Origin of the sequence: Comamonas antarctica, from assembly GCF_013363755.1 — a bacterium.
Classification (GTDB): domain Bacteria; phylum Pseudomonadota; class Gammaproteobacteria; order Burkholderiales; family Burkholderiaceae_C; genus Comamonas; species Comamonas antarctica.
In genome coordinates this window covers 3,000,659-3,111,076 of sequence record NZ_CP054840.1, presented here as the reverse complement: position 1 = coordinate 3,111,076, position 110,418 = coordinate 3,000,659, and the positions used below count along the sequence as shown (strand labels likewise).

Below are 110,418 nucleotides of genomic sequence, written 5' to 3'. Positions count from 1 at the left end.
GCGCCACGGGCATTCCCGTGGCCAAGATGATGCAGGGCGAAAAGGACAAGCTGCTGCACATGGAAACCAAGCTGCACGAGCGCGTGGTGGGCCAGGACGAGGCGATTTCGGCGGTGGCCAATGCCATCCGGCGCTCGCGCTCGGGCCTGTCCGATCCAAACCGCCCGACCGGCTCCTTCCTGTTCCTCGGCCCCACGGGCGTGGGCAAGACCGAGCTGTGCAAGGCGCTGGCAGGCTTCCTGTTCGACAGCGAGGACCATCTGGTGCGTGTCGACATGAGCGAGTTCATGGAGAAGCACTCGGTGGCGCGGCTGATCGGCGCGCCGCCGGGCTATGTCGGCTACGAGGAAGGCGGCTACCTGACGGAGGCCGTGCGCCGCAAGCCCTACAGCGTGCTGCTGCTCGACGAGGTGGAAAAGGCCCACCCCGACGTGTTCAACGTCTTGCTCCAGGTGCTGGACGACGGCCGTCTCACGGACGGCCAGGGCCGCACCGTGGATTTCAAGAACACGGTGATCGTCATGACCAGCAATATCGGCTCGACGCTGATCCAGGCCATGGTCGGCGAAGACAGCAGCGACATCAAGGATGCGGTGTGGGGGGAACTTAAAAACCATTTCCGACCCGAATTCCTCAACCGCATCGATGAAACCGTGGTGTTCCATGCGCTTGATGCCGGCAATATCGCCTCGATCGCGCGCATCCAGCTGCGCCTGCTCGAGCAGCGGCTGGCGAAAATGGACCTCACGCTCGATGTGTCGGCCCAGGCCGTGGACGAACTGGCCAAGGTCGGCTTCGATCCGGTGTTTGGCGCGCGGCCGCTCAAGCGCGCGATCCAGCAGCGCATCGAGAACCCGCTGTCGCGCTTGCTGCTCGAAGGGCGCTTCCCGCCCAAGAGCGTGATTGCGGTCACGGTCGATCCGGTGCTGGAGCCGGGCGTGTTCCAATTCAAACTGGCTGGCCAGGAGTGAAAGCTCCGGGGCAGCAAGAAAGGACAGAACTTTGAATGATTTTGTGACTTTGCTGGTCCGCTGGACGGTGCGCATTTTCCTGCTTGCCGCCGCGACCGTGTTCTTCCTGAGCCTGCTTGCTGCCGCCAGCCTGCTGGCACTGGTCTGGGGTGCACGCGCGCTCTGGGCCAAGCTGACCGGCCGTCCGGTCACGCCCTGGGTCATGGGCGTGAACCCGGGCGCCGCCTGGAGTTCGGTCTACCGCGCACGCACCGCCTCCTGGCCCGGCCAGGGCGCGGCTGCCGAATCCAGCGAGGAGGCCCCGCGCCATCGCGGCGGAATCCTGCGCGGCAACCAGGAGATCGTGGACGTTCAGCCCAGGGAAATACGCGAACATTGATTTACCGCCGGTGCCGGGCTGCGGCGATGATGTCCTTGTTACCGTTTCAGTAAGCTTGAATGAATCCACCTGATCTGCATCGCCTGTTCGAGGCCCAGCACTACGCCAGCCGTTTCCAGGTCGAGGTGCCGCTGCTGGTGCGGCGCGAGCGCCTGCTGCGCATCCGCAAGATGCTCGATGAACATGGCGCCGTGCTGGCGGCCGCGGTGCAGGCCGATTTCGGCATGCGTTCGCCGCGGCTGACCGAAGTGGCCGATTTCCTCGTGCTGCGCAACCTGCTCAACCAATGCCTGCGCAAGCTGGCGCGCTGGATGCGGCCGCAGCGCGTGCGCACGCCGCTGTACCTGCTGCCGGCGCGCGCGCGCATCGAGCGCCAGCCGCTGGGTGTGGTGGGCGTGATCTCTCCCTGGAACTATCCGGTGCAGCTGGCGCTGGCGCCGGCCATCACGGCGCTGGCCGCGGGCAACCGCGTCATGCTCAAGCCCAGCGAGCTCACGCCGCACACCTCGGCGCAGCTCGCGGCCCTGGTCGAGCAGTTCTTCTCCCCTGACGAGTTCTGCGTGGTGCAGGGCGATGCCAGCGTGGCCACCCAGTTCTCGGGCCTGCCATTCGACCATCTGGTGTTCACCGGCTCGACGGCCGTGGGCCGGCGCGTGGCCCAGGCCGCGGCCGTGCATCTGACGCCCACCACGCTGGAGCTGGGCGGCAAGTCGCCCTGCCTCATCGACGAGAACTGCGACCTGGACGACGCGGCGCTGAAGATCGCGCATGGCAAGCTGCTCAACGCGGGCCAGACCTGCGTTGCGCCCGACTACCTGCTGCTGCCGCGCGGACGCGAACAGGCGTTTGCCCAGGCCTACCGCAATGCCGTGGCCCGGCTTTACCCGACGATCGTCGGCAACCCCGATTACGCCTCCATCCTGACCAAGCGCCATCTCGCGCGGCTGCGCCAGATGCTGCGCCAGGCACAGTCGCTGGGCGCGCGCATCGACGTCATGGGGCCGGCGCAGGCCCAGCCCGGCGAGGCCGCGGCCAGCTTCTGGAGCGATGCCGCCGAGCGCCAGATGCCCCCGGCGCTGGTGTTCGGCGCGACATCCGAGATGCAGCTGATGCAGGAGGAGATCTTCGGCCCCATCCTGCCGGTGATCACCTATGAGCGCCTGGACGACGTGGTTGCGGCGCTCAATGCCGGCCCGCGGCCCCTGGCCTTGTACTGGTTTGGCAGCGACGAAAATGTGCGCGACGGTATACTGCGGCGAACTGTCAGCGGCGGGGTGACGGTCAACGACACCCTGATGCATATAGCGCACGACAACCTGCCGTTTGGCGGGGTTGGCGACAGCGGCTGGGGGGCGTACCACGGAGAGCAGGGCTTTCTGCGGTTCAGCCACCAGAAGTCGGTGTTGCTGCAGTCGCGCTGGTCCCTGGGGGCGTTGTTCTATCCTCCCTACGGGCCTCGGCTTGACCGGTTGATGGGGCTGCTCCGGCGCTGGTCATAGCGCGGGTCCGGCCTGCATCGCCTGCAGCACAGGCCGCAAGCATTTTTTTGTCACCACCCATCCAACGTTGCATGGCTTGGCCCCGCCCACGCCGATGTCCGCCTTTTCCGGCGTTATCACATCGGCTTTGGCAGGGCAAGGCAAGCAGGACAGCCGTACTCGCGTGCATGGCTACACCTTCTTGCCCCTAGGCAAAAAAACGTTTGCGGTGACAATTGCCGCTTTTCCCATTTTCACCTGTTTTCGTTTCGGTATTTCCATGTCCAGTTTCCAGGTTCGTCCCGCCACCCTTCGCGATGCGAAGGCCATTGCACAGATCCATACCGCGTCCGCCACCGAGGCCTACCGAGGCTTGGTTCCCGACGATCAATTGAAATCCATGTCGTCGGTTGAAAAGCGCCAGGCGTACTGGCGCGAAGCCATTGAATACTGCGAACCGCAGGTCCAGGTGGCCATCGATGGCGACAAGATCGTGGGTTTCGTCGGCTTCGATCGCTCGCGCGATGAAAAGTCCCGTCCCACCACCGGTGAGATCTGGGCCATCTACGCCGCTCCCTCGCACTGGGGCCAGGGCGTGGGCGTGACCCTCTGGGACGCGGCCCGCGACGGCCTTGCCGAAGAAGGCTGCACCAATGTCACCGCCTGGGTGCCGCTGCGCAACGAACGTGCGCTGCGCTTCCATGAGATGGCCGGCTTCAAGCGCGAAATGTCGACCGCCAAGACCAACGTCATTGGCGGCATCAAGATCGAAGAAGTGCGCCTCAAGCGCCCTCTGAACTGAAAGCCCCGATGCTGCATTGGCAAGAAAAAAACAAAGAGCACAGCGCGGTCTGGCGCTCGGAAAGCGGTCTCGCGGCACCCCGCAAGGTGGTCATTGCCGACGACACCCTGTCTGCCGATGCAGCCCATCGTCTGGCCTGCGAGGGAACTTCGCTGCTGTGGCGCGGCGACTTCCAGAACGCGCGCCTGCTGCTGCAGGCGCTGATGCGCCGCCAGGAGCGCGATCCGCGCAAGTCCTCGGCCAAGGCCCGGCACCAGAAGCGCCAGGCGGCGCAAAAGCAGGAATTGCTGCCCGAGGAAAGCTTCCCGCACGCCTTCCACCTGCACCGCCAGGCACAGGCGCAGCGCGCACGCGTGCTGTCGAGCATCCTGATCGAGCTGCAGCCCGACTATGTGATCAGCCTGCGGCGCGCGCCTGACTTGCGTCTGCCGATCACCGAAGGCTGGGGCCGGCCCGAGAAGCTCGACCAGACCATCGTCACGCCGCTGCGTGAGTTGCTGGGGCTGGTGGGCGCGCACGAGTGGCGAAAGAAGGGTGTCGAGGTCGAGGCGCTGGGCATTGCGCCCAACAACCGCATCCATCCGCACTATGCGGTGTTCTCGCCGGTGCGCGCCGAGTATGTGGCGCTGGTGGCCGAGGCGCCGCTGCCGCCGGGCGCGCAGGCGCTGGCGTATGACATCGGTGTCGGCACGGGCGTGCTCACGGCGGTGCTGTCGCGCCGCGGTGTCAAGCGCATCGTGGCCACCGACATGTCGCCGCGCGCCATCGACTGCGCGCGCGACAACCTCGAGCGCCTGGGCTGCCTGAACAAGGTCGAATTGCTGCAGACCGATCTGTTTCCAGAGGGCCGCGCGCCGCTGGTGGTCTGCAATCCTCCCTGGGTGCCGGCCAAGCCCAGCTCGGCCCTCGAGCATGCGATCTACGACCAGGACAGCCGCATGCTGCGCGGGTTCCTCGGCGGTGTCGCCGAACACCTGACGCCCGATGGCGAAGCCTGGCTGATCCTGTCGGACCTGGCCGAGCATTTGAAGTTGCGCAGCCGCGAGGAGCTGCTCGGCTGGATCGATGCCGCCGGCCTCAAGGTCGTCGGCCGCCTCGATACCAAGGCCAGCCATGGCAAGGTGGCTGACGCCACCGACGCGCTGCATGCCGCGCGCGCCGCCGAGGTCACCTCGCTGTGGCGGCTGGCGCTGCGCTGAACTGCAGGCGTTCATTGATTGAACAAGCCGGCGCTCCGCATGGGGCGCCGGCTTTTTTCATGGGCAGGGGGTAGTTGTTTTGCCGCCGGGCCGCCCCAAGGCAAAACAGCCCCCATGGGGGGGCAGCGCAGCTACGCGCAGCGAGCCAGCGTGGGGGCAGCGTTTTGCCGCCGGGCCGCCCCAAGGCAAAACAGCCCCCATGGGGGGCAGCGCAGCTACGCGCAGCGAGCCAGCGTGGGGCAGCATTTCATTCATGGGGCTCGAGGCTCCAGTCGGGCACCAGGTGTATCAGTTGCTGGCTCAATTGCGTGGCGCGCTCGGCGCCCGCATGCTCGGCCACCGCCTGCAGCAGCGTGTCGCAGACGCTGCGCAGCGCCTGCACATCGCGTGCTTCGCGCAGCGCCTGGCGCAGCTGGCTGGCCATGGCCTGCTGGCGATTCGCAAACAGGCGCTCGACCATGTCGAACAGGTACATGCGCGTGCCCGCCAGCGTCATTGCCGGAGCGGGCGGTGCCGGGACGGGCGCGGGGGCGAGACTGGCGGGCGCCATCTCGGCGTGGCGTGCCGCGAGATAGCCGGCTTGAAGCAGCTGCGCGACCAGCGCTTCACCCTGGCCGTGGTACATCTGCGCGAGCTGCGCATAGGGCGTGCCTTCGGCCAGCAGCAGCAGCGAGCGTTCGCGCAGGTTCAGGCTGCGCGATCCGGGGGCCAGTTCCTGATGGGCTTTGGGCGTCTTGTACAGCAGCATGGGCAGACCATCGATGCAAGAAACGCCGATTGCACCCCATGCAAATGACGGGGTTGTGACGCGCCTGGCACCGGGACATGGTCGCTGGCCCGACAATGCGGGTCGAATCAATGGGAATGCAGGGAGTTCTATGAAAAATCGGGTGGGCAGGGTGGGCCAATGAAGCTGTTGCTTGCGCCCATGGAAGGGCTGCTGGATTTCGTGCTGCGCGATGTATTGACGCGCGTGGGCGGGGCCGACCGCTGCGTCAGCGAGTTCATTCGCATCACCGGCACGGTGTTGCCCGACAAGGTGTTCCTGCGCACCATGCCCGAGCTGCGCAATGGCAGCCGCACGCTGGCCGGGGTGCCGGTGCGTGCGCAGTTGCTCGGTTCGGACCCGGAAAGCCTGGCGGTGAATGCGGCCAACCTCGCGCGGCTCGGACCCGAAGGCATCGATCTCAATTTCGGTTGCCCGGCCAAGGTCGTCAACCGCCATGGCGGCGGCGCGGCGCTGCTGCAGGACCCGGAGCACATTGCCCGCGTGGTCGAGGCAGTGCGCCGCGCGGTGCCGGCGCATTTGCCGGTGTCGGCCAAGATGCGCCTGGGTTTCAACGACACCGGCCTGATGCGCGAATGCGCGCAGGCCATGGCGCAGGGCGGGGCCTGCGAGATCGTCGTGCATGCGCGCACCAAGCTCGATGGCTACCGGCCGCCGGCCTACTGGGAGCTGATCCCGGCGATCCGCGCGGCGGTCGCCGTGCCGGTCATTGCCAACGGCGAGATCTGGAGCGTGGACGATGCGCTGCGCTGCCGCGCGCAGTCGGGATGCGGCGACCTGATGCTGGGCCGCGGCATCGTCGCCGATCCGGGCCTGGCGCTGGCGATCCGGGCAGCCGTTGACGGCGGCGCGGCAACGCCGCTTGAAGTGCGCTGGCCGGACCTGCTGCCGCAGATCGCGCGGTTCTGGGAAATGGTCTGCGAAGACCTCGAACCGCGCCAGCGCGCGGGCCGCCTCAAGCAGTGGCTCAATCTGCTGCGCCGGCGCTATCCCGAGGCGGAGACCGCCTTCCAGGAAGTGCGCGTGCAGACCGACCAGCGCGAGATCACGCAATGGGTCGAGAATCTGCCCCATCGCTGGGGATAGGCCACCCGTCCGCCCGCGTCAGAGCAGATGGTCCGGAGCCAGGGGACCGAGCAGCTTGAGCAGGAGGCGCAGCGGCAGGCTGGCGTCGGGCTCGGTGTGCTGGTCCTGCAGGCCGCTGCCCTGCGGCGCGCGCCAGATCAGCTGCTTGTTGTCCTCCAGTTCCACCTTCCAGGCGCTCTCGGTCAGGCCGGCTTCGATGTTTTCCGTGGCGACGCGTCCCAGCGGCTGGCTGGCGATCAGCAGCGCGATCTCGGTGTTCTGCAGTTGCGAACGCATGTCGAGGTTCATCGAGCCGACCGCGACCAGGCTGCCGTCGATGACCACGACCTTGGAGTGCAGCATGGCGCGCGATGCGCCCGCTCCGCTGCCCGACGACAGGCTGTCGCGCAGCCCCGCGCCTTCGCTGCGCATTTCATAGAGCTGCACGCCCATGGCCAGCAGTTCCTTGCGGTGGCGCGCATAGCCGGCATGGGCCACGGGAGCGTCGTTCGAGGCCAGTGAATTGGTCAGCACGCGCACGCGCACGCCGCGCCGCGTGGCCTCGGCAAACGCCTGCTTCATGTCGTCGCCGGGCACGAAGTAGGGCGAGACCACCAGCAGGTCGCGCTGCGCGCGGCCCATCAGCGTCAGCAACCCATCGACCACGGTGTCGGCCTGGAGTTCGGCGGGCGCCAGGCCCGCGCCCTGGCGCACCGGCATGGTGGCCGTGCCCGGGCGCAGGCCGGGCGGCGTCGCCAGCGGGGCCGCGCGCGTGCCGTCCTCGGGCATCGCTGCCGCTGCCTCGCCCAGGGCGCTCCCACCCGAAGCCGGCGTCGGACCTTCTCCTTCCAGCGCGATCTTGGTCGGCTCATCGGCCAGCACGACGGCGCGCGCCCAGATCCAGGACGCCGCGTCGAGGTCCATGGCGGTCTGGTCCCAGATGGTATGGGACTTCTCGGCGGCCGCTTCGTCCGCCTTGGGCGCCGGCGTTTCCAGCGCCTGCGTGCCCTCCTTGCGCGCACGCGCCTGCTCGGCGCTTTCCATGCGCTCCAGGGCCTCGCGGCTGACCAGCGACTGCACGGGATAGGCGCGCTGGTTGTTCCAATAGCTGTCGAAGCTGCGCGACAGGTCCTTGACGATCGGGCCCGCGGCCATCACGTCGAGGTCGACGAAGTTGCCGCTTTCATCCTGGTCGAAATAGGCATCGCCCAGGTTGCGCCCGCCCGCGATGCCGATGGCGTTGTCGGCCAGGAACAGCTTGTTGTGCATGCGCTGCTGGGCGCGGTGGAAGTCGGTGAGGGTGCTGAATATCCGCCCTGCGGTGGAGTTGCGCGGCCCGACCAGCGGATTGAACAGCCGCATCTCGATGTTGGGAACATAGGCCAGGCGCAGCACCTGGGCATTGGTGCCGACGCTGTGGAAGTCGTCCAGCAGGATGCGCACGCGCACGCCGCGCTGCGCCGCTGCGACCAGTTCACGCAGCAGGCGCCCGGAGCTGACATCGGCATGGATGGCGTAGTACTGCAGGTCCAGCGTCTTTTGCGCGGCCTCGATCAGCGCGAGCCGCCCGCCATAGGCCGCGGGTGCTCCCGACAGCAGCAGGAAGGCCGACGCGGGCGATGCCTTGTCGGCCGCGCGCCGGTCGCTGACCCATTGGCCCAGCGCCGTCTGCGCGGGCTGCTCCAGGGCATGCGAGACGGGACGCACCACATCCTGGGGCAGGCTGCCGCAGGCGCTCAGGCCCACGGTCAGCAACACGGTGCAAAGGGCGCTGCGCCAGCCCAGCTTGCGGGCGCGAGAAAAGGAGGCCAACTGGTCTATGTGGGCAGCAGGCATATGTGTAAGGCCGCAGAGGTGGGACAGAGGGCGGATACCTTACCCGCCCTGATGACATAGGTATAGCTGGAGTCGCCATCCTCGCTTGTAAGACAACACTGGCTTGCCGAGGGCGCCGGCGTGCCGTCTGTGCCGTCTGGGCCTTATCAGGCAGCGGCCGCGGGCCGGTCCATCATGCGGCCGACATAGCGCGCGATCAGGTCGATCTCGAGGTTGACCTGCGAGCCCTCGGCCAGCACGCCCAGCGCAGTGTTCTCGACGGTATGCGGGATGAGGTTGATGCTCAGCTCGCAACCGTTGGCCTGGTCGCGCACCTGGTTGACGGTGAGGCTCACGCCATTGACGGTGATCGAGCCCTTGTAGGCGACGTAGCGCGCCAGGTCGGCGGGCGCAAGGATGCGCAGTTCCCAGCTTTCGCCCAGCGGCGCGAAGTGGGTCACGCGGCCCAGGCCGTCCACGTGGCCGCTGACCAGGTGTCCGCCCAGGCGGTCGTGGGCCTGCAGGGCTTTTTCGAGGTTGACCGGGCCGGTCTGCGCCAGGCCGGTGGTCTTGTCGAGCGACTCGGCCGAGATGTCGACGGTGAAGCGCTGCGCGGCCTTGTCGAACGTGGTGACGGTCATGCAGGCGCCATTGAGCGCGATGCTGTCGCCCAGGCCGACATCGTCGAGATAGCCGGCGGGGGTTTCAATGACCAGGCGCTTGCCGTGGGCCGGGGTGTCGCCAAGCGACTGCACGGCGGCAATGCGCCCCATGCCGGTGATGATTCCAGTAAACATGTGTTCGATTGTGGCAGGAGGAAAAAGACAGGGCTCAGAATGCGGGCCGCCGGGCGAGCCGCGCGCGCACGCGCAGGTCCGGGCCGACGCGCGCGACATCGTGGAATTCGAGTTCCGGCCCCTCGGCCAGCGCCGCGAGCGGGCCGATATGGCAGATGCCGCGGCCCGAGCCCAGCAGCTTGGGCGCGAGATACAGCAGCAGTTCGTCGACCAGCCGTTCGCGCATCAGCGAGCCGTTGAGCTGGTAGCCGGCCTCGACATGCAGCTCGTTGAGGCCGCGCCGGCCCAGGTCGCGCAGCATCGCGGCCAGATCGACCTTGCCATGCGCATTGGGCAGATGGATGACCGTCGCGCCCAGCGCCTGCAAGGCCTGGGTCTTGGCGGCGCTGTCGCTGGCAGTGTAGATGAAGCAGCTGCGGCCCGGCATCCACAGCCGCGCAGCGAGCGGCATCTGCAGCCGGCTGTCCACAACGACCACATGCGGCTGGCGCGGGGTTTCGATATCGCGCACGTCGAGGCGCGGATCGTCCTGCAGCACGGTGCCGATGCCGGTCAGCACCGCGCAGGCCTGGGCGCGCCAGGCATGTCCGTCGGCGCGCGCCTGCGGCGAGGTGATCCACTGGCTTTCGCCGTTGGCCAGCGCCGTGGTGCCGTCGAGCGACGCTGCGGCCTTCATGCGCACCCAGGGTGTGCCGCGCTGCATGCGGCTGAAAAAGCCGATGTTGAGTTCGCGCGCGGCCTCGGCACCCGGCCCGATCTCCACGGCCACGCCGGCGGCGCGCAGCCGCGCAAAGCCCTCGCCTGCGACCAGCGGATTGGGATCTTCCAGCGAGGCCACGACGCGGCCGATGCCGGCGGCCACCAGCGCATCGCAGCAGGGGCCGGTGCGGCCCTGGTGGGCGCAGGGCTCGAGCGTGACATAGGCGGTGGCGCCGCGCACATCGTTGCCGCGGGCCGCGGCATCGCGCAGCGCCATCACTTCGGCATGCGCGCCGCCGACCTGCTGGGTGTGGCCCTCGCCAAGCAGGGTGCGGCCGTCGGGCGCGACGATCACGCAGCCGACGCGTGGATTGGGGTTGCTCAGGAAAAGCGCCTGGGCGGCTTGCGCCAGCGCGCGTTGCATAAAGTCAGGTGTGGCCGTCATGTGGCCGCCATCCTAGCGCAGAAGATCGCCGCGTCAGCGGTTCCAGCAGTCGGCCGAGGTGGTGCCGCTGGCCAGGCTGGTGTTGCTGCGGATGCCGTTGTGGGTGAGCGTGAAGGCCCCGCATTTGTCGCCGAGCTGGGCGTTCTGCGGCGTGGCCGTCAGCGTGAACGTCGTGGCGGTGCTCGCCAGCGTGATGGCGTAGCGGTTGGATGGCACCGTGCCCAGTCCCGTGGGAAAGAAGTTGGCGCCATTGCTGGCGGCTGTGGGATAGACCCCGGTGACGGTGGCCGCGCGTTCCATCCACTGCGCCGCCTGCAGCAGCCCGGCGCGGGCTTCGGCGCGCGCGCCGCGGCGTATGTATTCCTGGTAGCTGGGAATAGCCACGGCCGACAGGATGCCGACGATCGCCACGGTGATCATGATCTCGATCAGGGTGAAGCCGCGTTGGGAGGATGGGGGCATGGTGCTTGGCCTTCAAAGGGGAGGGTGCGTTCAGCGCAACTGGCGCCAGCTGGGGCGCAGCGGCTGCTCGGGCATCTTGGCAAACCGGTCGACCACGCCGTCCGAGCCGGTGCGGATTTCCTGGCTGCGGTTGCTGACCTTGCTTTCCTTGATCGACGCGGTCATGCGCGAGGCACCGCTGTCGCCGGTGATGCTGTAGACACCGTCGCCATTGGTGTCGATGAGCTGCACCGTGGGCTTGCGGCCGTCCATGATGTTCAGGAAGGTGCGAAAGCGCCTGGGCAGCGTCGATGCCGGCGAGCAGCTCTCCTCGAGCACGCTGCTGCCCGAGCCCGGCACCTCGGTCAGCACCTCGAGGATGTTGCTGCCGTCGAAGAACGACATTTCGCCGAGCAGGCGTTCGCCCGCCTCGGGCAGGTTCAGGTACCAGCCCTTGCGCGCGCTGCTGCCGGTGAAGGCCACGGTGTTCTGGCTGACGGTGTAGAAGGTGCGGTCGGTGCCGGCGATGGCCGTGAGCGACACGGTCTGCTGCTGCAGGCTGCCCAGGCCCGTGCCGATGGGCTGGGGCTGGCCGTTGGTGGTGTCGACCGCGACCCGGCCGGAAACGATGCGGTAGACCGTGCTGTCGAGCAGCGAGTAGATGCTCTGCACCGACACGTCGGTGCGGTCGCCCTCGGTGATGTTGCGCCCCGTGCCGAAGGCCACCATCAAGCCCGTGGCGCCGCGGTCGTTGGCGCGCACGATGGGCGCGGCGGTGATCGGCTGCGCGCTGCTGGCGTTGCCCGAGGTGTACACGGCCGTGTAGAACGGGCGGCCGCTGAACGCCACGTTCCAGGCGGCGGCATCGGCCGCGCCGATATCGAACTTCCACAGGTTGCCGCGCAGGTCGCCCGCATAGACGACGTCGGGCGTGCCGTTGCCGTCGATGTCCACCAAACGCGGCGCCGACAGGCCGTTGCTGGTGGCATTGGTGCCGGAGTTTGCGGCCACCAGGGTCTTCAGTTCGCGCGCGCCGTCGAGGTACTGGAGCAGCAGCACCGGGCGTTCGTTGGCGCTGTTGTAGCCATTGCCCATGACCACCGCCCAGCGGTTGTTGTTCAGGCGCACGATCTGGCTGGATTTCTGCGGGTTGTTGTCGTCGACGATCGGCGCCGCGAAGACATGGCCGATATCGGCGGCATCGCCCACGGCGGTGTCGCCGGGGGCCGCGGTCTTGTCCATGAGCACCAGGCTGGCCGCATTGCTGGCGGCGAAATTGCTGGCGATGGCCGTGGAGCCGGTGGCGGTGCTGCCCGGGTTGGTGATGTCCAGCACGAAGTAGCCTCTGCCGCCCGCGCCCAGCGTGCCCACCAGCAGCGTGCGCCAGTTGGGCGTGCTGCTGTTGCCCAGGTTCACATCGCCGCTGAACGGCGAGCCGTCGACGTAGTAGCGGTGGGTATAGCTCGTGGATGCCAGGTCCTTGAGGTTGGCGATGACGCCCTTGGGGACATACGCGATGCGCTCGGCGCCATTGACGGCGGAAAACCCGTGCAGCATGCCGTCGTTGCCGCCCACATAGACCATGGGCAGCCGCGCGGCTTGCGCGGCTGCAAAGACGCGGTAGTTGTCGAAGGAATAATTGCTGACGGGCGCGCCCACATACCAGAGCGCCGAGTTGACGATATCGCCCTGGCGCGAGTTGCGCGTGCGCACGGTGCCGCCGCTCTCGAGGCTGCGGTCGCCGCGCAGGTAGTTCACGCGCGCGGCCGTGGTGGTGTCGCTTTCGAGGACGGTCTGCTTGAGCGCGGCTTTCTGCGTGGTGCCCAGGTTGGCAAAGCTGAATGCCACCGGGGCTTCCGCGGCGTTGGTGAGCGTGGCCGTCGCCGTGGTGAGGATCAGCCGGTTGGCGATGTCGCTGGCGCTCAGGGCGTCAAGCTTGTCGGCGGTGGTGAGGCCGGTGCCGGTGTTGGTTTTGAGGCCCCAGCCGGGGTTGGGGGTGGCGGCGGCCGAGTCCTGGGCCAGCGTGTCGGAACGCACATAGCCCGTCCAGCCGGCCGCGTTGTAGCCCGACGAATACTGCGAGGTGCCGGTGCGCGTGACCGAGGAGGAAGCGCTGGTGAAACTGGTGACGGGCGTGGAGGTGTCCTCGACGATGGTGCCGACGATTTCCTGGAAGGCCCGCGTCAGGTCGTCGGCGGTGGGCGCGGGCGTGAACTTGCCGCGGCCGTTGAGCGCCGCATGCCACAGCTCGATGCGCCGGTTGTTGTCCTTGGCGGTGGCGGAGTAGCCGGTGCTGCCGTCGCAGGCATTGTTGCCCAGCCCGGTGTTGCCGGTGCCGCACAGTGGCGTGGGCCAGGCGATGTCGCCGGTGATCAGCCGGTTGAGTTCGCCGGCATAGGTATCGCCATCGAAGGTCGGGCTGCCGGTCCAGGCCGAGGCACCCGAGCCGAAGCCGATGGTGTAGGTGGTCATGTGCTGCCAGGTGGCCGGGTTGTTCCTCGGATTCCAGAACTGCGGCAGCGTGGTGGTGCGCAGGCTGCTGCCCGAACCCGAGGTGAAGGTTTCGTCGCCGCTTTTCTTGATCAGCGGGCGGATCTCGTTGGCAATGCCCGGCTGCAGGTCGGTGGCCCAGTAATGGAAGGCCAGGTCCGACAGGGTATTGAGGCCGTAGGTGGTGCGCGCCACGTCCTGGCAGAAGATCAGCAGCTGACAGACGCGTTCGTAGGTGACGGTGGTGTTGAAACCCCAGTCATCCTTGTAGAGCCGCGAGGTCGCAGCCGTGGGGTCGTAGACCGTCACGCCGTCGCCCAGCGTGGTGCGCGTGTTGTCGAGATTGCCGATGTTGTTGATGGCCTGGTAGGCGGCCAGATCGCGGTCGGCATCGACGTGCTGCGAGGTGTTCGAGGTGCCGCTGTTCCAGGCGCCGTCGGTCATGAAGATGTGGTACGAGCGCCGGCAGCTGATCACCGGTGCCTCGCGCGTGCCGGGGTCGGCGGCCCAGGGGCTGTTGACGCCCAGGTCGGTGCGCTTGAGGTAGTCGCCGGCATTCCTGACCATGCGGTGCGAGGGCGTGCCGCCCGACGGCGTGAGCGTCTCGACCCAGCTCAGGAAGTTGCTGCGGTGCGTGCCCTGCAGGATCTTCAGGCTGTTCTTGCAGGCGGTGGTGTTGAGCGGGATGGTGTTGCAGCTGCTGTTCATCGACTGCCAGCTCAGGCGGATCAAGCCATCGGCCACGTTTTCCGACGAAAAGGTCTGGCGCAGCGCGGCCTTGAGCGTGTTGATGCCCGAGGTGCCCATGCTGCCCGAGTCATCGACCGACACGATGACGTTGGGCGCGGGCTCGCGGCTGGCGGTGCCGGCCGGATACTGCACCAGGCTGTACTGCGCGGCCTGCGCGGGCGTGGCTGGCAGCAAGCCGGCGGCAGCCACCAGCACGAGCGCGCCGAAAAAGGCGGAGATCCTGGACATATGCGCTCCGTCAGTCCTTGAGTTTCTGCCGTGCCAGCGTCGACTGCAGCACTACCTGGGTGCTGTCCTTGAGGCCCTGGGCCACGGCGGTGATGCGGTAGACGACGGCGGGATTGAGGTTGAGCTCGAGCTTGGCGGCGGCGCCCGAATTGGTGATCAGGCCGGTGCTGCTGGTGGCGTAGGGCATGACCTCGACCCAGTACCACGCGCCCTGGCCCGCGGCCGTGGCCTGCAGGATGGGATTGCTGCCGGCGGCCTTGCGCGCGCCGGTGAACTCGCCGTAGCGCGCGCCGACGTTGCGCATCTGCCCCAGCAGCGTCGCATCGTTCCAGAAATCCTGCTTGCCGGTGCGCTTGGCGCAGATGCCCTGCAGGCAGGGCACGGGGGACTGGGATTCGAGCGTCGACAGCAGGCTCACGACATCCTTTTCCTCGACGACGAACCACGCGCTGGCGGTGCGCCGGCAGATCTTGCCGTCGCTGCTGCTCGGCTGGCAGGCGCTGCCGTCGGCGGTCTGCCCCAGGATGTCGAGTTCGGCGTCCTGCAGCATGGCCTGCGCGGCCTCGAAGCTGCGCTGGTAGTCGGCATCGTTGCCGACGATCAGCTCGTTGAACAGCGCCGTGCGCGCGCCCCACACCGCCATCAGCATCGTCAGCATGACGATGACGATGACGATCAAGAGGGACAGGCCGCGCTGGCGCTGGCGTGAAGCGCTCATGGCGTGACCCCGGTGGGCCGGCCCTGGCTGCGGATCTGGTAGGTGTTGCGCAGCACCATGCGCAGCTTCTGGCCGCGCACCACGCTCTGGTTGGCGCAGTTCAGGTAGGGCACGGTGGTGGCCGGCAGGTTCTCGTTGCCTTCCATCTCGAGGCAGACCTCGATGGCCTGCACATGCGGCCAGTCCGCGGCCGCCAGCGTGCCGGCGGTGCGGTAGCGCATGGTCGGGTTGCCGAAGTCGCCGCCCTGCAGAAGGAAGCGCACGCGGAAGTCCGCGACGTTCTCGATGATCGGCTGGGCGCTGCCGGCGCTGCCGCGGCAGTCGAGTTCGCCGCGGGTGGCGCCGGACGGCTTGTCGAGCGAGTAGCCGCTGCGCACGACGCTGGGCGTGCCCGCGCCGGCCTGGCCCAGGCAATCACGGAACTGGGACTGCGCGGTACTGCTGCCGACCAGCTCTTCGGTGTAGTCCTGGTAGGCCAGCGTGAGCTGGTCCTGGCTGCCGGCGGCGGTATCCACGCCGCCCACGGTCGTCACGCCGGTCGGTACTTCGAACGCCACCGGGTCGGCCAGGTCCACGCTCTGGCTGCTGTCCTTGGCATAGGCGAGGTTCAGGCGCAGCGAGCCAGCCTGGCGCGCCTGCTGGCCGATGCTGCGGAACGCCTGCGCGGCCTGCTGCTGCAACTGGCTTGCCTCGCTGACCGAGCCCGAGACCTGGCGCGAGATGACCAGCGTGCCTATGGCCACGGCAATGGTCATCAGGCCGATGGCCAGTCCGACCAGCAGCTCGACCAGGGTCAGGCCGCGCTGGCCACGCATCGGGGAGGGCGAAGAAGGGCGGCGCATGGCGTCAATCCGGGCACATGACCTGGGCCGTGCCCGAGGCGCCATAGGGAATGCAGCGCGCGCCGGGCTGGATGTACTGCAGGTGGCAGCTGCGGCCCGTGGGGCAGCCCACGCCGCTGGCCGTGCTGTCGGGCGACTGGAGCGCGGCGGTGTAGCTGCTGTCGTCCATGGCGCGCTCGTTCTCGCGCCAGCTGATCATGACGCCCAGCTGGCGCCGGTCGACGGCGACGTTTTCACTGTCCACCACAAACACCCGTGCATTTCCCAGCGGCAGACTCTGCTGCACCGTGGCCAGCCACAGCGCGCGGTCGCGCGTGACCAGCTGGCCACTGGTGCAGGCATTCGTGCTGCAGGTGGTTTGCAAGGTCTGCAGTGCCGCCACGTCCTGGGCCGTGGGCGGCGCGGCGGGCGCCGGCTGGTCCATGACATAGCTGGCCAGCTGCGACAGGCCGCCGGGATTGGCGCGGATGCGTTCGCTCAGGTCCTCGATCAGCCGCACTGCCTGGGCGCGGCGCACGCTGGTCTGGGTGTCGGCCAGCGTGCGCATCTGCACGCCCAGTATGCCCAGCACGCCCAGCGCCATCACGACGATCGCCACCAGCGACTCGACCAGCGTGATGCCTTGCTGCTTCAGCCGGGGCATGTCGCACCCTCCTCGTCGTGGATGCGTCCACCGGCCGAGATGCACAGCGTGCGCGTGGCCGGGGAGGCGGTGCCGTCGGGCGCAGGGAAGATCGTGAAGCTCTTGGCGTTGAGTCCGTCCATCTTGCCCCAGCGGTCGACCCCGATGGCCGCCACGCTGACGACATGCCGGACCTGGATGCCGCCCGGTACCTGGGCCGTCTGCAGTATCACGTCGCCGGTGGTGTAGCTGCCGCTGCCGTCGCTGTCGACGAACACGCGCCAGCCGCAGCCCCACTCGCCGGCCGCGGCCGCGAGCGTGCAGCCATCGGTGTCGTTGGGCAGCTTCTGGATCACCACATTGCCGCCGCGCTTGATGGCCTCGGAGCGCGCCAGGCGGATGGTGTCGGTGAGCGCGCCCACGCTCTGCTTCACGCGCCAGCGGTCGAGCATGGGCTTGAAGGAGGGCACGGCCAGCGTCATCAGCAGCGCGACGATGGCCAGAGTCACAAGGACCTCGACCAGCGTCAGGCCGGATGCACGCTGTGTGCCCAGGTCTGCGAAGCGGGAGGATCGAAGCTTCATGCCTGGACTTGAGCACAGATCCCGGGTCGGAGCCAGAAAAGGCCGACAGGCGGCAGGATGCGCCCGACCAGCGGAACGCTGCCCGGTCGTCACTGGCGCCCGGCCGCGGAATGCGCCCCTGCACGCCCCAGGCATGCGCCGGCATTGGGCAGGCCGCGGCATTCGCGCGCCAGGCGCCGGTCGCGCTGCGCCGTGCTTTCTTCCGAAGGGCTGGGCAGATGGACGATGCGCGGCTTGCGCCGGCTGGTGCGTGCCGTGGGCGCGGCATGCGGCGCCGGGCCTGCGCCCGGTGCCCGGGTACCCGTGGCTTCGGCCGCAGCGGCCGCCAGCAGCAGGGCCAGCGCCGGGGCGCTCAAAAGAAACCAGGCGGGCATGGCAGGCCTCCTCGGGGGGCGCGGATGAACGCCGGAAATTCTGCGCCGCGGCGTCCGCGACGCGCGTTTCGTCCCTGGCGCCAGCACGGTAAAGCCGCAAGGCTGCGGGCGGCAAAAACGCGGCGCGCTATAATCGCGGGGTTTTGCATGGTGCAAGACGCACGCCGATGGCCGTTCCAGCCGCTGGCGCAAGTCAACAGGGGCGCGCCTGGCCGCTGCCCCGCATACAGGAAAAAACCAAATGATCGCATCCTCTATCAAGGCCGAAGTTGTCAAGGCCAATGCCCGTGCCGAAAACGACACTGGCAGCCCCGAAGTGCAAGTCGCCCTGCTGACCGCACGCATCAACGAACTGACCCCCCACTTCAAGCAGCACGCCAAGGACCACCACGGTCGCCGCGGCCTGCTGCGCATGGTGAGCCGCCGCCGCAAGCTGCTGGACTACCTGAAGTCCCGCGACGCCGACCGCTACACCGCGCTGATCGCCAAGCTGGGCCTGCGCAAGTAAGCCAGGTCAGATAGAAAAACGCCTGAGTTAGCCTGCTAGCTCAGGCGTTTTTTACTTCGGAGGATGGATAACAGAGCGAAGCTATGTCATTCCAACAGCCTTGTGGCTCGCGGCCAGCGCACAGGTCTGCTGGAATGGCATCGTGTTCTGATTTGTCCTCCAATCCATTGCCGGCTATGAATATATAGCTATCAATCAAGGAGCAAAAATGAGCATTTTCAACAAAGTCACGAAGACCTTCCAATGGGGCCAGCACACGGTCACCCTGGAAACCGGTGAAATCGCCCGCCAGGCGTCTGGCGCGGTGCTGGTGAACATCGACGACACCGTGGTGCTGGCCACCGTGGTGGCCTCGAAGAAGGCCAAGTCGGGCCAGGATTTCTTCCCCCTGACCGTGGACTACATCGAGAAGACCTACGCCGCCGGCAAGATCCCCGGCAGCTTCTTCAAGCGCGAAGCCAAGCCCAGCGAACATGAGACGCTGACCAGCCGCCTGATCGACCGTCCGATCCGCCCGCTGTTCCCCGAAGGCTTCTACAACGACGTGCACGTGGTGATCCACACCGTGTCGCTGAACCCCGAAGTCGATGCCGACATCGCCGCGCTGATCGCCTCGTCGGCCGCGCTGGCTGTCTCGGGCATCCCGTTTGCCGGTCCCATCGGTGCCGCCCGCGTGGGTTACATCAATGGCGAATACGTGCTCAACCCCGGCCAGACGCAGCGCAAGGACTCGCAGATGGACCTGGTCGTGGCCGGTACCGAAGCCGCGGTGCTGATGGTCGAGTCCGAAGCCCAGCAGCTGTCCGAGGAAATCATGCTCGGCGCCGTGGTGTTCGGCCACGAGCAAAGCCGCATTGCCATCGACGCCATCCATGAACTGGTGCGCGACGCCGGCAAGCCGGTCTGGGACTGGCAGGCTCCGGCCAAGGACGAGGCGCTGATTGCCCAGGTCAACGCCCTGGGTGAGCAGGCCCTGCGCGACGCCTACCAGATCCGCAACAAGCAAAGCCGCACGCACGCCTGCCGCGACGCGTACGCCGTCGTCAAGGCCGGCCTGACCGAGCAGGGCGTGGTGTTCGACGAAGTCAAGGTCGAAGGCATGCTGTTCGACATCGAAGCGCGCATCGTGCGCAGCCAGATCCTGGCCGGCGAGCCGCGCATCGATGGCCGCGATACGCGCACCGTGCGCCCGATCGAGATCCGCAACTCGGTGCTGCCCCGCACCCACGGCTCGGCGCTGTTCACGCGCGGCGAGACCCAGGCGCTGGTCGTGGCCACGCTGGGCACGGAACGCGATGCCCAGCGCATCGACGCGCTGGCCGGCGAGTACGAAGACCGCTTCATGATGCACTACAACATGCCTCCCTTCGCCACCGGCGAAGTCGGTCGCATGGGTTCGACCAAGCGCCGCGAAATCGGCCACGGCCGTCTGGCCAAGCGTGCCCTGGTGGCCGTGCTGCCGACCAAGGAAGAGTTCCCCTACACGATGCGCGTGGTCTCGGAAATCACCGAGTCCAACGGTTCGTCGTCGATGGCTTCGGTCTGCGGCGGCTGCCTGTCGCTGATGGACGCCGGCGTGCCGATGAAGGCCCATGTGGCCGGCATCGCCATGGGCCTGATCAAGGAAGAGAACCGTTTCGCCGTGCTGACCGACATCCTGGGCGATGAAGATCACCTGGGCGACATGGACTTCAAGGTGGCCGGCACGACCAACGGCATCACCGCGCTGCAGATGGACATCAAGATCCAGGGCATCACCAAGGAAATCATGCAGGTCGCCCTGGCCCAGGCCAAGGAAGCGCGCATGCACATCCTGGGCGCGATGCAAAGCGCCATGGGCGAAGCCAAGACCGAAGTCTCGAACTTCGCTCCCAAGCTCTACACCATGAAGATCAACCCCGAGAAGATCCGCGACGTCATCGGCAAGGGTGGCTCGGTGATCCGTGCGCTGACCGAAGAGACCGGCTGCCAGATCAACATCGACGAAGACGGCACGATCACCATTGCCGCGACCGAAGCCGCCAAGGCCGACGAAGCCAAGAAGCGCATCGAGCAGATCACCGCGGAAGTGGAAATCGGCAAGGTCTATGAAGGTCCCGTGACCAAGATCCTCGATTTCGGCGCGCTGATCAACCTGCTGCCCGGCAAGGACGGCCTGCTGCACATCAGCCAGATCGCCCACGAGCGCGTGGAAAACGTCAATGACTACCTGCGCGAAGGCCAGATCGTCAAGGTCAAGGTCATGGAAACCGATGAAAAGGGCCGCGTCAAGCTGTCCATGAAGGCCCTGGCCGAGCGCCCCGCAGGCGAGCCGCGTGGCGACCGTCCGGCTCCTGCCGAGCGCCGCGAGCCGCGTGAACCCCGCGAGCAACGCGAACCCCGCGAGCCGCGCGCGCCGCGTGCCAATGACCAGCAGCAATAAGCTGCTGCTGCGCTGAGGAATCGGCCTCCGTCATGGGAGGCCGATTTTTTGGTTTCTGCCGGTGCTCGCGCCGGACCGTTGTCTTTCTTTCGCGAGGTTGCCCATGCGCGCTGTTGAAATCACTTCCCCCGGAGGCCCCGAGGTCCTGCGGCTGGCCGAGCACCCGACCCCCGTGGCCGGTGCGGGCGAGCTGCTGATCCGCGTGGCGGCCAGCGGCATCAACCGCCCCGACGTGCTGCAGCGCAAGGGCCGCTATGCGCCGCCGCCCGGCACTTCGGAGCTTCCCGGCCTCGAAGTCGCGGGCGTGGTCGAAAGTGGCGACGCCGAGGCCATGGCCGCGGCTGGCATCCAGGTCGGCGACCGTGTCTGCGCGCTGCTGGCCGGCGGCGGCTATGCCGAGTATTGCGTGGCCCCGGTGGCGCAATGCCTGCCCGTGCCCCAGGGCCTGTCCGATGTCGAGGCGGCCTCGCTGCCCGAGACTTACTTCACGGTGTGGAGCAATGTGTTCCAGCGCGGCGCGCTGCAACCCGGCGAGACGCTGCTGGTGCAGGGCGGCAGCAGCGGCATCGGCGTGACCGCGATCCAGCTGGCCCGTGCCTGGGGCGCGAACGTCATCATCACCGCCGGCAGCGATGCCAAGTGCGACAACTGCCTGGCGCTGGGCGCGCAGCATGCGATCAACTACAAGACGCAGGACTTCGTCGCCGAAGTCATGCGCATCACCGAGGGCCGCGGCGTGGACGTGATTCTCGACATGGTGGCGGGCGACTATGTCGCGCGCGAAGTCGAGTGCTTGGCCGAAGACGGGCGGCTGGTGATCATCGCGGTGCAGGGCGGCGTGAAGTCGCAGTTCGACGCCAGCCTGGTGCTGCGCCGGCGCCTCACGGTCACCGGCTCGACGCTGCGTCCGCGTTCGGTGGCCTTCAAGGGCGCCATTGCCAGGGCGCTGCGCGAGAATGTCTGGCCCTGGCTCGAATCGGGCAAGGTCCGCCCCGTGATCTTTCGCCAATTCGCCGCCGAGCAAGCCGTGCAGTCGCATGCGCTGATGGAATCGAGCGAGCACACCGGAAAAATCGTTTTGACATGGCAAGCATGAAGAAAAAACTCATTGTCGGTAACTGGAAGATGAACGGCAGCCTGGCTGCCAATGCCGCATTGGTCGGCGCGCTCAAGGACGGCCTGGCGCAGGCCGCGGCCGAGGCCGGCTGCGGCGTGGCGGTGGCCGTGCCCGCGGCGTATCTGGCGCAGGTTCAGGCGCTGGCCGAAGGCAGCCGCATCGCGCTGGCCGCGCAGGATGTGTCCGAGCACGCGGTAGGCGCGTTCACCGGCGAGACCTCGGCCGAGATGCTGCGTGACTTCGGCGTGCGCTACGCGCTGGTGGGCCACTCCGAGCGCCGCCAGTACCATGGCGAGACCGATGCCGTCGTGGCCGCCAAGGCGCAGCGCGCGCTGGCCGTGGGCATCACGCCCATCGTCTGCGTGGGCGAGACGCTGCAGGAACGCGAAGCCGGCGAGACCCAGAACGTGGTCAAGCGCCAGCTGGCCGCGGTGGTGCAGGCCGTGGGCCACTGCGTGACCGAACTGGTGGTGGCCTACGAACCCGTCTGGGCGATCGGCACCGGCCGCACGGCTTCGCCCGAACAGGCGCAGGAAGTGCACGCCGTGCTGCGCGCACAACTGGCCGCGGCCACCACGCAAGCCGACGGCATTGCGCTGCTGTACGGCGGCAGCATGAACGCGGCCAACGCCGCGCAGCTGCTGGCCCAGCCCGACATCGATGGCGGCCTGGTGGGCGGCGCGTCGCTCAAGGCGGCCGACTTTTTGCAGATCATCGCGGCCGCCGACTGAGGCGCTGCGCTTTTATCGTTAGTTGAGGAGTTGAAGAAATGAATGCATTCGCAAGCGTGATCCTGGTCATCCAGATGTTGACCGCACTGGCCATGATCGGCCTGATCCTGATCCAGCATGGCAAGGGCGCCGACATGGGCGCGTCGTTTGGCGGCGGCAGCTCGGGCAGCCTGTTCGGCGCCTCGGGCAGCGCGAACTTCCTGTCGCGCACCACCGGCATCCTGGCCGCGGTGTTCTTCGTCGCCACGCTGGCCCTGGCGTATATCGGCAACAGCCGTGCTCCCACGACGGGCAGCGTGCTCGAAGGCGCGGCCGTGAGCGTGCCCGTGCCGGCTGCCGGCGATGCCCCTGCAGCCGTTCCGGCCGTGCCCGCTGCACCCGCCGAAGGCGCGGCGCAGATCCCGACCAAGTAATTTGAAAAATCTGAAAAATCTCTTTTCCTAGGGGTTTTTCAGAGTAGAATACTTAGATTGCTCGGGAGGTCAAAGTCTTATAGAAGACTCCTCTAGCCTTCCGATGCGCAAGGATTGAGACGAAGCCGTCGTGGTGAAATTGGTAGACACGCTATCTTGAGGGGGTAGTGGCGAAAGCTGTGCGAGTTCGAGTCTCGCCGACGGCACCATAATATATACAAAGCCTGCCCAGATGATCAGGCTGTGATCTGTGTCTGGGCGTGCCTTTGATCAAGGTGAGAGCCCCAGATGAACATCGATCAATATCTCCCCGTTCTTCTGTTCATCCTGGTGGGTGCTTCCGTCGGCATCCTGCCTCTGGCATTGGGCTATTTCCTCGGCCCCAATCGTCCGGACGCCGCCAAGAACTCCCCCTACGAATGTGGCTTTGAAGCCTTCGAGGACGCACGTATGAAATTCGACGTGCGCTACTACCTCGTGGCCATCCTGTTCATCCTGTTTGATTTGGAAATCGCTTTTCTCCTTCCCTGGGCAGTCTCGCTCCAGGAGGTGGGTCTGGCAGGTTTCGCCGCCGTTGTGATCTTTCTCGCCATCCTGGTCGTGGGCTTTGCCTACGAGTGGAAAAAGGGTGCGCTTGACTGGGAATGACCGGTAGTCAAATAAGGAAACACGATGATCGAAGGCGTGATGAAGGAAGGCTTCATCACCACCAGTTATGACTCGGTGGTGAATTGGGCCAAGACCGGTTCGCTGTGGCCGATGACCTTTGGTCTGGCCTGCTGCGCGGTGGAAATGATGCATACCGCCGCCGCGCGTTATGACCTGGGCCGTTTCGGCGCCGAGGTGTTCCGCGCCAGCCCACGGCAATCCGACCTGATGATTGTTGCCGGCACGCTCTGCAACAAGATGGCTCCGGCCCTGCGCAAGGTTTACGACCAGATGTCGGAGCCGCGCTGGGTCATTTCCATGGGTTCCTGCGCGAATGGCGGTGGCTACTACCACTACAGCTATTCCGTGGTCCGCGGTTGCGACCGCATCGTCCCGGTGGATGTCTATGTGCCCGGTTGCCCGCCAACCGCCGAAGCACTGATCTACGGGATCATCCAGCTGCAGCAGAAGATTCGCCGCACCCATACCATCGCCCGCGTTTAAAGGCCCGATGATGACCGCAATTGCAATTCAGCCCGAAAGACTTCGGGATCTGGTGGCTGCTGCTTTGGGCGAACGCGCCCGCAGCGTGACCCTGGCCCTGGGCGAAGTCACGGTGGAAGTCTCCGCCGCCGAGTACCTCGGCGCCATGGAGCTGCTCAAGACCCACCCCGACTGCCGCTTCGAGCAACTGATCGACCTGTGCGGCATCGACTATTCGGCCTATGCCGAAGTCGGCCGCGACGGCCTGCGCTATGCCGCCGTCTCGCACCTGCTGTCGGTGAGCCTGAACCAGCGCGTGCGCGTGCGCGTGTTCTGCCCCGATGACGACTTCCCGCTCGTGGCTTCGGTCAGCGAACTGTGGAATTCGGCCAACTGGTTCGAGCGCGAGGCCTTCGACCTGTACGGCATCGTCTTCGACGGCCACAACGACCTGCGCCGCATCCTGACCGACTATGGCTTCATCGGCCATCCGTTCCGCAAGGATTTCCCGCTGTCCGGCCATGTCGAGATGCGCTACGACGCCGAGCAGCAGCGCGTGGTGTACCAGCCGGTCACCATCGAGCCGCGTGAAATCACGCCGCGCATCATCCGCGAAGAGAAGTACGGAGGCCTGCATTGAGGTGCTTTGCACCTTGAGTAGACGCACATGGCTGAAATCAAAAACTATTCCCTGAACTTTGGACCGCAGCACCCGGCAGCGCACGGCGTGCTGCGTCTGGTGCTTGAGCTGGACGGCGAAGTCGTGCAACGTGCCGACCCGCATATCGGCCTGCTGCATCGCGCCACAGAAAAACTCGCCGAGCACAAGACCTACATCCAGTCGCTGCCCTACATGGACCGGCTGGATTACGTGTCGATGATGTCCAACGAGCATGCCTACTGCCTGGCCATCGAGAAGCTGCTGGGCCTCGAAGTGCCCAAGCGCGCGCAGTACATCCGCGTGATGTTCGCCGAGATCACGCGCCTGCTGAACCACCTGATGTGGCTCGGCTCGCACGGCAATGACTGCGGCAGCTCGACCATCCTGATCTACACCTTCCGCGAACGCGAAGACCTGATGGACATGTACGAGGCGGTGTCGGGCGCGCGCATGCACGCGGCCTACTTCCGTCCCGGCGGCGTCTACCGCGACCTGCCCGAGAGCATGGCCCAGTACAAGGTCAGCAAGGTCAAGAACGCCAAGGCCATCGAACAGCTCAACCGCAACCGCCAGGGCTCGCTGCTGGACTTCATCGACGACTTCACGCAGCGCTTCCCGCACTGCGTGGACGAATACGAGACCCTGCTGACCGACAATCGCATCTGGAAGCAGCGCACCGTGGGCATCGGCGTGGTCCAGCCCGAACGCGCGCTGAACCTGGGCATGACCGGCCCGATGCTGCGTGGCTCGGGCATTGCCTGGGACCTGCGCAAGACCCAGCCCTACGACGTCTATTCGGAAATCGATTTCGACGTGCCCGTGGGCGTGACCGGCGACTGCTACGACCGCTATCTGGTGCGCGTGGCCGAAATGCGCCAGTCCAACCGCATCATCAAGCAGTGCGTGGACTGGCTGCGTGCCAACCCCGGTCCGGTCATCACCGACAACCACAAGGTGGCTCCGCCGTCGCGCGAGACGATGAAGTCCAACATGGAAGAGCTGATCCACCATTTCAAGCTCTTCACCGAAGGTTTCCACGTGCCCGAAGGCGAGGCCTATGCCTGCGTCGAGCACCCCAAGGGCGAGTTCGGCATCTACCTGGTCAGCGATGGTGCCAACAAGCCTTACCGCCTGAAGATCCGCGCGCCCGGCTTCGCCCATCTGGCGACGCTCGACGAGATGGCCCGCGGCCACATGATTGCCGACGCGGTAGCGATCATCGGCACCATGGATATCGTGTTCGGAGAGATTGACCGATGATCACTGAAGCGACTAAAGCGCGCTTTGCGCGCGAGGTGGCCAAGTACCCGGCCGACCAGAAGCAATCGGCCGTGATGGCCTGCCTGTCCATCGTCCAGCAGGAAGAGGGCTGGGTCAGCGTCGAGAACGAGGCGATCATTGCCGACTACCTGGGCATGCCCCAGATTGCCGTGCATGAAGTCACCACCTTCTACAACATGTACAACCAGCAGCCGGTGGGCAAGTACAAGCTCAACGTCTGCACCAACCTGCCGTGCCAGCTGCGCGACGGCTACAAGGCGCTGCACCACCTCGAGTCCAAGCTGGGCATCAAGATGGGCGAGACCACGCCCGACGGCATGTTCACGCTGCAGCAGTCCGAGTGCCTGGGCGCCTGCGCCGATTCGCCGGTCATGCTGGTCAATGACCGCTGCATGTGCAGCTTCATGAGCAACGAGAAGCTCGACGAGCTCGTGGACGGCCTGCGCGCCGCGGAAGGCCAAGCATGAGCCAGGCAGCACAAGACGTTCTGGCGCGCTTCGCGTCGTCGGGCAACGAGACCTGCTTCCACGACCGCCACATCGAGCCGCAGATCTATGCGGGCCTGAACGGCAGCAACTGGTCTCTCAAGGACTACGTCGCGCGCGGCGGCTATGAAGCCCTGCGCAAGATCCTGGCCCAGGACGGCGGCGAAGGCCTGACCCAGGACCAGGTGATTGCGACCGTGAAGGAATCGGGCCTGCGCGGCCGTGGCGGCGCGGGTTTCCCGACCGGCCTGAAGTGGAGCTTCATGCCGCGCCAGTTCCCCGGCCAGAAGCACCTGGTGTGCAACTCGGACGAAGGCGAGCCCGGCACCTGCAAGGACCGCGACATCCTGATGTTCAACCCGCACATCGTGATCGAAGGCATGGCCATCGCGGCCTACGCCATGGGCATCACGGTCGGCTACAACTACATCCACGGCGAGATCTTCGAGGTCTATGACCGTTTCGAAGCCGCGCTGGAAGAAGCGCGCGCCGCGGGCTTCCTGGGCGACAACATCATGGGCAGCAACTTCAGCTTCCAGCTGCACGCCCACCATGGATTCGGCGCCTACATCTGCGGCGAGGAAACCGCGCTGCTCGAATCGCTCGAAGGCAAGAAGGGCCAGCCGCGCTTCAAGCCGCCGTTCCCGGCGAGCTTCGGCCTGTACGGCAAGCCGACGACCATCAACAACACGGAAACCTTCGCGGCCGTGCCCTGGATCATCCGCAACGGCGGCCAGGCCTACCTCGAATGCGGCAAGCCGAACAATGGCGGCACCAAGATCTATTCGGTCAGCGGCGACGTCGAGCGTCCGGGCAACTACGAAGTGCCCATGGGCACGCCCTTCGCCAAGCTGCTCGAGCTCGCCGGCGGCGTGCGCAAGGGCCGCCAGCTCAAGGCCGTGATCCCGGGTGGATCGTCGTCGCCGGTGCTGCCGGCCGACATCATCATGCAATGCACGATGGACTACGATTCGATCGCCAAGGCCGGCTCGATGCTGGGCTCGGGCGCGGTGATCGTCATGGACGATTCGCGCGACATGGTCGAGTGCCTGCTGCGCCTGTCGTACTTCTATTCGCATGAGTCCTGCGGCCAGTGCACGCCCTGCCGCGAAGGCACGGGCTGGCTGTGGCGCGTGGTGCACCGCATCCAGCACGGCCAGGGCCGTCCCGAAGACATCGAGCTGTTGGACTCGGTGTCCGTGAACATCATGGGGCGCACGATCTGTGCGCTGGGCGATGCGGCAGCGATGCCGGTGCGCGCCATGATCAAGCATTTCCGCCCAGAGTTCGAAGCGAAGATCCAGAGCGCTTCCAAGCAGACCGCCACGGCGGCCTGATCGCGAGACAAGCATATGGTTGAAATTGAACTGGACGGTCAGAAGGTAGAGATTACCGAGGGCAGCATGGTCATGCATGCCGCCGAGAAGGCCGGTACCTACATCCCTCACTTCTGCTACCACAAGAAGCTTTCCATCGCGGCCAACTGCCGCATGTGCCTGGTCGATGTCGAAAAGGCACCCAAGCCCATGCCGGCCTGCGCCACCCCGGTGACGCAGGGCATGATCGTGCGCACCAAGAGCCAGAAGGCCATCACCGCGCAGCAGTCGGTCATGGAATTCCTGCTCATCAATCACCCGCTGGATTGCCCGATCTGCGACCAGGGCGGCGAATGCCAGCTGCAGGATCTGGCCGTGGGTTACGGCGGCAGCAGCTCGCGCTATGAGGAAGAAAAGCGCGTCGTTCTGAACAAGAACGTCGGCCCGCTGGTTTCCATGGCGGAAATGACGCGCTGCATCCACTGCACCCGTTGCGTGCGCTTTGGCCAGGAAGTGGCCGGCGTGATGGAACTGGGCATGATCAACCGCGGCGAGCATTCCGAGATCACCACGGTGGCCGGAGACACGATCGACTCCGAGCTGTCGGGCAATATGATCGACATCTGCCCGGTCGGCGCGCTGACCAGCAAGCCCTTCCGCTACCAGGCCCGTACCTGGGAGCTGTCGCGCCGCAAGTCGGTGAGCCCGCATGATTCGACCGGTGCCAACCTGATCGTTCAGGTCAAGAACCACCGCGTGCTGCGCGTGCTGCCGCTGGAAAACGACGCCGTCAACGAATGCTGGATCGCCGACCGCGACCGCTTCTCGTATGAAGCGCTCGAAAGCGCCGACCGCCTGACCCGCCCCATGCTCAAGCAGGGCGGCGAGTGGCGCGAGGTCGACTGGCAGACCGCGCTGGAATACGTGGCCAACGGCCTGCAGCAGATCAAGCAGGACCATGGCGCGAATGCCATCGGCGCCTTGGTCAGCCCGCACAGCACGCTTGAGGAACTGCACCTGGCCGCACAGCTGCTGCGCGGCCTGGGCAGCGACAACATCGACCACCGCCTGCGCCACGCCGAGTTCGCGGCCACCGCCGGCGTGCAATGGCTGGGCACCTCGATTGCCTCGCTGTCGCAGCTGCAGTCGGTGCTGGTCGTGGGTTCGAACCTGCGCAAGGACCATCCGCTGTTTGCCCAGCGCATCCGCCAGGCGACCCGCAAGGGCGCCCAGGTGCATGCGATCAACGCCCGCGAATACGACTGGGCCATGCCCGCCGCGCAATCGGTGGTGAATGCCGCCGACTGGGAGCAGGCACTGGCCGATGTGGCCGCTGCCGTGGCCCAGGAAAAGGGCGTCGACGCCCCCGTGCAGGCCGCAGCTTCGAACGACCAGGCCCAGGCGATTGCCAAGGCCCTGCTGTCGGGCGAACGCAAGGCCATCCTGCTGGGCAATGCCGCAGCGCACCATGCCCATGCGTCCGGCCTGCTGGCCCTGGCGCAGTGGATCGGCGCGCAGACCGGCGCCAGCGTCGGCTACCTGACCGAAGCCGCCAACACCGTCGGCGCGCAGTGGGTCAAGGCCCAGCCGCAGACCGGTGGCCTCAATGCGGGCCAGATGCTCGCCGCCGGCGGCCTTAAGGCAGCGCTGCTGTTCAATACCGAACCCGCGTTCGACGCGGCCGCCGGTGCCAACGGCCTGGCCGGTGCGCAGATGGTGGTCACGCTGAGCCCGTTCAAGACCAATCTGGACATCAGCGACGTGCTGCTGCCCATCGCGCCGTTCTCGGAAACCCCGGGTACGTTCGTCAACGCCGAAGGCCGCATCCAGAGCTTCCACGCCGTGGTGCGCCCGCTGGGCGATACGCGTCCGGGCTGGAAGGTGCTGCGCGTGCTGGCCAATCTGCTGGGCGTGCCCGGCATGGCCTACGAAACCGCGCAGGAAGTGCTGGCGGAAATTGCCCAAGGAGCCGAACTGGTGCCTGCCGAGATCTTGAACAATGCTGCGACCGCTGCCGTGGCCGTGCGCCGCGAAGCCATGGCCGATCCGGTCGTGGCCAGCATCTATCAGCTCGACGGCCTGGTGCGCCGCGCGACGTCCCTGCAACTGACGGCCGACGCACGTCTGGCCCGTGACGGAGGTGCCGCATGATCGACGCCCTCTACAACGGCGGCCTGGGCCTGTTCTCGGGTGGCTGGTGGACCGCCGTGGTCTGGCCCGTGCTCTGGATCCTGCTGAAGATCGTCGCCATCGTCGCGCCGCTGATGGGCGCCGTCGCCTACCTGACGCTGTGGGAGCGCAAGCTGCTGGGCTTCATGCAGGTGCGCCATGGTCCCAACCGCGTCGGCCCGTTCGGCCTGCTGCAACCCCTGGCCGACGGCATCAAGCTGCTGACCAAGGAAATCATCCAGCCGACGGCCGCGAGCAAGGGCCTGTTCTTCCTGGGCCCGGTCATGGCCATCATGCCGGCACTCGCCGGCTGGGTGGCGATTCCCTTCGGTCCCGATGTCGCGCTGGCCAACGTCAACGCCGGCATCCTGCTGATCATGGCCATCACGTCGATCGAAGTCTATGGCGTGATCATTGCGGGCTGGGCTTCGAACTCGAAGTACGCCTTCCTGGGCGCACTGCGCGCCTCGGCGCAGATGGTCAGCTATGAAATCGCCATGGGCTTTTGCTTCCTGGTGGTGATCATGGTCTCGGGCAGCATGAACCTCACGGCCATCGTCGTGAGCCAGGGCACGGGCATGGCCGCCAACCTGGGCATGGGCATCCTGTCGTGGAACTGGCTGCCGCTGCTGCCGATCTTCATCGTCTACCTGATCTCGGGCGTGGCCGAAACCAACCGCCATCCGTTCGACGTCGTCGAAGGCGAAGCCGAAATCGTGGCCGGCCACATGGTCGAGTACTCGGGCATGGGCTTTGCGGTGTTCTTCCTGGCCGAATACGCCAGCATGTGGCTGGTGTCGATCCTCGCCGTGCTGATGTTCCTCGGCGGCTGGCTGCCTCCGTTCGACTTCCTGTCGTTCATCCCCGGCTGGATCTGGCTCGGTATCAAGACCTTTGTCGTCGTGTCGATGTTCATCTGGATCCGCGCCACCTTCCCGCGCTTCCGTTACGACCAGATCATGCGTCTGGGCTGGAAGATCTTTATCCCGGTCACCCTGGTGTGGCTGGTCATCGTGGGTGCCTGGTTGCACTCGCCTTGGAACATCTGGAATTAAGCGGGGACACAAATGGCTGCTGTTGCTGCTACATCTTTTTCGGTCAAGGATTTCTTCAAGAGCTTCATGCTCTGGGAGCTGGTCAAGGGCATGTCGCTCACGGGTCGCTACGCATTCCGCCGCAAGGTGACGGTGCAGTTCCCCGAAGAGAAGACGCCCCTGTCGCCGCGTTTTCGCGGTCTGCATGCGCTGCGCCGTTACGACAACGGCGAAGAGCGCTGCATCGCGTGCAAGCTGTGCGAGGCGGTGTGCCCCGCGATGGCCATCACCATCGAGTCGGAAGTGCGCGAGGACGGCTCGCGCCGCACCAACCGCTACGACATCGACCTCACAAAGTGCATCTTCTGCGGCTTCTGCGAAGAGAGCTGCCCGGTCGACTCGATCGTCGAGACGCACATCTTTGAATACCACGGCGAAAAACGCGGTGACCTGTACTTCACCAAGGACATGTTGCTGGCCGTTGGCGACCGCTACGAAGCCGACATCGCCGCTGCGCGCGCAGCCGATGCCAAGTACCGCTGAAGCGGCGCCTGAACACCCAAGAAGACTCGATTCATGGACGCCAAAACTGCTTTTTTCTATCTGTTCGCGGTGGTGCTGCTCGTGGCCTCGTTCCGCGTGGTCACGGCGCGCAACCCCGTGCACGCCGTGCTCAACCTGATCCTGGCTTTCTCCCAGGCCGCGGCGATCTGGCTGCTGCTCAAGGCTGAATTCCTGGCCATCGCGCTGGTGCTCGTGTACCTGGGCGCGGTGATGGTGCTGTTCCTGTTCGTGGTGATGATGCTGGACATCCGCATCGACGCGCTGCGCCAGGGCTTCTGGAAGCACTTCCCGCTGGCTGCCTTCATCGGCGTGCTGATCGTCTTTGAAATGGGCATGGTGCTCATGGGCGGCTTCAGCAGCATCGACGAGCCCAAGGCCATTGCGACCACGGTGCTCAACGCCGCCGGCCAGCCCGAGCCCTATTCGAACACCAAGGAGCTGGGCCGCCTGCTCTACACCGAGTACCTGTACCCGGTGGAAATCGCGGCCTCGATCCTGCTGGTGGCGATGATTGCCGCGATTGCCCTGACGCTGCGCAAGCGCAAGGACAGCAAGGCCATCAATCCCTCCGAGCAGATCCGTGTGCGCGCCGCTGACCGCGTGCGCCTGGTGAAGGTGGCGGCCACGCAGGCGCCGCAGGTACAAGACGGCGCCGGCGACGCCGCTGCGCAGGAGACAAAGGCATGACGCTCACACTCGGGCACTTCCTGACACTGGGGGCGATGCTGTTCGCCATCGCTGTCATCGGCATCTTTCTGAACCGCAGGAACCTCATCGTTCTGCTCATGGCCATCGAGCTGATGCTGCTGGCCGTGAACATGAACTTCGTGGCCTTCTCCCACTATCTGGGTGACATGCACGGACAGGTGTTCGTGTTCTTCATCCTGACCGTGGCCGCTGCCGAATCGGCGATTGGCCTGGCCATCCTGGTGTTGCTGTTCCGTGCCAAGTCCAGCATCAACGCGGAAGATCTCAACACCCTCAAGGGTTGAGCGGCCGCAACTCGCAAGGTTCTCCAGCAATGAGTCAAACCCTCTCCGCATCCACCCTGCTGGCCGTGCCCCTGGCACCGCTGGTGGGCTCGGCGCTTGCCGGCCTGTTCGGCACGGCCTTCGGCGGCAACCGCATCGGCCGCGCCGCCAGCCACACGCTGACCATCCTCGGCGTGTTCATCGCCTTCGTCATTTCCGCGTTCACGCTCAAGAGCGTGATGATGGACGGCGCCAGCTTCAATCAGACGCTCTACACCTGGATGCAGGTCGGCACGCTGAAGATGGAAGTCGGCTTCATGGTCGACAGCATCACCGCGATGATGATGGTCGTCGTGACCTTCGTCTCGCTGATGGTCCACCTCTACACCATCGGCTACATGCACGAAGACGACGGCTACAACCGCTTCTTCTCGTACATCTCGCTGTTCACCTTCTCCATGCTGATGCTGGTGATGAGCAACAACCTGCTGCAGCTGTTCTTCGGCTGGGAAGCGGTGGGCCTGGTGTCGTACCTGCTGATCGGCTTCTGGTACAACAAGCCGACGGCAATCTTCGCCAACATGAAGGCCTTCCTGGTCAACCGTGTCGGCGACTTCGGCTTCATCCTGGGCATCGGCCTGATCGGCGCCTATGCCGGCACGCTGAACTACACCGAGATCTTCGCCAAGTCGCAGGAACTCGGCGCCCTGAGCTTCCCCGGCACGGACTGGATGCTGATCACCGTGATCTGCATCTGCCTGTTCATCGGCGCGATGGGCAAGTCGGCGCAGTTCCCGCTGCACGTGTGGCTGCCTGACTCGATGGAAGGCCCGACCCCGATCTCCGCGCTGATCCACGCCGCGACGATGGTGACGGCCGGCATCTTCATGGTGTCGCGCATGTCGCCGCTGTTCGAGCTGTCCGACACCGCGCTGAACTTCATCCTGATCATCGGTGCCATCACCGCGCTGTTCATGGGCTTCCTGGGCATCATCCAGACCGACATCAAGCGCGTCGTGGCCTACTCGACGCTGTCGCAGCTGGGCTACATGACCGTCGCGCTGGGCGCCTCGGCCTACTCGGTCGCGGTGTTCCACCTGATGACGCACGCGTTCTTCAAGGCACTGCTGTTCCTTGGAGCCGGCTCGGTCATCATGGGCCTGCACCACAACCAGGACATGCGCTGGATGGGTGGCGTGCGCAAGTACATGCCCATCACCTGGATCACCTCGCTGCTGGGCTCGCTGGCCCTGATCGGCACGCCGCTGTTCTCGGGCTTCTACTCGAAGGACATGATCATCGAGGCGGTGCACTTCAGCCAGCTGCCCGCGGCCGGTTTCGCGCACTTCGCGGTGCTGGCCGGCGTGTTCGTGACCGCGTTCTACTCGTTCCGCATGTACTTCCTGGTCTTCCACGGCAAGGAACGCTACGACCAGAACCCCGACGCGCACCATGACGACCACCATGCGCACGACGACCACCACGGCCACGGCCACGATGCCAAGCCGCACGAGTCGCCCTGGGTCGTGACGGTGCCGCTGGTACTGCTGGCGATTCCCTCGGTGTTCATCGGCTACTTCGCGATCGAGCACATGCTGTTCGGCCCGTTCTTCGACGGCGTGATCACCGTCGACGGCAGCAAGCACGGCGCGATGGCTGGCATCGAAGGCATCTTCCACGGCGCGTTCGCGATGGCCATCCACGGCCTGCAGACCGCTCCGTTCTGGCTGGCCCTGGCCGGCGTGGTGCTCGCGTACTACATGTACATGGTCAACCCGGCGCTGCCGGCCGCCATCAAGCGCCGCTGCATGCCGATCTTCAACCTGCTCGAGAACAAGTACTACCTCGACTGGTTCAACGAGAACGTGCTGGCGCGCGGCACGCGTGCCCTGGGCACGACGCTGTGGAAGGTCGGCGACCAGACCATCATCGATGGCGGCCTGGTCAACGGCTCCTGGAAGCTCGTGGCCCGCATCGCTGCCTGGGCCCGCGCCCTGCAGACCGGCTATATCTACCACTACGCGTTGGTCATGATCCTGGGCATCTTCCTGCTCATGACCTACTTCGTGTGGCTCAACAAGTAAGGGAAGAACAAAAATGGGTTTGTTGAGTCTTGCCATCTGGATCCCGATTGCCTTCGGTGTCCTGCTGCTGGCCCTGGGCCGCGACGAGCACGCACGTGCCGTGCGCTGGCTCGCGCTGGTCGGTGCCCTGGTCGGCTTTGCGGTCACGCTGCCGCTGTACCAGGGGTTCGATAACGCGACGGCTGCTGCGCAGTTCGTCGAGAAGGCGATGTGGATCGAGCGCTTCAACGTCAACTACCACCTCGGTGTCGACGGCCTGTCGTTCTGGTTCGTGCCGCTGACGGCCTTCATCACGGTGATCGTGGTGATTGCCTCCTGGGAGTCGATCACCGAACGCGTGAACCAGTACATGGCCGCGTTCCTGATCCTGTCGGGCCTGATGATCGGTGTGTTCAGCGCGCTCGACGGCATGCTGTTCTACGTGTTCTTCGAAGCCACGCTGATTCCGATGTACCTGATCATCGGTATCTGGGGCGGCCCGAACAAGATCTACGCGGCGTTCAAGTTCTTCCTGTATACGCTGCTCGGCTCGCTGCTGATGCTGATCGCGCTGATCTACCTGTACGTGCAGTCGGGCGGCAGCTTCGACATCAAGACCTGGCAGGCGATGCCGCTGTCGGCCACCGCGCAGACGCTGCTGTTCTTTGCCTTCTTCGCCGCGTTCGCGGTGAAGGTGCCGATGTGGCCGGTGCACACCTGGCTGCCCGACGTGCACGTCGAGGCGCCCACCGGCGGCTCGGCCGTGCTGGCGGCCATCATGCTCAAGCTCGGCGCCTATGGTTTCCTGCGCTTCTCCATGCCCATCGCTCCCGACGCCACGCGCGAATGGGCGTGGCTGATGATCGCGCTGTCGCTGATTGCCGTGATCTACGTGGCGATGGTGGCGCTGGTGCAAAAGGACATGAAGAAGCTGGTGGCCTATTCGTCCGTCGCGCACATGGGCTTCGTGACGCTGGGCTTCTTCATCTTCAACGACCTGGGCGTCTCCGGCGGCCTGGTGCAGATGATTGCCCACGGCTTCGTGTCGGGCGCGATGTTCCTGTCGATCGGCGTGCTGTACGACCGCGTGCATTCGCGTGAGATCGCGGCCTACGGCGGCGTGGTCAACACCATGCCCAAGTTCGCAGCGTTCGCGCTGTTCTTCGCGATGGCCAACTGCGGCTTGCCCGCGACGGCCGGCTTCGTCGGCGAGTGGATGGTGATCCTGGGTGCGGTGAAGTTCAACTTCTGGATCGGCCTGGGCGCTGCCACGGCACTGATCTTCGGCGCCAGCTACACGCTGTGGATGTACAAGCGCGTCTACCTGGGCCCGGTGGCCAACGACAACGTGCGCGGCCTGACCGACATCAATGCCCGCGAGTTCCTCGTGCTGGCAGTGCTCGCGGCAGCCGTGCTCTACATGGGCGTGTACCCCAAGCCCTTCACGGACGTGATGGATGTCTCCGTGGCCCAGCTGCTGCAGCAGGTCGCCGCATCCAAGCTTCCCTGAGACAAATGAAGCACCCCCTGTGCGGCTTTGCCGCTTCCCCCTCTCATCCTTCGGTGGAGGGGGACGACATCCTCGGTGCGGGGCGGCCCTTCCTCGATGTCCCTGAGTTGGGGGCTGCCTGTTGCATGAGCGTCGCGCCACGTAGTGCAATGGATAACTGAATGAGAGATTCGAGATGATTGACAACATCAGCTGGCTTGCGATCTACCCGGAGATCATTCTCCTGGTCATGGCATGCGTGATCGCCCTGGTCGACCTGGGCGTGCACAGCCCGCGCCGCACCGCTACCTATGTGCTGACGCTGCTCACCCTGGCCGTGGTGGCCGTGCTGCAGGGCTTCTATGCCGCGAGCGGCCAGACCTTCTACGGCTGGGGCAACATGGTCGTCAGCGATGCCATGGGCAACTGGCTCAAGTGCTTCGCCTCCGTGGCCATGATGGTCACGCTGGTCTATGCGCGTCCCTACGCGGCCGACCGCGACATGCTGCGCGGCGGCGAACTGTTCACGCTGTCGCTGTTCGCGCTGCTGGGCATGTTCATCATGATCTCGGGCAACAACTTCCTGATGCTGTATCTCGGCCTGGAACTGATGACGCTGGCCAGCTACGCGCTGGTCGCGCTGCGCCGCGACAACGAGGTTGCCGTCGAAGCCGCGATGAAGTACTTCGTGCTCGGCGCGATTGCCAGCGGCTTCCTGCTGTATGGCATGTCGATGATCTACGGCGCCACGGGTTCGCTCGATATCGGCCAGGTGTTCCGCGCCATCAACTCCGGCGAGATCCGCCACCAGGTGCTGGTGTTCGGCCTGGTGTTCGTCGTGGCCGGCCTGGCTTTCAAGATGGGCGCGGTGCCTTTCCACATGTGGCTGCCCGACGTCTACCAGGGCGCTCCCACGGCGGTGACGCTGCTGATCGGCGGCGCGCCCCAACTGGCCGCGTTTGCCATGACCATCCGCCTGCTGGTCGACGGCCTGCTGCCGCTGGCCATCGACTGGCAGCAGATGCTGGCGGTGCTGGCCATCGGCTCGCTGCTGATCGGTAACCTGGCCGCTATCGGCCAGAGCAACCTCAAGCGCATGCTGGCCTACTCGACCATCTCGCAGATGGGCTTCGTGCTGCTGGGCCTGCTGTCCGGCGTGGTCAACGGCAACGTGGATCCCGCCACGGTCGAAAACGCTTACAGCTCGGCGATGTTCTACGTCATCACCTATGTGCTGACCACGCTCGCCACCTTCGGCGTGGTACTGCTGCTGGCGCGCGAAGGCTTCGAGAGCGAGGAGATTTCCGACCTGGCCGGCCTGAACCAGCGCAGCCCGCTGTATGCCGGCGTGATGGCGATCTGCATGTTCTCGATGGCCGGTATCCCGCCGCTGGTCGGCTTCTACGCCAAGCTCGCGGTGCTGCAATCGCTGGTGGCTTCGGGCCAGAGCCTGTACATCGCGCTCGCCGTGTTCGCGGTGGTCATGTCGCTGATCGGCGCGTTCTATTACCTGCGTGTCGTCAAGGTCATGTACTTCGATGCTCCAATCACCGCGACCAGCGTGTCCGCTCCGCTGGATGTGCGCATGGTGTTGAGCGTCAATGGCGCGCTGGTGCTGATCCTGGGCCTGGTGCCGGGCGGCCTGATGTCGCTGTGTGCCGACGCCATCGTGCGCGCGCTGGCATCATAAGAAGCACCCCCCTGAGCGGCTGTCGCCGCTTCCCCCTCTCAACCTTCGGTGGAGGGGGAGGCCCGCTTAGGGACGGCAGCCTCGGTGCGGGGGGGCCGCCTAGCGGCCCTTACTCGCTGCCCCTTTGCTGGGGCATGCCTGTTTCTGGGCCTGAAGATTTTTTGTGAAAGAATTGCCTGTGACGCAAACAGCCTCCATCTGGCTGGTGATATTGGCGGCCCTGGTGGCCGCCAATTTGCCATTCGTCAATCACCGCTGGTTCATCGCGGGGCCGGTTGCGCCCGGGCGCAAGCCGCTGGCGATGCGGCTGGTGGAAATGCTGCTGCTGTATTTTCTCGTCGGCGGGCTGGCGCGCCTGCTCGAGCAGCGCGTCGGGCAGATCGCGCCCCAGGGCTGGGAGTTCTATGCGATCACCGCTACACTCTTCCTGACGCTGGGCTTCCCCGGCTTCGTTTACCGGTATCTGGTCAAGCACCGGCATTGAGCAGCCGGGGCGTGCCCGGTGATTCACCATGAAGGTCCTGGATCTCAACTGCCAGCACGGCCATGTCTTCGAAGGCTGGTTTGCGTCGGAGGACGACTTCCAGTCGCAGAAGGCACGCGCGCTCGTGCAATGTCCGATGTGCGGCGATGCCCGCATTGAAAAGCGCCTCAGCGCGCCGCGCCTGAACCTGGGCGCCCAGGCACCGGCGGCCGGTCCGGCCCCTCAATCCCCAGGCCCGGCGCCAGCCGAAGCTGCAGCCTCGCGCCGCGCCCTGCAGGCCGCCTGGTTGCGTGCGTCGCGTGAACTGGTGGCCAAGTCCGAGGATGTGGGCGAGCGCTTTGCCGCCGAGGCCAGGCGCATGCACCATGGCGAGACCGAGGCGCGCGCCATCCGCGGCCAGGCCACGGTCGAGCAGGCGGTGGAACTGCTGGAGGAGGGCATTGGCGTGATGCCCCTGGCCCTGGCCGAAACGGCCAAGAAAACCCTGCAATAAGGTCCTGGCAAGCACGCGCGGGAATGTCGCTTTCCCTGAGGAGCGCATGAAAATGTTGTTTCAAGACAAGGAAGGCAACATTTTTCGCCGGGTGCCGCTGCCCGGATGTTTGCAGCCACTTCGCTGCCGGACCTGATGGCGTCAAGCCGGCATCCGCATGCTCTTCTTGCCAGACCGGCGCTTTAGCGTTTGTACCAAGGTAGTTGCCCCAGTGTCCCGCCAGAGGTCGCGGCATACGATGCAACGCATATTCCCCCCGGGCGGCAGATTGCCGGTTCCGGGACGGTTTTGCAGCATCTACCGGAGCGGCCAGAGCGCACATGAGCGACGTCATTCTTGAGACCAGCCACCTGACCAAAGAGTTCAAGGGATTCACCGCGGTCAGCGATGTAAACCTGTCGGTCCGCCGCGGCGCCATCCATGCGTTGATCGGCCCCAACGGCGCGGGAAAAACCACCTGTTTCAACCTGCTGACGAAGTTCCTCGAACCGACGTCGGGCAGCATCCGCTTCAACGGCGAAGACATCACGCGCGCCCAGCCGTCGCAGATCGCGCGCCGCGGCGTGATCCGCTCGTTCCAGATCTCGGCGGTGTTCGCGCATCTCACGCTGCTGGAGAACGTGCGCGTGGGCCTGCAGCGCAAGCTGGGCACGGCCTTCCACTTCTGGCGCAGCGAGAAGACCCTGGACCAGCTCAACGCGCGCGCCATGGAACTGCTGGCCGAGGTCAATCTCGAGCACCTGGCGCATGAACTCACGGTGAACCTGCCCTATGGCCGCAAGCGCGCGCTCGAGATCGCGACCACGCTGGCCATGGAGCCCGAGCTGATGCTGCTGGACGAACCCACGCAAGGCATGGGCCATGAGGACGTGGACCGCGTGACCCAGCTGATCAAGAAGGTCTCGGCCGGCCGAACCATCCTGATGGTGGAACACAACATGAAGGTCGTGTCGAGCATTGCCGACTGCATCACGGTGCTGCAGCGCGGTGCGGTGCTGGCCGAAGGACCGTATGCCGAAGTGTCGAGCAACGCGAAGGTGATGGAAGCCTATATGGGCACCACCGATGGCCAACTGCAAGGAGCACATTGAGATGGCCGTGAACCAGAACAACAACAGCCAGCCGGCGCTTGAGATCAAGGGCCTGCAGGCCTGGTATGGCGAATCGCATGTGCTGCATGGCGTTGACATGACGGTGCAGCCCGGCGAAGTGGTGACGCTGCTGGGCCGCAACGGCGCGGGCCGCACCTCGACGCTGCGCGCGGTCATGGGCCTCACGGGTGCGCGCAAGGGATCGGTCAAGGTCAACGGCGTTGAAACCATCCACCTGCCCACGCACCGCATCGCGCATCTGGGCCTGGGCTACTGCCCCGAGGAGCGCGGCATCTTCTCCAGCCTGAGCTGCGAGGAGAACCTGCTGCTGCCGCCCGAGCTCAAGACCGGCGAGAAGGGCATGTCGGTCGAGGAGATCTATGCCATGTTCCCCAATCTGGCCGAGCGCCGCCACAGCCAGGGCACGCGCTTGTCCGGTGGCGAGCAGCAGATGCTGGCCGTGGCGCGCATCCTGCGCACCGGCGCGCGGCTGCTGCTGCTCGACGAGATCTCCGAAGGCCTGGCGCCCGTGATCGTGCAGGCGCTGGCGCGCATGATCACCGCGCTGCGCGAAAAGGGCTACACGGTGGTCATGGTGGAGCAGAACTTCCACTTTGCCGCGCCGCTGGCCGACCGCTTCTATGTCATGGAGCACGGCCGCATCGTCGAGCGTTTCGGCGCCGGCGAGCTGCAGGCCAAGATGCCCGTGCTCAACGAATTGCTGGGCGTGTAGCCCGGTGGTGTTTCGGGACCGCGCTGCGGCCCTGTTTTTCCCTGTCCCTCGCCTTTATCCATCCAGGAGATATTCCATGAAGACTTCCATGACCACGCTGGCGTGCGTATTGGCTGCTGCAGGTCTGCTGAGCCCGCTGGCCCAGGCCCAGGAAAAAGTGAAGATCGGCTTCATCACCGACATGTCCGGGCTGTATGCCGACGTCGAGGGCAAGAACGGCGCGCTGGCCATGCAGATGGCCATCGATGATTTCGGCGGCAAGGTGCTGGGCCAGCCCATCGAGCTGGTGTCTGCCGACCACCAGAACAAGGCCGACATCGCCGCCAGCAAGGCGCGCGAATGGATCGACACCCAGGGCGTGACGCTGGTTTTCAGCGGCACCAACTCGGGCACGGCGCTGGCCGTGTCGCAGGTCGCGGCCGAAAAGAAGCGCGTGCACTTCAACAACGGCGCGGGCTCGTCGGCGCTGACCAACGAGCAGTGCAATGCCTACACCGTGCACTATGCCTATGACACCGTGGCGCTGGCCAAGGGCACGGGCGGCGCGGTCGTGGACCGCGGCGGCAAGGACTGGTTCTTCCTGACGGCCGATTACGCGTTCGGCCAGGCGCTCGAAAGCGACACCACGGCCGTGATCAAGGCCAAGGGCGGCAAGGTGCTGGGCAGCGTCAAGCACCCGCTCAATGCGTCGGACTTCTCGTCCTTCCTGCTGCAGGCGCAGTCGTCCAAGGCGCAGATCCTGGGCCTGGCCAATGCCGGCGGCGACACCATCAACGCCATCAAGGCGGCCAAGGAATTCGGCATCAACAAGTCGATGAAGACTGCCGGCTTGCTGGTGTTCCTGACCGACATCCACAGCCTGGGCCTGAAGAACACCGAAGGCCTGCTGCACACCACCAGCTGGTACTGGGACATGAACGACGCATCGCGCGCGTTTGCCAACAAGTTCTTCGCCAAGACCAAGCGCATGCCCACCGACGTGCAGGCCGCCGACTATTCGGCCGTGACGCAGTATCTGAAGGCCGTGCAGGCGGTCAAGACCACCGATGCCGACAAGGTCATGGCCTACCTCAAGAGCACGCCGCTGTCGGACTTCTACGCCAAGGGCAATATCCGCCCCGACGGCACCTATGCGCATGACATGTACCTGGTGGAAGTCAAGAAGGCGTCCGAATCGAAGAAGCCCTGGGACTACCTGAAGGTGCTGTCGACGCTGCCCGCCGACCAGGTCTGGACCACCAAGGCCGAAACCAAGTGCGCCTCCTGGAAGTGACAGCGACTGACACGACCCTTGATACGTCGTTGCCTTGCCTTGCCGTGCTATCCGCACTGTCTGCGGCAATGCGCCTAGTCTCAAGGGCCGTGTAAGTCGCTGCACGCGCCCGCTGCACGCGCCATCATCTCCTTCACCCTTTCGCGTATACCCCATGGAAATTCTTGGTGTTTCTTTGCCGGGCCTGATGAGCCAGCTCCTGCTGGGGCTGGTCAACGGCTCGTTCTATGCCATCTTGAGCCTGGGCCTGGCCGTGATCTTCGGCCTGCTCAATGTGATCAATTTCGCACATGGGGCGCTGTTCATGCTGGGGGCCGTCAGTACCTGGATGGCGATGAACTACTTCGGCATCAACTACTGGGTGATGCTGCTGGTCGCGCCGCTGCTGGTGGGGCTGCTGGGCGTGCTGATCGAGCGCTTCCTGCTGCGCTGGATCTACCGCCTCGACCACCTCTACGGACTGCTGCTGACGCTGGGGCTGTCGCTGCTGATCGAAGGCGTGTTCCGCTCGGTCTACGGCGTGTCCGGCCTGGGCTACGACACGCCCGAGTTGCTCGAAGGCGCCACCGACCTGGGCTTCATGATGCTGCCCAACTACCGCGCCTGGGTGGTGCTGGCCTCGGTGACGGTGTGCCTTGCAACCTGGTTCGTGATCGAGAAGACGCGCCTGGGGGCCTACCTGCGCGCAGGCACCGAGAACCCGCGCCTGGTCGAAGCCTTCGGTGTCAATGTACCGGTGATGATCACGCTGACCTATGCGTTCGGGGCGGGCCTGGCGGCCTTTGCCGGCGTGCTGGCGGCGCCGGTCTACCAGGTCACACCGCTGATGGGGCAGAACCTGATCATCGTCGTGTTTGCCGTGGTGGTGATCGGCGGCATGGGCTCGATCATGGGCGCCATCGTCACCGGCCTGGCCCTGGGCGTGATCGAGGGCCTGACCAAGGTTTTCTATCCCCAGGCTTCCTCGACCGTGGTGTTCGTCATCATGGTCATCGTTCTTCTGATCCGCCCCGCCGGCCTGTTCGGTAAAGAAAAATAAGGGGCTTAGAACATGAACACCAAGCTTCTTGCAAGAATTGGCTATGGCCTGCTGCTGCTGGGCCTGATCGTCGCGCCATTTGTCGGCGCCTACCCGGTATTCGTGATGAAGCTGATGTGCTTCGCACTGTTTGCCGCGGCATTCAACCTGCTGCTGGGCTATACCGGCCTGCTGTCGTTCGGACACGCAGCCTTCCTGGGCACGGCGGCCTATCTCACGGGTTACAGCATGAAGACCTGGGGCCTGTCGCCGGAGCTGGGCATGCTGCTGGGCACGCTGGGCGGCGCGCTGCTGGGCCTGCTGTTCGGCTGGCTCGCGATCCGCCGCCAGGGCATTTATTTCTCGATGATCACGCTGGCGCTGGCGCAGATGGTGTTCTTCGTCTGCCTGCAGGTGCCGCAGACCGGCGGCGAGGACGGCTTGCAGGGCGTGCCGCGCGGCAAGCTGTTTGGCGTCATCGACCTGTCGAGCGACCTGACCATGTATTACGTGGCCCTGGTCATCGTCGTGGCGGCGTTCCTGCTGATCGTGCGCACCGTGCATTCGCCGTTTGGCCAGGTGCTCAAGGCCATCAAGGAAAACGAGCCGCGTGCGATTTCGCTGGGCTATGACACCACGCGCTTCAAGCTGCTGGCCTTCGTGCTGTCCGCCGCGCTGACGGGCCTGGCCGGCTCGCTGAAAACCGTGGTGCTGGGCTTTGCCACGCTGTCCGATGCGCACTGGACCACCTCGGGCCATGTGGTGCTGATGACGCTGATGGGCGGTCTGGGCACGCTGTCGGGTCCGCTGGTCGGGTCGGCCGTGGTGGTGCTGATCGAGAACAAGATTGGCGAGCTGGGCACCTTCCTCGGCCGCATCACTGGCTTCGAATGGTTCAATACGCTGGGCGAGTCGGTGACCATCGTCACCGGGCTGATCTTCGTGGTCTGCGTGCTGGCTTTCCGGCGCGGGATCATGGGCGAGATCAACGCGTGGCTGGCGCGGAAGAAGACGTAAACGCGCGCGGTGTGCGCACCACCTGCAGCCCTGGTGATCCGGTACTGACCGGCAGCCAGGGCTTTTTTGCAGCCTGTCCATGTCGAAGAACGGGGTGTTCATGGACCGGCTGCGGCTTGCTGAATCCATATGCCTACCCATTTGCGCAACAAAGCCCATGAGATGCGCGAGGTCGAATTTTCGCTTTCTTGGCAACCAGCGTCATTCATTTCTTCTCCGACGCCGCAATTATTGCAATTCCATTTGAAACGATTCGGTGCTGTCAATTCATGATTGGCCCGTCGATTGCGGTTTTTATTGAAATACGATCGAATCGTTTTTTCAACGGGAGGCCTCATGTCGGAAAATGCTGTCAAGGAAATCATCCGCAAGGCAATTGCTGATGCTGAATTCCGAAGAGACCTGGGCCAGGATTTCGCGGAAATCATCGATCAATACAATTTGACGGACGAAGAAAAGGCGGCGCTCAAGTCGATAGACTGGAGCAAACCGCTTTTAAACGACGACATACGCGACTCCAAGTGGGTGCATATTTACAAGCAGAGCCTGGACGAGTGACGCTTATGAATATCGGCATTCTTCTATGGAATACCTGCAATGCTTCGTGTGCGCACTGCGCGGTTTCTTCCGCACCAGACGCAGCGCGTCTCATGTCCAACGACGACATAAAGAACATCATCGATGGCGCGTTCTGGGATGGGAAAAGGCCCAGCATCGGGCTGTCGGGTGGCGAGGCCTTTCTGTACCTCGCCGATCTGCTGGAAGTCATTGCATACGCGACGCAAAAAGGCGCCAGAGTATCCGTGAAAACCAACTGTTATTGGGCGCAGGACATGGACCAAGCGCGCTCCATCGTGCGCCAGGTCCAGGCTGCGGGCGTGCACAAGCTGGTGGCATCCACCGATACATTCCACAAAAAATACATCGATGACCAATGCGTCGTCAATGCAGTGAATGCCTGCATCGAAGCGCATCTTGAAATCGAGTTGAAATATGTGGCCACCCGCAAGAGCGAGCGCATGTTTGATTTCATTCGCAGGCATGCCGATGACCTGGTGAATATCACCTGCCGTGAGATTCCTTGCCATCCCGTGGGATGGGCCGGGAAAATGAAGGCCAGTTCACTGATTTTGCGCAGCAAGATGCCCAGGGGCACTTGTCCCAATGCGGTGCTGTCGGTGTCTGCGGATGGCCGCTATATTCCTTGCTGCAATACGGCAGGGCATCTCGAGGCACTGCAGTTGGGCACGATTGCGGAAAATCCGCAGGATGTCGCGGCGCGGTTCGCGCATTCCCCGGTCATGCGCAAGCTGTGGAAAAGCGGTCCCGTGTCTTTTGTCGGCACGGCCGTGGCCGCCGGTTTCGTGCCGCAGGCTTTGGGCTATGTGGACCAGTGCCACCTGTGCCATGACCTGTTCAAGGACACCGAAATGGCCGCGCGGCTGAAGGAACAAGCCGAGCAGGAGGCTTTCGACGAGTTGTATGCGGTGTATGAGGCCCGTCGCGGCGCCTGATCAAAGCCTGAGCTTTCCGGCATACCCTGTCATTTCCAGGTAGCCGCGGCCGCGGAGTTGGCCGCTTTCGGCCTCGCGCAGCGTGCAAAGGCCTTCCCAGTAAATCGTTCCCGTCGAGGCACGGCTGTCGAGTTCCTGGGCGTCGAGCAGGGCCTCGACTTTCCAATCGCCGGCGGGCGTGGCGACGCGCCATTCGACGGGATAGCGCGCCCGGCTGTCGGGGCTGGTCCACCAGCGCAGCGGCGTGAACACCACCTCCTCGGCGCCGAAGATCCGCGCGGCCTGTCCAGGCGCGCGCCAGGAGCCTCCGGCCCAGAGCGCGCTGCCGTCGGGGCGGCGCAGGTGGAAGGCGGTGAGGGCACTGCCGTCGTCCAGGTTCATGCCTATCCAGTCCCAGCCTTCGGCTTCGGGGTGGAGCAGGGCGTCGCTGACTTCATGGTCGAGCCAGGCGCGGTTGGCAGCGCCCGCGTCGATGGCAAGTTTCCGGCCGTCCAGCGTGATGTAGCCGGCGACGGACAGCTGGGGCTGACTGTAGTAGTAGCTTGCCTGGGCTTCGTCGGGGCCCTTGCGCGAGAGGCCGGCGCTGCCTTGCAGCAGTAGCGGCTGGGTGGTCTGCAGCTGCAGTTCCAGATCGAAGCCGTCGCCAGCGATATGCGCTTCATAGCGGCTGGCTTGCGCGGCCGTGCCTGAAGCAGAGGGTGCGCGGCGCAGCCACCAGTTGCCCAGCTGCACATCCGTATCGCTTTCCCGGGCATGCGCCAGGCCCATGCCTTCGCGGGCGCTGCGCTGCGCATGCAGCTGGCGCTTGCCCGCGACATCGGTCAGCGCCGCATGGGCAAACACCAGCTGGCGCGCGGCAAATGCCGAGCGCAGCTTCTGCGTGGAAGGAACGCGCGAGCGGAAGAAGGTCAGCTGGAAACCCAGCAGCCGCCCCTGGGCCTGGACGTGGCCGGTGATGTACCACCATTCGGTGCCCCGTTCGGGGTGGCTGCCGAAGTCGCGCGGAAACTCCAGGCTGCGCGGTGGCAAGGCGCTCGCGCAAAACGGCAGCGCCAGCGCGCTGGCGCCGGCCGCGGCGTGGATCAGCAGCCAGCGGCGGCGGGAGTCAGGAAACGGCAGGCGGACGGCAGGCATGGCAGCTGCCAATGTAGCGCATGCCCGCCGCCAGGGCTCAGTAGGTCATGTTGAGCTGGAAGATCGCGGTGGTGCCGCTGACTTCGTTGCCGACGATCAGCAGCGGCTTGCCATTGGGCGACTTGGCCGCGGGCACGAAGTGCAGGCCTTCGGGGCCCAGGTCGCCGACCTTGTCGAGGTTCTTCTCGGGATCGAGCTCCCAGTTCTCGCGCGTGTTCAGGTAGTCCATCTGCACCGGCGCGCGCGGGTTGGTGATGTCATACACCAGCACGCCGCCCATGCGCTCCAGGCCGACAAACGCAAACGTCTTGTCGCCGATCCTGCCCACGGCCAGGCCTTCGGGCTCGGGGCCCTTGGCGCTGCTGCGTGCATCGGCCTTGGCCAGGGCATCGTGGCCGGTGTTGAAGTAGGTCTTGCAGGGGATGCTGCGCGCGCTGCCCAGCTTGCAGGCGTCGCTGGCCAGGAACTTCTCGATGGCCGCGCCCGAATCCCAGACCAGCGCGCCATTGTCGTCCCAGATCGCAAACGAGCGGCCGCCAAACGCATACAGGTTGTCGTACATGATGCGGTCGCCGGTGGCGCTGGGCACGCCGGCCGCGGTGTACTTGACGGGCGAGCCGTCGGGGTTCTGCTGGTAGCCCTGGGTCCAGGTGACCTTGAGGCGGCCGAGCATGTCGTCGTCGCGGCACTTGCCGGGGGTGCCGGCGGCCGCGCCGCAGTACGCAAACGTCGCGGGGTTGAGCAGGCCGCCCGCGGCGATGGCGTTCAGGTGCGCGGGCAGGTCGTCGCCCTTGCGGCCGCTCCAGCCCTTGGCATTGGTCAGGTGCTTGACACGGAATTCCTCCATGAAGCCCTTGCTGGTGTCGCCGTTGACGTAGGCCGGGTTGTCTTCGCCCCAGGCGCGTGCGTCGCCTTCGTTGGCCGTGACCAGATAGGTCTTGCCGCCGGCTTCGTAGGCGGCAATGCTGTCGGGCATGTAGAGGCTGCGCAGGCCGCCCCAGGTGGCGATGTTGATCTTGCCGTCTTCGTCCTGGATGTCGAGCGCGTTGGCTTCGAGGCTGTTGTCCTTGTAGCCCAGCGCGGTCACGGAAATCACCTTGGCCGAAGCCAGGTCGACACGCGCGATGGCATTGTTCTCCTGCAGCGTGACCCAGGCGGTGCGGCTGTCGGCCGACACGGCGATGTATTCAGGTTCGAAGTCCTTGGCGGCCGTGGCGTTGGGGCCGAAGATGCGCACGCCGCGCGCGCGCAGTGCGGCTTCCTGGCCGTTGTATTGCGTGAAGCCGGCAATGCGCGCCACGGGCTTCTTGGCATCGCTGATGTCGATCACGCTGATCGAGCCTTCGGGATCGATCTGGTAGTCGTCGCTGGGCTCGCCTTCGTTGGCGACCAGCACATAGCGGCCATCGGGGCTGAAGGTCACCATGTCGGGCAGCGCGCCGACTTCGACCTGGCTGATCAGCTCCAGCGTGCTGGCGCTGTAGAGCGCCATGCGGCCGATGTCGGTCTTCACCGGTGCCTGCATGGCCACGGCCACGATGCCGTCGCGCACCGCCACGCTGTTGATCTCGGCGCCGGCCAGCACGGCCGTGCCTTCGATGCGGCCGACCTTGACCGGCGCCGTGGGGTTGCTCAGGTCCAGCACGTCGACGGCACCAGCCAGCGCATTGACCACGAAGCTGCGCTTGCTGGCGGCATCGTAGGCGGTGATTTCCGCGGCGCTCTTGACGAATTCGCCGGTGGCGAAGTTGCCGATCTTCTCCAGCATCACGGTGCGCGGCGTGGCTTCCACTTCGGGAGCCGGATCCACCACTGGCGGCGTGACCACCACGGGAGGAGGCGTGACTTCGGCTTGCGGCGAATCGCTGCCGCCGCAGGCAGCAAGCAGGGCCGTGGCGAGAATGCTCAGCGCAAACAGACGGGTGTGGACACGGGGCAGCGAACGCAGGGAAGAGACCATGGTGGGCAGGACGGGATGGAATGTCGAAGCCTGGTTTGTATCCAGCCTCGATGACACTGCCGTGACTGCGCGCCGCTACCAGTCTTCCTTCACGGCCAGCACCGCGTCGCGCCCGGCGGCGGCGCGGCCCGCGAGCCACGCCGCCAACGTGCCCGCGGCCGTGACGGCCAATGCCAGCAGCGCCAGGCGCAGCCAGGGCAGGCGCAGTTCCATGGTCCAGTGGAAGCTCTGCGGATTGACGACATGCACCAGGATCACCGCCACGCCCAGGCCCAGCAGCGTGCCGGCCACGGCACCCAGCGCGCTCCAGACCGCGCCTTCGCCCGCCACGACGCTCAGGATCTGCCGGCGCGTGAGGCCCAGATGGCTCAGCAGCCCGAACTCCTTGCGCCGCGCCAGCACCTGGGCACTGAAGCTGGCGGCAATGCCGAACAGGCCGATGCCTATGGCCACGGCCTGCAGCCAGTAGGTCACGGCAAAGCTGCGGTCGAAGATGCGCATCGAGCGCTCGCGCAGCCCCTGGCTGCCGACCCATTCGAGCGCGCCATGCGCGGGGGCCAGCGCCTGGATTCGCGCCTGCAGCGCCGCCAGGTCGGCACCGGGAGCGGGCCACAGCGCGATTTCGGAGAGGCGGGTGTCGCCCGTGAGCCGCTGGTAATCGCCACTGTCCATGGCCACGGCGCCGAACTGGCGCACATAGTCGCGCCAGATGCCGGCCACGAAGAAGCCGGGCGCGCTGGGGAAGGCCGGCTGCAGCGCATCCCAGCGCTGGCCGGGCTGCAGTCCGTACAGCTGGGCCGCGGCTTCGCTGACATGCACGCCCATCAGCCCCTGCGGCACCGGCAGCGGCGGCGCCAGCCAGGGCAGTGCCTGGGCCTGCGCGCCGCGCAGCGGCCGCACGAGCAGCGCCAGCGCGGGCTGGCGGCTGTCGAGCGCCAGGCTGGCATTGCGCTGGGCCTGGGCGCGCGCGACCCCGGGCAGCGCGCGCACGGCATCGAGCAGGCGCGCATCGCGCAGTCCGGCATCGCCCTGGCCTGCGCCGCTCGGGGCGCGCACATAGGCCGGTGCGGGCAGTGCGGTGTCCAGCCATTCGAGCATCGAGCCGCGAAAACTGCTGACCATGACGGTGAGCGCCACGGCGAGGCTCAGGCTGGCCACCACGCCGCCCACGGCCACGCCGGCGCTGGCGCGCATGCGCCGCGCACGCTCGAAGGCCAGCAGCCACAGCGGCCGGCGGCGCGCGAATTCCGGCAGGCGCCGCAGCAGCCGGCCCAGCAGCCAGGGCAGCGCGGCCATGCCGCCCAGCAGCAGCAGCGCCACCGAGACATAGGCCGCGAGCGGAATGCCGGCAATCGGCGGCAGCCAAGCCAGCAGCGCGCTGGCCGCCAGCAGCAGCAAAGGCAGGCGTGCGCCGGCGGCGGGAATCTGCAGCGCGCCCAGGCCCTTGAGCGTGGCGGCCGCGGGCAGGCGCTGGGCGCTGCGCGCGGGCCACCAGCCACCGGCCAGCGTGGCCGCGAGTCCCAGCGCCGCGAACACCAGCGCCGCGGCGCCGCTCCACTGCAGCGCGGGCTGCACATCGCCGAAGTAGCCGCCGCCCAGGTCGCCACCGAGCAGCCGCAGCGCCAGCGCGGCCAGACCCAGGCCCAGCGCAATGCCGCCGGCGCTGCCCACCAGCCCCAGCACGGCCGATTCGGCCAGCACCAGCGCCAGGCGTTCGCGCGCCGTGAGCCCCAGCACCGCCAGCAGCGCGAACTGCGGCGCGCGCCGGGCCACGCTCAGCGACAACACCGAGTACACCAGGAAGGCGCCGGTGAACAGCGCCACCAGCGCCAGCACCGTGAGGTTGACGCGGTAGGCGCGCGACATCTGCGCCACGCGCTGCTGCTCGTTGCCGGGCACGCTGGCCAGCACGCCCTGCGGCCAGCCGGGCAGCGCGCGCAACTCGCCCAGCAGGCGATCGGCATCGGCGCCCGGCGCCAGCAGCAGATCGATGCGGCTGATCCCGCCCCAGCGCTGCAGCAGGTCCTGCGCGGCGCCGATGTCCATCAGCGCCAGCGGCGGGCCGCTCGCCGCGACGGTGCCGGCAATGCGCACCATCACGGGCGCCGGCGCGCTGCCGTCCGGGGGCGCGGGCAGGCGCCACTGCAATTGCGCATCGGCTGCCTGGGCCTCGTTCAAGTCCAGCGCCTGCAAGGCCGCGGCGTTGAGAAATACCGTGGCAGGGGCAAACAGGTCAAGCCGATTGCGGCCCGCAAACAAGCGCGGCACCAAAGCCGGCGCCATGGGGGCGAACTGCAGCGCGTCGGCGCCCAGCAGCCGCAGCGTGACGGGTGGCGCCTGGCCAGCGCCGCGCTGCGCCTGTACCGAAGCCTCCAGCCACGGCGCGGCACGCGCCACTTGCGGCTGGCGCGCCACCAGGCCATAGAGCGGCTCGGGCAGCGCGCCCTGCATGGCGCGCAACTCCAGATCGGGCTGGCCCTGCACGCTGCGCACGGCGCGCGAGAATTCGTCCAGCGCCGACGCATTGATCACATGCACCGCAAAGCCCAGCGCCACGCCCAGCACTACGGCCATCAGCGCGCTGGCGGTGCGCCACGGGTGGTGCAGCAGTTCCTGCAGGGAAAAGCTGCGCAGCAGGGCCCACATGGCTCAGGCCCCGATGCTGCCGCCAGCGGTCAGGTCGTTTGCCACCATGCCGTCTGCCCTCAGCCGCAGCACGCGGTCGGCGCGGCGCGCGGCCTCGCTGGAATGGGTGGCCAGCACCAGTGCCGCGCCCGCTTCGCGCGCCTGGGCCGTGAGCAGGTCGAGAATGCGCACGGCCGTGGCCGGATCGAGATTGCCCGTGGGTTCGTCGGCCAGCAGCAGGCGCGGGCGGTGCACCAGCGCGCGTGCGATGGCCACGCGCTGCAACTGGCCGCCGCTGAGCTGCTGCGGCAGGCGCGCGCCCAGTCCGCCCAGGCCCACGGCCTCGAGCATGGCCTCGACGCGCGCGCCGGCTGCATCGTTTCGGCCCAGCAGCATCAGCGGCAGGCCCACGTTCTGCGCGACATCGAGATGCGGCAGCACATGGAAGGCCTGGAACACGAAGCCCAGGTGCGCGCGGCGCCAGAGCGCGCGCTGGTCGTCGTCCAGCGCGCCCAGATCCTGGCCGGCGTGCGCGATGCGGCCCGCGTCCCAGTGGTCGAGCCCCGCCAGGCAGTTGAGAAGCGTCGACTTGCCCACGCCCGATTCGCCCACGATGGCGACGAACTCCCCGGGCGCGACGTCGAACGACACCGCGCTGAAGACCGCGGCGCCCGCATAGTGCTTGCCCAATCCCTCGACGGCAATGGCGGGCGGGGCCGGGGCGGGAACGGTGCGCGCTGGGTCCATGGCGGCTGCGGTGTCAGCTGCGCTGCACGGCCAGGTGGTCCAGCACCGCCTGCACCAGCGCTGCCGTCGCATCGGGCGCATCGCACGCAATCACGCGGCGCTGCGGCATGCTGCGCAGCCAGGTGATCTGGCGCTTGGCGAGCTGGCGCGTCGCGGCAATGCCTTTTTCGCGCAGCAGATGCCGGTTCAGTTCGCCACCGCGCCGCGCTTGCCAGTCCATTTCCTCCCAGGCCTGGCGGTAGCCCACGCAGCGCATCGAGGGCAGGTCGGCGTGCAGGTCGCCGCGCGCGCGCAGTCCCGCGACTTCCTGGACCAGGCCGGCTTCGAGCATCGCATCGAAGCGCTGTGCAATGCGTGCATGCAGCCAGCTGCGCTCGGCGGGTTCGAGCGAAAACAGCGTGGCGACGGGCGGCGCTTCTGCCGCGGCCGCGCGCGCCCGGGTATGGAAATGCGACAGCGGCTGGCCTGAAATCATGAAGACTTCGAGCGCGCGCTGGATGCGCTGGCTGTCGCCGGGCGCGAGCCGCGCCGCGGTTGCGGGGTCGACCTTGGCCAGTTCGGCATGCATGCCATGCCAGCCGATGTCGGCCGCGCGCTGCTCGAGCTGGGCGCGCACCGTGGCATCGGCCGCGGGCATGTCGTCTATGCCGTCAAACAAGGCCTTGAAGTACAGCATCGTGCCGCCGACCAGCAGCGGCAGCGCGCCGCGCGCGCGAATCTCGGCCACGAGGCGCTGGGTGTCCTGTACGAACTCGGCCGCGCTATAGGCTTGCAGCGGGTCGCGGATATCGATGAGATGGTGGGGGACCAGGCCCATTTCTTCTTGAGAAGGCTTGGCCGTGCCGATGTCCATGCCGCGGTAGACCAGCGCCGAATCGACGCTGATGATTTCCACGGCCTGGCCGCGCGTGCCGAGCACGGCGGCCAGCGCCATCGCGCCCGCGGTCTTGCCCGATGCGGTCGGGCCCGCGATGGCGATGCAGGGCAAAGGAGGGGAGGCGGTCATGTCGCTCATGGTTACAGAACAGCGGGCAGTGCCGCAAGAATCGTCGAAAAGGCCCGCGGGCCGGTGGGTCGCAAGTTGCTCCAGGCAAGGCGGCGAGCGTAGCAGACCCCTGCCCGGCGCAGGTCGCCGTGGTGTGCAAGGCCTTTTTGTCGAAATTTCCCTTCCTGTATGTCAGCGATGTCCTACTTATAGAATCGTAAGAAGCGTGTCCTTTTTCCATCGGCGTATGGAATGGCGGGAAACCCATTCGAGAGCACCAGGCAAAAATGTTGCACATCATCGCTAACCAGTTCACCTTGACCTCATTCCTGCTGGACAGCCTGTTGCCCGCAGGCCAGGCCAATGTGCTGGTACACCCCAAGCGCATCAAGGGGCCGGCGTATTCGCTGTTCAAGAACGTCGACGCGTGGCTGCCGTTCGAACTGCCGGGCTTTCAACCGTTTGCGCGCGATTACCTGCAGCGCCTGTCCGCGATTCCCAAGGATGCGCCGGTGCTGATCTTCGGCATCGAGAACATCAAGGACCTGAGGATCATCCGCAAGCACCTGCGCACGCGCAACGTGTCGGTGTTCACCTGGAATCCGGTCATAGACCACAGCCAGAACCACCGCCTGCGCCGCCTGCATATCCGCTTGCTCAAGGGCCTGGGGTTTCGCGTGTTCACGTTCGATCCGGACGACGCGCGTCACTACGACCTGGCGCTCGTGAACCAGGTCTACCGCCGCGTCGATGAATACATCGCGCCCGTGGCGCCCGAGTTCGATGTCTATTTCCTCGGCAAGAACAAGGGCCGCTCGGCGGCGCTGGGAGAACTCGCGCGGCAACTCATTGCCCAGGGCATAAAGCCGCACTTCCAGATGGTGGGCGAGGAGGGGGTCGAATACCCCGAGCGCGCGGGCGTCGAGATCATGCGCAAGGAAATCAGCTATCTCGAGAACATCGACACCATCAACCGCTCGCGCTGCCTGCTCGAGCTCACGCAGGCCAACCAGGCGGGCCTGACCATCCGTTGCATGGAAGCGCTGTTCTTTGGCAAGAAGCTGATCACGAGCAACCCGCTCGTGAAGAAGATGCCGTTCTACCATCGGAACGCATTTTTCGTGCTGGGGCAGGACGACTTCAGCCGGATCGGCGATTTCCTGCAGTCTGAAATGCCGCGGTTCGCGGATGCAGATCTCGCAAGCCACGAGTTTTCGCACTGGGTGCAGCAGTTCGAGCCAGCGCCTTGCGGCAGCGGCTCGCGCGAGCGCCTCGAGGTCGCTTCGGCCTTGCCCTGCTGACGCTTCAGCGCGCGGGCAGGTCGAACATTTCCTTGAGCGCGACGCGGTACTGGGGCAGCCCGACCGCGTTGGTGTTGTGGTGGCTGCCGCCCTCCACCAGTACCCAGCGCTTGGGGCCCTGCGCCGCCGCATACAGCTGCTGGCCCAGTTCCGGCGGAATCAGCCGGTCGCCGCTGCCATGCACCACCAGCAGCGGCGATCCAATGCGCGCCACACGCTGCGCCGAATCAAAGGTCTGGGTCAGGAAGGGACCGACCGGCAGCCAGCCCCAGCGCATGCTGCCGATCACATCGCTCATGCGGGTGAACGTACCCTCGACCAGCGTGCCGCGCTCGTCCTCGACCTCGCTGGCCAGCGCCACGGCGATCGCGCCGCCCAGCGAATGGCCGAAGATATAGCGCTCGTGCTGCGGATGGCGCTGCGCAAGCCAGTCCCAGGCCGCGTGCGCATCCTCGATGGCGAGCTTTTCCGACGGCAACCCGGCGCTGCTCTGGCCGAAGCCGCGGTAGTCGATGGCAAGTACCGAAAAGCCCAGCGACTGCATGCGCCGGATGCGCGGCGACGAGCCCGCGACGTTCCAGCGCGCGCCATGCAGGTAGAGCAGCACCGGCGCGGCCGGATCCTCGGCCGGCAGCCACAGCGCGTGCAGCCGCACGGCCTCGCCGCTCAGTTGTGACCGGAAATCGATCCACACATCCTCCATGCCCGAGGTGTCGGCACCGTGCCAGGTGCGCTCGGTAGGCTGGAAGATCCATTCGCGCTGCTTGGCGTCGAGCAGGGCGCAGCCGCTGGTCGCCAGCAGCGTGCAGCAGAGGGAGGCAAGTACCAGGCGGGCAGGACGCATATGCTCGATGAGATGGGGGCGTGGTGCCGGCATTCAAGGATATGCTTGGAGCCATCCGCGGCCCGCACCGGCGCTGCGGCAGGCTTGTGCTATTTTTTTTCCGAGAGAGACCTATGCGCTTGGGTTTGGCTGCCAACCGTCTTCACCATCAGGCCGAGGACGCGGCCCTGTTTTCCTGGCTGCGCGCCTGCGAGTCCGGCATCCGTGAACTGGAGCTCGGGCTGCACGCCGTGGGCCGCACCTACGATGCCATCCGCGCCGCGCACATGCTGTCCGGGTATGCGGGCATCCGCCGCTATCCCTACGGCCGCGAAGGCGGGCTGATGAAGCTGGTGGCCGAGGTCGTGGGACTGGAGGAGGAAGACCGCCGGCTCGACGGCGCGATCTATTTCATCGATCCGGTCGATCCCTCGTCGATCTTTCCCGAAGCGCTGGCGCTCAAGCGCCAGTGCGTGATCCATGGCAAGCCCTTCCTGTCGACGGTGGCCTCGGCGCGCGACTGGATCGAGGCCGAGCGGCTGCACCGCGGCTTCGCGCCCGATCCCCAGGCCAGGCGCTTCTACGCGCTCGAGTCGCAGACGCTGGCGCTGATCGCCCACGATGCGCTCAAGCCCGCCATGCTGGAATTCGCCGAGCGCAACTTCACGCTGCTGTCGCGCTTTGCGCGCCGCGTCGGCACGGGCACCACGGGCCAGAAGCTCAACGAGATGGCCTGGAGCAAGGGCTGGCCCGCAGACCGGCCCTGGGTCGACCGCTACCAGAGCGGCCCGCTCGGCGGCGATGCGCAGATCGCCGATCTCGTGCTCGAGCGCCGCTGCCAGCGCGTGATCTTCTTCGAGGACCCGCATGTCGCGCGCCAGCATGAAGCCGACATCCAGCTGCTCGAGCGCGCCGTGACCACGGCCACGCACGACACGGTCTGCATGACCACACCGCAGGTCGCGCAGCGCTGGTGCGATGCCGCCGTGAAACGTTAGCTCCCACGCCTGCTCGCTGCGCGTAGCTGCGCCTGGGGGGCTTAGCCCCCCACCGCGTTTTTGCCTTGGGGCGGCCCGGCGGCAAAAACATCGCGACCACACATGATCGTTGGTCTTTCGGCAGAAAAAAAAGGGACCCGAGGGTCCCTTTGTCTTGCGTGCGGCCGTGGATTACACGACGCCCTGGGCAATCATTGCATCGGCCACCTTGACGAAGCCGGCGACGTTGGCGCCGTCGATGTAGCTCACGCTGCCGTCCGCACGCTGGCCGTACTTGATGCAGGCGGCGTGGATGCCTTGCATGATCTGCAGCAGGCGCGCATCGACTTCCTCGGCAGGCCACGACAGGCGCGCCGAGTTCTGGCACATTTCCAGGCCCGAGGTGGCCACGCCACCGGCGTTCGAGGCCTTGCCCGGGGCGTACAGCACGCCCGCGGCTTCGAAGGCCTTGGCGGCTTCGATGGTCGAGGGCATGTTCGCGCCTTCGGCCACGCACAGCACGCCATTGGCAATCAGGGCCTGGGCGTCGTTCAGGTCCAGCTCGTTTTGCGTCGCGCAGGGCAGGGCCACATCGACCTTGAGGTGCCAGGGGGTCTTGCCGGCAATGAATTCCACGCCGGGCACCAGCGCTGCGTAGTCGCTGACGCGGCCATAGCGGTGGTTCTTGACATCCATCAGCAGCGCCAGCTTGGCGCTGTCGAAGCCCGCCGCGTCATAGACCGTGCCCGAGGAGTCGGACACCGACACCACCTTGGCGCCCAGCGCCATGGCCTTCTCGACCGCGTATTGCGCGACATTGCCCGAGCCCGACACCGAGACCGTCAGGCCTTCGAAGGTCTTGCCGCGGGTCTTGAGCATTTCCTGCGCGAAGTAGACCGTGCCGTAGCCCGTGGCTTCGGGACGGATCAGCGAGCCGCCGAACGACAGCCCCTTGCCGGTGAACACGCAGGCCGCGCTGTTCGACAGCTTCTTGTACATGCCGGCCATGAAGCCGACTTCACGGCCGCCCACGCCGATGTCGCCCGCGGGCACATCGGTGTCGGGACCGACATGGCGGAACAGCTCGGTGACGAAAGCCTGGCAAAAGCGCATGACTTCGGCCGGGCTCTTGCCCTTGGGGTCGAAGTCCGAGCCGCCCTTGCCGCCGCCCATGGGCAGCGTGGTCAGCGCGTTCTTGAAGGTCTGCTCGAAAGCCAGGAACTTGAGCACTGACAGGTTGACCGACGGGTGGAAGCGCAGGCCGCCCTTGTAGGGACCGATGGCCATGCTGTGCTGGATGCGGTAGCCGCGGTTGACCTGCACCTGGCCCTTGTCGTCGGTCCAGCTCACGCGGAACATGACGGTGCGCTCGGCTTCGACCAGACGCTCGAGCAAGCCGTTTTCGGCGTACTTGGGATGCTTTTCAATGAAGGGCCAGAGGCTTTCCATCACTTCGGTCACAGCTTGCAGGTATTCGGGTTGGCCGGGGTTGCGCTGTGCCACTTGCTCGAGGAAATGGTGGACGGACTCGTACTTCATGGAAAGAACCTTCTGACTAAAAAACGGGCTGCGGGAAACTCCAACAAAGATTATGCCAAAAATGTATGCCTTTATGCATCTTTTTGGGGCGGTCTTGTGCATGACTGGTGCATCAATGGGTTCTTTTGGTGCATTCCTCCCTGTAACGGGGCATGCGTGCGCATGCGGCAGCGGCCGGACAAGCCGGCTGCGATATAGAGACAGGGGCCGCCGGAGCACGGCGGCCATCGGAATGGGCGCAGGCCGCGGGGTTCAACGCCCGCGCAGAAACAGCGCGTCCAGCTCGCGCATCGACATCTGCCGCCAGGTCGGACGGCCGTGGTTGCACTGGTCGGAGCGCTCGGTGACTTCCATCTGCCGCAGCAGGCCGTTCATTTCGTCGGGCGTGAGCTTGCGGTTGGCGCGCACCGCGCCATGGCAGGCCATGGTGGCCAGGATTTCATTGCGCGCGCGCTGCACGACGGTGCTGGCGTCGTGCTCGCCCAGCTCGCCCAGCACGCTGCGCGCCAGCTCGACCGCATTGCCCTGGGCGAGCGAGGCCGGCACGGCGCGCACCGCCAGCGTCTTGGGCGAGAACGGCGAGATCTCCAGCCCCAGCTGGCTCAGCGTTTCGGCATGGGCTTCGGCCGTGGCAACTTCTTGCAGGGTCGCGGCAAAGGTCGCGGGAATCAGCAGCGGCTGGCTGGGAATACGCTGCTGGTCGGTGAGCGATGCCTTGAGCCGCTCATAGACGATGCGTTCGTGCGCCGCGTGCATGTCGACCAGCACCAGCCCCTGCGCGTTCTCGGCCAGGATATAGACGCCATGGATCTGGGCCACGGCCCGGCCCAGCGGCCAGTGCGGGGCATCGTCGGCGGCAACCGGCGCTGCGGCAGCCGGCGCTGCGGCGACCGGCTGCAAGGCCGGCGCGGCAGCAGGCAAGCCAGGCGCAGTGGCAGGGGGCAACTCGTCAGCGGACAGAGGCAGTGGCGCGGGGACGGTGGTTGGTCTGGGCAATTCGGCGCTCGGGTTGGCGGCCGGCACGGTGGCCTGCGGAGCCGGCGAGCGCATCGGCGCCCAGAGCGCGCCCATGTCGCTGACACGCTGGCCCGGAAGGTTGTTGCCAAACGGCATGTGGGTCTGCTGCGCACGCGCAGCGAGGCTGAATGCGGGCGCGGCGCCGACGGGCGGCGTTGCGGCGCCGGCAACCGTGCCGGCGGCTTCGGCAGCGGCTGCGGCCTGGGCGGCGGCCCGCGGCACGGCCAGCGCATCCTCGATCGCATGCTTGACGGCCTGGTGCACCTCGCGGCTGTCGCGAAAGCGCACCTCGATCTTGGTGGGGTGCACATTGACGTCGATGCGCGCCGGATCGATGCTGATGTAGAGCGCATAGATGGGCTGCTTCTGGCCGTGCAGCACGTCTTCATAGGCGCTGCGCGCCGCATGCGCGATCACCTTGTCGCGCACGAAACGGCCATTGACGTAGCAATACTGGTGGTCCGGCCGCGAGCGCGCGGCATCTGGCACACCGGCGCGGCCGGTGACGCTGATGCCGCCGCTGTCGCGCTGCACCGCCACCGACTGGGCGACGAAATCCTCGCCCAGCACATCGGCCAGGCGGCGCGCCAGCGCTTCCTCGCGGCTGGCTGCATTCACCGCGCGCCACTGCTCGACGAGCTTGCCCTCGTGCCAGATTGCAAAGCCGACCTCGGGCCGCGCCAGTGCGTGGCGGCGCACGGCCTCGACGCAATGCGCGAGCTCGGTGGCATCGGTCTTGAGGAACTTGCGCCGCGCCGGGGTCGAGAAGAACAATTCCTTGATCTCGACGCTCGTGCCCTGGTTGCGCGCCGCGGGCCGCAGCTCGCCGCTACGTGCATCGAGCAGATAGGCACTGTCCTGGCCTGCGGGGCGCGACAGGATGGAGGCTTCGGACACCGAAGCAATGGCCGCCAGCGCCTCGCCGCGAAACCCCATGGTGACCACGGTTTCGAGGTCATGCAGGTCGGCGATCTTGCTGGTCGCGTGGCGGCGCAGCGCCACGGGCAATTCGTCGCGCGGAATGCCCGCGCCATCATCTTCCACCGTGATCAGCCGCACACCGCCCGCGAGCAGGCGCACGGTGATCTGCGTGGCGCCCGCATCGAGCGCGTTGTCGACCAGTTCGCGCACCACCGAGGCAGGGCGCTCGACGACTTCACCCGCCGCGATCTGGCTGACGAGTTCATCGGGCAGGTCGCGTATCGGGCGACGGGCAGGGGTGTCGGAGGAGGGGGAGGTAGAAGCGTTCACCCGGACGATTCTAGGGGGAAGGCGCCGCGGCACGCTGTGGCGCCGCGCACGCCCGCGGTCTGCGCAGGGGCAGGCCGCTGGAGGTCAGCGACGTCCGCGGCGGCCGCCGTCCTTGCTCAGCTCGTTGCCCACCAGCGCGCCCGCAGCGGCGCCGCCGATGGTGCCCAGTGTCGAGCCGAACAAGGCGCTGCCGGCGACGCCGCCGACCACCGCGCCGGCACCGGTGCCAAGCTGCGAGCGGCTGGGGCCATGGGCGCAACCGGCCATGGAAACAATGGCCAGCGCGGTGAGGCCGGCGCAGGTGATTTTCTTGAGGGAATTCGTCATAAGCAACTCCTGTATTTCTATGAACGTGCGGTGCGTTTTGCACCCTGGAGCCGACTTTGCCAGCGGTTTGTAAAGCCCATGGGCTCGTTGGGGAGGTAATTTGCAAATAAGCGTAGGACTGCGCTGAAGTTGTAACAGCTGTCAGCGCAATCACACTGGCAGGCGTTTTTGCGTCCTTTGCCGGCAAAAATGCAGGCCGGCGGCGGGCCACCGTCGCCCGGCGCTATAAAGTGTCGTCTCTGCCGGCATTGGCCGGATGTCTTCTGATCTTGGAAAGCACTGTCTTGGAAATCTTCTCGTTCTTGGCCGACGCTGCGGCCTTCCTGCTGGATTTCATCCTGAACATCGACAAGCACCTCGAGGCATTCGTCGTCGCCTACGGTCCCTGGGTCTATGCACTGATCTTTGCGATCGTCTTTGTCGAAACCGGCGTGGTGGTCATGCCCTTTCTGCCCGGCGACTCGCTGCTGTTCATCATCGGCGCGCTGTGCGGCATCGGACTGATGGACTATCCACTGGCCTGCGGCGTGCTGCTGGTGGCCGCCATCCTGGGCGACCAGTGCAATTACCAGATCGGCCGGTTTCTTGGACCCAAGGTGTTCCAGTGGGAGAACTCGCGCTGGTTCAACCGCAAGGCCTTCGACCAGGCGCATGCGTTCTACGAGCGCTATGGCGGCATCACCATCGTGCTGGCGCGCTTCATGCCCTTCATCCGCACCTTCGCGCCGTTCGTGGCCGGCGTGGCGCAGATGAACCGCAGCAAGTTCACCGCGTACAACGTCGGCGGCGCGCTGCTGTGGGTCGGCAGCCTGGTCACGGCGGGCTACCTGTTCGGCAACCTGCCCTGGGTGCGCGAAAACCTCGAGAAGATCATCTGGGCGCTGATCCTGGTGCCGGGCCTGATTGCGATCTTCGGCGCCTGGCGCGCGGGGCGCAGCGAGAAGGCACGCAAGCCGGTCTGAAGCCGGCGCCAAAAGCAAAAAAGCCAGCGATTCGCTGGCTTTTTTGCTTTGCGCAGAGGAGCACTCAGCGGCGCTGGTCGCTGCGCTTGCCGACCTCATTGCCGATCAGCGCACCCGCAGCGGCGCCGCCCACGGTGCCCAGCGTGCTGCCGAACACGGCATCGCCGACGACACCGCCGGCGACGGCACCCGCGCCCGTGCCCAGCTGGGCATTGTTGGCGCAGCCGCCAAGCGCGAAGACAGCGGCGGTCGCCGCGGCCAGGACAATATTTCGAGTTTTCATGGTCAATCCTCTTGATGCAGTTGCCGGATGGGTCCCCCTTAGGGTGTCGCCCTTACGGGTCTTGACATCAAGCATGCCCAATGCATCCGGATCAGCCTGCCGGTGCTGTCCGGCATGGGCTGTAGGACCATGGCCTTGCGGAAAATCAGACGGCGCGGCTGCGTGCCAAGGGCGGGTTCTTCGCGAAGTAGCCGCGAATGCCGCGCATCAGCGCATCGGCCAGCTGGTTCTGGTAGGCGGTGCTGCGCAGCTTGGCTTCCTCGCCCGGGTTGCTGATGAAGGCCGTCTCGACCAGCACGCTGGGGATGTCCGGTGCCTTGAGCACGGCAAATCCGGCCTGCTCGACGCGCGGCTTGTGCAGCTTGGCAAAGCCGCCGATCTCGCCCAGCAGCGCGCTGCCGAGCTTGAGGCTGTCGTTGATCTGCGCGGTGGTACTCATGTCGAGCAGCGCGCGTTGCAGTTCGCGGTCTTGCTTGCCGACATTGAGCCCGCCCACCAGGTCGGCCTGGTTTTCCTTGTTCGCCAGCCAGCGCGCGGCGGTGCTGGACGCGCCGCTCTGGCTCAGCGCAAAGACGCTGGCGCCGCTGGCCTGGGGCGTGGTGAAGGCATCGGCGTGGATGCTGACGAACAGGTCGGCCTGCACGCGCCGCGCCTTTTCGACGCGCGTGCCCAGCGGCACGAAATAGTCGGCGTCGCGCGTGAGGAAGGCGCGCATCGGGCTGCCGTTGATCTCCGAGCCGTTGATGCGGTCGCGCAGCAGATGGGCGACCTTGAGCACCACGTCCTTCTCGCGCGTGCCGCCCGGGCCGATCGCGCCCGGGTCCTCGCCGCCATGGCCGGGATCGAGCGCGACGATGATGATGCGGTCGGTCTGGCGCGCGGTGGCGCGCACCGGCAGCGGGGGCGCGGGGGCAGGCCGCGGCAGCTTGGCAATGAGGGTGGGCGGCGCGGGGGCGGGTGCGAGCACGGCGGTGCCCGGCTTCTGGCTGTATTCGGCAATCAGGTCGCCCAGCAGATCGGGCGCCGCGGCGGCCGGTGCCGCGGCGGCCGGGGCCGGCGCCGGCGCGGCAGCCATGGCCGTGCCGGCGCCCGCATCGCGCAGGCGCTCGGTGATCAGCTCTTCCAGCGGATCGACGGCCTTCTCGGGGTAGAGGTCGAACACCAGCCGGTGCTTGTAGGCGGCCACGGGCGCGAGCGTGAACACCTGGGGCACGGCCTTTTGCTTGAGGTCGATGACCAGGCGCACGACATTGGGCGCGTTCTGCCCGACGCGGATGGCCTCGATGTTCGGGTCGTCCGGGCGCACCTTGGCGACCAGTTCGCGCAGCGCGGGGTTGAGTTCGATGCCCTCGATGTCGACCGCCAGCCGCGGCGGCGAGGCAATGAAGAACTGCTTGGCGACCAGCGGGGTGTCGGATTCAAGCGTGACGCGCGAGTATTCGGGCGCGGGCCAGACGCGCACCGCCATGATGGTGGCGCCGCGTGCGATCTGCTGCGCTCCGAGCAGCAGGGCCAGCGTGCCGGCCTGTAAAAGAGTGCGCCGGGAGTTGGAGGGGGGAAGGACGTCGTTCATGCGGGCCAGTGGGCAAGCAGCTCGCGGCCGGCAGGGGTGTGGGCCACCAGCGTCACGCTGCGCTGCGTTTCGTCGATTGCTTCGATATGGATGGCGATATCAGCAGGCGGCGTCATGGCAGCTGCTTTTTCCGGCCATTCTGCCAGCTTGAGGCCGGGGCTGGCGAAAATGTCGCGAAAACCGGCATCTTCCCATTCGCGCGGGTCTTCGAGGCGGTAGAAGTCGAAATGCCAGACCGGCATGTCCGGCGCTTCATGCGGCTCGACCACGGCATAGGTCGGGCTCTTGATGCGCCCTTGCACTCCCAGCGCGCGCAGCAGGTGGCGCACCAGCGTGGTCTTGCCTGCGCCCAGGTCGCCATGCAGCGTCAGGTAGGCGTTGCGCAGGCCGGGCCACTGCGCCAGCTGCGCGGCAAAGCGCGCCGTATCGTCCTCGGACTGCCACTGCAGCGTGCGCGCCGCAGCCAGGGGGTTTTCGTCGCTTCCTACAATCGCAGGGGTATGGTGTGCAGCAGTCAACTCTTTCCTTTGATGCAAGATTGGGCCCGGGAGCTGGGATTTTCCCAAATCGGGGTCGCGGGCGTGGATTTGTCCTCAGCCGAGCCCGGGTTGATCCAATGGCTGGGCCAAGGGTTCCATGGCGACATGCATTACATGCAGGCCCATGGCCTCAAGCGCGCGCGCCCGGCCGAATTGGTGCCCGGCACCGTGAGCGTGATCACGGTGCGCATGGACTACCTGCCGCGCGACACGCCCGCCGGCTGGCAGGCGGTCGAATGGTCGCGGCTCGAACGCCCGGGCGAGGCCATCGTCTCGGTGTATGCCCGTGGCCGTGATTATCACAAGGTGCTGCGCGCGCGCCTGCAAAAGCTCAGCGACCGGATTGCCGCCGAGGTCGGCCCGTTCGGCCACCGCGTGTTCACCGATTCCGCGCCCGTGCTCGAGGCCGAGCTGGCCAGCCGCAGCGGCCAGGGCTGGCGCGGCAAGCACACGCTGGTCTTGAGCCGCGAGGCCGGCTCGATGTTCTTCCTGGGCGAGATCTATGTCGACCTGGCGCTCGAGCCCACGGCGCCGGTCAGCGCGCATTGCGGCAGCTGCCAGGCCTGCAGCGACGCCTGCCCCACGGGCGCGATCGTCGCGCCGCAGCGTGTCGATGCGCGCCGCTGCATCTCCTACCTGACCATAGAGCATGCGGGCGCGATTCCCGAGGAACTGCGGCCGCTGCTGGCCAACCGCATCTACGGCTGCGACGACTGCCAGCTGGCCTGCCCCTGGAACAAATTTGCCCAGCCCAGCCGCCTGCCCGATTTCGACGCGCGTGGCGGCCTGGTCGGCGCGCAGCTGGCGCAGCTTTTCGCATGGGACGAGGACACCTTTTTGCGCTGCACCGAGGGCAGCCCGATCCGGCGCATCGGCCATGTGCGCTGGCTGCGCAACATCGCGGTGGCGCTGGGCAACGCCTGGCGCGAGACCGGCGAACCCTTGCTGGAGCAGGCGCTGCGCAGCCGCAGCGCGCATCCCGAAGCGCTGGTGCGCGAGCATGTGCAGTGGGCGCTCGCGCAACGCGCGCCCGCTTCGGCGCTGCATTGAAAGGTCTAGGGTAAACACTAGTAAATTAGTGCCTCCATCCACTTTGCCTATGCAGGACCAACGCTTAGCATTCGAGAGTCCAAAAAACCCTAAAAGGTGACTTTTATGTCTCAACGCAATCGCTGGCTCGGCCTTACCCTGGCGCTCGCAAGTTCGGTTGTCATGGCCCAGGCCTACCCAACGAAGCCCATCAAGCTGCTGGTCCCGTTTGCGGCTGGCGGCACCACCGACATCATTGCGCGTGTCATTGCCGAACCCCTGGGCAAGGAACTCGGCCAGGTGGTCGTGGTGGAAAACCGCGGCGGCGGCGGCGGTGCGATCGGTGCGCTTGAGACCGCACGCCAGAAACCCGATGGCTACAACCTGGGCATCGCCACGCTGTCGAGCATGGCGACCAACCCCGCCATCAACCCGAAGACCCCTTACGACCCGATCAAGGACTTCACGCCCATCATCAACATCGCGGCCACGCCCAATGTGATCGCGGTGAACCCGAAGTTTCCGGCCACCGACTACAAGTCGTTCGAGGCCTATCTGAAGAAGAACCCGGGCAAGTACTCCTACGGTTCGTCGGGCACGGGTGGCGTGCAGCACATGCTGATGGAACTCTACAAGAGCCTGACGCAGATCGACATGGTCCACGTGCCCTACCGCGGCGCAGGCCCGGCGCTCAATGACGCCGTTGCCGGCCAGATCCCCATGGTGCTGGACAACCTGCCGTCGGCGCTGCCCTTCATCAAGGACAAGCGCCTGGTGGCGATCGCCGTGGCCGCGCCCCAGCGCCTGGCAGTGCTGCCCGATGTGCCGACCTTCAAGGAAGTCGGCCTGGAGCAGGTCAACCGCATGGCGTTCTACGGCATCCTCGGCCCCAAGGGCATGCCCAAGGAACTGGTCGACAAGATCAACGCCGCCACGCGCAAGGCGCTGCAAGACCCCGCGGTGCGCAAGCGCATCGAGGACACGGGCTCGCTGGTGGTCGCCAATTCGCCTGAAGAGTTCGCCGCCGAACTCAAGAACGAACTGGCCGTCTACAAGGAAGTGGTTGCCAAGCAGAAGCTGACGCTGGACTGAGCGTCCGCCAGCCCGGCTCCCCCGAACCCGCAGCGTCCGCGCTGCGGGTTTTTTGTTTTCGGTTCCAGCCCCCGCGCCAGCGTGTAGGCTTGGCATATGCCGACCTCCAAGCCTTCTGCCAATGCCACCGCGCCGCTGCCCGAGAGCCAGGCCGCCATCGATGCGTTTGTCGATGCGCTCTTTCTCGAGGACGGGCTCGCGCGCAACACCTTGGCCGCCTACCGGCGCGACCTCACGCTCTATGCGCAATGGCTGGCGCAACGGCCCGAGCCGCTGGCCCTGGACGCCACGCAGGAAACGCAGCTGCAGGACTATTTCGCCGCGCGCGTGGAGCACAGCAAGGCCACCAGCGCCAACCGCCGGCTCACGGTGCTGCGCCGCTATTTCCATTGGGCGCTGCGCGAAAAGCGCCTGGCCACCGACCCCACGGTGCGCCTGCTGGCGGCGCGCCAGCCGCCGCGCCTGCCGCACACGCTGACCCAGGCCCAGGTCGAGGCGCTGCTGCACGCGCCCGACGCAGACACGCCGCTGGGCCTGCGCGACCGCAGCATGCTCGAGCTGATGTATGCCAGCGGGCTGCGCGTGAGCGAACTCGTGGGCTTGCAGAGCCACCAGGTGGACCTGCGCGCGGGCGTGGTGCGCGTCATGGGCAAGGGCCAGCGCGAGCGCCTGGTGCCGTTTGGCGACGAGGCCGCGTGGTGGCTCGAGCGCTACCTGCGCGAATCCCGCCCGGCCATCCTCGGCGGCCAGCACAGCGACGACCTGTTCGTGACCCAGCGCGGCAGCGGCATGTCGCGCGTGATGTTCTGGATGCTGGTGAAAAAGCATGCGCAGCAGGCGGGCATCACCGCGCCGCTGTCGCCGCACACGCTGCGCCATGCATTTGCCACGCATCTGCTCAACCATGGCGCCGACCTGCGCGTGGTGCAGATGCTGCTGGGCCATGTCGATATCTCGACCACGACCATCTACACCCATGTGGCGCGCGAGCGGCTCAAGACACTGCATGCCGAGCACCACCCCCGGGGCTGACACCCGCAGCCTGCTGCCTTTATTGCCGGCATAAGCGCCGCTTATGCAGGTTAAGGCAAAATGCCGGCCATTGCGCGAGTGCGGCAGCCTGCCGTGCCTCGCGTGCGGGTGCGGTGCAACGCACCCATTTTTCTTGTTCGGAGTGGTAATGACAGATTCTTTGCGTCGCAGCTGGCTTGCAGCCGGTGCGCTGGCCGTGTTGCCGATGCTTGCCTGGGCCCAGCCCCAGTCCTGGCCGGCACGTCCCATCCGCGTGGTGGTGTCCTATCCCGCGGGCGGCGTCAGCGATGTGGTCGCGCGCGCGCTGGGCGACAAGCTCACGGCCCAGCTGGGCCAGCCCATCGTCGTGGAAAACAAGGCCGGCGCCGGCGGCGCCATCGGCCTGGACCAGGTCGCCAAGTCGCAGCCGGACGGCTACACGCTGGGCTTCTCGGCCATCAGCCCGCTGGCGCTGAGCCCGCACCTGGGCAAGCTGCCCTTCGATCCGGCCAAGGACCTGGTGCCCGTGGCCAGCGTGATGTATTCGCCGGTGCTGCTGCTGGGCACCAAGCGTGCCACCGCCAAGGACTTCGGCCAACTGATCGCCCAGGCCAAGAAGGACCCGGGCAGCATCCGCTGGGCCACGGCCGGCCTGGCGTCGCTGGGCCACATCATGCTCGAGCAGATCGCCTATACGGCCAAGGCCGAGATCACCCACATCCCGTACAAGGGCGGCGGCCAGCAGCTCAACGACGGCCTGAGCGCGCAGTTCGAAGTGCTCTCGACCAATGCCGGCCCGGCCGTGCTGCAGCACATCAAGACCGGCTCGTTCCATGCGCTGGCCGTGGGCGCGCCCAAGCGCCTGGCTTCGCTGCCGAACGTGCCGACGCTGGGCGAGCTGGGCTATCCCGCAGCCAACCTGTCGTCGCTGTTCGGCATCTTTGCGCCGGCCGGCACGCCCGCCGCGATCGTCGATCGCCTCAACACCGAAATCAACAAGGCCCTGGCCACGCCCGACCTGCAGGCCAAGCTGGCCGCGACCGACAACGTGCCCACGGGCGGCAAGGCGTCGGAATTCGCGCGCCAGATCGCCGAAGAGTCGGCCGGCAATGCGCGCATCATCCGCGCGGCCAATATCAAGCTCGACTGAAGCATCGCGCTGATGTCAGAAGGCCGGCTGTCCGTTGGGGCAGCCGGCCTTTTTTGTTGAATCAAAAGCAGTGGGGAGCTGAGCCCCCCAGGCGACCCACACGCAGTGGGGGAGCGTGGGGGCCTCAATTCTCTGTTTCGAGTTCGTCGGCCCAGGCCAGCGCCTGCAGGTGGGCCCAGTTGACCTGGTGATTGGTCAGGTGCAGCGCATTGGCGCTGCGTGCAAACGCCGCGTCGTCGCCGCTCTCGCAGGCCTTGGTGAGTTCGAGAAACGGTGCGAACACGCCCGTGCCATGCAGCAGCGCATCGATCACGGGCTGGGGCAGGGCCACCGATTCCAGCGCCTTGTCGAGCGGCACGCCCAGCATCACGTCCAGCAGCGAGAAGACGCCCACCACGAACGCGTTGTCGGCCTCCTCGGGCGGCAGCAATTCGGCGGCCAGAAGTTCCATCAGGCGGCCGCGCACGACGGCGGTCTGGCCCACGGCCGGCGGTGAACCGCCGGTGCGCGAGGTGGTCATCAGCAGCGCGGCCCAGCGGAACAGCTTCTTCAGCCCCAGGATCATCACCGCGTGGCGGAACGAGGTGACCTCGCACGACAGCCCGAAGCCCGAGGAGTTGATGAAGCGCAGCAGGTTGAAGGACAGCGTCGGGTCCTTCTTCAACAGGTCTTCGATCTCGGCGGTGCTGCCCTGTTTGCGCACCAGGTTGATGAGCTGCAGGATGGTGGCCTGAGAGGGCCGGATGGTCTGGGCGTGCACCAGGTCGGGCTGGGCAAACCAGTAGCCCTGGAAATACTGCACGCCCAATGCGCGCATGTGCTCGAACTGTTCGGCGGTCTCGACCTTTTCCGCCACCAGTTGGGCATTGGTATGGGTGCGCGCGAATTTCACCAGCGCGCCCGCGTCCTTGAGCGCAAACGTATGCAGGTCGAGCTTGATGAACGACGCCATCGGCAGCCAGCTGGCATAGGCGCGGCGCAGCAGATGCTGGTTGAAGGCCAGCCGGAACCCGCGTTCGCGCAGCCCGTGGAAGACGGTGAGCCGGGCTTCGATCTCGGCCTGGGTGGCGCCGTCTTCGAGCGTGGGCACTTCCAGCACGACCTTGTCGGGATGGATCAGTTCGAGGTGGCCGCCGGCGAGGCTTTCCTGCGTGCAGTTGACGAACACCGTCTTTTGCCCGACCAGCGCCTCGGCGCCCGCATACGACAGCGCGTTGAACAGCAGCGCCGCGTCGCTGGCGGCGGTATGCGCGTCCCGGGCGGTGGAGCGGTCGAACAGTTCGTAGCCGAACACCTCGCGCTTTTCATTCACGATGGCTTGCCGTGCAATGACGGCCAGGGTGTCGTCATCGACGCCCTGGGGCAAGGTGGAGGCAGCGGGGGCGCCGGAGGCGGTAAGACTCATTGGAAGATTATGGAGTGAAGTGGGGGCGTAGGGTCAAAGCGGATCGGTCAGATGGTCGGTCCAGGCCAGCGCCTGCAGGTGCGCGCCGTTGATCTGGGTACTGCTCAATGCCAGGCTGCGCGCGGCCTGGTCGAAGGCCGCGTCGTCGCTGGACTCGCAGGCCTTGGCCAGTGTCAGCAGCAGGGCCAGCGGGCCTTCGCCCTGGAGCAGCGCGGCCGACACGGGCTCGGGCACGCTGATCAACGCCAGTGCGGAGGCCAGTGGCAGCGGCAGCATCGCGTCGAGCAGCGAGAACAGGCCGGTCACGAAGGCCTGGTCGGCCTGCTCCGCACCCATGCCGGCTTCGAGCGCGAGCAGTTCCATGAGCCGTCCACGCACCACCGCCGTCTGGCAGACGGCAGGCGGCGCGCCGCCATCGCGCGTGGCCGTGAACAGCAGCGCGGCCCAGCGAAACAGCTTGCGCAACCCGAGGATCATCACCGCCTCGCGGAACGAGCTGACCTCGCGGCGCAGCCCGAAGCCCGCCGAGTTGATCATGCGCATCAGGTTGAAGGCCAGGCCCGCGTCCTTCTTCAGCACCTCCTCGATGGCCTCGGTGCTGGCCTGCTGGCGCAGCAGGTTGATGAGTTCGATGATGTGGGCCTGCGCCGGCGGCAGCAACTGGGTGTGGACTTCGGACGGGCGCGCAAACAGATAGCCCTGGAACAGCTGCACGCCGTGGCGGATCGCCGTTTCATAGTGCTGCCGGGTTTCGACCTTCTCCGCGATCAGCTGGGCCTGGGTATGGCGCCGGGCGTACTGCACCAGCACCGCGAGCTGGTCGAGCGGCAGCGCCGACAGGTCGAGCTTGATGTAGTCGGCGAGCTGCAGCCAGGGCGCGTAGGCCGAGTCGAGCACGCTGTGGTCGAACGCCAGGCGAAAGCCCTGGGCCCGCAGCTGCGCCAGGATAGGCAGGCGCGCCGCGACCTCCTCCTGCGCGGCATGGCCGAGCGGCGGAATCTCCAGCACCATCTGCGCCGGGTTCAGCAGGTCCAGATGGCCGCCGGCCAGGCTCTCATGGGTGCAGTTCACGAACAGCAGCTTGGTGCCGACGATATCCTCGGTGCCCACATGCGACAGCGCGGTGAACACCAGCAGCACGTCGGAAGCCGCGGTATGCAGCGCGGACGTGCGCGAGCGGTTGAACAGCTCGTAGCCCACCACCTGCTGCAGGTGGTTGACGATGGACTGCCGGGCAATCAACGGCGCGGCAGAAGCGGGGGCGGTCGACGGTGGGATCATGAATCGCAATCTAACAAGGCCAGCGCGGGCCGTTGCCCGTGCGCGTTGATTGTAGGAACAAGTGCCCCGCCTGTACGCATTGGTGGCCGAACCGTCAGGTTTGTTCCAGCCAGCGCAACTCGTTCTCGCTGAAGCCCGCGGCGCGCCGGGCCGCGGTGTTGAAGGGCGGGCGCAGGCGCGGCGCCGCATACCGGTGCATAAGCTCGACAAAGTGGCTTTCCGGATCGAGCCCGTCGCGCGCGCAGAGCCAGCGGTACCAGTGGTTGCCTATGGCCACATGGCCGACTTCCTCGCGCAGGATCACGTCGAGAATGGCGACCGCGGCCAGCGCATCGTCGGTGCCGACCTGGCGCAGCTTGGCCTGGATCTGCGGCGTGGCGTCCAGCCCGCGCGCCTCCATGGTGCGCGGCACCAGGGCCATGCGGGCGACGATGTCGTCCTTGGTCTTCTCGCACATCGTCCACTGGCCCTGGTGCGCGGGAAAGTCGCCGTAGTCATGGCCGTGGCTTTGCAAATGCGCGCGCAGCAGGTTGAAATGCTTGGCCTCCTCGGCCGCGACGCGCAGCCAGTCGCGGTAGAAGTCCTCGGGCATGCCGGGAAAACGCCAGATCGCGTCGAGCGCCAGGTTGATGGCGTTGTATTCGATATGCGCGATCGCATGCATCAGCACCGCGCGCCCCAGCGGCGTGGCCGGCGAGCGCCGCGCCATTTCGGTGTGCACGCGCAATTCGGGGCGCTCGGGGTGGCCAGGCAGTACCGTGCCCGGCGCGGGCGCGAGTTCCACATCCGGGTCTATTGAAAAATCCTGCTGCGCATGCATATGCAGCGTCTGGCGGGCTTTGTGCTCGGGGTCGGCAAGGCATAAGGCCTCAAGGGCGCGGTGACGTAACTCCATCCCTACAATTCTAGTTTTCACAGAACAAACGGAGACAAACCCGATGGCGATCTATGAACTCGACGGCCGTGCGCCGCAAATGGCCGATTCCGCCTGGGTGGCCGACAGCGCCCAGGTGATCGGCGATGTGACGCTGGCCGAGGACGTGAGCATCTGGTTTGGCAGCGTGCTGCGCGGCGATACCTCCAACCTGCGGATCGGCGCGGGCACCAACATCCAGGACGGCAGCGTGCTGCACGCCGATCCGGGCAAGCCACTGGTCGTGGGCGAGCGCGTCACGGTGGGCCACCAGGTCATGCTGCACGGCTGCACCATCGGCGACGAGTCGCTGATCGGCATTGGCGCGGTGGTGCTCAATGGCGCGAAGATCGGCCGCAACTGCCTGGTCGGCGCGGGCGCGCTGGTCACCGAAGGCAAGGAATTTCCCGACGGCTCGATGATCATCGGCAGCCCCGCGAAGGCGGTGCGCGAACTGAGCCCCGAACAGATTGAAGGGCTGCGCCAGAGTGCGCAGCATTACATTGACAATGCGCGCCGCTACAAGGGCGGCTTGCGCAAGCTCGGCTGACAACCGGGCCTTTTTTCAGGAACTCCTGCGTGTCTGAACTCCACAAATTCCTTTTCGATGGCCTGCCGGTGCGCGGCATGATCGTGCGCCTGACCGACGCCTGGACCGAAATCCTCGCGCGCCGCGCGAGCAACAGCGAAACCGGCGCCTATGCGCCGCCGGTGCAGGCGCTGCTCGGCGAGATGGCGGCGGCCGGCGTGCTGATGCAGTCGAACATCAAGTTCAATGGCGCGCTGGTCATGCAGGTGTTCGGCGACGGCCCGGTCAAGCTGGCCGTGACCGAAGTCCAGCCCGACCTGAGCCTGCGCGCCACGGCCACCGTGCGCAGCGAGCAGCCGGTGGGCGACAACGCCAACCTCGCCGACCTGCTCAATGTCGCGGGTGGCGGGCGCTGCGCGATCACGCTCGACCCCAAGGACCGCCAGCCCGGCCAGCAGCCCTACCAGGGCGTGGTGCCGCTCGAAGATGCGCAGGGCCGGCGCTTCGAGCGCCTGTCCGATGCGCTGCAGTTCTACATGCTGCAGTCCGAGCAGCTCGACACCGTGCTGGTGCTGGCCGCCAACGACCAGGTGGCCGCGGGCCTGCTGGTGCAGCGCATGCCGGTCAAGGGCGAAGCCAACCTGGCCGCGGCGACGGAGAGCGCCGAAGCGGGCCATGACCAGATCGGCCTGAACGAGGAGTACAACCGCATTGCCACGCTGGCATCGAGCCTGACGCGCGAGGAGTTGCTGACGCTGGACGTCGACACCATCCTGCGCCGCCTGTTCTGGGAGGAGAAGCTGGTGCGCTTCGAACCCCAGCAACACGACACCGCGCCGCGCTTTGCCTGCAGCTGCAGCCGCGAACGCGTGGCCGGCATGCTGCGCACGCTGGGACTCGACGAGATCGAGGGCATCGTGCAGGAGCAGGGCCAGATCGAGGTCGGCTGCGAATTCTGCGGCCAGCAGTACCGTTTCGATCCCATCGATGCGGCGCAGTTGTTCACCGAAGCCGGCAAGCAGCCGCCGAGTTCGGCGGCGGTGCAGTAAGGCAAAAACCTGGCGCCTTTGCCACCGTTCATCCTGAGCCCGTCGAAGGATGAACGGCCTGCGCGCCAGTGAAAGACAGCGGGACCGCCAAGGCTCCCGTCACCGGGCCTCAGCGACCTAAAGCGCTGAACAGCCGTCTTTCGCAATCCGGATCGCTGCACTGCTCGCACATCGGCCGCAGCCGCTGGCTCGCCGCACTCGCGCGGTGCAGGGCCGTGGCTTCGCAGGGAGCGACGGCGTCAATCGCCTGCAGCGCCTGCGCCAGCCGCTGCTGCGGCGTCATGCCATAGACCATGCGAAACACCAGGCCGGCGCGCGCGAGCTGCGCGCGCAGCGCCGCATCCTCGGCTTGCTGCCAATGCTGCTCCGGCGCCGGACATTCCAGGTCCAGCCCGCACAGCAGCCAGCAGTGCCGGCCTGACACGGGCAGCGCGCGCGGCGGTGCCGCATCCAGCCATTCGGGGCTGGCATTCAGGACGGTGTAGCGGGGCAGGCTGTGCGCCAGGTCGGCGCAGAGCGCTTCGGCGCCGCTGTGGCGCGCGCCGAGCACATGCACCACGGCGGCAAGCGGATCGGGCGCCATGGGATGCGGGTCAGCGGTGCATGACCTGCACGAAGATCTCGTTGGGCTTGAGCATGCCCAGTTCGCTGCGGGCCTTGGCCTCGACCATTTCCAGGCCGTTCTTCAGGTCGTTGACCTCGACCTGCAGCCGCTCGTTCTCATGCCGCACCAGTGCATTGGCGGCATTCTGTTCGGCAATCTGCGCATGCAGCTCCTGCACGTAGGCAACGCTGCCGTGGCCCAGCCACAGCTGCGCATGCACGGCAGCAAGAAGCACCAGCAGAACCAGCGGGACGATGCGATTGACCATGGGCGGTTATCGGAAGCGTTGCATGGGCCGCGCCCGGGATGGACCCGGGCGCGGCCAGGCGGCTCAGCGCAGGTTGTAGAACGCTTCGCGGCCCGGGTAGAAGGCGATCTCGCCCAGGTCTTCCTCGATGCGCAGCAGCTGGTTGTACTTGGCCATGCGGTCCGAGCGCGACAGCGAGCCGGTCTTGATCTGGCCGGCGTTGGTGCCGACGGAGATGTCGGCAATGGTCGAGTCCTCGGTCTCGCCCGAACGGTGCGAGATCACGGCGGTGTAGCCGGCGCGCTTGGCCATCTCGATGGCGGCAAAGGTTTCGGTCAGCGTGCCGATCTGGTTGATCTTGATCAGGATGGAATTGGCGATCTTCTTGTCGATGCCTTCCTTGAGGATCTTGGTGTTGGTCACGAACAGGTCGTCGCCAACCAGCTGCACCTTCGACGCCAGACGCTCGGTCAGGATCTTCCAGCCATCCCAGTCGCCTTCGGCCATGCCGTCTTCGATGGAGATGATCGGGTACTTGTCGCACCAGCCGGCCAGCATGTCGGTCCACTGCGTGGCGGTGAGCGTCATGTTGCCTTCGCCCGCCAGCACATACATGCCGTCCTTGTAGAACTCGCTGGCAGCGCAGTCCAGGCCCAGAGCGATCTGTTCGCCGGCCTTGTAGCCTGCGGCTTCGATGGCGTCGAGGATCAGCTGGATCGCGGCCTCGTGGTTTTCCACGGAAGGCGCGAAACCGCCTTCGTCGCCCACGGCCGTGCTCATGCCCTTGTCATGGATGATCTTCTTCAGTGCATGGAACACTTCGGCGCCCCAGCGCACGGCTTCGCGGAAGCTCGGTGCGCCCACGGGGATGATCATCAGCTCTTGCAGGTCGAGCGAGTTGTTGGCGTGCGCGCCGCCGTTGATGACGTTCATCATCGGCACCGGCAGCTGCATGCCGCCCATGCCGCCGAGGTAGCGGTACAGCGGCAGGCCGGCTTCTTCGGCGGCGGCGCGGGCCACGGCCATCGACACGGCCAGCATGGCGTTGGCGCCCAGGCGGCCCTTGTTGTCGGTGCCATCGAGGTCGATCAGGGTCTTGTCCAGGAAGGCCTGTTCCGACGCGTCGAGGCCCAGCACGGCTTCGGAGATCTCGGTGTTGATGTGCTCGACGGCCTTGAGCACGCCCTTGCCCAGGTAGCGGCTCTTGTCGCCGTCGCGCAGCTCGATGGCTTCGCGCGAACCCGTGGACGCGCCCGACGGCACGGCCGCGCGGCCCATCACACCCGACTCCAGCAGCACGTCGCATTCGACGGTGGGGTTGCCGCGGCTGTCCAGCACTTCGCGGCCAACGATATCAACAATCGCACTCATGATTTTCCTTAGGGAGTTTTGAATCTGGTGGGCCCGTACGCAGGCGGGCCGGGATGCTTCAGGCGTTCAGACGCCCTCGACGCAAACCATGCGCATGATGGCGGCACCGGCGCGCGCTTCGCGCGCCGTTAGATATTCGGGCGAATCATAGAACGCCTGCGCGGCCTCGAAGCTCGCGAACTTCAGCACGACGACGCGGCCCGGGTTCCAGTCGCCTTCGAGCATCTTGACCTCGCCGCCGCGCACGCAGACCTCGGCGCCATGCGCCTGCATGGCCTGGGTGCTCCACTTGCGGTAATCGGCGTATTGTTCGGGGTTCGTGACATCGACCGATGCAATGATGTAGCCGCTGGCCATGTTCAGGCTCCGAACTGGTTTTCGAGGAAGCCGTTGCGCTTGGTCACGTCATCGAGCGCGACCAGCGTCTCCAGCAGCGCGCGCATGTGCTTGAGCGGCACGGCGTTCGGGCCGTCGGACAGCGCGTTGCACGGATCGGGGTGGGTCTCCATGAACAGGCCCGCCACGCCCACGGCCACGGCCGCGCGCGACAGCACCGGCACCATCTCGCGCATGCCGCCGCTGGTCTCGCCGTTGCCGCCGGGCAGCTGCACGCTGTGCGTGGCGTCGAACACCACGGGTGCATTGGTCTCGCGCATGATGGCCAGCGAGCGCATGTCGCTGACCAGGTTGTTGTAGCCGAAGCTCGCGCCGCGCTCGCAGGCGGTGAACGAGTCCTCGGGCAGGCCGGCTTCCCTGGCCGCGGCACGGGCCTTGTCGATGACATGCTTCATGTCATGCGGCGCGAGGAACTGGCCCTTCTTGATGTTGACCGGCTTGCCCGACTGGGCCACCGCGCGGATGAAATCCGTCTGGCGGCACAGGAAGGCCGGCGTCTGCAGCATGTCGACGATGCTGGCCACATAGGGCACTTCCTCGACGGTGTGCACATCGGTCAGGATCGGAACGTTGAGTTCCTTCCTTACCTTGGCGAGGATCTCCAGGCCTTTTTCCATGCCCGGGCCGCGAAAGCTCGCGCCCGAGGAACGGTTGGCCTTGTCGAAGCTGCTCTTGAAGATGAAGTTGATGCCCAGATCGGAGGTGATCTCCTTGAGCTGGCCGGCCACGTCCATCTGCAGCTGTTCGGACTCGACCACGCAGGGTCCGGCAATGAGGAAGAAGCGTTGGTCCAGGCCGATGTCGAAGCCGCAGAGTTTCATGGGAGTTTCCTTTTGTCGGGACGGTCAGGCCTTGGCGCTGCGCTGCTGCTGGTGCTCGAGCGCGGCCTTGATGAAGGCATTGAACAGCGGGTGGCCGTTCCACGGAGTCGACTTGAACTCGGGGTGGAACTGCACGCCGATGTACCAGGGGTGAACGGCCTTGGGCAGCTCGACGATCTCGGTCAGGTTCTCGCGCTGGGTCAGCGCCGAGATCACCAGGCCGGCCTTGCGCAGCTGGTCGAGGTAGTTGACGTTGGCTTCGTAGCGGTGGCGGTGGCGCTCGGTCACGACCGGGCCGTAGATGCTGAACGCCAGCGTATCGGCCTGCACGTCGGAGCTCTGCGCGCCCAGGCGCATGGTGCCGCCCAGGTCGGAGTTCTCGTCGCGCTTCTTGATCGTGCCGTCCTCATCCTTCCACTCGTTGATCAGTGCGATCACCGGGTTGGGCGTGCTGGGGTCGAACTCGGTCGAGTTGGCCTTGTCGAGGCCGGCGACATGGCGCGCGTACTCGATGGTGGCGACCTGCATGCCCAGGCAGATGCCCAGGTAGGGCACCTTGTTTTCACGCGCATAGCGCGCGGTGCAGATCTTGCCTTCGACGCCGCGCGATCCAAAGCCGCCGGGCACCAGGATGGCGTCGTATTGCGCCAGCTTCTCGGCCGCATGGCCCTCGATGGTCTCGGAGTCGAGGTGGTCGATCTTGACGCGCACATGGTTGCGCATGCCGGCGTGGCGCAGGGCCTCGTTGACCGACTTGTAGCTGTCCGACAGGTCGACATACTTGCCGACCATGGCGATCTTGACCTCGCCCTGGGGATGCTCGGTCTCATAGACCAGGTTGTCCCAGCGCTTGAGGCTGGTGGGCGGCGTGTTCAGGCGCAGCTTGTCGCAGACCAGGCCGTCCAGGCCCTGCTCGTGCAGCATGCGCGGCACCTTGTAGATGGTGTCCACATCCCACATCGAGATCACGCCCCACTCGGGCACGTTGGTGAACAGCGAGATCTTCTCGCGTTCCTCGGCCGGCACGGGGTGCTGGGCGCGGCACAGCAGCGCGTCGGGCTGGATGCCGATCTCGCGCAGCTTCTGCACGGTGTGCTGGGTGGGCTTGGTCTTGAGCTCGCCGGCCGTGGCGATCCAGGGCAGGTAGGTCAAATGCACGAAGGCCGAGTTGTTCGGGCCGAGCTTGAGGCTCAGCTGGCGCACGGCTTCGAGGAAGGGCAGGGATTCGATGTCGCCCACGGTGCCGCCGATCTCGCAGATCGCCACGTCCACCGCATCCGGCGTGCCGATGCCGGCGCCGCGCCTGATGTAGTCCTGGATTTCGTTGGTGACGTGCGGGATGACCTGCACCGTCTTGCCGAGGTAGTCGCCGCGGCGTTCCTTCTCGAGCACGCTCTGGTAGATGCGGCCGGTCGTGAAGTTGTTGGTCTTTTTCATGCGCGTTTCAATGAAACGCTCGTAATGACCCAGGTCCAGATCGGTTTCGGCGCCGTCGTCCGTCACGAACACTTCACCATGCTGGAACGGCGACATGGTGCCCGGATCCACGTTGATGTAGGGATCGAGCTTGATCAGAGTGACTTTGAGGCCGCGCGATTCGAGGATCGCAGCAAGGGAGGCGGAGGCGATTCCCTTGCCCAGGGAAGACACCACACCGCCGGTGACGAAGACAAATTTGGTCATGTCTTTATGGAAGTTCTGCACAAATCGAGCGGCAAGTGGGCACTGCGGATCAGGATGGACTGCTAGGCGCAAACCGCAGCAATAGCCCAGCTATCGCGAGGATTTGCAACGCCGCAGGCCGCCTGAGACCGCAGATGCCCACGGCGCGATGATTTGCGCAGAGCTTCCTTATAGGTGTTGGTAAAGAAGGATTATAGATGCGTGCCCATTTCGTCTGTCGGAGCTGACGCCGATATACCCTGCCAAGCTTGGCCTTGTCTGCTAAATTCGCCGTATGAAAGAGTTCGCAGGCAAACATCTGGTTCTGGGCCTCAGTGGAGGCGTGGCTTGTTACAAGTCGGCGGAGCTGTGCCGGCTGCTGATCAAGGCCGGCGCGACGGTGCAGGTCGTCATGACCGAGGCCGCCGAGCAGTTCATCACGCCCGTGACCATGCAGGCATTGTCGGGCCGCACGGTCTATGGCTCGCAGTGGGATGCGCGCGAGCATAACAACATGCCGCACATCAACCTCAGCCGCGAGGCCGATGCGATCCTGATCGCGCCGTGCAGCGCCGATTTCGCGGCGCGGCTCGCGCAGGGGCGGTCCGATGAGCTGCTGAGCCTGCTGTGCCTGGCGCGGCCGATCGAGCGCGTGCCGCTGCTGCTGGCGCCGGCCATGAACCGCGAGATGTGGGTGCATCCCGCGACCCAGCGCAATTTCGCCCAGGTGGTGCGCGATGGCGCGACCGTGCTGGGCGTGGGCACGGGCGAGCAGGCCTGCGGCGAGACCGGCGACGGCCGCATGCTCGAGCCGGCCGAGCTGATGCAGGAGCTGAGCGCCTTCTTCACGGCCAAGCAGCTCGCGGGCCAGCATCTGCTGATCACCGCCGGGCCGACCTTCGAGGCCATCGACCCGGTGCGCGGCATCACCAACCGCTCCAGCGGCAAGATGGGCTTTGCGATTGCGCGCGCGGCGCGCGAGGCCGGCGCCGAAGTCACGCTGGTCGCGGGCCCGGTGTCGCTGCCCACGCCGCGCGGCGTGCGCCGCATCGACGTGCAGTCGGCCGAGCAGATGCTGCGCGCCGTCGAGCAATCGGCCGATGCCGCGAGCATCTTCATCGCCACCGCTGCCGTGGCCGACTGGCGACCGGCGCTGGCCTCGGAGCAGAAGATCAAGAAGGACGGCTCGGGCGAGGTGCCCACGCTGGCCTTCGTCGAGAACACCGATATCCTGGCGCGCATCGCGCAGTCGCCGCGCGCGCGTGCCGGCCAGCTGTACTGCGTCGGATTTGCCGCCGAAAGCCATGATCTGCTGGCGCACGCGACGGCCAAGCGGCTGCGCAAGCAGGTGCCGCTGCTGGTCGGCAACATCGGCCCGGCCACGTTCGGCCAGGACGACAACGCGCTGCTGCTGGTCGATGCCGAGGGCCACCGCGAACTGCCGCAGGCCTCCAAGCGCGTGCTGGCGCAGCAACTGGTGGCCGAGATCGCGCAGCGCCTGCATCGCCCCGCCGCCATGATTTCGCAGGTGCTCACATGAGCGCTTGGACAGACGCACTGCGCGGGCGCAACGCCACGCATTTTGGCCGCCATGCGCTGGGACGGGCCAGCGAGGTCGGCTATGACGGCCCGGCCGATGGCGACTTCGCGCGCTATGTCGACCAATTGATGGCCGACGCCGAAGCGCAGCAACTGGCACAGGCGCGGACACCGCAGGGGCAGGCCGCGCGCGCAACGCGCAATGCGCCGCGCCCGCCCGGCACGCGCGCGCCGGCGCAGTCCGGCGACACGCGCCGCAGCCAGGCACAGATCGCACACCCACCGGCGGCCGGCCGTCCGCGGCTGCAGTCCGCGGCATGGAAGCTGGCGCCGGCCGCGATGTGGATCGTGGTGTTTGTCGCCATCATGTTCTTTGGCGCCGCGGCCTCGTGGCTGATCGGGCTGGCCTTCCTCGGCAACATCCTGTTCAAGCTCGTGGCCAAGGCGCAGGCGCGCAGCAAAAGCTGAAGCCGCGCGGCGGGGCCGGCAATTTCGGCGATGATGGCGGCCGCTGCGCGGCTGCGGGCTCTGCGGCCGGCGCGTACCTTTCCAATTCCTCACTGGCCCGAAGCGGCCCGGCATGCGTCCGGGCCGGGGCAAATTCCATGAATGTCGACCTGAAGATCCTCGACGCGCGCCTGCGCGACAACATGCCTGCCTATGCCACGCCCGGCAGCGCCGGCCTCGACCTGCGTGCCTGCCTCGACGCGCCGCTGACGCTCGCGCCCGGCGAATGGCAGCTCGTGCCCACGGGCATGGCCATCCACCTCGAAGACCCGGGCTATGCCGCGATGATCCTGCCGCGCTCGGGCCTGGGCCACAAGCATGGCATCGTGCTCGGCAACCTGGTCGGGCTGATCGACAGCGACTACCAGGGCCAGCTGATGGTCAGCGCCTGGAACCGCTCGCCCACGGCCTTCACGCTGCAGCCCATGGACCGTCTCGCGCAGCTGGTGATCGTGCCCGTGGTGCAGCCGAGCTTCCGCATCGTGGACGAGTTCGGCGCGGTCTCGGAGCGCGGCGAAGGCGGCTATGGTTCGACCGGCAAGGCCTGAAACCGTATCCGAAAGCACTTTCTGTTAGCAAGTGTCAAACCTGTCGGCATTGGATGCCGGCCTACCGTTATAGGTTGACAGGCTGGTCAAAATGGACTGGTCCATGCCGAGGACGGGTATCCATCGATTCCAGGTCGCATCGGCATGCCCTAACAGGAGGTTTGCATGAAGAACATTCAACGTTGGAGCCGCGTCGCAGGTGCCGGTGTCATTGTCGCTGCGCTGACGGCGTGTGCGGGCTATCCGCAAGGCGGCGGCTACAACCAGCCCAGCTACCCCGTGGCTTCGCAGCCCACCTATCCGGCCCAGACCTACCCCGGCCAGACCTATCCGTCGGCCGGTTATCCGCAAAGCTATCCGGTTCAGGTGCAGCAAGGCCGCATTGTGAACATTGAAACCGTGCGCGTACAGGATTCGAGCGGAGTGGGCGCCGGTGGCGCCATCGTCGGCGGCGTGCTCGGCGGCCTGGTCGGCCACCAGATCGGCGGCGGCTCGGGCCGTACGCTGGCCACCGCAGCCGGTGTCGTGGGCGGCGCGCTGGCCGGCAATGCCGTGCAGAACCATGCCGGTGGCGGCAGCGTGCGCGACATCTACCGCGTGACGGTGGAAATGCGCGACGGCAGCCTGCGCGCGTTCGACTATCCCAACCCGCCGCAGCTGAACATCGGCGACCGCGTGCGTGTCGAAGGCGATCAGCTGGTGCGCTGACCGGGAGAATGAAAAAAGGGGGCTGCGGCCCCCTTTTTTGTTTCAGTGCACGGTGTCGTTGCCCGGCACCTGCGGCTGGATACGGAAGAAGCCCGTGCCCGCGCTGCCGCGGCCGATCTCCTCTTCGGTGGCTTCGCGCACGCCTTCGACCTTGAGGTGCAGGCGCAGCGCGATGCCGGCCAGCGGGTGGTTGCCGTCGAGCACCACATGCTCGGGGTAGATGTCCGTGACGGTGTACAGCGCGTCCTTGGGCGCCTCGGGGTTGGTGCCCTCGGGCAGCACATGGCCTTCGAAGGTCATGCCTTCCTCGGTCTCGGCAGGGAACAGCGTGCGCGGCTCGAGAAAGATCAGCTTCTCGTTGTAGTCGCCAAACGCGTCCTCGGGTTCGAGATGCAGGTCCAGCGTCGCGCCCGGGCTGTGGCCCTGCAGCGCGCGTTCGATCGCCGGCAGCAGGTCATCGCCGCCGACCAGGAAATCGACCGGCTCCTCGAGCACATCCAGTTCCTCGCCCAGCGTGTCCTTGAGGGTCCAGGTCAGAGCGACCACGCATTGTTCCTTGATTTCCATGGTTTGCAGCCTTTTGAATGGGAAAAGGCCCCCGCAGGGCAGGGGCCGGTATGCCAGGGATTTTCCCATGCCTGTCAAGGCCGCCCGGCTGCGCCGGGCTTTGGCGGCGTGCCGCCCGCCTCAGAAGGGGTAATGGCGCGGCGTGGTCTGCATGGTGATCCAGCGCGTATCGGTGAACGCATCGATGCCCGCCTGGCCGCCGAAGTGGCCATAGCCCGAGCTTTTCACGCCGCCAAACGGCATTTGCGCTTCGTCATGCACCGTGGGGCCGTTGATGTGGCAGATGCCCGACTCGATGCGCGCCGCGACCTGCCAGGCGCGCGCCGTGTCGCGGCCGTAGACGGCCGAGGCCAGGCCGAATTCATTGTCGTTGGCCACCGCGATCGCCTGCTCGATGCCGTCCACGCGCACGATGGCCTTCACCGGCGCAAAGGTCTCCTCGTAGAAGATCTCCATGTCCGACGTCACATGGTCCAGCAGCGTCGCGGGCATCAGCGTGCTGTCGGCCTTGCCGCCGCACAGCAGCCTGGCGCCCTTGGCGACGGCGTCGTCGATCAGCGCATTGACGCGTTCGACCGTGGTCTGGTCGACGACCGAGCCCAGCACCACCGGACCCTGGCGCGGGTCGCCCAGCGGCAGCGAGGTGGCGCGCGCCACGAGCTTGGCGATGAACGCGTCGGCGACCTGGTTGTCGACGATGATGCGCTCGGTCGACATGCAGATCTGGCCCGAGTTGGCAAACGCGCCAAAGGTCGCGCCGGCCACGGCGGCGTCGATGTCGGCGTCGTCGAGCACCAGGAACGGCGCCTTGCCGCCGAGCTCGAGAATCGCCGGCTTGAGGTACTTGGCCGCGGTCTGGCCGATGATGCGGCCGACGCGTGTCGAGCCCGTGAAGTTGACGCGGCGCACGGCCGGGTGGGCGATCATCGCTTCGACCACCGCACCCGCATCGGCGGGGGCGTTGGTGACGAAGTTCACCACGCCCGGCGGCAGGCCGCCTTCCTGCAGCGCCTCGATGATCAGGCCATGGGTCGCGGGGCACAGCTCCGAGCCCTTGAGCACCACGGTGTTGCCGCAGGCCAGCGGCGTGGCAATCGCGCGCACCGCCAGGATGATGGGCGCATTCCAGGGCGCGATGCCCACGACCACGCCCGCGGGCTGGCGCACGGCCATGGCCAGGCTGCCGGGCACGTTCGAGGGAATCACCTGGCCGCTGATCTGCGTGGTCAGCGACGCGGCTTCGAGAAACATGTCGGCCGCCAGGTGCACGTTGAAGCCGGCCCAGATGCCCGAGGCGCCGGTCTCGGCGGCCATGGCCGCGGCAAAGGCTTCGCCCTTGGCTTCGATCGCCGCGGAAGCCTTCATCAGCAAGGCGCGGCGCTCGCCCGGGCCCATCGCGGCCCAGGCGGGAAACGCCTTGGCCGCGGCATCGACCGCGGCGCGCGCGTCGTCGGCGGTGGCGGCGGGCGCGCGCGTGGCGACCTGGCCGTCGAGCGGATTGCGGCGCTCGAAAGTCGCGCCGCCCGTGGCGCCCGCAAACTGGCCGCCAATCAGCATTTGTTGTTCGATCATGGAACTTCCTTTGTTGAAAGAAAATAAAGTTGCAGTCATTCGTAGCGGTTGCAAGGCTCACGCTAGTTGAAACAGGCGAGGCCCGGCGTGGGGACACCGAGCAAGGGCCGCCCCGCAGCGAGGGTGTCGTCCCCCTCCACCGAAGGTTGAGAGGGGGAAGCGGCGAAGCCGCTCAGGGGGTGCTTCCAAGGTATGCCTTGCGCACCGCCGCACTGGCTTGCAGTTCGGCGGCCGTGCCTGCGCCCACGACCAACCCGGTTTCGAGCAGGTAGCCGCGGTCGGCAATGGCCAGGCTCTGCCTGGCATTCTGCTCGACCAGCAGCACGCCCACACCCAGCGTGCGGATACGGGCCAGCGCCGCGAACAGCTCCCTGCACATCAGCGGCGACAGGCCGAGCGACGGTTCATCGAGCAGCAGGATATCGGGCGCCGACATCAGCGCGCGGCCCACGGCCACCATCTGCTGCTCGCCGCCGCTCATGGTGCGCACGCTTTGGCCCATGCGCTGCGCGAGCTTGGGGAACAGCTCCAGCACGCGTTCCAGGCTCTGCGCTTCGAGCGCACGCGCGCGCCGCGGCTGGGCGCCGAGCTGCAGGTTCTCGCGCACCGTCAAGTCGCCAAATACGCCGCGGCCTTCGGGCACCAGCGCCAGGCCGGTTTCGACCACCTGGTGCGCGGGCAGGCGCGTGAGTTCCCGGCCCGCGAGCAGCACGCTGGCGCCGGCCAGCGGCCGCACCATCGCGCCAATCGCCTTGAGCAGCGAGGACTTGCCCGCGCCGTTCGCGCCCAGCATCACCACCAGCTCGCCCTTGGCGACCTGCAGCGACACGCCGCGCAGCGCCTGGTGCTTGCCATAGGCCACGCACAGCTCGCGTACTTCAAGCATGGGCGGCCTCCACATCGTCATCGCTGCCCAGGTAGGCTTCGATCACGCGCGGATCGGACAGCACCGTGCGCGTGGCGCCATCGGCAATGCGCGCGCCGGCGTTCATCACCACGCAGCGGCTGCACAGCGCATGCACCGCGTCCATCACATGTTCGACCATCAGCACCGTCATTCCTTCGTCGCGCAGCGCTGCGATCAGCGCGATGCCCTGTTGCAGTTCCGTGGGGTTGAGCCCGGCGAGCCACTCATCGAGCAGCAGCAGTTTGGGCGCGAGCGCCAGCGCGCGCGCCAGTTCCAGCCGCTTCTGGTCGATATAGGTCAGCTCGCTCGCGGCGAGCCCGGCCTGGGCACCCAGGCCCACGCGCTCGAGCAACTGCTGCGCGGCCTGCGCCGCGGCACGGCCATGCAGGCCGCCGGGGCGGAATGCCAGGCCCGCGGCAACGTTGTCGCGGCAGTTCATGCCGCCCAGCACGCGCACCAGCTGGAAGGTGCGCGCCACGCCCAGGCGCGCGATCTGGTGGCTGGGCAGGCCGCTGATGCGGCGGCCCGCAAAGCGCACTTCGCCGGCGCTCGGCGCGAGTGCGCCCGACACCAGGTTCATGGCCGTGGTCTTGCCCGAGCCATTGGGGCCCAGCAGGCCCACGACTTCGCCCGCATGCACGTCGAATGACAGCCCGTTGACCGCTACCAGGCCGCCAAAGCGCTTGCTCAAGGCCTTGATTTCCAGCAATGGCGTACTCATTGCGCACCTCCGTCGTGCGGTTTGCGCCGGCGCAGCCAGCCCGAGATGCCTTGCGGCACCGCATAGACGATCAGCATGAACACCAGACCGACAAGAATGGCGAAATGGTTGGGAAAGTTCGCCGACAGGAACTCGAACAGCAGCACCAGCGGCACCGCGCCGAGCAGCGGCCCGAACAGCGAGCCGGCACCGCCGAGCAGCGCCATGATCAGCGTCTGGAACGAGATCGCGGGCGCGAACGCAATGGTCGGGTCGAGATAGGTCCAGCGCGGCGCCATGATCGCGCCGGCCACGGTCATGAACGACGCGCTCAGCGTGAACAGCAGCACCTTGACGCGCGTGGTGTTGATGCCCACGTGCACGGCCACCGTCTCGTCCTCGCCGATCACGCGCAGCGCCAGCCCGAGCCGGGTGCGTGCAATCCACGCGCGCAGGCCCAGCACCAGCGCCAGCAGCGCCAGCAGCTGCCAGTAGATGTCCTGCGCGGTGATGTCGACAAACACATAGCGGCCCAGGTCCTTGGTGATGTTGACCTCGTACCAGGTCACGAGCTGCTTGACCAACTCGGCCAGGCCGAAGCTGAAGATCACGAAATACACCCCCGACAGCCGCAGCGTCGCCAGTCCCACCACCAGCGCCATGGCCACGCCCACGCCCAGCGCGACCAGCAGCACCGCGGCCCAGGGCAGGGCCTCGCCGAACACCGCCGTGGTGTATGCGCCCACGCCGAAGAACGCCACCGTGGCCAGCGAGACATAGCGCGTCGGCCCGGAGAACAGCGCCCAGGCCGAGGCCAGCACGCTGTACATCAGCACGCTGATCAACAGCGACAGGTAGTAATCGTTGTCCAGCCACTGCGGCACCGTGGCCAGCAGCGCCATGACGAGCGCGCCCGCGCCCCATGCAAGGTATTCGCCGCGGTTCATCGCGCGCCCTTTCCAAACAGGCCCGTGGGGCGCAGCAGCAGCACGCCGAGAAACAGCGCATAGTTCACCGCCAGCGTGAGGCCGGGGTCGATGAAAGTGGCCACCAGCGTCTCGGCAAAGCCGAGCATCATTGCGGCCATCAGGCAGCCCAGCAGATTGCCGACGCCGCCCATGATCACCACGATCAGCGCCTTCATCGCGAACATCGTGCCCATGGCCGCCGAGAATGGCAGGAACATGCTGACCAGCACGCCCGACGCCGCCACCATCGCGCCGCCCAGGCCGAACGCCAGCGCCGCGGTGAAGCGCACATCGATGCCCACCAGCGGCGCGAAGCGCGGCGCGACCGACACGGCGCGCACCACGGTGCCGATGCGCGTGCGCGTCAGCAGCAGGTACAGGCCCAGGCCCAGCGCGATGGCCACGCCCAGCACCAGCAGCCGGTTGGCGGCAACGGTGCTGCCCAGGACCTGCACCGGGATCGAGAGGTAGGTGTAGCTGTGGTAGTTGCCGCCAAAGGCCACCATCATGATGCCCTGCACGACAAACATCAGGCCAAAGGTGGCGAGGATGGAGTCGACCTCGAGCGCCGGGCCCGCGCCGGTGCGCCGCACCAGCGGCGTGAGCAGCAGCTGGTAGACCAGCCACTGCACGGCAAAGCCCAGCGGCAGCACCAGCAGCAGGATCAGCAGCGGCGACAGGCCCCAGGCGCTCACGCCCAGGTAGGCCAGGAAGGCCGGCGCGATCAGGAACTCGCCATAGGAGAGGTTCATGATGCGCGCCACGCCGTATTGCAGGGTCAGCCCCATGGCAATCAGCCCGTAGAGGCCGCCCAGGGTGCTGCCCGCGAGCAGGATATCCAATGGATTCATGGGGCAGGGGCTTCAGTTCTTCCAGGCCGGTTTTGGAATGACCGCCGGCTTGGCGCCCGCGCGGTTGGCCGGCGCGATGCCGTAGAACTCGCCGTTCTGCCACTGGCCCACATACCAGAGCTTGGTCAGCATCTGGTTCTCGAGCTTGACCGGGCCGATGATGGTGTCGAAGGTGCCGGTCTTGATCTCCTGCGTCACGGCCGCGCGGTCGATCCTGCCCACGCGCTCGATCGCCTGCTGCAGCACCTGCAGCGAGGTGTACTGGATGGTGCTGGCGAAGCGGTCGGGCTCGTAGCCGGCCGACTCCTTGTGGCGCTTGAAATAGTCCTTGATCGCGGGCGCATCGAAGTCGACGCCGCCCGGCGCCATGATGCCTTCGGCGGCCGCGCCGAACCTGGCCTTGTACATCGGGAACTGCGTGCCCACGCCGGTGAACATCACCTTGGGATTGAGGCCGTTGACGCGCGACTGCTCGGTGATCAGCATGGTGTCGGGCGGGTAGGAGTAGGCAATGAACACATCGGCGTTCTTGCTCTTGACTTCGGTCAGCAGCGGCGTCATGTCCTGCGTGCCTACGGGATAGCTCTTGTCGTAGACCAGCTCGAAGCCATGCGCCTTGGCGGCCTTGCGCGTGGCGTTGGCGAGTTCCACGCCAAAGCCGTCGGCGATGTTGATCATGGCGATCTTGTTGCCGATCTTGCCGTCCTTCTTGGCGCTTTCGAGGAAGCTCACCAGCGACTCGGCGTAGCCCGCGCCCGTGCCCAGGAAGAAGAACGCATGCTTCCAGCGCTTGGCCAGCTCGGGCGCCTTGTCGGTCACCGCCGTTGCGGCCAGCAGCGGGTACTTGTGCTTCTCATAGGTCGGACCCACGGCCAGGTTGCTGCCCGTGCTCCAGGGCGGCAGCACGAAGTCGACCTTGTCCTGGGTCATCAGGCGTTCCGTGGCACGCACCGCCTCCTCGGTGCTCGAGCGGTCGTCGTATTCCACGACCTCGATGGGCACGCGCTTGCCGTAGGCCTTGAGCAGGATGCCGCCCGCGGCGTTGATCTCCTTGACCCAGAGCTGGTAGTTGGGCGCCACCGTGGCGGCAGTGCCGCCGGCGTTGTGGCCGGTCTTGGCAATGGCCCAGCCGATGCGCACCGATTTCGGCGCTTCCTGCGCCAGCGCCAGCGGCGCCATGGTGGCAAGAGCGGCGGCGGCAGCCACCTGCTGCAGCCAGAAACGTTTGCTTGCTGTCTTCATGCTTGTCTCCTTGGTCGCCCTTTTGCCGGGCGTGCACGCATGCTAGGGCGGGGCCTCTAGCGCGGCTGTACCGAGCATGCACAAAGTGCTTGACTGTGGATGCACGGCGCTCAGGGTTTTCCAGCGGCTGCGCGCCTGCCTGGATAATCGGCCGCACATCCCCGGGAGGTAGCGCAGATGGACACCGCAAGCAGCTTGAGCACCGACGGCCTTTCGGCGCATGAAGCCGTTCCTGCATGGCAGGACTGGATGGCGAAGCTGTTCTCGGGCCTGGGCACCGACCTCTATGGCGATACCGTGTTCGAAGGCCATCTGCAGCGCTCGCAGGCCGGCGCCGTGGTCATGACGCGGCTCGAGGCCGCGCGCCACCGCGTGATCCGCAGCGTGCAGGGCCTGCGCTCGCACGATGCCGACCAGGTGAAGATCGTCGCGCCCTGGCAGGGGCTGGCCGCCGTGAGCCAGCAGGGGCGCGAAGCCAGCGCGCGCAACGGCAGCTGGGTGATCTACGACACCAGCCAGGCCTACGAGGTGGCCAATCCCGAATGGTCCGAGCATCTGATCGTGATGCTGCCGCGGCGCAGCCTGGAGCAGCGCGGCATCCGGCTCGAGGGGCTGATGGGGCGCAATGTCGGCGGCGGCTCGGGCATCGCGCGCGTCGCGCTCGAAGCCATGCGCAGCACCTACCAGGAACTGCCGACCATGGCGCCAGCCGTGGCCGAACGCGCGGGCGAGCTGCTGATCGACCTGGTGCACCTGTCGCTGCAGGAGCTGTCGGGGCGCGGCACGGCGGTGACGCAGCAGCAGGCCTTCAAGGACCGCATCCGCGCGCATGTCGCGGCCCATGTGCGCGATCCGCGGCTGTGCATCGACGACATTGCGCGCGCGATGAACTGCAGCAAGCGCCATCTGTACAACGCGTTTGCCGACGAACCGCTGGCGCTGGCCGCGTGGATCCAGCAACTGCGCCTGGAGCTGTGCATGCGCGAGTTGCGCGACGCCCGCAACGCCGCGCGCACCATCACTGATATCGCGTTCGGCTGCGGCTTCAGCAGCAGCGCGCATTTCAGCCGCGCGTTCAAGGCGTATACCGGAATGGCGCCGACGGAGTTCCGGGCATTGCGTTGAGTCAGGCATGGCGTGCACGGTTTCGAGGACAGACCGTTCACCCTTCGACAGGCTCAGGGCGAACGTCAAGCAAACCCCTGTCACGGCTTACATAGGACAATGCAGTCCATTAATAGATTGCAAGTAGCTGACTGCCATGGATATTGACCAACCCCTTGCCCTGCTGGGCGGAATGACCGCTTCCCAGTTCATGCGCCGCCACTGGCACAAGAAGCCGCTGCTGGTGCGCCAGGCCATTCCAGGCATGGTGGCGCCCGTGGGCCGCGATGCGCTGTTTGATCTGGCCGGCCAGGATGGCGTCGAGTCGCGGCTGATCCGCCAGCAGAAGAAGGGCTGGACGATGGACCATGGCCCGTTCGGCAGCCAGGACCTGCCGGCGCTGAGCCAGAAGGCCTGGTCGCTGCTGGTGCAGGGCGTGGACCTGCATGACGCGGGCGTGCATGCGCTGTTGCAGCAGTTCCGCTTCGTGCCCGAAGCCCGCCTGGATGACCTGATGATCAGCTACGCCACCGACGGCGGCGGCGTGGGCCCGCATTTCGACAGCTATGACGTGTTCCTGCTGCAGGCGCACGGCAAGCGCCGCTGGCGCATCGGCCGGCAGAAGGACCTGACGCTGCAGGAAGGCGTGCCGCTGAAGATCCTGGCCGATTTCGAGCCCGAGCAGGAATTCGTGCTCGAGCCCGGCGACATGCTGTATCTGCCGCCGCGCTATGCCCATGACGGCGTGGCCGAAGGCGAGTGCATGACCTATTCGATCGGCTTTCGCGCCCCGGCGCGCGAGGAACTGGCGCGCGAGCTGCTGCTGCGCATGTCGGACGAACCCGATGAGCCCGAAACGCCGGTGCTCTACAAGGATCCAAAGCAGGAAGCCGTGGCCCACCCGGGCGAGATTCCGGCGAGCATGGCCGAGTTCGCGCGCGCCGCGCTGCAGCGCGCGCTCGCCGAGCCGCTGGCGCTGGAGCGTGCGCTGGGCGAATACCTGACCGATCCCAAGCCCAATGTCTGGTTCGAGGCCGGCGAGGAGGGCGTCATGCTCGAAGCCGTGGTGCTCGACCGGCGCACGCGCATGATGTACGACGCACGCCATGTGTTCATCAACGGCGAGAGCTATCTCGCCGGGGGCCGCGACGCGAAGCTGATGCGCCTGCTGGCCGACCAGCGCGCGCTGTCGGCGCGCGAACTCGCCAAGGCCAGCGACGATGCGCTGGAATTATTGTCGTCCTGGTACGAGGCGGGATGGGTACGTAGCGCTGTCTGACATGTGTGCGGGCATTCGTCTGACAGGCGAAGATTCAAGCTCGCGCGTTGAATGGACAGGCCTCGATCATGCCGACGCTGCCGCCACAGGGTTGACCCTAAAAAAAGTTGTGGACATTTGTAGAAGTGTTGTCAGGAATCGTCAGGATTGCCGAAACCGTACCTATAATCGTTCGCTGTGTCGCAGCAATTATCTTGCGACTCTGCCGCAACGTTCCATGGCTGCAAGAGGCTGGCCGTTAATGGCATATCGAATTCTCAATGCTCCTCAAAATAGGAAAATCGAAATGAAGAACTCCCTCGTCCTGGCTACCGTGATCGCTGCTGCTGCTCTCGTCGCTTGCGGCAAGAAGGAAGAAGCTGCACCCGTGGCCGCTCCTGCTGTGGAAGCTCCTGCTGCTGCTCCCGTGGAAACCGCTCCGGTCGCTCCCGCTGCTGACGCTGCCGCTACGGCTCCTGCCGCCGACGCTGCCGCCGCTGGCGCTGCTGCCAACGCTGCTGACGCTTCGGCCGACGCTGCCAAGGCTTCGGAAGATGCTGCCAAGGCTGCTGCCGACGCCGCTGCCGGCGCTGCTGCTGCCAAGTAAATGCTGCGGCGCTGAAGCCGGTTCGCCGGCTTTGGCCTGGCACAAAACCCCGTTCGCAAGACCGGGGTTTTTTTACGTCCGCGGTTTGCCACAGGGCATGAAAAAGCCACCGCAGGCGGTGGCTTGTCGTGAGCGGCCCGCGCGGGGCCGTTCGGTGGCTGTGCTTACTTCAGGTCGTCGGTCAGCACGCGCACGATGCGCTGGGCGTTGGCCGAGGTCTCGGGAGCGCCGGCCGCAGTCAGCACCGTCACCGTCGAGCGATCGCCCTCGGTGCGCACCTGCACCTGGTACTTGACCGGTGCCGAAGCCTCGCCGCCCTGGCTGAAGATGCGGCTGAAGAAGCCCTTGGCCTTCTGCTCCTCGGGCGAGACGTAGCGCACGAAGTAGATGCCGCGGCTGCGGTCGCGGTCTTCGACGGTGAAGCCGGTGCGGTCGAGCGCCAGGCCGACACGGCGCCAGGCGCGGTCGAAGCCTTCGTCCAGCAGCACCACGGGCACGTTGTCGACGGTGTCCATGCGCGCGCTGGGCGCGGGCGGTGCCGACTGCACCGAAGCCGCGGCGGCTTGCGACTGCTCCTGGCTCACACCCAGCCGGACCATCATGCGGCGCAGGAACTCGGTCTCCAGCTCCGTGTCGGCGGGGCGCGGCTGCCATGCCGTCGAGTCCTTGGCCTGCGTCGAATAGACCTCGATCATGCCGCGGTGGGTGACGTAGATCTCGGTGCCGCCGTCAGGCTTGCGCTCCAGGCGCGTGCGGAACTTGTCGCGCTCGCCGGTGGAGTACAGCGAGTCGAAGACCTTGCCCAGCGCCGCGCGGATCACGTCCTGCGGCAGCTTGGCGCGGTTCTCGGCCCAGTCGGTTTCCATGATGCCGAGCTTGGCATCTTCCTGCACCAGCACGAAGCCGTTTTCCAGCCAGAACTCGCGCACCGGGTCCCAGAGCTGGTCGGCGGGGCGCTGGATCACGAGCCAGCGTTCGGTGCCCGCGCGCTCGATGCGCACGTCGCCGATGTTGCTGACCACGGTCTGCGCGCCGGTCGGCGCCTTGGCCTGGCCCGCCTGCATGGCGTTGGCCGAGACCACGCCGCCGGGAACGGCGTAGCGCGAGTCGCGCGTGAGCTGGCTCAGGTCGGGCGGGACTTCCAGCGTCGGCGCCTTGGTGGCGCTCTTGTAGTCGATCTTTTCCGGAGTGAAGGTGGTGCAGGCAGAAAGCGCCATGGCCAGGCCCAGCAGGCCCAGACGTGCAGTAGTTGGTTTCACGCGAATAATCCTAGGTGCTCTGATAAGTGGGAACGCGGGCTCAGATCAGCGCCGCGGAGCGCAGCGCGCCCTCGACTGCGTCCACATGTTGGGGGCTCAGGTCGGTCATTGGCAGGCGCATCGTAGCGCCGCACAGGCCCATGCGGGCGACGGCCCATTTCACGGGAATCGGGTTGGCTTCGATGAACAGGTTCTTGTGCACCGGCATCAGCTGCAGCTGGATCTGCATCGCGCGCTGCACGTCGCCGGCCAGGGCCGCCTTGCACAGCTCGCTCATCAGGCGCGGCGCGACGTTGGCGGTGACGCTGACGTTGCCATGGCCGCCGCAGAGCATCAAGGCCACCGCGGTCGGATCGTCGCCCGAATACACGCCGAAGCCGGCGGGCACATCGCGGATCAGCCATTGCGCGCGCTCGATGTTGCCCGTGGCTTCCTTGATGCCGATGATGCCCGGCACCTGCGCCAGGCGCAGCACGGTGTCGTGCTGCATGTCCGCGACCGAGCGGCCGGGCACGTTGTAGAGAATCGTCGGCAGGTCGCCCACGGCTTCTGCAATCGCCTTGAAGTGCTGGTACTGGCCCTCTTGCGTGGGCTTGTTGTAGTAGGGCACGACCTGCAGCTGGCTGTCGGCGCCGACGGACTTGGCGAACTGCGCCAGCTCGATGGCTTCGCGCGTGGAGTTCGCGCCGCAGCCGGCCATGATGGGCACGCGCTTGGCGGCCTGCTCGACGGCCACGCGAATGATCTCGCAGTGCTCTTCCACATTGACGGTGGGGGATTCACCGGTGGTGCCCACCACGCCGATGCAGTCGGTGCCTTCGGCGATATGCCAGTCGATCAGTTTGCGCAGGCTCGGGTAGTCGACGCTACCGTCTTCGTGCATGGGGGTGACGAGGGCAACAATGCTGCCGGTGAGAGCGACGGTGGAAGAGGTCATGTCCGCAGTTGAAAACGGGAAAGGGACATTCTAACGAGTGTCCGCAACCCTGAGTTGGCTCACCCGGGCATCCCCGGGGAGGAGACGGTTTCCGGATGCAAAAAGTGCCGGCTCACAGCGCTGCCGGCACGCCGGCGCCGGGGGCGGGGCGCCGCGCGGCAATGCGCTGCACGCAGCGCGGCGGGCCGTCGAGGAAGCCGTCTTCATAGGCCACGACCTGCAACTCGCCGGCGCAGGCGCGCAGCAGCTCGCCGGGCTGCAGCAGGAAGTCGGGGCGCGAGGGCTTGCCAAAACGTGCATTGCCATCGGCAAAGGTCTCGTACAGCAGCACGCCGCCGGGCGCGACGCTGGCCACCAGCGTGGGCAGCAGCGCGCGCCAGAGATAGTTGGTGACCACGACGGCGGCAAACTGCGTGCCCGGCAGCGGCCAGGCGCCGCCTTCGATATCCGCGCAGACGCGCTGCGCCGATGCCGGCAGCGCGGCCAGCGCGTCGGCCGAGCGGTCGATGCCCACGCAGGGATGGCCGCGCTGCGCGAACCAGTGCACATGCCGGCCCTGGCCGCAGGCGACGTCGAGCACCGTGCCGCCTGCGGGCACGAGATGGCTGAAACGCTGGATCCAGGGCGAAGCGTGAAAAGGCGTGTGCGTCATAACGGGGATTTTCCCGCACGCCTGCAATATCCGCTTTCTTGGAAACTGGCGCGACCCAGCAAGGGGGCAGCGAGCAAGGGCCGCCCCGCAGCGAGGCTGCCGTCCCCCTCCACCGAAGGTTGAGAGGGGGAAGCGCCGAAGGCGCTCAGGGGGTGCTTTAAAAACACGCCCAGACCTGGTCGGCCATCAAAATCATGAAGTCCGGGTCGGTGTAAAGACCAAACACCGCCGCCAGCACCAGCGCGATCAGCACGCCGCCCAGCACGCGCAAGCCGCGGCGCCGCAGAGGCAGTGCTTGCTGCGCGGCCATGGCTCAGGCCGCCAGCGGGCGGCGCTGCAGCGCCGCCTCGCGCACCGGCAGGTTGATCAGCGCGGCAAAGATGCCCAGCGCGATCGACAGGTACCAGACGATGTCGTAGCTGCCGCTGCGGTCATAGAGATAGCCGCCCAGCCACACGCCAAGGAAGCTGCCGACCTGGTGGCTGAAGAACACGAAGCCGCCGAGCATCGACAGATGCTGCACGCCGAAGATCTGCGCCACCGTGGCATTGGTCAGCGGCACCGTCGACAGCCACAGGAAACCCATGGCCGCCGAGAACGCGTACACCGACCAGGGCGACAGCGGCACCAGCAGGAAGGCCACCGTCACCACCGAGCGCGCGAGATAGATGCCCGCCAGCAGATAGCGCTTGGGGAAATGCTGGCCCAGGTTGCCGGCCAGGTAGGTGCCGAAGATGTTGAACAGGCCGACCAGCGCCAGCGAATAGCTCGCGACATGCGGCGCCAGGCCGTAGTCCTTGAGGTAGCTGGGCATGTGCACGCCGATGAACATCACCTGGAAGCCGCAGACGAAGTAGCCCGCGGTCAGCAGCAGGAAGCTGGGCGTGCGGAAGGCCTCGGTCACGGCCTGCGCCACGCTTTGCTCGCGCGGCGCGCTGCTGCGGCCGGCAAGGCCGGGCTCGCGCAGGCCGAAGGCCAGCGGCACGATGATCAGCACCAGCATGGCGAGCACCAGCAGCGCATTCGACCAGCCGATCTGCGCGATCAGCGCACCCTCGACCGGCACCATGAAGAACTGGCCAAACGAGCCCGTGGCCGCGATCACGCCCATGGCCCAGGAGCGCCGGGCGGCGGGAATCTGCCGGCCCAGCACGCCGAACACCACGGCGTAGGTCGTGCCAGCCTGGGCCACGCCGATCAGCAGGCCCGCCGTGAGCGCAAACCACAGCGGCGTGCTCGATAGCGCCATGCCGGCCAGCCCCAGCGCATAGGCCGCGGCGCCGGCCAGCAGCACGCGGAACGCGCCAAAGCGGTCGGCCACCATGCCGGCAAAGATGCCCATGATGCCCCAGGCAATGTTCTGGATGGCAATGGCCATCGCAAAGGACTCACGGCTCCAGCCCATCTCCTGCGTGATCGGCTGCAGCCACAGCCCGAAGCCATGGCGTATGCCCATCGACAGCGTGACCACTGCGCCCCCGCACAGCAGCACCTGCATCATGGAAATTGGTTTTGATAATGTTTGTTGCATGATGACGCGACTGTAGCCAAATTGACCCCAGGCTGCTGGCAACTGCGCGACCTCCAGGGTTGCTGTTGCCGTCGATCCTGCAAGGCTTGCGAGGCCATGCTGTGTGTCCATACAGCTTTCGCCGCCGCGCCGCACTACAATCCCAGCCCATGGCAGCTAAACCTTCATCCTCCTCCACGAGTGCTTACTCCGAAGGCTCGATCCGCGTGCTCAAGGGCCTCGAGCCCGTCAAGCAGCGGCCGGGCATGTATACGCGTACCGACAACCCTCTGCACATCCTGCAGGAAGTGGTGGACAACGCGGCCGACGAAGCGCTGGCCGGCTACGGCAAGAAAATCAAGCTCACCCTGCATGCCGACCATTCGGTCAGCGTGGAGGATGACGGCCGCGGCATTCCCTATGGCATGCATCCCGAAGAAAACGCTCCGGTGATCGAGCTGGTGTTCACGCGCCTGCATGCGGGCGGCAAGTTCGACAAGGGCCAGGGCGGCGCCTACAGCTTCTCCGGCGGCCTGCATGGCGTGGGCGTCTCGGTGACGAATGCGCTGTCCACGCGCATGGAAGTCACGAGCTACCGCGACGGCAACAGCGCGCGCCTGGTGTTTGCCGGCGGCGACGTGGCCGAGCCGCTGCAGGTCCAGCCGCTCGCCAGTGGCGAGCGCAAGCGCGGCACCACGGTACGCGTGTGGCCCGATGCGAAGTATTTCGAGACCGCGCAATTGCCCATGGGCGAGCTGGTCCACCTGCTGCGCAGCAAGGCCGTGCTGATGCCCGGCGTCACGGTGACGCTGGTCAACGAGAAGACGCGCGAAACCCAGACCTGGCAATACAAGGGCGGCCTGCGCGACTATCTGCAGCAGAACCTGCATGGCGAGCCGGCCATCCCCATGTTCGAGGGCGAGGGCTTTGCCGACCGCCACAACGACAGCTTCGCCGAGGGCGAGGGCGCGGCCTGGTGCGTGGCCTTCACCGAAGACGGCGCGGCGGTGCGCGAGAGCTATGTCAACCTGATTCCCACGACCGCCGGCGGCACGCATGAGAGCGGCCTGCGCGATGGCTTGTTCCAGGCGGTCAAGAGCTTCATCGAGCTGCATTCGCTGCTGCCCAAGGGCGTGAAGCTGATGCCCGACGACGTGTTCGCGCGCGCCAGCTATGTGCTCAACGCCAAGGTGCTCGATCCGCAGTTCCAGGGCCAGATCAAGGAGCGGCTGAACTCGCGCGATGCCGTGCGCCTGGTCTCGGGCTTCGTGCGGCCGATTCTCGAGCTCTGGCTCAACCAGCATGTCGAATGGGGCAAGAAGCTCGCCGAACTGGCCATCAAGGCCGCGCAAAGCCGGCAGAAGGCGGGCCAGAAGGTGGAAAAGCGCAAGGGCTCGGGCGTGGCCGTGCTGCCGGGCAAGCTCACCGACTGCGAAAGCCGCGATACCGCGCACAACGAGGTGTTCCTGGTCGAGGGCGACTCGGCCGGCGGCAGCGCCAAGATGGGCCGCGACAAGGAAACCCAGGCCGTGCTGCCGCTGCGCGGCAAGGTGCTCAACACCTGGGAAGTCGACCGCGACCGGCTGTTCGCCAACAATGAAATCCACGACATTTCGGTGGCGATCGGCGTTGATCCGCACGGGCCGAACGACGCGCCCGACCTGTCGGGCCTGCGCTATGGCAAGGTCTGCATCCTGTCCGATGCCGACGTCGACGGCTCGCACATCCAGGTGCTGCTGCTGACGCTGTTCTTCCGCCATTTCCCCAAGCTGGTCGAGGCCGGACATATCCATGTGGCGCTGCCGCCGCTGTACCGCGTCGACATACCGGCGCGCGCCAAGAAGCCCGCGGCCAAGGTCTATGCGCTCGACGACAACGAACTGGCGGCGATTCTCGACAAGTGCGCCAAGGACGGCGTGGCGCGCGAGAAGTGCCAGGTCAGCCGTTTCAAGGGCCTGGGCGAGATGAACGCCGAGCAGCTCTGGGACACCACGCTCAACCCCGACACGCGCCGCCTGCTGCCGGTGCAGCTGCTGAACCTCGATTTCGCGGGCGCCGAAGGCGTGATCACCAAGCTCATGGGCAAGGGCGAGGCCGCGGCCCGGCGCGAGCTCATGGAACTGCATGGCGACGCCGTGGAAGTCGACATCTGAGCCACGGCTGCCGCAACCCAAGCCTGCACCATGTCCTGCCCCGCCCCCTCCCTGGCATTGCCGCAGCGCCGCTTCGGCCCGCGCCTGCTGGCGGCGGCACTGCTGTGCCTGGGGCTGGCAGCGGGCACGGCGCGCGCCGACCTGTGGGCCTTTGTCGATGCGCGCGGCGTCACGCACTTTGCCGCCGAGCAGCTCGATGAGCGCTATGCGCTGTTCTTTCGCGGCCCGCGCTTCGACTCGGAGCGCGACATGGCCGCGGCGCCGATGGATCCTGATACCGAGTTGGCAGCGCGCTCGCGCGTGCAGTCGTATTTCGACATCCTGCCGGCCTACAAGAGCGTGCGCCCGCACCTGCGGCGCGCGGCGGAGCGCAGCGGCGTCGACTATGCGCTGCTCAAGGCAGTGATCGCCACCGAATCGGGTTTCGATGCGCAGGCGGTCTCGCCCAAGGGCGCGCTCGGGCTGATGCAGCTGATGCCGGCCACGGCCGAACGCTTCGGCGTGGCCGCCACCGCGGCGCGCAGCCTGGCGCAGCAGCTGCATGATCCGGCCGTCAACGTGCCCGCGGGCGCGCGCTACCTGCGCCATCTGCTCGATCTGTTCGACGGCCGGCTGGAGCTGGCGCTGGCCGCCTACAACGCGGGCGAAGGCGCGGTGCGCCGCGCGGGACTCAAGATCCCGCCGTTCCGGGAAACCCAAAACTATGTGAAGACCGTGCTGGCGCTGTACCGCCAGCTCCAGCCGCTGGCACCGGGCGTCGCTACGCCGGGCGTCGCCACGCCGGCCGCCGCAGTGCGCCGCGCCGCCGGCGTGCCCGATGATCGGTCCCCACGCATCCGCATGACGCTGCCCCCGGGCAGCGCCGGCGCGACTTTCGACGAGAAACGAGAACAATGAGCGATCAAGATACCCTGGACCTGGCAGTGCAATCCAATGGCGATGCACTGGACCTCGGAACCTATGCCCAGCGCGCCTACCTCGAGTACGCGCTGTCGGTCGTCAAGGGCAGAGCCCTGCCCGACGTGTGCGACGGTCTCAAGCCCGTGCAGCGGCGCATTCTCTACGCGATGGACCGCATGGGCCTGAGCCATTCGGGCAATACCGTGCCGCGCCCGGTCAAGAGCGCGCGCGTGGTCGGCGATGTGCTCGGCCGCTTCCACCCGCATGGCGACCAGTCGGCCTATGACGCGCTGGTGCGCATGGCGCAGGACTTCGCGCAGCGCTATCCGCTGGTCGACGGCCAGGGCAACTTCGGCAGCCGCGACGGCGACGGCGCCGCAGCGATGCGCTACACCGAAGCCCGGCTGTCGAAGATCTGCGGCCTGCTGCTCGACGAGATCGACGAGGGCACGGTGGACTTCGTGCCCAATTACGACGGCTCGACGCAGGAGCCGCGCCAGTTGCCGGCGCGCCTGCCGTTCAGCCTGCTCAATGGCGCCAGCGGCATTGCCGTGGGCCTGGCCACCGAAATCCCGAGCCACAACCTGCGCGAGGTGGCCGATGCCTGCGTGGCGCTGATCAAGAAGCCCAACATGAGCGCGGCCGATCTCGCGCTGCACATTCCGGGGCCCGACTATCCCGGCGGCGGGCAGATCATCAGCAGCCCGTCGGACATCGCCGATGCCTACCGCAGCGGCCGCGGCAGCCTCAAGGTGCGCGCGCGCTGGAAGATCGAGGAGCTGGCGCGCGGCCAGTGGCAGATGGTCGTGACCGAGCTGCCGCCCGGCGTGTCGGCGCAGAAGGTGCTCGAGGAAATCGAGGAGTTGTCCAACCCCAAGATCAAGGCCGGCAAGAAGGCGCTGAGCCAGGACCAGCAGCAGCTCAAGATCAACCTGCTGGCGGTGCTCGACGGCGTGCGCGACGAGTCCAGCAAGGATGCGCCGGTGCGCCTGGTCATCGAGCCCAAGAGCTCCAAGGTGCGCCAGTCCGACCTGGCCCACATGCTGCTCGCGCACACCAGCCTCGAGACCTCGAGCTCGATCAACCTGACGATGATCGGCCTGGACGGCAAGCCGGTGCAGAAATCGCTGCTGCAGATGCTGCAGGAGTGGATCGAGTTCCGCCAGTCGACGATCACGCGGCGCTCGCAGCACCGCCTGGCCAAGGTGCTCGACCGCGCGCACATCCTCGAAGGCCGGCAGATCGTGCTGCTCAACATCGACGAGGTGATTGCCATCATCCGCGAGAGCGACGAGCCCAAGGCCGCGCTGATCGAGCGCTTCGCGCTGTCCGAACGCCAGGCCGAGGACATCCTCGAAATCCGCCTGCGCCAGCTCGCGCGCCTCGAGGCCATCAAGATCGAGCAGGAGCTCAAGACGCTGCGCGAGAACCAGGCCAAGCTCGAGGACATCCTGGGCAACCCGGCCACGCTGCGCCGGCTGATGATCAAGGAGATCGAGGCCGACGCCAAGCAGTTCGCCGATGCGCGCCGCACGCTGATCCAGGAAGAGAAGAAGGCCGTGGCCGAGGTCAAGGTCGCCGACGAGCCGGTCACCGTGGTGGTGTCGGAAAAGGGCTGGGTGCGCGCGCGCCAGGGCCATGGCCATGAAGCCGCGAGCTTCACCTTCAAGGCCGGCGATGCGCTGTACGGCACCTTCGAGTGCCGCACCGTCGACCAGTTGCTGGCGTTCGGCAGCAACGGCCGGGTCTATTCCGTGCCGGTGGCGCAGCTGCCCGGCGGCCGTGGCGACGGCCAGCCCGTGACCACGCTGGTGGAACTGGAAAGCGGCACGCGCCTGCAGTACTACTTTGCCGGTCCGGGTTCGGCCCAGCTGCTGCTGGCCAGCTCGGGTGGCTACGGCTTCCTGGCGAATGTCGACAGCCTGGTCTCGCGCAACAAGAGCGGCAAGGCCTTCGTCAACCTGGCCGAAGGCGAGACGCTGTGCGCGCCCTCGCATGCCAGCGGCGCCTCGGGCAGCGTGGCGCTCGCGCCCGCGACCCATGTGGCCGTGGGCTCGGTCGGCGGCCGCATCCTGACCTTCGAGATCGGCGAGCTCAAGACCATGACCAGCGCCGCGCGCGGCCTGATGCTGCTGGCGCTCGAAGCCGGCGATACCCTGGCCGGCGCAGCCGCCTACACGCGCAGCATCCGCCTCGAAGGCACGGGTCGCGGCGGCAAGGCGCGTGAAGAGACGCTGGAGATCCGCAGCCTCAACAACGCGCGCGGCAAGCGCGGCGCCAAGGGCAAGGCTGCCGACCTGGGCTTCAAGCCTTCCCGCATCACGCGCGTGGAGTAATCAAAGCACCCCCTGAGCCGCTTCCGCCCTGGGCGGGCCCCGGCTTCCCCTCTCAACCTTCGGTGGAGGGGGGCGCCCGGCTAGGGACGGCAGCCTCGGTGCGGGGGGCCCGCCTAGGGGCGGCCCTTCCTCGCTGCCCCCTTGCTGGGACACGCCGGTTTCAAAGGCTGTGAGCGATGCAAGTGCTGACAAAGAAACTGTCAGCCGCGGGAATTGCTGAGTTCAGGCCAGTTCGGCGATCAACTCGATTTCCACGCAGGCGCCCATGGGGATTTGCGCCACGCCAAACGCGCTGCGCGCATGCTGGCCCCTCGCGCCGAAGATCTCGCCCAGCAGTTCGCTGCAGCCATTGGTGACCAGGTGCTGCTCGGTGTAGTCGCCGGTGGAGTTGACCAGGCTCATCACCTTGACGATGCGCTGCACGCGGTTGAGGTCGCCGCCGGCCGCGTGCTGCAGCGTGCCCAGCAGGTCGATGGCCACGGCGCGCGCGGCGGCCTGGCCTTCTTCGGTCGTGACATTGCGGCCCAGTTGGCCGGCCCAGACCTTGCCGTCCTTCTTGGCGATATGGCCGCTGAGAAACACCAGCGAACCGCTTTGCACGTAGGGCAGGTAGGCGGCCGCGGGCACGGCCAGCGCGGGCAGTTCGATCTGCAGTGCTTTCAGCTTGTCATAAACGCTCATCACGGTTTCCTTTGCAAGATTTCAGGGAAATAGGTTTCGCGGCAGTGTGACACAAGGCCTTGCGGTGCAGAGCCATTGCTGCGGGCATGGGCAGGATCTGGGCGCGGCTGGCGCGCCTGGATGGCGCTGGCTAGCATCTGCGGCATGAGCGCCACGCTCCGCCCTCTGCCCCTGCGCATCCGGCCGCTGCGGCCGTGGTCGGTATTCCAGGCCGTGCTCATGGGCATCGTCGCGGGCGCGGCCTGGCAGGTCATGCAGCCGGCGCTTTGGCAGGCGCAGGCCTATGGTGCATTGCTGTTGGTCAGCGTGGTGCTGGCTGGCGCGGCATGGCGCGCCCGCCGGCAGCGCGGTTGGCTGGGGTGGATGCTTTGCGCGCTGGCGGCCGGCGGTGCGATGGCCGCGGGTTGCGGTGCGCGCGCGCTGGCTTTCCAGGCGCAGGCGCTGGATGCCGCACTGCAAGGCCGGGACCTGCGCGTGACTGGCATCGTCGCGGCCATGCCCGAGCCCGCGCCCTGGGGCCTGCGCTTTCGCTTTGCGGTCGAGCATGCGCAACATGCCATTGCCGACGCAGGCGGCGCGCGCGCGCCGGTGCGCCTGCCGCCGCTGGTCGAGCTCAGCGTGCCCGCCCTGCAGCGCGGCGGCACGCCGCTGCTGCTGGCGGCCGGCGAGCGCTGGTCCCTCACGGTACGCCTCAAGGCGCCGCACGGGCTGCGCAATCCGCAGGCCTTCGACCAGGAACTGTGGCTCTGGGAGCAGGGCGTGCAGGCCACGGGCTACGTGCGCCTTGGCACGGCGCACGCCGCGCCGCAGCCGCTGGGGCAGACCTGGCGCCACCCCGTGGCGCTGCTGCGCCAGCGCCTGCGCGATGCCATCGTGGCCGGGCAGGCGATGCCCGCGGGTTTGCGCGCCGCATGGCCGGGGACCGTGGCGCCCGAGACCTGGCAGCGTGCGCGTGGCGTCGTGGCGGCGCTGGTCATCGGCGACCAGGGCGCGATCGCGCCGCGCGACTGGGAGCTGTTCCGCGCCACGGGCGTCGCCCATCTGATGAGCATTTCGGGGCTGCACATCACGCTGTTTGCGTGGCTCGCGGCGGCGCTGCTGGGCCGCGCCTGGCGGCGCTCGGCCCGGCTGTGCCTGTGGCTGCCCGCGCCTTGCGCCGCGCTGGCCGGCGGCGTGCTGCTGGCGCTGGGCTATGCGCTGCTCAGCGGCTGGGGCCTGCCCGCGCAGCGCACGGTGGCCATGCTGGCCGTCGTGGCTGCGCTGCGGCTGTCGGGCGTGCGCTGGCCCTGGCACCAGGTCTGGCTGCTGGCACTGGCCGCCGTGGTGCTGGCCGATCCCTGGGCGCTGTGGCAGGCCGGCTTCTGGCTGAGTTTCGTCGCCGTGGGCGTGCTGTTCGCAGCGTCGGCGCGCGACCCTCCTGCGGCTGCGGGCCTGGGCGGACACGCGCTGGCGCTGCTGCGCACCCAGGCCGTGGTCACACTGGCGCTCACGCCGCTGGGCCTGCTGCTGTTCGGCCAGATCTCGCTGGTGGGCATGCTGGCCAACCTGCTGGCGATTCCCTGGGTCACGCTGGTGGTCACGCCGCTGGCGCTGGCCGGCATGTGCTGGGCGCCGCTGTGGCATCTGGCCACGGTCAGCGTGATGCCGTTGAACGCCGCCCTGGCAGGGTTGGCGCAGGCGCCGGCGGCGCAGCTGTTCCTGCCCGCGGCGCCGCTTTGGGCCGGGCTTGCCGCCGTCGCCGGCGGTGTCTGGCTGGTGCTGCGCCTGCCCTGGTCCCTCCGCTTGCTCGGCCTGCCACTGCTGCTGCCCGCGCTCTGGTGGCAGCCCGCGCGGCCGGTCCATGGCAGCTTCACGCTGCTCGCGCCCGATGTGGGCCAGGGCAACGCCGTGCTGGTGCGCACGCGCTCGCACAGCCTGCTGTATGACACCGGCCCGCGCCACGGCCCGGGCAGCGACGCGGGCCAGCGCGTGCTGCTGCCGCTGCTGCGCGCCGCGGGCGTGCGCCTCGACATGCTGATGCTGAGCCATGGCGACAACGACCATGTCGGCGGCGCCGCCGCGGTGCAGCGGGCGCAGCCGCAGGCCGCGCTGCGCGGCGCGGTGAGCCCGGAGTGGCCGCTGGCGGTGCAGCGTTCGGCCGCGCCCTGCGTGGCGGGCCAGCGCTGGGCCTGGGATGGCGTGGCCTTCGAGGTGTTGCATCCCCTGCCCGCCACCGCTGCCGTGCCGCAGGGGCGGCGGCGCACGGCCAAGGACGCACCCAATACCCGCAGCTGCGTGCTGCGCATCCAGGCCGCGAACGGCGCCACCGCATTGCTGGCCGGAGACATCGAACGCGCGCAGGAAGCGGCGCTGCTGGCCGGTGGCGCCGATCTGCGTGCCGACTGGCTGCTGGTGCCGCACCATGGCAGCAAGACTTCTTCGAGCGCCGAATGGATTGCCGCCGTCGCGCCACGCCATGCATTGGTGCAGGCCGGCTACCGCAACCGCTACGGCCATCCCGCGGCGCCGGTCATGCAGCGCTACGCGGCCCACGGCGTGCGGCCCGTGACCAGCGCCGCCTGCGGCGCTGCGCGCTGGTCCTCGGCGCAGCCGCAGCGCCTGGAGTGCGAGCGCGAGCGCGCGCCGCGCTACTGGCAGGCCGGACGCCGCGATTAATGCGTTTTCGACCTACCTGGCGGCTGGCCGGCGCTGGCTACACTTACATTTGGACAAGCGTCGGGCCGCAGCTGGCCCGCGGCTTGCTTGGATGGTTGCAGGAGACACCGTTGATGCACAGATTTGATGAAATGTATGCAGCCACACCCTTCGAGGGCAGCGATGTGCGCGCGCATTACAAGAGCTACCGCGACTGGCTTTCACGCCAGCCCGGCGAGACCATGCAGGCGCGGCGCGCCGAGGCAGAGATGATCTTTCGCCGGGTCGGCATCACCTTTGCCGTCTATGGCGCCAAGGACGAGGAAGGCGCGGGGCAGGAGCGGCTGATCCCGTTCGACCAGATACCGCGCATCATTCCCGCGGCCGAATGGTCCCACCTGCAGCGCGGCCTGGCGCAGCGCGCCACGGCCCTCAACCGCTTCATCCACGATGTCTACCACGGCCAGGACATCCTGCGCGCGGGCATCGTGCCCACGGACCTGATCCTGGACAATGCCCAGTACCGCCCGGAGATGGTGGGCGTCAAGGTGCCGGGCGACATCTATGCGCAGATTGCCGGCATCGACATCGTGCGCGCCGGCAATGCCGACGGCATGGGCGAATACTTCGTGCTCGAGGACAACCTGCGCGTGCCGTCGGGCGTCTCGTACATGCTCGAGAACCGGCGCATGATGATGCGGTTGTTCCCCGAGCTGTTCGCGCAGCATGCGGTGGCACCGGTCGCGCACTACCCCGACCTGCTGCTCGACACCCTGCGCGCGGTCGCGCCGTCCGGCGCGAGCGCGCCGACGGTGGTGGTGCTCACGCCCGGCATGCACAACAGCGCCTATTTCGAGCATGCCTTCCTGGCCCAGCAGATGGGCGTGGAACTCGTCGAAGGGCAGGACCTGGTGGTCGAGAACGACACCGTGTTCATGCGCACCACGCACGGCCTGCGCCGCGTCGACGTGATCTACCGCCGCATCGATGACGACTTCCTCGACCCTGAAGTTTTCCGCGCCGACTCGGCGCTGGGCTGCGCCGGCCTGATGCGCGCCTATCGCGCGGGCAAGGTTGCCATCTGCAACGCGGTCGGCACCGGCATTGCCGATGACAAGTCGGTCTACCCCTATGTGCCCGACATGATCCGCTTCTATCTGGGCGAGCAGCCGCTGCTGTCCAACGTGCCGACCTGGATGTGCCGCAAGGGCGATGACCTGGCCTATGTGCTGGACCACCTCGACGAACTCGTGGTCAAGGAAGTGCATGGCGCCGGCGGCTACGGCATGCTGATCGGCCCGGCCGCGACGCGCGCCGAGATCGAGGATTTCCGCCGCGTGCTGATGGCGAATCCCGCGGGCTACATTGCCCAGCCGACACTGAGCCTGTCGAGCTGCCCGACCTATGTCGAAAGCGGCATTGCGCCGCGCCACATCGACCTGCGGCCGTTCGTGCTCAGCGGCAAGTCGGTGCAGATGGTGGCGGGTGGCCTGACCCGCGTGGCCCTCAAGGAAGGATCGCTGGTGGTCAATTCATCGCAGGGCGGAGGTACCAAGGACACCTGGGTGCTCGAAGAGGAAACGGGCTTTGCCGAAGGGAGCGCCGCATGCTGAGCCGTACCGCCGACCATCTGTACTGGATGTCCCGCTACATCGAACGCGCGGCCAACACCGCGCGCTTGCTGAACGTGACCTATGACACCTCGATGCTGCCGCAGGCCGCGCGCAAGGCGCAAAAGGACTGGCAGGGCGTGCTGTCGATCAGCGAGCTGGTCCCCGCCTATCTGGAGATGCATGACGAAATCACGCGCGATGAGGTGCTGCATTTCATGGTGCGCGAGGAGCGCAACAACGCCTCGATCTTTTGCTGCCTGCGCGCCGCACGCGAGAACGCGCGCGCGGTGCGCGGCGCGCTGACCACTGAAGTCTGGGAAACGCACAACCAGACCTGGCTGGACCTGGGCCGGCAGCTCGATGGCGGCGCGTTCGAACGCGACCCGGCGCGGTTCTTCGAATGGGTCAAGGACCGCTCGCATCTGGCGCGCGGCGTCACCCAAAGCACGATGCTGCAGGATGATGCCTATCACTTCCTGCGCCTGGGCACGGCGCTGGAGCGCGCCGACAACACCGCACGCCTGCTGGACGTCAAGTTCCACGCCATCGAGCACGACTACCATGGCAGCGAGCGCGGCGCCGGCGCGGCGCACTTCGACTACTACCACTGGAGCACGCTGCTGCACAGCGTCTCGGCCTTCGAGGTCTACCGCAAGGTCTACCGCGACGTGATCACGCCCGAGCGCGTCGCCGAGCTGCTGATGCTGCGCCCCGACATGCCGCGCTCGCTGCTCGCCAGCATGCAGGAAGTCGTGGCGAACCTGACGCTGGTGGCCAACGAGCAATCGGGCGAGACCCAGCGCAAGGCCGGCCGCCTGCTGGTCGACCTGCGCTATGCGCGCATCGAGGAGATCCTCGCCACCGGGCTGCATGCGTACCTCACGCAGTTCCTCGAACGCGTGAATGCGCTGGGCGCCGATATCAGCCGGGATTTCCTGGTGCCGAACTAAAGGTCACGCCGTGTGAAGCAGGCGCGGCCCAGGCCGGGGGCGCCGAGCAAGGGCCGCCCCGCAGCGAGGGTGCCGTCCCCCTCCACCGAAGGTTGAGATGGGGAAGCGCGGGGTGGCCCGGCCACGAAGTCGCTCAGGGGGTGATTTTTTTTCGCCGCTGCTCGCGCAGCATGAACAGGTACAGGCTTTCGACCTTCTCGCGCGCCCAGGGGGTCTGGCGCAGGAACTTCAGGCTGGAGTTGACGCTGGGCTGGCTCTGGAAACAGCGGATCGGCACCAGGCGCGCGAGCTCTTCCCAGCCGTAGTGCGCGTGCAAGGCCTCGACAATGGCTTTGAGCGTGATGCCATGCAATGGGTTGTTGGCTTGCCTGGCGGGGGAGGGGGGCGTCTCGGGTGGGGTCTGCATGGGGCGAGCATATCGGCCGCAAGTGTCGCAGCGCGCGCAGGGGATAAAAAAAGCGGGCCTTGAAGCCCGCTTTCAATTTCTGCCGGGAGAACCTTACTCCAGCTCGCCCATCTGGGACTGGAGGTAATTCTGCACGCCGACCTTCTGGACCAGGTCCAGCTGGGTCTCGAGGAAGTCGATGTGCTCCTCGGTGTCGTCGAGAATCTTCTGCAGCAGGTCGCGCGAGACATAGTCGCGGATGCTTTCGCAGTAGTGGATGCCGTCCTTGATGGTCTGCTGCGCCGCCAGTTCCAGGCGCAGGTCGCAGGCCAGGCATTCGGGCACGTCTTCGCCGATCTGCAGCTTGCCCAGGTCCTGCAGGTTGGGCAGGCCGTCCAGCGTGAAGATGCGGTCCATGAGCCAGTCGGCGTGCTTCATCTCGCCGATCGACTCCGCATATTCCTTCTTCGCCAGCTTGTCGAAGCCCCAGTGCTTGTACATGCGGTAGTGCAGGAAGTACTGGTTGATGGCCGTGAGCTCATTCTTCAGTTGCGCCTGCAGGTGGGCAATGGCTTGTTGATCGCCTTTCATGGGGTACTCCTTCGCGTGTGTGAATGGACCGATTGTCGCTGTTCGTCACGTGGTTGTAACGGCTTGTCCCTGCAATCGCGGTATGGCTGCGTTTGAGCATGACTCGTGTTTGCGTTGTGGGAAGTCCCTTGTGACGCCAAACCCGCGCTACTCGACCCTGGAGCTATGAGATGCGATATTTAATAGAGATATTAAATCGACATAATAAAGTCAATTGATTAGATATATTTTGTGGAAGCTTTAAACTTCATACCTGTGTTCAGTCGATCCACTCAATAAGGAAGCAACATGTCCGTTATCAATACCGAAATCAAACCTTTCAAGGCCAGCGCTTTCAAGGCCGGCAAGTTCATCGACATCACCGAAAAGGACGTGCTGGGCAAGTGGGCCGTGTTTGTCTTCTACCCCGCCGACTTCACCTTCGTCTGCCCCACCGAACTGGGCGACGTGGCTGACCACTACGCAGAATTCCAGAAGATGGGCGTGGAGATCTTCTCCGTGTCCACCGACACGCACTTCGTGCACAAGGCCTGGCACGACGCTTCGGAAACCATCGCCAAGATCCAGTACACCATGATCGGCGACCCGACCATGGCCATCTCGAACAACTTCGAGATCCTGCGCGCCGACCAGGGCCTGGCCAACCGCGGTACCTTCATCATCGACCCCCAGGGCGTGATCCAGGCTGTGGAAATCACCGCCGAAGGCATCGGCCGCGACGCCACCGAGCTGCTGCGCAAGGTCAAGGCTGCACAGTACGTGGCTGCCCACCCGGGTGAAGTCTGCCCCGCCAAGTGGCACGAAGGCGAAGCCACGCTGGCTCCTTCGCTGGACCTGGTTGGCAAGATCTAAGAGATTGCCTCTGAAAAGCCCGGGGCGATCCGGGCTTTTTTTGACACTCTGAATCAATAGCTATCGAAATTATAATTTAATAGGATTTGACTAAAATGCTCGACGCCACACTCAAGACCCAACTCAAGGCCTATCTCGAACGCGTGCAAAAGCCGCTGGAGATCGTCGCCTCTCTCGATGACTCCAAGGCGTCTGGCGAAGTCAAATCCCTGCTGGCCGACTTGGTGGCGCTCAGCGACAAGATCACCGTCGTCGAAAGCCCCGGCGCCGATGCGCGCAAGCCGTCCTTCCTGATCACGAACCCGGGCGTGAACTCCGGCGTGCGCTTTGCGGGCGTGCCGCTGGGCCATGAGTTCACCTCGCTGGTGCTGGCGCTGCTGCAGGTCGGCGGCCATCCGTCCAAGGAATCGGCCGAGCTGATCGAACAGATCAAGGCCATCGACACGCCGCTGAACTTCGAGACCTACTACTCGCTGTCGTGCCACAACTGCCCCGACGTGGTGCAGGCGCTGAACCTGATGAGCGTGCTCAATCCGAACATCACCCACACCGCCATCGACGGCGCGCTGTTCCAGGGCGAGATCGAGGCCCGCGAGATCATGGGCGTGCCCACGGTGTTCGTCAATGGCGAGCGCTTCGGCCAGGGCCGCATGGAACTCGCCGAGATCGTCGCCAAGGTCGACAGCGGCGCTGTGGCGCGTGAAGCGGCGAAGATCAGCGCCAAGGATGCGTTCGATGTGCTGATCGTCGGCGGCGGCCCCGCTGGCGCGGCTGCGGCCGTCTATGCGGCGCGCAAGGGCATCCGCACCGGCATTGCGGCGGAACGCCTGGGCGGCCAGGTGCTCGATACCGTCGACATCGAGAACTACATCTCGGTGCAGAAGACCGAAGGCCCGCAGTTCGCCGCCGCGCTCGAGCGCCATGTGCGCGACTATGAGGTCGACATCATGAACCTGCAGCGCGCCAAGGCACTGATCCCCGCGAGCGAAGAAGGCGGCCTGGTGACCGTAGAGCTGGAGTCGGGCGCGACGCTGCGCTCGAAGACGGTGATCCTGTCGACCGGCGCGCGCTGGCGCAACATGAACGTGCCCGGCGAGGACACCTACCGCACCAAGGGCGTGACCTACTGCCCGCACTGCGACGGCCCGCTGTTCAAGGGCAAGCCCGTGGCCGTGATCGGCGGCGGCAACTCGGGTGTCGAAGCCGCGATCGACCTGGCCGGCATCGTCAAGCATGTGACGCTGCTCGAGTTCGGCGCCGAACTGCGCGCCGATGCGGTGCTGCAGCGCAAGCTGCGCAGCCTGCCCAACGTCACGGTGATCGTGAACGCCGAGACCACGCAGGTCAACGGCGACGGCAAGAAGGTCACGGGCCTGACCTACAAGGACCGGGTGTCGGGCAGCGTGCAGGACATTGCGCTCGATGGCATCTTCGTGCAGATCGGCCTGCTGCCCAACACCGACTGGCTCAAGGGCACGGTCGAACTCACGCGCTTCGGCGAGATCATCATCGACGCCAAGGGCCACACCAATGTGCCGGGCGTGTTTGCCGCGGGCGACTGCACCGATGTGCCCTACAAGCAGATCGTGATTGCAGCCGGGGCGGGCGCGACGGCGGCATTGTCGGCCTTCGACCATCTGATCCGGCATTGATCCACTGCGGGTGAAATGCAAAAGGACTGCCATGGCAGTCCTTTTTCCATTGCCGGGGTCGTTCATCCGGACGAACGGGAATACCCCAGCCTCGGCCCTTCTATCGCCAGCGCAGAAATCCGTTCGTCCTGAGCCTGTCGAAGGATGATGGGCAGGAATCAGTAACCCAGCCTTTCAGGTTTTACTTCCTGAAGGATCGTGGTGGCGATCTCCTCGATCGACTTGTTGGTGCTCGACAGCCAGCGGATGCCCGTGCGCCGCATCATCGATTCGGCTTCGGCGACTTCGTGGCGGCAGTTCTCGAGGCTGGCGTAGCGCGAGTTGGGACGGCGCTCGTTGCGGATGTCGGACAGGCGCTGCGGGTCGATCGACAGGCCGAACAGCTTCTTGCGCACCGGCAGCAGCGCGGGCGGCAGCTGGCGCCGGTCGAAATCCTCGGGAATCAGCGGATAGTTGCCGACCTTGAGGCCGAACTGCA

The 110,418-nt window shown here is 66.5% G+C and carries 106 protein-coding genes and 1 tRNA gene (2 of these 107 only partly in view); 59 read left to right on the top strand and 48 right to left on the bottom strand.

Annotated features, from left to right (window positions below):
• From clpB to HUK68_RS14370, 5 genes are all read left to right on the top strand, one after another.
• Nucleotides 1–971, top strand: the end of a protein-coding gene (gene clpB, locus HUK68_RS14390) for an ATP-dependent chaperone ClpB (RefSeq protein ID WP_175504793.1). It extends 1,636 nt beyond the left edge of the window; 971 of the gene's 2,607 nt are visible here — the last part of the coding sequence; its start codon lies off the left edge, out of view; its stop codon occupies nucleotides 969–971.
• 43 nt (nucleotides 972–1,014) lie between these two features.
• Nucleotides 1,015–1,350, top strand: a complete 336-nt coding sequence (locus tag HUK68_RS14385) for a hypothetical protein (protein WP_434082440.1) — start codon at nucleotides 1,015–1,017, stop codon at nucleotides 1,348–1,350.
• Between the two features lie 59 nt (nucleotides 1,351–1,409).
• On the top strand, nucleotides 1,410–2,849 hold the full coding sequence (locus HUK68_RS14380) for a coniferyl aldehyde dehydrogenase (protein WP_175504791.1): 1,440 nt from the start codon (nucleotides 1,410–1,412) through the stop codon (nucleotides 2,847–2,849).
• Between the two features lie 259 nt (nucleotides 2,850–3,108).
• The gene (locus tag HUK68_RS14375) at nucleotides 3,109–3,630 is read left to right on the top strand and encodes a GNAT family N-acetyltransferase (RefSeq protein WP_175505853.1); all 522 of its coding nucleotides are present in this window, start codon (nucleotides 3,109–3,111) and stop codon (nucleotides 3,628–3,630) included.
• A gap of 8 nt (nucleotides 3,631–3,638) precedes the next feature.
• Nucleotides 3,639–4,829 (top strand): methyltransferase, encoded by a 1,191-nt coding sequence (locus HUK68_RS14370; RefSeq protein WP_175504790.1) that lies wholly within the window; start codon nucleotides 3,639–3,641, stop codon nucleotides 4,827–4,829.
• 247 nt (nucleotides 4,830–5,076) lie between these two features.
• Here the strand turns inward: HUK68_RS14370 and HUK68_RS14365 are convergent, their stop codons facing one another.
• Nucleotides 5,077–5,577, bottom strand: a complete 501-nt coding sequence (locus HUK68_RS14365) for a hypothetical protein (RefSeq protein WP_175504789.1) — start codon at nucleotides 5,575–5,577, stop codon at nucleotides 5,077–5,079.
• 159 nt (nucleotides 5,578–5,736) lie between these two features.
• Here HUK68_RS14365 and HUK68_RS14360 point away from each other — a divergent pair, with 159 nt between their 5' ends.
• Nucleotides 5,737–6,702, top strand: a complete 966-nt coding sequence (locus tag HUK68_RS14360; RefSeq protein ID WP_175504788.1) for a tRNA dihydrouridine synthase — start codon at nucleotides 5,737–5,739, stop codon at nucleotides 6,700–6,702.
• Between the two features lie 18 nt (nucleotides 6,703–6,720).
• Here HUK68_RS14360 and HUK68_RS14355 read toward each other — a convergent pair whose 3' ends face one another.
• From HUK68_RS14355 to HUK68_RS14310, 10 genes are all read right to left on the bottom strand, one after another.
• Nucleotides 6,721–8,517, bottom strand: a complete 1,797-nt coding sequence (locus HUK68_RS14355; protein ID WP_175504787.1) for a phospholipase D family protein — start codon at nucleotides 8,515–8,517, stop codon at nucleotides 6,721–6,723.
• 146 nt (nucleotides 8,518–8,663) lie between these two features.
• On the bottom strand, nucleotides 8,664–9,293 hold the full coding sequence (locus HUK68_RS14350) for a riboflavin synthase (protein WP_175504786.1): 630 nt from the start codon (nucleotides 9,291–9,293) through the stop codon (nucleotides 8,664–8,666).
• 34 nt (nucleotides 9,294–9,327) lie between these two features.
• A complete protein-coding gene (gene ribD, locus HUK68_RS14345) occupies nucleotides 9,328–10,437 on the bottom strand; it encodes a bifunctional diaminohydroxyphosphoribosylaminopyrimidine deaminase/5-amino-6-(5-phosphoribosylamino)uracil reductase RibD (protein WP_175504785.1) in 1,110 nt (369 codons plus the stop codon).
• Nucleotides 10,438–10,470: 33 nt separating this feature from the next.
• Entirely contained in the window at nucleotides 10,471–10,899 is a 429-nt protein-coding gene (locus HUK68_RS14340; protein ID WP_175504784.1) for a type IV pilin protein, read from the bottom strand.
• A 30-nt stretch (nucleotides 10,900–10,929) separates the two neighbouring features.
• Complete coding sequence (locus HUK68_RS14335; RefSeq protein ID WP_175504783.1) at nucleotides 10,930–14,346, bottom strand: pilus assembly protein; 3,417 nt, start codon at nucleotides 14,344–14,346, stop codon at nucleotides 10,930–10,932.
• A gap of 10 nt (nucleotides 14,347–14,356) precedes the next feature.
• On the bottom strand, nucleotides 14,357–15,064 hold the full coding sequence (locus HUK68_RS14330; protein ID WP_175504782.1) for a pilus assembly PilX family protein: 708 nt from the start codon (nucleotides 15,062–15,064) through the stop codon (nucleotides 14,357–14,359).
• Complete coding sequence (locus tag HUK68_RS14325; protein ID WP_244146181.1) at nucleotides 15,061–15,906, bottom strand: PilW family protein; 846 nt, start codon at nucleotides 15,904–15,906, stop codon at nucleotides 15,061–15,063. The genes HUK68_RS14330 and HUK68_RS14325 overlap by 4 nt, the downstream gene beginning before the upstream one ends.
• A 4-nt stretch (nucleotides 15,907–15,910) precedes the next feature.
• Entirely contained in the window at nucleotides 15,911–16,549 is a 639-nt protein-coding gene (gene pilV, locus HUK68_RS14320; protein ID WP_175504781.1) for a type IV pilus modification protein PilV, read from the bottom strand.
• Nucleotides 16,537–17,112: a GspH/FimT family pseudopilin gene (locus HUK68_RS14315; RefSeq protein ID WP_175504780.1), complete on the bottom strand. Its 576-nt coding sequence runs from the start codon at nucleotides 17,110–17,112 to the stop codon at nucleotides 16,537–16,539. The genes pilV and HUK68_RS14315 overlap by 13 nt, the downstream gene beginning before the upstream one ends.
• An 89-nt stretch (nucleotides 17,113–17,201) precedes the next feature.
• A complete protein-coding gene (locus HUK68_RS14310; protein ID WP_244146180.1) occupies nucleotides 17,202–17,486 on the bottom strand; it encodes a hypothetical protein in 285 nt (94 codons plus the stop codon).
• A gap of 241 nt (nucleotides 17,487–17,727) precedes the next feature.
• Between HUK68_RS14310 and rpsO the strand changes: the two genes are divergently transcribed.
• The 29 genes from rpsO (at nucleotide 17,728) to HUK68_RS14165 (ending at nucleotide 45,154) form a co-directional block, all read left to right on the top strand.
• Nucleotides 17,728–17,994, top strand: coding sequence for a 30S ribosomal protein S15 (rpsO, locus tag HUK68_RS14305; RefSeq protein WP_159914338.1), 267 nt, complete (start codon nucleotides 17,728–17,730; stop codon nucleotides 17,992–17,994).
• Between the two features lie 208 nt (nucleotides 17,995–18,202).
• Nucleotides 18,203–20,416 carry a polyribonucleotide nucleotidyltransferase gene (gene pnp, locus HUK68_RS14300; protein ID WP_175504779.1) on the top strand — a complete coding sequence of 738 codons (2,214 nt, stop codon included), beginning with the start codon at nucleotides 18,203–18,205 and terminating at the stop codon, nucleotides 20,414–20,416.
• Nucleotides 20,417–20,519: 103 nt separating this feature from the next.
• Entirely contained in the window at nucleotides 20,520–21,512 is a 993-nt protein-coding gene (locus HUK68_RS14295) for an NAD(P)H-quinone oxidoreductase (protein WP_175504778.1), read from the top strand.
• A complete protein-coding gene (tpiA, locus tag HUK68_RS14290) occupies nucleotides 21,509–22,264 on the top strand; it encodes a triose-phosphate isomerase (RefSeq protein WP_175504777.1) in 756 nt (251 codons plus the stop codon). The genes HUK68_RS14295 and tpiA overlap by 4 nt, the downstream gene beginning before the upstream one ends.
• Before the next feature lie 38 nt (nucleotides 22,265–22,302).
• A complete protein-coding gene (gene secG / locus HUK68_RS14285; RefSeq protein WP_175504776.1) occupies nucleotides 22,303–22,677 on the top strand; it encodes a preprotein translocase subunit SecG in 375 nt (124 codons plus the stop codon).
• 124 nt (nucleotides 22,678–22,801) lie between these two features.
• Nucleotides 22,802–22,886: transfer RNA gene (locus HUK68_RS14280), tRNA-Leu, on the top strand.
• A gap of 79 nt (nucleotides 22,887–22,965) precedes the next feature.
• The gene (locus tag HUK68_RS14275; RefSeq protein ID WP_175504775.1) at nucleotides 22,966–23,325 is read left to right on the top strand and encodes an NADH-quinone oxidoreductase subunit A; all 360 of its coding nucleotides are present in this window, start codon (nucleotides 22,966–22,968) and stop codon (nucleotides 23,323–23,325) included.
• Nucleotides 23,326–23,349: 24 nt separating this feature from the next.
• Complete coding sequence (locus tag HUK68_RS14270) at nucleotides 23,350–23,829, top strand: NuoB/complex I 20 kDa subunit family protein (protein ID WP_175504774.1); 480 nt, start codon at nucleotides 23,350–23,352, stop codon at nucleotides 23,827–23,829.
• A gap of 10 nt (nucleotides 23,830–23,839) precedes the next feature.
• Nucleotides 23,840–24,448 (top strand): NADH-quinone oxidoreductase subunit C, encoded by a 609-nt coding sequence (locus tag HUK68_RS14265; RefSeq protein WP_175504773.1) that lies wholly within the window; start codon nucleotides 23,840–23,842, stop codon nucleotides 24,446–24,448.
• Between the two features lie 27 nt (nucleotides 24,449–24,475).
• Nucleotides 24,476–25,729 carry an NADH-quinone oxidoreductase subunit D gene (locus HUK68_RS14260; protein WP_175504772.1) on the top strand — a complete coding sequence of 418 codons (1,254 nt, stop codon included), beginning with the start codon at nucleotides 24,476–24,478 and terminating at the stop codon, nucleotides 25,727–25,729.
• Nucleotides 25,726–26,217: an NADH-quinone oxidoreductase subunit NuoE gene (gene nuoE / locus HUK68_RS14255; protein ID WP_175504771.1), complete on the top strand. Its 492-nt coding sequence runs from the start codon at nucleotides 25,726–25,728 to the stop codon at nucleotides 26,215–26,217. Before HUK68_RS14260 ends, nuoE begins: the two co-directional genes overlap by 4 nt.
• Nucleotides 26,214–27,572 (top strand): NADH-quinone oxidoreductase subunit NuoF, encoded by a 1,359-nt coding sequence (nuoF, locus tag HUK68_RS14250; protein ID WP_175504770.1) that lies wholly within the window; start codon nucleotides 26,214–26,216, stop codon nucleotides 27,570–27,572. The genes nuoE and nuoF overlap by 4 nt, the downstream gene beginning before the upstream one ends.
• A gap of 15 nt (nucleotides 27,573–27,587) precedes the next feature.
• On the top strand, nucleotides 27,588–29,702 hold the full coding sequence (nuoG, locus tag HUK68_RS14245) for an NADH-quinone oxidoreductase subunit NuoG (RefSeq protein ID WP_175504769.1): 2,115 nt from the start codon (nucleotides 27,588–27,590) through the stop codon (nucleotides 29,700–29,702).
• Entirely contained in the window at nucleotides 29,699–30,775 is a 1,077-nt protein-coding gene (nuoH, locus tag HUK68_RS14240; RefSeq protein WP_175504768.1) for an NADH-quinone oxidoreductase subunit NuoH, read from the top strand. Before nuoG ends, nuoH begins: the two co-directional genes overlap by 4 nt.
• Before the next feature lie 12 nt (nucleotides 30,776–30,787).
• Nucleotides 30,788–31,297 carry an NADH-quinone oxidoreductase subunit NuoI gene (gene nuoI / locus HUK68_RS14235; RefSeq protein ID WP_175504767.1) on the top strand — a complete coding sequence of 170 codons (510 nt, stop codon included), beginning with the start codon at nucleotides 30,788–30,790 and terminating at the stop codon, nucleotides 31,295–31,297.
• A 33-nt stretch (nucleotides 31,298–31,330) separates the two neighbouring features.
• Nucleotides 31,331–32,005 carry an NADH-quinone oxidoreductase subunit J gene (locus HUK68_RS14230; protein ID WP_175504766.1) on the top strand — a complete coding sequence of 225 codons (675 nt, stop codon included), beginning with the start codon at nucleotides 31,331–31,333 and terminating at the stop codon, nucleotides 32,003–32,005.
• A complete protein-coding gene (nuoK, locus tag HUK68_RS14225; RefSeq protein ID WP_175504765.1) occupies nucleotides 32,002–32,310 on the top strand; it encodes an NADH-quinone oxidoreductase subunit NuoK in 309 nt (102 codons plus the stop codon). Before HUK68_RS14230 ends, nuoK begins: the two co-directional genes overlap by 4 nt.
• Nucleotides 32,311–32,339: 29 nt before the next feature.
• Complete coding sequence (gene nuoL / locus HUK68_RS14220; RefSeq protein WP_175504764.1) at nucleotides 32,340–34,373, top strand: NADH-quinone oxidoreductase subunit L; 2,034 nt, start codon at nucleotides 32,340–32,342, stop codon at nucleotides 34,371–34,373.
• 13 nt (nucleotides 34,374–34,386) lie between these two features.
• Nucleotides 34,387–35,862 carry an NADH-quinone oxidoreductase subunit M gene (locus tag HUK68_RS14215; RefSeq protein ID WP_175504763.1) on the top strand — a complete coding sequence of 492 codons (1,476 nt, stop codon included), beginning with the start codon at nucleotides 34,387–34,389 and terminating at the stop codon, nucleotides 35,860–35,862.
• 175 nt (nucleotides 35,863–36,037) lie between these two features.
• Nucleotides 36,038–37,531: an NADH-quinone oxidoreductase subunit NuoN gene (gene nuoN, locus HUK68_RS14210; RefSeq protein WP_175504762.1), complete on the top strand. Its 1,494-nt coding sequence runs from the start codon at nucleotides 36,038–36,040 to the stop codon at nucleotides 37,529–37,531.
• 178 nt (nucleotides 37,532–37,709) lie between these two features.
• A complete protein-coding gene (locus HUK68_RS14205) occupies nucleotides 37,710–38,015 on the top strand; it encodes a DUF2818 family protein (protein ID WP_175504761.1) in 306 nt (101 codons plus the stop codon).
• Nucleotides 38,016–38,043: 28 nt separating this feature from the next.
• The gene (locus tag HUK68_RS14200; RefSeq protein ID WP_175504760.1) at nucleotides 38,044–38,508 is read left to right on the top strand and encodes a DUF1178 family protein; all 465 of its coding nucleotides are present in this window, start codon (nucleotides 38,044–38,046) and stop codon (nucleotides 38,506–38,508) included.
• A 320-nt stretch (nucleotides 38,509–38,828) separates the two neighbouring features.
• Complete coding sequence (locus HUK68_RS14195) at nucleotides 38,829–39,599, top strand: ABC transporter ATP-binding protein (protein WP_175504759.1); 771 nt, start codon at nucleotides 38,829–38,831, stop codon at nucleotides 39,597–39,599.
• Between the two features lies 1 nt (nucleotide 39,600).
• On the top strand, nucleotides 39,601–40,332 hold the full coding sequence (locus HUK68_RS14190; RefSeq protein ID WP_175504758.1) for an ABC transporter ATP-binding protein: 732 nt from the start codon (nucleotides 39,601–39,603) through the stop codon (nucleotides 40,330–40,332).
• Nucleotides 40,333–40,408: 76 nt separating this feature from the next.
• Nucleotides 40,409–41,605: an ABC transporter substrate-binding protein gene (locus HUK68_RS14185; RefSeq protein WP_175504757.1), complete on the top strand. Its 1,197-nt coding sequence runs from the start codon at nucleotides 40,409–40,411 to the stop codon at nucleotides 41,603–41,605.
• Nucleotides 41,606–41,759: 154 nt separating this feature from the next.
• A complete protein-coding gene (locus HUK68_RS14180; protein WP_175504756.1) occupies nucleotides 41,760–42,644 on the top strand; it encodes a branched-chain amino acid ABC transporter permease in 885 nt (294 codons plus the stop codon).
• A 12-nt stretch (nucleotides 42,645–42,656) separates the two neighbouring features.
• Complete coding sequence (locus HUK68_RS14175) at nucleotides 42,657–43,640, top strand: branched-chain amino acid ABC transporter permease (protein ID WP_175504755.1); 984 nt, start codon at nucleotides 42,657–42,659, stop codon at nucleotides 43,638–43,640.
• A gap of 336 nt (nucleotides 43,641–43,976) precedes the next feature.
• On the top strand, nucleotides 43,977–44,198 hold the full coding sequence (locus tag HUK68_RS14170) for an Os1348 family NHLP clan protein (protein WP_175504754.1): 222 nt from the start codon (nucleotides 43,977–43,979) through the stop codon (nucleotides 44,196–44,198).
• A gap of 5 nt (nucleotides 44,199–44,203) precedes the next feature.
• Nucleotides 44,204–45,154: a radical SAM protein gene (locus HUK68_RS14165; protein WP_175504753.1), complete on the top strand. Its 951-nt coding sequence runs from the start codon at nucleotides 44,204–44,206 to the stop codon at nucleotides 45,152–45,154.
• Here HUK68_RS14165 and HUK68_RS14160 read toward each other — a convergent pair whose 3' ends face one another.
• From HUK68_RS14160 to miaA, 5 genes are all read right to left on the bottom strand, one after another.
• Nucleotides 45,155–46,288, bottom strand: a complete 1,134-nt coding sequence (locus HUK68_RS14160) for a lipocalin-like domain-containing protein (RefSeq protein ID WP_175504752.1) — start codon at nucleotides 46,286–46,288, stop codon at nucleotides 45,155–45,157.
• A gap of 37 nt (nucleotides 46,289–46,325) precedes the next feature.
• Complete coding sequence (locus HUK68_RS14155) at nucleotides 46,326–48,248, bottom strand: choice-of-anchor I family protein (RefSeq protein ID WP_175504751.1); 1,923 nt, start codon at nucleotides 48,246–48,248, stop codon at nucleotides 46,326–46,328.
• A 75-nt stretch (nucleotides 48,249–48,323) separates the two neighbouring features.
• Entirely contained in the window at nucleotides 48,324–50,894 is a 2,571-nt protein-coding gene (locus HUK68_RS14150; protein WP_175504750.1) for an ABC transporter permease, read from the bottom strand.
• A 3-nt stretch (nucleotides 50,895–50,897) separates the two neighbouring features.
• Nucleotides 50,898–51,620 carry an ABC transporter ATP-binding protein gene (locus HUK68_RS14145; protein WP_175504749.1) on the bottom strand — a complete coding sequence of 241 codons (723 nt, stop codon included), beginning with the start codon at nucleotides 51,618–51,620 and terminating at the stop codon, nucleotides 50,898–50,900.
• A 13-nt stretch (nucleotides 51,621–51,633) separates the two neighbouring features.
• Nucleotides 51,634–52,626 (bottom strand): tRNA (adenosine(37)-N6)-dimethylallyltransferase MiaA, encoded by a 993-nt coding sequence (miaA, locus tag HUK68_RS14140; protein WP_175505850.1) that lies wholly within the window; start codon nucleotides 52,624–52,626, stop codon nucleotides 51,634–51,636.
• A gap of 266 nt (nucleotides 52,627–52,892) precedes the next feature.
• Here miaA and HUK68_RS14135 point away from each other — a divergent pair, with 266 nt between their 5' ends.
• Nucleotides 52,893–53,906, top strand: a complete 1,014-nt coding sequence (locus tag HUK68_RS14135; protein WP_175504748.1) for a WaaS/CpsH family glycosyltransferase — start codon at nucleotides 52,893–52,895, stop codon at nucleotides 53,904–53,906.
• Between the two features lie 4 nt (nucleotides 53,907–53,910).
• Here HUK68_RS14135 and HUK68_RS14130 read toward each other — a convergent pair whose 3' ends face one another.
• A complete protein-coding gene (locus HUK68_RS14130; protein WP_390887830.1) occupies nucleotides 53,911–54,783 on the bottom strand; it encodes an alpha/beta hydrolase in 873 nt (290 codons plus the stop codon).
• 80 nt (nucleotides 54,784–54,863) lie between these two features.
• Between HUK68_RS14130 and HUK68_RS14125 the strand changes: the two genes are divergently transcribed.
• On the top strand, nucleotides 54,864–55,727 hold the full coding sequence (locus tag HUK68_RS14125) for a methylglyoxal synthase (RefSeq protein ID WP_175504746.1): 864 nt from the start codon (nucleotides 54,864–54,866) through the stop codon (nucleotides 55,725–55,727).
• Between the two features lie 171 nt (nucleotides 55,728–55,898).
• Here HUK68_RS14125 and gdhA read toward each other — a convergent pair whose 3' ends face one another.
• From gdhA to HUK68_RS14110, 3 genes are all read right to left on the bottom strand, one after another.
• Nucleotides 55,899–57,245 (bottom strand): NADP-specific glutamate dehydrogenase, encoded by a 1,347-nt coding sequence (gene gdhA, locus HUK68_RS14120; RefSeq protein WP_175504745.1) that lies wholly within the window; start codon nucleotides 57,243–57,245, stop codon nucleotides 55,899–55,901.
• 252 nt (nucleotides 57,246–57,497) lie between these two features.
• Nucleotides 57,498–59,513, bottom strand: a complete 2,016-nt coding sequence (gene mutL, locus HUK68_RS14115; RefSeq protein ID WP_175504744.1) for a DNA mismatch repair endonuclease MutL — start codon at nucleotides 59,511–59,513, stop codon at nucleotides 57,498–57,500.
• Nucleotides 59,514–59,597: 84 nt separating this feature from the next.
• Nucleotides 59,598–59,840 (bottom strand): glycine zipper 2TM domain-containing protein, encoded by a 243-nt coding sequence (locus HUK68_RS14110; protein ID WP_175504743.1) that lies wholly within the window; start codon nucleotides 59,838–59,840, stop codon nucleotides 59,598–59,600.
• A gap of 284 nt (nucleotides 59,841–60,124) precedes the next feature.
• Here HUK68_RS14110 and HUK68_RS14105 point away from each other — a divergent pair, with 284 nt between their 5' ends.
• Nucleotides 60,125–60,802: a DedA family protein gene (locus HUK68_RS14105; protein ID WP_244146179.1), complete on the top strand. Its 678-nt coding sequence runs from the start codon at nucleotides 60,125–60,127 to the stop codon at nucleotides 60,800–60,802.
• Nucleotides 60,803–60,866: 64 nt separating this feature from the next.
• On the opposite strand, the gene HUK68_RS14100 is transcribed toward HUK68_RS14105, so the two are convergent.
• From HUK68_RS14100 to tsaE, 3 genes are all read right to left on the bottom strand, one after another.
• Nucleotides 60,867–61,085, bottom strand: a complete 219-nt coding sequence (locus HUK68_RS14100; RefSeq protein WP_175504742.1) for a YMGG-like glycine zipper-containing protein — start codon at nucleotides 61,083–61,085, stop codon at nucleotides 60,867–60,869.
• Between the two features lie 145 nt (nucleotides 61,086–61,230).
• Nucleotides 61,231–62,658, bottom strand: coding sequence for an N-acetylmuramoyl-L-alanine amidase (locus HUK68_RS14095; protein WP_175504741.1), 1,428 nt, complete (start codon nucleotides 62,656–62,658; stop codon nucleotides 61,231–61,233).
• A complete protein-coding gene (gene tsaE / locus HUK68_RS14090) occupies nucleotides 62,655–63,176 on the bottom strand; it encodes a tRNA (adenosine(37)-N6)-threonylcarbamoyltransferase complex ATPase subunit type 1 TsaE (protein WP_175504740.1) in 522 nt (173 codons plus the stop codon). The genes HUK68_RS14095 and tsaE overlap by 4 nt, the downstream gene beginning before the upstream one ends.
• A 12-nt stretch (nucleotides 63,177–63,188) precedes the next feature.
• On the opposite strand from tsaE, the gene queG reads away from it, so the two are divergent.
• From queG to HUK68_RS14070, 4 genes are all read left to right on the top strand, one after another.
• Nucleotides 63,189–64,247, top strand: a complete 1,059-nt coding sequence (queG, locus tag HUK68_RS14085) for a tRNA epoxyqueuosine(34) reductase QueG (RefSeq protein WP_175504739.1) — start codon at nucleotides 63,189–63,191, stop codon at nucleotides 64,245–64,247.
• A 105-nt stretch (nucleotides 64,248–64,352) separates the two neighbouring features.
• Nucleotides 64,353–65,318 (top strand): tripartite tricarboxylate transporter substrate binding protein BugE, encoded by a 966-nt coding sequence (locus HUK68_RS14080; RefSeq protein WP_175504738.1) that lies wholly within the window; start codon nucleotides 64,353–64,355, stop codon nucleotides 65,316–65,318.
• Between the two features lie 96 nt (nucleotides 65,319–65,414).
• Nucleotides 65,415–66,350: a site-specific tyrosine recombinase XerD gene (gene xerD, locus HUK68_RS14075; protein WP_175504737.1), complete on the top strand. Its 936-nt coding sequence runs from the start codon at nucleotides 65,415–65,417 to the stop codon at nucleotides 66,348–66,350.
• A gap of 148 nt (nucleotides 66,351–66,498) precedes the next feature.
• Nucleotides 66,499–67,479 (top strand): Bug family tripartite tricarboxylate transporter substrate binding protein, encoded by a 981-nt coding sequence (locus HUK68_RS14070; protein WP_175504736.1) that lies wholly within the window; start codon nucleotides 66,499–66,501, stop codon nucleotides 67,477–67,479.
• A gap of 124 nt (nucleotides 67,480–67,603) precedes the next feature.
• Here HUK68_RS14070 and HUK68_RS14065 read toward each other — a convergent pair whose 3' ends face one another.
• The 3 genes from HUK68_RS14065 to HUK68_RS14055 all read right to left on the bottom strand — a co-directional run bounded on the left by HUK68_RS14065 (nucleotide 67,604) and on the right by HUK68_RS14055 (nucleotide 71,060).
• Nucleotides 67,604–68,884 carry an EAL and HDOD domain-containing protein gene (locus tag HUK68_RS14065; RefSeq protein ID WP_175504735.1) on the bottom strand — a complete coding sequence of 427 codons (1,281 nt, stop codon included), beginning with the start codon at nucleotides 68,882–68,884 and terminating at the stop codon, nucleotides 67,604–67,606.
• A 33-nt stretch (nucleotides 68,885–68,917) separates the two neighbouring features.
• Nucleotides 68,918–70,165 carry an EAL and HDOD domain-containing protein gene (locus HUK68_RS14060; protein ID WP_175504734.1) on the bottom strand — a complete coding sequence of 416 codons (1,248 nt, stop codon included), beginning with the start codon at nucleotides 70,163–70,165 and terminating at the stop codon, nucleotides 68,918–68,920.
• Between the two features lie 94 nt (nucleotides 70,166–70,259).
• On the bottom strand, nucleotides 70,260–71,060 hold the full coding sequence (locus HUK68_RS14055; RefSeq protein WP_175504733.1) for a ferritin-like domain-containing protein: 801 nt from the start codon (nucleotides 71,058–71,060) through the stop codon (nucleotides 70,260–70,262).
• Between the two features lie 43 nt (nucleotides 71,061–71,103).
• Between HUK68_RS14055 and HUK68_RS14050 the strand changes: the two genes are divergently transcribed.
• On the top strand, nucleotides 71,104–71,628 hold the full coding sequence (locus HUK68_RS14050; RefSeq protein WP_175504732.1) for a gamma carbonic anhydrase family protein: 525 nt from the start codon (nucleotides 71,104–71,106) through the stop codon (nucleotides 71,626–71,628).
• 29 nt (nucleotides 71,629–71,657) lie between these two features.
• Nucleotides 71,658–72,656, top strand: coding sequence for an Hsp33 family molecular chaperone HslO (gene hslO / locus HUK68_RS14045; protein WP_175504731.1), 999 nt, complete (start codon nucleotides 71,658–71,660; stop codon nucleotides 72,654–72,656).
• Between the two features lie 109 nt (nucleotides 72,657–72,765).
• On the opposite strand, the gene HUK68_RS14040 is transcribed toward hslO, so the two are convergent.
• The 6 genes from HUK68_RS14040 to pyrG form a co-directional block, all read right to left on the bottom strand.
• Nucleotides 72,766–73,239 (bottom strand): hypothetical protein, encoded by a 474-nt coding sequence (locus HUK68_RS14040; protein ID WP_175504730.1) that lies wholly within the window; start codon nucleotides 73,237–73,239, stop codon nucleotides 72,766–72,768.
• A 10-nt stretch (nucleotides 73,240–73,249) separates the two neighbouring features.
• Nucleotides 73,250–73,528: a septum formation initiator family protein gene (locus HUK68_RS14035; protein WP_175504729.1), complete on the bottom strand. Its 279-nt coding sequence runs from the start codon at nucleotides 73,526–73,528 to the stop codon at nucleotides 73,250–73,252.
• 63 nt (nucleotides 73,529–73,591) lie between these two features.
• Nucleotides 73,592–74,878: a phosphopyruvate hydratase gene (gene eno, locus HUK68_RS14030; RefSeq protein WP_175504728.1), complete on the bottom strand. Its 1,287-nt coding sequence runs from the start codon at nucleotides 74,876–74,878 to the stop codon at nucleotides 73,592–73,594.
• Nucleotides 74,879–74,944: 66 nt separating this feature from the next.
• A complete protein-coding gene (locus tag HUK68_RS14025; protein WP_175504727.1) occupies nucleotides 74,945–75,235 on the bottom strand; it encodes a DUF1330 domain-containing protein in 291 nt (96 codons plus the stop codon).
• A 2-nt stretch (nucleotides 75,236–75,237) separates the two neighbouring features.
• Nucleotides 75,238–76,095: a 3-deoxy-8-phosphooctulonate synthase gene (gene kdsA / locus HUK68_RS14020; protein WP_175504726.1), complete on the bottom strand. Its 858-nt coding sequence runs from the start codon at nucleotides 76,093–76,095 to the stop codon at nucleotides 75,238–75,240.
• A 24-nt stretch (nucleotides 76,096–76,119) separates the two neighbouring features.
• Entirely contained in the window at nucleotides 76,120–77,778 is a 1,659-nt protein-coding gene (gene pyrG / locus HUK68_RS14015; protein WP_175504725.1) for a CTP synthase, read from the bottom strand.
• 274 nt (nucleotides 77,779–78,052) lie between these two features.
• On the opposite strand from pyrG, the gene coaBC reads away from it, so the two are divergent.
• The 4 genes from coaBC (at nucleotide 78,053) to HUK68_RS13995 (ending at nucleotide 81,059) form a co-directional block, all read left to right on the top strand.
• Nucleotides 78,053–79,297 (top strand): bifunctional phosphopantothenoylcysteine decarboxylase/phosphopantothenate--cysteine ligase CoaBC, encoded by a 1,245-nt coding sequence (coaBC, locus tag HUK68_RS14010; protein ID WP_175504724.1) that lies wholly within the window; start codon nucleotides 78,053–78,055, stop codon nucleotides 79,295–79,297.
• Nucleotides 79,294–79,764, top strand: coding sequence for a hypothetical protein (locus HUK68_RS14005; RefSeq protein ID WP_175504723.1), 471 nt, complete (start codon nucleotides 79,294–79,296; stop codon nucleotides 79,762–79,764). The genes coaBC and HUK68_RS14005 overlap by 4 nt, the downstream gene beginning before the upstream one ends.
• Nucleotides 79,765–79,901: 137 nt before the next feature.
• A complete protein-coding gene (gene dut, locus HUK68_RS14000; protein WP_175504722.1) occupies nucleotides 79,902–80,351 on the top strand; it encodes a dUTP diphosphatase in 450 nt (149 codons plus the stop codon).
• A gap of 165 nt (nucleotides 80,352–80,516) precedes the next feature.
• On the top strand, nucleotides 80,517–81,059 hold the full coding sequence (locus HUK68_RS13995) for an outer membrane lipoprotein (RefSeq protein ID WP_175504721.1): 543 nt from the start codon (nucleotides 80,517–80,519) through the stop codon (nucleotides 81,057–81,059).
• Nucleotides 81,060–81,101: 42 nt separating this feature from the next.
• On the opposite strand, the gene HUK68_RS13990 is transcribed toward HUK68_RS13995, so the two are convergent.
• The 7 genes from HUK68_RS13990 to HUK68_RS13960 form a co-directional block, all read right to left on the bottom strand.
• Nucleotides 81,102–81,626 (bottom strand): FKBP-type peptidyl-prolyl cis-trans isomerase, encoded by a 525-nt coding sequence (locus tag HUK68_RS13990; RefSeq protein WP_175504720.1) that lies wholly within the window; start codon nucleotides 81,624–81,626, stop codon nucleotides 81,102–81,104.
• A 120-nt stretch (nucleotides 81,627–81,746) separates the two neighbouring features.
• On the bottom strand, nucleotides 81,747–83,198 hold the full coding sequence (locus HUK68_RS13985) for an aldehyde dehydrogenase (RefSeq protein ID WP_175504719.1): 1,452 nt from the start codon (nucleotides 83,196–83,198) through the stop codon (nucleotides 81,747–81,749).
• 172 nt (nucleotides 83,199–83,370) lie between these two features.
• Complete coding sequence (locus HUK68_RS13980) at nucleotides 83,371–84,084, bottom strand: ABC transporter ATP-binding protein (protein WP_175504718.1); 714 nt, start codon at nucleotides 84,082–84,084, stop codon at nucleotides 83,371–83,373.
• Entirely contained in the window at nucleotides 84,077–84,826 is a 750-nt protein-coding gene (locus tag HUK68_RS13975; RefSeq protein ID WP_175504717.1) for an ABC transporter ATP-binding protein, read from the bottom strand. The genes HUK68_RS13980 and HUK68_RS13975 overlap by 8 nt, the downstream gene beginning before the upstream one ends.
• Nucleotides 84,823–85,752, bottom strand: a complete 930-nt coding sequence (locus tag HUK68_RS13970; protein WP_175504716.1) for a branched-chain amino acid ABC transporter permease — start codon at nucleotides 85,750–85,752, stop codon at nucleotides 84,823–84,825. Before HUK68_RS13970 ends, HUK68_RS13975 begins: the two co-directional genes overlap by 4 nt.
• Nucleotides 85,749–86,624, bottom strand: coding sequence for a branched-chain amino acid ABC transporter permease (locus tag HUK68_RS13965; RefSeq protein ID WP_175504715.1), 876 nt, complete (start codon nucleotides 86,622–86,624; stop codon nucleotides 85,749–85,751). Before HUK68_RS13965 ends, HUK68_RS13970 begins: the two co-directional genes overlap by 4 nt.
• A gap of 12 nt (nucleotides 86,625–86,636) precedes the next feature.
• Entirely contained in the window at nucleotides 86,637–87,866 is a 1,230-nt protein-coding gene (locus HUK68_RS13960) for an amino acid ABC transporter substrate-binding protein (protein WP_175504714.1), read from the bottom strand.
• A 177-nt stretch (nucleotides 87,867–88,043) separates the two neighbouring features.
• On the opposite strand from HUK68_RS13960, the gene HUK68_RS13955 reads away from it, so the two are divergent.
• From HUK68_RS13955 to HUK68_RS23505, 3 genes are all read left to right on the top strand, one after another.
• The gene (locus HUK68_RS13955; protein WP_175504713.1) at nucleotides 88,044–88,991 is read left to right on the top strand and encodes a helix-turn-helix domain-containing protein; all 948 of its coding nucleotides are present in this window, start codon (nucleotides 88,044–88,046) and stop codon (nucleotides 88,989–88,991) included.
• Nucleotides 88,992–89,127: 136 nt separating this feature from the next.
• Nucleotides 89,128–90,249 carry a cupin domain-containing protein gene (locus HUK68_RS13950; RefSeq protein ID WP_175504712.1) on the top strand — a complete coding sequence of 374 codons (1,122 nt, stop codon included), beginning with the start codon at nucleotides 89,128–89,130 and terminating at the stop codon, nucleotides 90,247–90,249.
• A gap of 1 nt (nucleotide 90,250) precedes the next feature.
• Nucleotides 90,251–90,835, top strand: coding sequence for a hypothetical protein (locus tag HUK68_RS23505; protein WP_315127111.1), 585 nt, complete (start codon nucleotides 90,251–90,253; stop codon nucleotides 90,833–90,835).
• Nucleotides 90,836–90,999: 164 nt separating this feature from the next.
• On the opposite strand, the gene bamC is transcribed toward HUK68_RS23505, so the two are convergent.
• The 5 genes from bamC to HUK68_RS13920 form a co-directional block, all read right to left on the bottom strand.
• The gene (bamC, locus tag HUK68_RS13940; protein WP_244146178.1) at nucleotides 91,000–92,094 is read right to left on the bottom strand and encodes an NlpB/DapX family lipoprotein; all 1,095 of its coding nucleotides are present in this window, start codon (nucleotides 92,092–92,094) and stop codon (nucleotides 91,000–91,002) included.
• Nucleotides 92,095–92,134: 40 nt separating this feature from the next.
• Nucleotides 92,135–93,031: a 4-hydroxy-tetrahydrodipicolinate synthase gene (dapA, locus tag HUK68_RS13935; RefSeq protein ID WP_175504711.1), complete on the bottom strand. Its 897-nt coding sequence runs from the start codon at nucleotides 93,029–93,031 to the stop codon at nucleotides 92,135–92,137.
• A 112-nt stretch (nucleotides 93,032–93,143) separates the two neighbouring features.
• The gene (locus HUK68_RS13930; RefSeq protein ID WP_175504710.1) at nucleotides 93,144–93,683 is read right to left on the bottom strand and encodes a class I SAM-dependent methyltransferase; all 540 of its coding nucleotides are present in this window, start codon (nucleotides 93,681–93,683) and stop codon (nucleotides 93,144–93,146) included.
• A 157-nt stretch (nucleotides 93,684–93,840) separates the two neighbouring features.
• Nucleotides 93,841–93,993 (bottom strand): hypothetical protein, encoded by a 153-nt coding sequence (locus tag HUK68_RS13925; protein WP_175502332.1) that lies wholly within the window; start codon nucleotides 93,991–93,993, stop codon nucleotides 93,841–93,843.
• Between the two features lie 3 nt (nucleotides 93,994–93,996).
• The gene (locus HUK68_RS13920; RefSeq protein ID WP_175504709.1) at nucleotides 93,997–95,184 is read right to left on the bottom strand and encodes an MFS transporter; all 1,188 of its coding nucleotides are present in this window, start codon (nucleotides 95,182–95,184) and stop codon (nucleotides 93,997–93,999) included.
• A 179-nt stretch (nucleotides 95,185–95,363) separates the two neighbouring features.
• Between HUK68_RS13920 and HUK68_RS13915 the strand changes: the two genes are divergently transcribed.
• Genes HUK68_RS13915 through parC form a run of 3 tightly spaced genes read left to right on the top strand, consistent with a single transcriptional unit; the run spans nucleotide 95,364 to nucleotide 100,582 of the window.
• Complete coding sequence (locus HUK68_RS13915; protein WP_175504708.1) at nucleotides 95,364–97,346, top strand: DNA topoisomerase IV subunit B; 1,983 nt, start codon at nucleotides 95,364–95,366, stop codon at nucleotides 97,344–97,346.
• Nucleotides 97,347–97,376: 30 nt separating this feature from the next.
• Nucleotides 97,377–98,243 carry a lytic transglycosylase domain-containing protein gene (locus HUK68_RS13910; RefSeq protein ID WP_175504707.1) on the top strand — a complete coding sequence of 289 codons (867 nt, stop codon included), beginning with the start codon at nucleotides 97,377–97,379 and terminating at the stop codon, nucleotides 98,241–98,243.
• Nucleotides 98,240–100,582, top strand: coding sequence for a DNA topoisomerase IV subunit A (parC, locus tag HUK68_RS13905; protein WP_175504706.1), 2,343 nt, complete (start codon nucleotides 98,240–98,242; stop codon nucleotides 100,580–100,582). Before HUK68_RS13910 ends, parC begins: the two co-directional genes overlap by 4 nt.
• 222 nt (nucleotides 100,583–100,804) lie before the next feature.
• On the opposite strand, the gene HUK68_RS13900 is transcribed toward parC, so the two are convergent.
• Complete coding sequence (locus tag HUK68_RS13900) at nucleotides 100,805–101,263, bottom strand: RidA family protein (RefSeq protein ID WP_175504705.1); 459 nt, start codon at nucleotides 101,261–101,263, stop codon at nucleotides 100,805–100,807.
• Between the two features lie 144 nt (nucleotides 101,264–101,407).
• On the opposite strand from HUK68_RS13900, the gene HUK68_RS13895 reads away from it, so the two are divergent.
• The 3 genes from HUK68_RS13895 to HUK68_RS13885 all read left to right on the top strand — a co-directional run bounded on the left by HUK68_RS13895 (nucleotide 101,408) and on the right by HUK68_RS13885 (nucleotide 106,460).
• Nucleotides 101,408–103,918: a DNA internalization-related competence protein ComEC/Rec2 gene (locus HUK68_RS13895; protein WP_175504704.1), complete on the top strand. Its 2,511-nt coding sequence runs from the start codon at nucleotides 101,408–101,410 to the stop codon at nucleotides 103,916–103,918.
• Nucleotides 103,919–104,031: 113 nt separating this feature from the next.
• Nucleotides 104,032–105,510, top strand: a complete 1,479-nt coding sequence (locus HUK68_RS13890; RefSeq protein WP_175504703.1) for a circularly permuted type 2 ATP-grasp protein — start codon at nucleotides 104,032–104,034, stop codon at nucleotides 105,508–105,510.
• Entirely contained in the window at nucleotides 105,504–106,460 is a 957-nt protein-coding gene (locus tag HUK68_RS13885; protein WP_175504702.1) for an alpha-E domain-containing protein, read from the top strand. Before HUK68_RS13890 ends, HUK68_RS13885 begins: the two co-directional genes overlap by 7 nt.
• 133 nt (nucleotides 106,461–106,593) lie before the next feature.
• Here HUK68_RS13885 and HUK68_RS13880 read toward each other — a convergent pair whose 3' ends face one another.
• Nucleotides 106,594–106,866, bottom strand: a complete 273-nt coding sequence (locus HUK68_RS13880) for a VF530 family protein (protein WP_175504701.1) — start codon at nucleotides 106,864–106,866, stop codon at nucleotides 106,594–106,596.
• Between the two features lie 93 nt (nucleotides 106,867–106,959).
• On the bottom strand, nucleotides 106,960–107,436 hold the full coding sequence (bfr, locus tag HUK68_RS13875; RefSeq protein ID WP_175504700.1) for a bacterioferritin: 477 nt from the start codon (nucleotides 107,434–107,436) through the stop codon (nucleotides 106,960–106,962).
• A gap of 288 nt (nucleotides 107,437–107,724) precedes the next feature.
• On the opposite strand from bfr, the gene ahpC reads away from it, so the two are divergent.
• On the top strand, nucleotides 107,725–108,288 hold the full coding sequence (gene ahpC, locus HUK68_RS13870; RefSeq protein WP_175504699.1) for an alkyl hydroperoxide reductase subunit C: 564 nt from the start codon (nucleotides 107,725–107,727) through the stop codon (nucleotides 108,286–108,288).
• Nucleotides 108,289–108,383: 95 nt separating this feature from the next.
• On the top strand, nucleotides 108,384–109,940 hold the full coding sequence (gene ahpF / locus HUK68_RS13865) for an alkyl hydroperoxide reductase subunit F (RefSeq protein WP_175504698.1): 1,557 nt from the start codon (nucleotides 108,384–108,386) through the stop codon (nucleotides 109,938–109,940).
• A 158-nt stretch (nucleotides 109,941–110,098) separates the two neighbouring features.
• Here the strand turns inward: ahpF and ppsR are convergent, their stop codons facing one another.
• Nucleotides 110,099–110,418, bottom strand: partial view of a posphoenolpyruvate synthetase regulatory kinase/phosphorylase PpsR gene (ppsR, locus tag HUK68_RS13860; RefSeq protein WP_175504697.1) — the 3' portion only. The gene runs 502 nt beyond the window's last position; the window shows 320 of its 822 coding nt (coding positions 503–822); its start codon lies beyond the right edge, outside the window; it ends in the stop codon at nucleotides 110,099–110,101.

What these genes read in the sequence shown, in the direction of transcription:
- HUK68_RS14380 (WP_175504791.1), top strand. Translation starts at nt 1,410, where the DNA reads ATGAATCCACCTGATCTGCATCGCCTGTTCGAGGCCCAGCACTACGCC.
- HUK68_RS14375 (WP_175505853.1), top strand. Translation starts at nt 3,109, where the DNA reads ATGTCCAGTTTCCAGGTTCGTCCCGCCACCCTTCGCGATGCGAAGGCC.
- HUK68_RS14370 (WP_175504790.1), top strand. Translation starts at nt 3,639, where the DNA reads ATGCTGCATTGGCAAGAAAAAAACAAAGAGCACAGCGCGGTCTGGCGC.
- HUK68_RS14365 (WP_175504789.1), bottom strand. Translation starts at nt 5,577, where the DNA reads ATGCTGCTGTACAAGACGCCCAAAGCCCATCAGGAACTGGCCCCCGGA.
- HUK68_RS14360 (WP_175504788.1), top strand. Translation starts at nt 5,737, where the DNA reads ATGAAGCTGTTGCTTGCGCCCATGGAAGGGCTGCTGGATTTCGTGCTG.
- HUK68_RS14355 (WP_175504787.1), bottom strand. Translation starts at nt 8,517, where the DNA reads ATGCCTGCTGCCCACATAGACCAGTTGGCCTCCTTTTCTCGCGCCCGC.
- HUK68_RS14350 (WP_175504786.1), bottom strand. Translation starts at nt 9,293, where the DNA reads ATGTTTACTGGAATCATCACCGGCATGGGGCGCATTGCCGCCGTGCAG.
- ribD (WP_175504785.1), bottom strand. Translation starts at nt 10,437, where the DNA reads ATGACGGCCACACCTGACTTTATGCAACGCGCGCTGGCGCAAGCCGCC.
- HUK68_RS14340 (WP_175504784.1), bottom strand. Translation starts at nt 10,899, where the DNA reads ATGCCCCCATCCTCCCAACGCGGCTTCACCCTGATCGAGATCATGATC.
- HUK68_RS14335 (WP_175504783.1), bottom strand. Translation starts at nt 14,346, where the DNA reads ATGTCCAGGATCTCCGCCTTTTTCGGCGCGCTCGTGCTGGTGGCTGCC.
- HUK68_RS14330 (WP_175504782.1), bottom strand. Translation starts at nt 15,064, where the DNA reads ATGAGCGCTTCACGCCAGCGCCAGCGCGGCCTGTCCCTCTTGATCGTC.
- HUK68_RS14325 (WP_244146181.1), bottom strand. Translation starts at nt 15,906, where the DNA reads ATGCGCCGCCCTTCTTCGCCCTCCCCGATGCGTGGCCAGCGCGGCCTG.
- pilV (WP_175504781.1), bottom strand. Translation starts at nt 16,549, where the DNA reads ATGCCCCGGCTGAAGCAGCAAGGCATCACGCTGGTCGAGTCGCTGGTG.
- HUK68_RS14315 (WP_175504780.1), bottom strand. Translation starts at nt 17,112, where the DNA reads ATGAAGCTTCGATCCTCCCGCTTCGCAGACCTGGGCACACAGCGTGCA.
- HUK68_RS14310 (WP_244146180.1), bottom strand. Translation starts at nt 17,486, where the DNA reads ATGCCCGCCTGGTTTCTTTTGAGCGCCCCGGCGCTGGCCCTGCTGCTG.
- rpsO (WP_159914338.1), top strand. Translation starts at nt 17,728, where the DNA reads ATGATCGCATCCTCTATCAAGGCCGAAGTTGTCAAGGCCAATGCCCGT.
- pnp (WP_175504779.1), top strand. Translation starts at nt 18,203, where the DNA reads ATGAGCATTTTCAACAAAGTCACGAAGACCTTCCAATGGGGCCAGCAC.
- HUK68_RS14295 (WP_175504778.1), top strand. Translation starts at nt 20,520, where the DNA reads ATGCGCGCTGTTGAAATCACTTCCCCCGGAGGCCCCGAGGTCCTGCGG.
- tpiA (WP_175504777.1), top strand. Translation starts at nt 21,509, where the DNA reads ATGAAGAAAAAACTCATTGTCGGTAACTGGAAGATGAACGGCAGCCTG.
- secG (WP_175504776.1), top strand. Translation starts at nt 22,303, where the DNA reads ATGAATGCATTCGCAAGCGTGATCCTGGTCATCCAGATGTTGACCGCA.
- HUK68_RS14275 (WP_175504775.1), top strand. Translation starts at nt 22,966, where the DNA reads ATGAACATCGATCAATATCTCCCCGTTCTTCTGTTCATCCTGGTGGGT.
- HUK68_RS14270 (WP_175504774.1), top strand. Translation starts at nt 23,350, where the DNA reads ATGATCGAAGGCGTGATGAAGGAAGGCTTCATCACCACCAGTTATGAC.
- HUK68_RS14265 (WP_175504773.1), top strand. Translation starts at nt 23,840, where the DNA reads ATGACCGCAATTGCAATTCAGCCCGAAAGACTTCGGGATCTGGTGGCT.
- HUK68_RS14260 (WP_175504772.1), top strand. Translation starts at nt 24,476, where the DNA reads ATGGCTGAAATCAAAAACTATTCCCTGAACTTTGGACCGCAGCACCCG.
- nuoE (WP_175504771.1), top strand. Translation starts at nt 25,726, where the DNA reads ATGATCACTGAAGCGACTAAAGCGCGCTTTGCGCGCGAGGTGGCCAAG.
- nuoF (WP_175504770.1), top strand. Translation starts at nt 26,214, where the DNA reads ATGAGCCAGGCAGCACAAGACGTTCTGGCGCGCTTCGCGTCGTCGGGC.
- nuoG (WP_175504769.1), top strand. Translation starts at nt 27,588, where the DNA reads ATGGTTGAAATTGAACTGGACGGTCAGAAGGTAGAGATTACCGAGGGC.
- nuoH (WP_175504768.1), top strand. Translation starts at nt 29,699, where the DNA reads ATGATCGACGCCCTCTACAACGGCGGCCTGGGCCTGTTCTCGGGTGGC.
- nuoI (WP_175504767.1), top strand. Translation starts at nt 30,788, where the DNA reads ATGGCTGCTGTTGCTGCTACATCTTTTTCGGTCAAGGATTTCTTCAAG.
- HUK68_RS14230 (WP_175504766.1), top strand. Translation starts at nt 31,331, where the DNA reads ATGGACGCCAAAACTGCTTTTTTCTATCTGTTCGCGGTGGTGCTGCTC.
- nuoK (WP_175504765.1), top strand. Translation starts at nt 32,002, where the DNA reads ATGACGCTCACACTCGGGCACTTCCTGACACTGGGGGCGATGCTGTTC.
- nuoL (WP_175504764.1), top strand. Translation starts at nt 32,340, where the DNA reads ATGAGTCAAACCCTCTCCGCATCCACCCTGCTGGCCGTGCCCCTGGCA.
- HUK68_RS14215 (WP_175504763.1), top strand. Translation starts at nt 34,387, where the DNA reads ATGGGTTTGTTGAGTCTTGCCATCTGGATCCCGATTGCCTTCGGTGTC.
- nuoN (WP_175504762.1), top strand. Translation starts at nt 36,038, where the DNA reads ATGATTGACAACATCAGCTGGCTTGCGATCTACCCGGAGATCATTCTC.
- HUK68_RS14200 (WP_175504760.1), top strand. Translation starts at nt 38,044, where the DNA reads ATGAAGGTCCTGGATCTCAACTGCCAGCACGGCCATGTCTTCGAAGGC.
- HUK68_RS14195 (WP_175504759.1), top strand. Translation starts at nt 38,829, where the DNA reads ATGAGCGACGTCATTCTTGAGACCAGCCACCTGACCAAAGAGTTCAAG.
- HUK68_RS14190 (WP_175504758.1), top strand. Translation starts at nt 39,601, where the DNA reads ATGGCCGTGAACCAGAACAACAACAGCCAGCCGGCGCTTGAGATCAAG.
- HUK68_RS14185 (WP_175504757.1), top strand. Translation starts at nt 40,409, where the DNA reads ATGAAGACTTCCATGACCACGCTGGCGTGCGTATTGGCTGCTGCAGGT.
- HUK68_RS14180 (WP_175504756.1), top strand. Translation starts at nt 41,760, where the DNA reads ATGGAAATTCTTGGTGTTTCTTTGCCGGGCCTGATGAGCCAGCTCCTG.
- HUK68_RS14175 (WP_175504755.1), top strand. Translation starts at nt 42,657, where the DNA reads ATGAACACCAAGCTTCTTGCAAGAATTGGCTATGGCCTGCTGCTGCTG.
- HUK68_RS14170 (WP_175504754.1), top strand. Translation starts at nt 43,977, where the DNA reads ATGTCGGAAAATGCTGTCAAGGAAATCATCCGCAAGGCAATTGCTGAT.
- HUK68_RS14165 (WP_175504753.1), top strand. Translation starts at nt 44,204, where the DNA reads ATGAATATCGGCATTCTTCTATGGAATACCTGCAATGCTTCGTGTGCG.
- HUK68_RS14160 (WP_175504752.1), bottom strand. Translation starts at nt 46,288, where the DNA reads ATGCCTGCCGTCCGCCTGCCGTTTCCTGACTCCCGCCGCCGCTGGCTG.
- HUK68_RS14155 (WP_175504751.1), bottom strand. Translation starts at nt 48,248, where the DNA reads ATGGTCTCTTCCCTGCGTTCGCTGCCCCGTGTCCACACCCGTCTGTTT.
- HUK68_RS14150 (WP_175504750.1), bottom strand. Translation starts at nt 50,894, where the DNA reads ATGTGGGCCCTGCTGCGCAGCTTTTCCCTGCAGGAACTGCTGCACCAC.
- HUK68_RS14145 (WP_175504749.1), bottom strand. Translation starts at nt 51,620, where the DNA reads ATGGACCCAGCGCGCACCGTTCCCGCCCCGGCCCCGCCCGCCATTGCC.
- miaA (WP_175505850.1), bottom strand. Translation starts at nt 52,626, where the DNA reads ATGACCGCCTCCCCTCCTTTGCCCTGCATCGCCATCGCGGGCCCGACC.
- HUK68_RS14135 (WP_175504748.1), top strand. Translation starts at nt 52,893, where the DNA reads ATGTTGCACATCATCGCTAACCAGTTCACCTTGACCTCATTCCTGCTG.
- HUK68_RS14130 (WP_390887830.1), bottom strand. Translation starts at nt 54,783, where the DNA reads ATGCCGGCACCACGCCCCCATCTCATCGAGCATATGCGTCCTGCCCGC.
- HUK68_RS14125 (WP_175504746.1), top strand. Translation starts at nt 54,864, where the DNA reads ATGCGCTTGGGTTTGGCTGCCAACCGTCTTCACCATCAGGCCGAGGAC.
- gdhA (WP_175504745.1), bottom strand. Translation starts at nt 57,245, where the DNA reads ATGAAGTACGAGTCCGTCCACCATTTCCTCGAGCAAGTGGCACAGCGC.
- HUK68_RS14110 (WP_175504743.1), bottom strand. Translation starts at nt 59,840, where the DNA reads ATGACGAATTCCCTCAAGAAAATCACCTGCGCCGGCCTCACCGCGCTG.
- HUK68_RS14100 (WP_175504742.1), bottom strand. Translation starts at nt 61,085, where the DNA reads ATGAAAACTCGAAATATTGTCCTGGCCGCGGCGACCGCCGCTGTCTTC.
- HUK68_RS14095 (WP_175504741.1), bottom strand. Translation starts at nt 62,658, where the DNA reads ATGAACGACGTCCTTCCCCCCTCCAACTCCCGGCGCACTCTTTTACAG.
- queG (WP_175504739.1), top strand. Translation starts at nt 63,189, where the DNA reads ATGCAAGATTGGGCCCGGGAGCTGGGATTTTCCCAAATCGGGGTCGCG.
- HUK68_RS14080 (WP_175504738.1), top strand. Translation starts at nt 64,353, where the DNA reads ATGTCTCAACGCAATCGCTGGCTCGGCCTTACCCTGGCGCTCGCAAGT.
- xerD (WP_175504737.1), top strand. Translation starts at nt 65,415, where the DNA reads ATGCCGACCTCCAAGCCTTCTGCCAATGCCACCGCGCCGCTGCCCGAG.
- HUK68_RS14070 (WP_175504736.1), top strand. Translation starts at nt 66,499, where the DNA reads ATGACAGATTCTTTGCGTCGCAGCTGGCTTGCAGCCGGTGCGCTGGCC.
- HUK68_RS14065 (WP_175504735.1), bottom strand. Translation starts at nt 68,884, where the DNA reads ATGAGTCTTACCGCCTCCGGCGCCCCCGCTGCCTCCACCTTGCCCCAG.
- HUK68_RS14060 (WP_175504734.1), bottom strand. Translation starts at nt 70,165, where the DNA reads ATGATCCCACCGTCGACCGCCCCCGCTTCTGCCGCGCCGTTGATTGCC.
- HUK68_RS14055 (WP_175504733.1), bottom strand. Translation starts at nt 71,060, where the DNA reads ATGGAGTTACGTCACCGCGCCCTTGAGGCCTTATGCCTTGCCGACCCC.
- HUK68_RS14050 (WP_175504732.1), top strand. Translation starts at nt 71,104, where the DNA reads ATGGCGATCTATGAACTCGACGGCCGTGCGCCGCAAATGGCCGATTCC.
- HUK68_RS14040 (WP_175504730.1), bottom strand. Translation starts at nt 73,239, where the DNA reads ATGGCGCCCGATCCGCTTGCCGCCGTGGTGCATGTGCTCGGCGCGCGC.
- HUK68_RS14035 (WP_175504729.1), bottom strand. Translation starts at nt 73,528, where the DNA reads ATGGTCAATCGCATCGTCCCGCTGGTTCTGCTGGTGCTTCTTGCTGCC.
- eno (WP_175504728.1), bottom strand. Translation starts at nt 74,878, where the DNA reads ATGAGTGCGATTGTTGATATCGTTGGCCGCGAAGTGCTGGACAGCCGC.
- HUK68_RS14025 (WP_175504727.1), bottom strand. Translation starts at nt 75,235, where the DNA reads ATGGCCAGCGGCTACATCATTGCATCGGTCGATGTCACGAACCCCGAA.
- kdsA (WP_175504726.1), bottom strand. Translation starts at nt 76,095, where the DNA reads ATGAAACTCTGCGGCTTCGACATCGGCCTGGACCAACGCTTCTTCCTC.
- pyrG (WP_175504725.1), bottom strand. Translation starts at nt 77,778, where the DNA reads ATGACCAAATTTGTCTTCGTCACCGGCGGTGTGGTGTCTTCCCTGGGC.
- coaBC (WP_175504724.1), top strand. Translation starts at nt 78,053, where the DNA reads ATGAAAGAGTTCGCAGGCAAACATCTGGTTCTGGGCCTCAGTGGAGGC.
- HUK68_RS14005 (WP_175504723.1), top strand. Translation starts at nt 79,294, where the DNA reads ATGAGCGCTTGGACAGACGCACTGCGCGGGCGCAACGCCACGCATTTT.
- dut (WP_175504722.1), top strand. Translation starts at nt 79,902, where the DNA reads ATGAATGTCGACCTGAAGATCCTCGACGCGCGCCTGCGCGACAACATG.
- HUK68_RS13995 (WP_175504721.1), top strand. Translation starts at nt 80,517, where the DNA reads ATGAAGAACATTCAACGTTGGAGCCGCGTCGCAGGTGCCGGTGTCATT.
- HUK68_RS13990 (WP_175504720.1), bottom strand. Translation starts at nt 81,626, where the DNA reads ATGGAAATCAAGGAACAATGCGTGGTCGCTCTGACCTGGACCCTCAAG.
- HUK68_RS13985 (WP_175504719.1), bottom strand. Translation starts at nt 83,198, where the DNA reads ATGATCGAACAACAAATGCTGATTGGCGGCCAGTTTGCGGGCGCCACG.
- HUK68_RS13980 (WP_175504718.1), bottom strand. Translation starts at nt 84,084, where the DNA reads ATGCTTGAAGTACGCGAGCTGTGCGTGGCCTATGGCAAGCACCAGGCG.
- HUK68_RS13975 (WP_175504717.1), bottom strand. Translation starts at nt 84,826, where the DNA reads ATGAGTACGCCATTGCTGGAAATCAAGGCCTTGAGCAAGCGCTTTGGC.
- HUK68_RS13970 (WP_175504716.1), bottom strand. Translation starts at nt 85,752, where the DNA reads ATGAACCGCGGCGAATACCTTGCATGGGGCGCGGGCGCGCTCGTCATG.
- HUK68_RS13965 (WP_175504715.1), bottom strand. Translation starts at nt 86,624, where the DNA reads ATGAATCCATTGGATATCCTGCTCGCGGGCAGCACCCTGGGCGGCCTC.
- HUK68_RS13960 (WP_175504714.1), bottom strand. Translation starts at nt 87,866, where the DNA reads ATGAAGACAGCAAGCAAACGTTTCTGGCTGCAGCAGGTGGCTGCCGCC.
- HUK68_RS13955 (WP_175504713.1), top strand. Translation starts at nt 88,044, where the DNA reads ATGGACACCGCAAGCAGCTTGAGCACCGACGGCCTTTCGGCGCATGAA.
- HUK68_RS13950 (WP_175504712.1), top strand. Translation starts at nt 89,128, where the DNA reads ATGGATATTGACCAACCCCTTGCCCTGCTGGGCGGAATGACCGCTTCC.
- HUK68_RS23505 (WP_315127111.1), top strand. Translation starts at nt 90,251, where the DNA reads ATGTGTGCGGGCATTCGTCTGACAGGCGAAGATTCAAGCTCGCGCGTT.
- dapA (WP_175504711.1), bottom strand. Translation starts at nt 93,031, where the DNA reads ATGACCTCTTCCACCGTCGCTCTCACCGGCAGCATTGTTGCCCTCGTC.
- HUK68_RS13930 (WP_175504710.1), bottom strand. Translation starts at nt 93,683, where the DNA reads ATGACGCACACGCCTTTTCACGCTTCGCCCTGGATCCAGCGTTTCAGC.
- HUK68_RS13925 (WP_175502332.1), bottom strand. Translation starts at nt 93,993, where the DNA reads ATGGCCGCGCAGCAAGCACTGCCTCTGCGGCGCCGCGGCTTGCGCGTG.
- HUK68_RS13920 (WP_175504709.1), bottom strand. Translation starts at nt 95,184, where the DNA reads ATGATGCAGGTGCTGCTGTGCGGGGGCGCAGTGGTCACGCTGTCGATG.
- HUK68_RS13915 (WP_175504708.1), top strand. Translation starts at nt 95,364, where the DNA reads ATGGCAGCTAAACCTTCATCCTCCTCCACGAGTGCTTACTCCGAAGGC.
- HUK68_RS13910 (WP_175504707.1), top strand. Translation starts at nt 97,377, where the DNA reads ATGTCCTGCCCCGCCCCCTCCCTGGCATTGCCGCAGCGCCGCTTCGGC.
- parC (WP_175504706.1), top strand. Translation starts at nt 98,240, where the DNA reads ATGAGCGATCAAGATACCCTGGACCTGGCAGTGCAATCCAATGGCGAT.
- HUK68_RS13900 (WP_175504705.1), bottom strand. Translation starts at nt 101,263, where the DNA reads ATGAGCGTTTATGACAAGCTGAAAGCACTGCAGATCGAACTGCCCGCG.
- HUK68_RS13895 (WP_175504704.1), top strand. Translation starts at nt 101,408, where the DNA reads ATGAGCGCCACGCTCCGCCCTCTGCCCCTGCGCATCCGGCCGCTGCGG.
- HUK68_RS13890 (WP_175504703.1), top strand. Translation starts at nt 104,032, where the DNA reads ATGCACAGATTTGATGAAATGTATGCAGCCACACCCTTCGAGGGCAGC.
- HUK68_RS13885 (WP_175504702.1), top strand. Translation starts at nt 105,504, where the DNA reads ATGCTGAGCCGTACCGCCGACCATCTGTACTGGATGTCCCGCTACATC.
- HUK68_RS13880 (WP_175504701.1), bottom strand. Translation starts at nt 106,866, where the DNA reads ATGCAGACCCCACCCGAGACGCCCCCCTCCCCCGCCAGGCAAGCCAAC.
- bfr (WP_175504700.1), bottom strand. Translation starts at nt 107,436, where the DNA reads ATGAAAGGCGATCAACAAGCCATTGCCCACCTGCAGGCGCAACTGAAG.
- ahpC (WP_175504699.1), top strand. Translation starts at nt 107,725, where the DNA reads ATGTCCGTTATCAATACCGAAATCAAACCTTTCAAGGCCAGCGCTTTC.
- ahpF (WP_175504698.1), top strand. Translation starts at nt 108,384, where the DNA reads ATGCTCGACGCCACACTCAAGACCCAACTCAAGGCCTATCTCGAACGC.